This window comes from Arthrobacter sp. MMS24-T111, from assembly GCF_054888995.1.
This window is the reverse complement of record NZ_JBTZRO010000001.1, coordinates 287169-400160: the sequence shown is the minus strand read 5'-3', so window position 1 is coordinate 400160 and position 112992 is coordinate 287169. Positions and strand designations below refer to the sequence as shown.

97 protein-coding genes, 3 tRNA genes, 8 pseudogenes and 1 riboswitch (2 of these 109 running past the window's edge) are annotated in these 112992 nt (G+C 67.2%); of the genes and pseudogenes, 48 read left to right on the top strand and 60 right to left on the bottom strand.

The annotated features are described in order from the left end of the window. The 4 genes from ACX5I6_RS01835 to ACX5I6_RS01820 all read right to left on the bottom strand — a co-directional run. Positions 1-319, bottom strand: partial view of an ABC transporter permease gene (locus ACX5I6_RS01835; RefSeq protein WP_461839258.1) — the 5' end (the start) only. It extends 536 nt beyond the left edge of the window; only the first 319 of its 855 coding nucleotides appear in the window; its start codon is at positions 317-319; its stop codon lies off the left edge, out of view. Beyond that, entirely contained in the window at positions 316-1431 is a 1116-nt protein-coding gene (locus ACX5I6_RS01830) for an ABC transporter substrate-binding protein (protein ID WP_461839257.1), read from the bottom strand. The genes ACX5I6_RS01835 and ACX5I6_RS01830 overlap by 4 nt, the downstream gene beginning before the upstream one ends. A gap of 321 nt (positions 1432-1752) precedes the next feature. Continuing rightward, positions 1753-2400 carry a hypothetical protein gene (locus ACX5I6_RS01825; RefSeq protein ID WP_461839256.1) on the bottom strand — a complete coding sequence of 216 codons (648 nt, stop codon included), beginning with the start codon at positions 2398-2400 and terminating at the stop codon, positions 1753-1755. Positions 2401-2451: 51 nt separating this feature from the next. Continuing rightward, a complete protein-coding gene (locus ACX5I6_RS01820) occupies positions 2452-3345 on the bottom strand; it encodes a helix-turn-helix transcriptional regulator (RefSeq protein ID WP_461839255.1) in 894 nt (297 codons plus the stop codon). A 140-nt stretch (positions 3346-3485) separates the two neighbouring features. On the opposite strand from ACX5I6_RS01820, the gene ACX5I6_RS01815 reads away from it, so the two are divergent. Continuing rightward, positions 3486-4502, top strand: a complete 1017-nt coding sequence (locus ACX5I6_RS01815) for a zinc-dependent alcohol dehydrogenase family protein (RefSeq protein ID WP_461839254.1) — start codon at positions 3486-3488, stop codon at positions 4500-4502. A 149-nt stretch (positions 4503-4651) separates the two neighbouring features. Next, entirely contained in the window at positions 4652-5692 is a 1041-nt protein-coding gene (locus ACX5I6_RS01810) for an NAD(P)-dependent alcohol dehydrogenase (RefSeq protein ID WP_018760997.1), read from the top strand. 89 nt (positions 5693-5781) lie between these two features. Here ACX5I6_RS01810 and ACX5I6_RS01805 read toward each other — a convergent pair whose 3' ends face one another. The 9 genes from ACX5I6_RS01805 to ACX5I6_RS01765 all read right to left on the bottom strand — a co-directional run bounded on the left by ACX5I6_RS01805 (position 5782) and on the right by ACX5I6_RS01765 (position 11450). Continuing rightward, positions 5782-6819: a nitronate monooxygenase gene (locus ACX5I6_RS01805; protein WP_133831752.1), complete on the bottom strand. Its 1038-nt coding sequence runs from the start codon at positions 6817-6819 to the stop codon at positions 5782-5784. 145 nt (positions 6820-6964) lie between these two features. Further along, positions 6965-7309, bottom strand: a complete 345-nt coding sequence (locus ACX5I6_RS01800; RefSeq protein WP_461839253.1) for a hypothetical protein — start codon at positions 7307-7309, stop codon at positions 6965-6967. Then, positions 7306-8466 (bottom strand): RNA polymerase sigma factor, encoded by a 1161-nt coding sequence (locus ACX5I6_RS01795; RefSeq protein ID WP_461839252.1) that lies wholly within the window; start codon positions 8464-8466, stop codon positions 7306-7308. Before ACX5I6_RS01795 ends, ACX5I6_RS01800 begins: the two co-directional genes overlap by 4 nt. A 96-nt stretch (positions 8467-8562) precedes the next feature. Continuing rightward, the gene (locus ACX5I6_RS01790) at positions 8563-8793 is read right to left on the bottom strand and encodes a CsbD family protein (protein WP_461839251.1); all 231 of its coding nucleotides are present in this window, start codon (positions 8791-8793) and stop codon (positions 8563-8565) included. Positions 8794-8827: 34 nt separating this feature from the next. After that, on the bottom strand, positions 8828-9448 hold the full coding sequence (locus ACX5I6_RS01785) for a hypothetical protein (RefSeq protein ID WP_461839250.1): 621 nt from the start codon (positions 9446-9448) through the stop codon (positions 8828-8830). Beyond that, the gene (locus tag ACX5I6_RS01780; protein ID WP_461839249.1) at positions 9445-10026 is read right to left on the bottom strand and encodes a hypothetical protein; all 582 of its coding nucleotides are present in this window, start codon (positions 10024-10026) and stop codon (positions 9445-9447) included. The genes ACX5I6_RS01785 and ACX5I6_RS01780 overlap by 4 nt, the downstream gene beginning before the upstream one ends. 363 nt (positions 10027-10389) lie before the next feature. Beyond that, complete coding sequence (locus ACX5I6_RS01775; RefSeq protein WP_133831746.1) at positions 10390-10581, bottom strand: DUF2273 domain-containing protein; 192 nt, start codon at positions 10579-10581, stop codon at positions 10390-10392. Further along, positions 10578-11057 carry an Asp23/Gls24 family envelope stress response protein gene (locus ACX5I6_RS01770; RefSeq protein ID WP_018761007.1) on the bottom strand — a complete coding sequence of 160 codons (480 nt, stop codon included), beginning with the start codon at positions 11055-11057 and terminating at the stop codon, positions 10578-10580. Before ACX5I6_RS01770 ends, ACX5I6_RS01775 begins: the two co-directional genes overlap by 4 nt. A gap of 195 nt (positions 11058-11252) precedes the next feature. Next, positions 11253-11450 (bottom strand): hypothetical protein, encoded by a 198-nt coding sequence (locus ACX5I6_RS01765; protein ID WP_461839248.1) that lies wholly within the window; start codon positions 11448-11450, stop codon positions 11253-11255. A gap of 288 nt (positions 11451-11738) precedes the next feature. Between ACX5I6_RS01765 and ACX5I6_RS01760 the strand changes: the two genes are divergently transcribed. The 4 genes from ACX5I6_RS01760 (at position 11739) to ACX5I6_RS01745 (ending at position 14147) form a co-directional block, all read left to right on the top strand. Continuing rightward, the gene (locus tag ACX5I6_RS01760) at positions 11739-12473 is read left to right on the top strand and encodes a GAF and ANTAR domain-containing protein (protein ID WP_461839247.1); all 735 of its coding nucleotides are present in this window, start codon (positions 11739-11741) and stop codon (positions 12471-12473) included. A 79-nt stretch (positions 12474-12552) separates the two neighbouring features. Continuing rightward, complete coding sequence (locus ACX5I6_RS01755) at positions 12553-12885, top strand: ArsR/SmtB family transcription factor (protein ID WP_461839246.1); 333 nt, start codon at positions 12553-12555, stop codon at positions 12883-12885. 12 nt (positions 12886-12897) lie between these two features. After that, on the top strand, positions 12898-13395 hold the full coding sequence (locus tag ACX5I6_RS01750; RefSeq protein ID WP_461839245.1) for an SRPBCC family protein: 498 nt from the start codon (positions 12898-12900) through the stop codon (positions 13393-13395). Positions 13396-13547: 152 nt separating this feature from the next. After that, the gene (locus ACX5I6_RS01745) at positions 13548-14147 is read left to right on the top strand and encodes a DnaJ family domain-containing protein (protein ID WP_461839244.1); all 600 of its coding nucleotides are present in this window, start codon (positions 13548-13550) and stop codon (positions 14145-14147) included. Between the two features lie 43 nt (positions 14148-14190). On the opposite strand, the gene ACX5I6_RS01740 is transcribed toward ACX5I6_RS01745, so the two are convergent. Then, the gene (locus ACX5I6_RS01740; protein WP_461839243.1) at positions 14191-16362 is read right to left on the bottom strand and encodes a transglycosylase domain-containing protein; all 2172 of its coding nucleotides are present in this window, start codon (positions 16360-16362) and stop codon (positions 14191-14193) included. 179 nt (positions 16363-16541) lie between these two features. Here ACX5I6_RS01740 and ACX5I6_RS01735 point away from each other — a divergent pair, with 179 nt between their 5' ends. Continuing rightward, positions 16542-17168 (top strand): PadR family transcriptional regulator, encoded by a 627-nt coding sequence (locus tag ACX5I6_RS01735; RefSeq protein WP_461839242.1) that lies wholly within the window; start codon positions 16542-16544, stop codon positions 17166-17168. Between the two features lie 79 nt (positions 17169-17247). Here ACX5I6_RS01735 and ACX5I6_RS01730 read toward each other — a convergent pair whose 3' ends face one another. Together ACX5I6_RS01730 and ACX5I6_RS01725 are read right to left on the bottom strand one after the other, a co-directional pair. After that, a complete protein-coding gene (locus ACX5I6_RS01730) occupies positions 17248-18597 on the bottom strand; it encodes an ammonium transporter (protein WP_461839241.1) in 1350 nt (449 codons plus the stop codon). Positions 18598-18921: 324 nt separating this feature from the next. Next, on the bottom strand, positions 18922-19716 hold the full coding sequence (locus ACX5I6_RS01725) for a carbon-nitrogen hydrolase family protein (RefSeq protein ID WP_461839240.1): 795 nt from the start codon (positions 19714-19716) through the stop codon (positions 18922-18924). 32 nt (positions 19717-19748) lie between these two features. Between ACX5I6_RS01725 and ACX5I6_RS01720 the strand changes: the two genes are divergently transcribed. Continuing rightward, positions 19749-20405, top strand: coding sequence for a GntR family transcriptional regulator (locus ACX5I6_RS01720; protein ID WP_285248421.1), 657 nt, complete (start codon positions 19749-19751; stop codon positions 20403-20405). On the opposite strand, the gene ACX5I6_RS01715 is transcribed toward ACX5I6_RS01720, so the two are convergent. Further along, complete coding sequence (locus tag ACX5I6_RS01715) at positions 20406-21815, bottom strand: MFS transporter (RefSeq protein WP_461839239.1); 1410 nt, start codon at positions 21813-21815, stop codon at positions 20406-20408. Between the two features lie 158 nt (positions 21816-21973). On the opposite strand from ACX5I6_RS01715, the gene ACX5I6_RS01710 reads away from it, so the two are divergent. Then, positions 21974-22660, top strand: a complete 687-nt coding sequence (locus ACX5I6_RS01710) for a DUF2848 domain-containing protein (protein WP_461839238.1) — start codon at positions 21974-21976, stop codon at positions 22658-22660. An 82-nt stretch (positions 22661-22742) separates the two neighbouring features. Here the strand turns inward: ACX5I6_RS01710 and ACX5I6_RS01705 are convergent, their stop codons facing one another. Further along, positions 22743-22979 carry a DUF2630 family protein gene (locus tag ACX5I6_RS01705; RefSeq protein ID WP_461839237.1) on the bottom strand — a complete coding sequence of 79 codons (237 nt, stop codon included), beginning with the start codon at positions 22977-22979 and terminating at the stop codon, positions 22743-22745. Positions 22980-23065: 86 nt separating this feature from the next. Between ACX5I6_RS01705 and ACX5I6_RS01700 the strand changes: the two genes are divergently transcribed. After that, positions 23066-23464, top strand: a complete 399-nt coding sequence (locus ACX5I6_RS01700) for a hypothetical protein (RefSeq protein ID WP_461839236.1) — start codon at positions 23066-23068, stop codon at positions 23462-23464. A gap of 9 nt (positions 23465-23473) precedes the next feature. On the opposite strand, the gene ACX5I6_RS01695 is transcribed toward ACX5I6_RS01700, so the two are convergent. The 4 genes from ACX5I6_RS01695 to ACX5I6_RS01680 are packed head-to-tail and all read right to left on the bottom strand — an operon-like array spanning position 23474 to position 25456. Further along, a complete protein-coding gene (locus ACX5I6_RS01695; RefSeq protein ID WP_285248425.1) occupies positions 23474-23806 on the bottom strand; it encodes a DUF202 domain-containing protein in 333 nt (110 codons plus the stop codon). After that, positions 23806-24210, bottom strand: coding sequence for a YidH family protein (locus ACX5I6_RS01690; protein ID WP_461839235.1), 405 nt, complete (start codon positions 24208-24210; stop codon positions 23806-23808). The genes ACX5I6_RS01695 and ACX5I6_RS01690 overlap by 1 nt, the downstream gene beginning before the upstream one ends. Positions 24211-24249: 39 nt before the next feature. Further along, positions 24250-25056, bottom strand: coding sequence for an FAD-dependent oxidoreductase (locus ACX5I6_RS01685; RefSeq protein WP_461839234.1), 807 nt, complete (start codon positions 25054-25056; stop codon positions 24250-24252). A 40-nt stretch (positions 25057-25096) separates the two neighbouring features. Further along, complete coding sequence (locus ACX5I6_RS01680) at positions 25097-25456, bottom strand: YnfA family protein (RefSeq protein ID WP_461839233.1); 360 nt, start codon at positions 25454-25456, stop codon at positions 25097-25099. A 55-nt stretch (positions 25457-25511) separates the two neighbouring features. Between ACX5I6_RS01680 and ACX5I6_RS01675 the strand changes: the two genes are divergently transcribed. The 3 genes from ACX5I6_RS01675 (at position 25512) to ACX5I6_RS01665 (ending at position 28963) form a co-directional block, all read left to right on the top strand. Continuing rightward, positions 25512-26540: an LLM class flavin-dependent oxidoreductase gene (locus ACX5I6_RS01675; protein ID WP_461839232.1), complete on the top strand. Its 1029-nt coding sequence runs from the start codon at positions 25512-25514 to the stop codon at positions 26538-26540. Positions 26541-26682: 142 nt separating this feature from the next. Further along, a complete protein-coding gene (locus ACX5I6_RS01670; RefSeq protein ID WP_285248430.1) occupies positions 26683-27780 on the top strand; it encodes a ferredoxin reductase in 1098 nt (365 codons plus the stop codon). A gap of 13 nt (positions 27781-27793) precedes the next feature. After that, complete coding sequence (locus tag ACX5I6_RS01665) at positions 27794-28963, top strand: fatty acid desaturase family protein (RefSeq protein ID WP_461839231.1); 1170 nt, start codon at positions 27794-27796, stop codon at positions 28961-28963. 71 nt (positions 28964-29034) lie between these two features. Here the strand turns inward: ACX5I6_RS01665 and ACX5I6_RS01660 are convergent, their stop codons facing one another. The 4 genes from ACX5I6_RS01660 to ACX5I6_RS01645 form a co-directional block, all read right to left on the bottom strand. Further along, positions 29035-29892, bottom strand: a complete 858-nt coding sequence (locus ACX5I6_RS01660; RefSeq protein WP_461841646.1) for a cation diffusion facilitator family transporter — start codon at positions 29890-29892, stop codon at positions 29035-29037. Positions 29893-30134: 242 nt separating this feature from the next. Continuing rightward, on the bottom strand, positions 30135-30512 hold the full coding sequence (locus ACX5I6_RS01655) for an ArsR/SmtB family transcription factor (RefSeq protein WP_461839230.1): 378 nt from the start codon (positions 30510-30512) through the stop codon (positions 30135-30137). A 132-nt stretch (positions 30513-30644) separates the two neighbouring features. Beyond that, positions 30645-31052 carry a response regulator transcription factor gene (locus ACX5I6_RS01650; protein ID WP_461839229.1) on the bottom strand — a complete coding sequence of 136 codons (408 nt, stop codon included), beginning with the start codon at positions 31050-31052 and terminating at the stop codon, positions 30645-30647. Between the two features lie 68 nt (positions 31053-31120). Next, complete coding sequence (locus ACX5I6_RS01645) at positions 31121-31864, bottom strand: GAF and ANTAR domain-containing protein (protein WP_461839228.1); 744 nt, start codon at positions 31862-31864, stop codon at positions 31121-31123. 289 nt (positions 31865-32153) lie between these two features. Between ACX5I6_RS01645 and ACX5I6_RS01640 the strand changes: the two genes are divergently transcribed. The 3 genes from ACX5I6_RS01640 (at position 32154) to ACX5I6_RS01630 (ending at position 34583) form a co-directional block, all read left to right on the top strand. Next, on the top strand, positions 32154-32747 hold the full coding sequence (locus ACX5I6_RS01640; RefSeq protein WP_461839227.1) for an adenylate kinase: 594 nt from the start codon (positions 32154-32156) through the stop codon (positions 32745-32747). Positions 32748-32788: 41 nt separating this feature from the next. Further along, a complete protein-coding gene (locus ACX5I6_RS01635; protein WP_461839226.1) occupies positions 32789-33667 on the top strand; it encodes an NAD-dependent epimerase/dehydratase family protein in 879 nt (292 codons plus the stop codon). 118 nt (positions 33668-33785) lie between these two features. Further along, a complete protein-coding gene (locus tag ACX5I6_RS01630; RefSeq protein ID WP_461839225.1) occupies positions 33786-34583 on the top strand; it encodes a phosphatase PAP2 family protein in 798 nt (265 codons plus the stop codon). 34 nt (positions 34584-34617) lie between these two features. Here ACX5I6_RS01630 and ACX5I6_RS01625 read toward each other — a convergent pair whose 3' ends face one another. Further along, on the bottom strand, positions 34618-34980 hold the full coding sequence (locus ACX5I6_RS01625; RefSeq protein ID WP_461839224.1) for a MerR family transcriptional regulator: 363 nt from the start codon (positions 34978-34980) through the stop codon (positions 34618-34620). Between the two features lie 93 nt (positions 34981-35073). On the opposite strand from ACX5I6_RS01625, the gene ACX5I6_RS01620 reads away from it, so the two are divergent. From ACX5I6_RS01620 to ACX5I6_RS01610, 3 genes are all read left to right on the top strand, one after another. Further along, positions 35074-35499: an Hsp20/alpha crystallin family protein gene (locus ACX5I6_RS01620; RefSeq protein WP_285242758.1), complete on the top strand. Its 426-nt coding sequence runs from the start codon at positions 35074-35076 to the stop codon at positions 35497-35499. Between the two features lie 96 nt (positions 35500-35595). Beyond that, on the top strand, positions 35596-35973 hold the full coding sequence (locus tag ACX5I6_RS01615) for a hypothetical protein (protein ID WP_285248439.1): 378 nt from the start codon (positions 35596-35598) through the stop codon (positions 35971-35973). Positions 35974-36069: 96 nt separating this feature from the next. Further along, positions 36070-37617 (top strand): glycoside hydrolase family 1 protein, encoded by a 1548-nt coding sequence (locus ACX5I6_RS01610; RefSeq protein ID WP_461839223.1) that lies wholly within the window; start codon positions 36070-36072, stop codon positions 37615-37617. A 27-nt stretch (positions 37618-37644) separates the two neighbouring features. On the opposite strand, the gene ACX5I6_RS01605 is transcribed toward ACX5I6_RS01610, so the two are convergent. Together ACX5I6_RS01605 and ACX5I6_RS01600 are read right to left on the bottom strand one after the other, a co-directional pair. After that, positions 37645-38757, bottom strand: a complete 1113-nt coding sequence (locus ACX5I6_RS01605; RefSeq protein WP_461839222.1) for an App1 family protein — start codon at positions 38755-38757, stop codon at positions 37645-37647. A 31-nt stretch (positions 38758-38788) separates the two neighbouring features. After that, entirely contained in the window at positions 38789-39520 is a 732-nt protein-coding gene (locus tag ACX5I6_RS01600) for a DUF72 domain-containing protein (RefSeq protein ID WP_133831725.1), read from the bottom strand. A 40-nt stretch (positions 39521-39560) separates the two neighbouring features. Here ACX5I6_RS01600 and ACX5I6_RS01595 point away from each other — a divergent pair, with 40 nt between their 5' ends. From ACX5I6_RS01595 to ACX5I6_RS01585, 3 genes and pseudogenes are all read left to right on the top strand, one after another. Beyond that, positions 39561-41369 carry a glycoside hydrolase family 15 protein gene (locus ACX5I6_RS01595; protein ID WP_461839221.1) on the top strand — a complete coding sequence of 603 codons (1809 nt, stop codon included), beginning with the start codon at positions 39561-39563 and terminating at the stop codon, positions 41367-41369. A 114-nt stretch (positions 41370-41483) separates the two neighbouring features. Continuing rightward, a complete protein-coding gene (locus ACX5I6_RS01590; RefSeq protein WP_285248443.1) occupies positions 41484-41774 on the top strand; it encodes a hypothetical protein in 291 nt (96 codons plus the stop codon). Continuing rightward, a pseudogene (locus ACX5I6_RS01585) lies at positions 41774-42485 on the top strand (HAD family hydrolase). The gene ACX5I6_RS01590 and the pseudogene ACX5I6_RS01585 overlap by 1 nt, the downstream one beginning before the upstream one ends. Positions 42486-42524: 39 nt before the next feature. Here the strand turns inward: ACX5I6_RS01585 and ACX5I6_RS01580 are convergent. The 4 genes and pseudogenes from ACX5I6_RS01580 to ACX5I6_RS01565 form a co-directional block, all read right to left on the bottom strand. After that, a pseudogene (locus tag ACX5I6_RS01580) lies at positions 42525-43336 on the bottom strand (bifunctional allantoicase/(S)-ureidoglycine aminohydrolase). Between the two features lie 16 nt (positions 43337-43352). Further along, complete coding sequence (locus tag ACX5I6_RS01575) at positions 43353-44627, bottom strand: DUF6986 family protein (protein ID WP_461839220.1); 1275 nt, start codon at positions 44625-44627, stop codon at positions 43353-43355. A 1-nt stretch (position 44628) separates the two neighbouring features. After that, a complete protein-coding gene (gene aceB / locus ACX5I6_RS01570) occupies positions 44629-46227 on the bottom strand; it encodes a malate synthase A (RefSeq protein ID WP_461839219.1) in 1599 nt (532 codons plus the stop codon). 34 nt (positions 46228-46261) lie between these two features. Then, positions 46262-47713: an NAD-dependent malic enzyme gene (locus ACX5I6_RS01565; protein WP_018761056.1), complete on the bottom strand. Its 1452-nt coding sequence runs from the start codon at positions 47711-47713 to the stop codon at positions 46262-46264. A gap of 221 nt (positions 47714-47934) precedes the next feature. Between ACX5I6_RS01565 and ACX5I6_RS01560 the strand changes: the two genes are divergently transcribed. Beyond that, the gene (locus ACX5I6_RS01560) at positions 47935-48690 is read left to right on the top strand and encodes an IclR family transcriptional regulator (protein ID WP_461839218.1); all 756 of its coding nucleotides are present in this window, start codon (positions 47935-47937) and stop codon (positions 48688-48690) included. A 76-nt stretch (positions 48691-48766) separates the two neighbouring features. On the opposite strand, the gene ACX5I6_RS01555 is transcribed toward ACX5I6_RS01560, so the two are convergent. Together ACX5I6_RS01555 and pucL are read right to left on the bottom strand one after the other, a co-directional pair. Then, on the bottom strand, positions 48767-50272 hold the full coding sequence (locus ACX5I6_RS01555) for a nucleobase:cation symporter-2 family protein (protein ID WP_018761058.1): 1506 nt from the start codon (positions 50270-50272) through the stop codon (positions 48767-48769). Positions 50273-50424: 152 nt separating this feature from the next. Continuing rightward, entirely contained in the window at positions 50425-51333 is a 909-nt protein-coding gene (pucL, locus tag ACX5I6_RS01550; protein WP_461839217.1) for a factor-independent urate hydroxylase, read from the bottom strand. Between the two features lie 349 nt (positions 51334-51682). Between pucL and ACX5I6_RS01545 the strand changes: the two genes are divergently transcribed. Next, positions 51683-51865 (top strand): hypothetical protein, encoded by a 183-nt coding sequence (locus ACX5I6_RS01545; RefSeq protein ID WP_461839216.1) that lies wholly within the window; start codon positions 51683-51685, stop codon positions 51863-51865. Between the two features lie 18 nt (positions 51866-51883). Here the strand turns inward: ACX5I6_RS01545 and ligD are convergent, their stop codons facing one another. After that, entirely contained in the window at positions 51884-53128 is a 1245-nt protein-coding gene (gene ligD / locus ACX5I6_RS01540) for a non-homologous end-joining DNA ligase (RefSeq protein WP_461839215.1), read from the bottom strand. A 39-nt stretch (positions 53129-53167) separates the two neighbouring features. Then, complete coding sequence (locus ACX5I6_RS01535) at positions 53168-54544, bottom strand: 8-oxoguanine deaminase (RefSeq protein ID WP_461839214.1); 1377 nt, start codon at positions 54542-54544, stop codon at positions 53168-53170. A 384-nt stretch (positions 54545-54928) separates the two neighbouring features. Here ACX5I6_RS01535 and ACX5I6_RS01530 point away from each other — a divergent pair, with 384 nt between their 5' ends. From ACX5I6_RS01530 to ACX5I6_RS01480, 11 genes and pseudogenes are all read left to right on the top strand, one after another. Beyond that, on the top strand, positions 54929-55423 hold the full coding sequence (locus ACX5I6_RS01530; protein ID WP_018761064.1) for a nucleoside deaminase: 495 nt from the start codon (positions 54929-54931) through the stop codon (positions 55421-55423). Between the two features lie 14 nt (positions 55424-55437). Further along, complete coding sequence (locus ACX5I6_RS01525) at positions 55438-56967, top strand: NCS2 family permease (RefSeq protein WP_461839213.1); 1530 nt, start codon at positions 55438-55440, stop codon at positions 56965-56967. A 100-nt stretch (positions 56968-57067) separates the two neighbouring features. Further along, on the top strand, positions 57068-58291 hold the full coding sequence (locus ACX5I6_RS01520) for an XdhC family protein (RefSeq protein ID WP_461839212.1): 1224 nt from the start codon (positions 57068-57070) through the stop codon (positions 58289-58291). Further along, positions 58282-59211: an FAD binding domain-containing protein gene (locus tag ACX5I6_RS01515; RefSeq protein WP_461839211.1), complete on the top strand. Its 930-nt coding sequence runs from the start codon at positions 58282-58284 to the stop codon at positions 59209-59211. Before ACX5I6_RS01520 ends, ACX5I6_RS01515 begins: the two co-directional genes overlap by 10 nt. 2 nt (positions 59212-59213) lie before the next feature. Continuing rightward, positions 59214-62038: pseudogene (locus ACX5I6_RS01510) on the top strand (molybdopterin-dependent oxidoreductase). A gap of 134 nt (positions 62039-62172) precedes the next feature. After that, positions 62173-63153: pseudogene (locus ACX5I6_RS01505) on the top strand (aldo/keto reductase). Between the two features lie 21 nt (positions 63154-63174). Continuing rightward, positions 63175-63822, top strand: coding sequence for a uracil-DNA glycosylase (locus ACX5I6_RS01500; protein ID WP_461839210.1), 648 nt, complete (start codon positions 63175-63177; stop codon positions 63820-63822). 192 nt (positions 63823-64014) lie between these two features. Beyond that, complete coding sequence (locus tag ACX5I6_RS01495; RefSeq protein ID WP_461839209.1) at positions 64015-65640, top strand: HNH endonuclease signature motif containing protein; 1626 nt, start codon at positions 64015-64017, stop codon at positions 65638-65640. A gap of 152 nt (positions 65641-65792) precedes the next feature. Beyond that, positions 65793-66827 (top strand): zinc-dependent alcohol dehydrogenase, encoded by a 1035-nt coding sequence (locus ACX5I6_RS01490; RefSeq protein ID WP_461839208.1) that lies wholly within the window; start codon positions 65793-65795, stop codon positions 66825-66827. Positions 66828-66835: 8 nt separating this feature from the next. After that, on the top strand, positions 66836-67231 hold the full coding sequence (locus ACX5I6_RS01485; protein ID WP_461839207.1) for a 6-pyruvoyl trahydropterin synthase family protein: 396 nt from the start codon (positions 66836-66838) through the stop codon (positions 67229-67231). Positions 67232-67233: 2 nt separating this feature from the next. Then, positions 67234-68316 (top strand): glycosyltransferase family 4 protein, encoded by a 1083-nt coding sequence (locus ACX5I6_RS01480; RefSeq protein WP_461839206.1) that lies wholly within the window; start codon positions 67234-67236, stop codon positions 68314-68316. 100 nt (positions 68317-68416) lie between these two features. Here ACX5I6_RS01480 and ACX5I6_RS01475 read toward each other — a convergent pair whose 3' ends face one another. Further along, positions 68417-68923 (bottom strand): nucleoside deaminase, encoded by a 507-nt coding sequence (locus tag ACX5I6_RS01475; RefSeq protein WP_285242263.1) that lies wholly within the window; start codon positions 68921-68923, stop codon positions 68417-68419. Between the two features lie 55 nt (positions 68924-68978). Between ACX5I6_RS01475 and ACX5I6_RS01470 the strand changes: the two genes are divergently transcribed. The 3 genes from ACX5I6_RS01470 to ACX5I6_RS01460 are packed head-to-tail and all read left to right on the top strand — an operon-like array spanning position 68979 to position 70876. Beyond that, complete coding sequence (locus ACX5I6_RS01470) at positions 68979-69782, top strand: phosphatase PAP2 family protein (protein ID WP_461839205.1); 804 nt, start codon at positions 68979-68981, stop codon at positions 69780-69782. A 12-nt stretch (positions 69783-69794) separates the two neighbouring features. After that, the gene (gene upp / locus ACX5I6_RS01465; protein ID WP_109044758.1) at positions 69795-70430 is read left to right on the top strand and encodes a uracil phosphoribosyltransferase; all 636 of its coding nucleotides are present in this window, start codon (positions 69795-69797) and stop codon (positions 70428-70430) included. Positions 70431-70474: 44 nt separating this feature from the next. Then, a complete protein-coding gene (locus tag ACX5I6_RS01460; RefSeq protein ID WP_109044757.1) occupies positions 70475-70876 on the top strand; it encodes a glyoxalase superfamily protein in 402 nt (133 codons plus the stop codon). Between the two features lie 67 nt (positions 70877-70943). Here ACX5I6_RS01460 and ACX5I6_RS01455 read toward each other — a convergent pair whose 3' ends face one another. The 6 genes and pseudogenes from ACX5I6_RS01455 to ACX5I6_RS01430 all read right to left on the bottom strand — a co-directional run bounded on the left by ACX5I6_RS01455 (position 70944) and on the right by ACX5I6_RS01430 (position 79862). Beyond that, positions 70944-71651: an aggregation-promoting factor C-terminal-like domain-containing protein gene (locus ACX5I6_RS01455; RefSeq protein WP_461839204.1), complete on the bottom strand. Its 708-nt coding sequence runs from the start codon at positions 71649-71651 to the stop codon at positions 70944-70946. Between the two features lie 5 nt (positions 71652-71656). After that, positions 71657-71817, bottom strand: a riboswitch (cyclic di-AMP (ydaO/yuaA leader). A gap of 146 nt (positions 71818-71963) precedes the next feature. Then, positions 71964-73997, bottom strand: coding sequence for a glycosyltransferase family 39 protein (locus ACX5I6_RS01450; RefSeq protein WP_461839203.1), 2034 nt, complete (start codon positions 73995-73997; stop codon positions 71964-71966). A gap of 6 nt (positions 73998-74003) precedes the next feature. Continuing rightward, positions 74004-76127, bottom strand: coding sequence for an ArnT family glycosyltransferase (locus tag ACX5I6_RS01445; RefSeq protein ID WP_461839202.1), 2124 nt, complete (start codon positions 76125-76127; stop codon positions 74004-74006). Beyond that, a pseudogene (locus tag ACX5I6_RS01440) lies at positions 76124-77550 on the bottom strand (bifunctional glycosyltransferase family 2/GtrA family protein). Before ACX5I6_RS01440 ends, ACX5I6_RS01445 begins: the two are co-directional and overlap by 4 nt. Positions 77551-77632: 82 nt before the next feature. Next, a complete protein-coding gene (locus tag ACX5I6_RS01435; protein ID WP_461839201.1) occupies positions 77633-79108 on the bottom strand; it encodes a sensor histidine kinase in 1476 nt (491 codons plus the stop codon). 13 nt (positions 79109-79121) lie between these two features. Beyond that, a complete protein-coding gene (locus ACX5I6_RS01430) occupies positions 79122-79862 on the bottom strand; it encodes a response regulator transcription factor (RefSeq protein WP_387457721.1) in 741 nt (246 codons plus the stop codon). Between the two features lie 232 nt (positions 79863-80094). Between ACX5I6_RS01430 and ACX5I6_RS01425 the strand changes: the two genes are divergently transcribed. The 3 genes and pseudogenes from ACX5I6_RS01425 to ACX5I6_RS01415 all read left to right on the top strand — a co-directional run bounded on the left by ACX5I6_RS01425 (position 80095) and on the right by ACX5I6_RS01415 (position 83045). Continuing rightward, positions 80095-81024 carry a hypothetical protein gene (locus ACX5I6_RS01425; protein ID WP_461839200.1) on the top strand — a complete coding sequence of 310 codons (930 nt, stop codon included), beginning with the start codon at positions 80095-80097 and terminating at the stop codon, positions 81022-81024. A 571-nt stretch (positions 81025-81595) separates the two neighbouring features. Further along, positions 81596-82459, top strand: a complete 864-nt coding sequence (locus ACX5I6_RS01420) for a winged helix-turn-helix domain-containing protein (protein WP_018762395.1) — start codon at positions 81596-81598, stop codon at positions 82457-82459. 59 nt (positions 82460-82518) lie between these two features. Beyond that, positions 82519-83045 (top strand): annotated as a pseudogene (locus tag ACX5I6_RS01415) (SixA phosphatase family protein). Here ACX5I6_RS01415 and ACX5I6_RS01410 read toward each other — a convergent pair. Further along, entirely contained in the window at positions 83023-83952 is a 930-nt protein-coding gene (locus tag ACX5I6_RS01410) for a LysR family transcriptional regulator (protein WP_461839199.1), read from the bottom strand. The pseudogene ACX5I6_RS01415 and the gene ACX5I6_RS01410 overlap by 23 nt on opposite strands. 73 nt (positions 83953-84025) lie before the next feature. Between ACX5I6_RS01410 and ACX5I6_RS01405 the strand changes: the two genes are divergently transcribed. Continuing rightward, complete coding sequence (locus tag ACX5I6_RS01405; RefSeq protein ID WP_461841645.1) at positions 84026-85030, top strand: EamA family transporter; 1005 nt, start codon at positions 84026-84028, stop codon at positions 85028-85030. A 604-nt stretch (positions 85031-85634) separates the two neighbouring features. Here ACX5I6_RS01405 and ACX5I6_RS01400 read toward each other — a convergent pair. The 5 genes from ACX5I6_RS01400 to ACX5I6_RS01380 form a co-directional block, all read right to left on the bottom strand. Next, complete coding sequence (locus tag ACX5I6_RS01400) at positions 85635-86279, bottom strand: TetR/AcrR family transcriptional regulator (RefSeq protein WP_285247415.1); 645 nt, start codon at positions 86277-86279, stop codon at positions 85635-85637. Further along, complete coding sequence (locus tag ACX5I6_RS01395) at positions 86276-88312, bottom strand: YhgE/Pip domain-containing protein (RefSeq protein WP_285247416.1); 2037 nt, start codon at positions 88310-88312, stop codon at positions 86276-86278. Before ACX5I6_RS01395 ends, ACX5I6_RS01400 begins: the two co-directional genes overlap by 4 nt. Further along, the gene (locus ACX5I6_RS01390) at positions 88309-89058 is read right to left on the bottom strand and encodes an ABC transporter ATP-binding protein (protein WP_461839198.1); all 750 of its coding nucleotides are present in this window, start codon (positions 89056-89058) and stop codon (positions 88309-88311) included. The genes ACX5I6_RS01395 and ACX5I6_RS01390 overlap by 4 nt, the downstream gene beginning before the upstream one ends. Before the next feature lie 67 nt (positions 89059-89125). Further along, a complete protein-coding gene (locus ACX5I6_RS01385) occupies positions 89126-90580 on the bottom strand; it encodes a dihydrolipoyl dehydrogenase family protein (RefSeq protein ID WP_461839197.1) in 1455 nt (484 codons plus the stop codon). Positions 90581-90655: 75 nt separating this feature from the next. Next, positions 90656-90732, bottom strand: a tRNA-Arg gene (locus ACX5I6_RS01380). Positions 90733-91009: 277 nt separating this feature from the next. On the opposite strand from ACX5I6_RS01380, the gene ACX5I6_RS01375 reads away from it, so the two are divergent. Then, entirely contained in the window at positions 91010-92836 is a 1827-nt protein-coding gene (locus ACX5I6_RS01375; protein ID WP_461839196.1) for a phosphoenolpyruvate carboxykinase (GTP), read from the top strand. A 97-nt stretch (positions 92837-92933) separates the two neighbouring features. On the opposite strand, the gene ACX5I6_RS01370 is transcribed toward ACX5I6_RS01375, so the two are convergent. The 4 genes and pseudogenes from ACX5I6_RS01370 to ACX5I6_RS01355 form a co-directional block, all read right to left on the bottom strand. Next, a complete protein-coding gene (locus ACX5I6_RS01370; RefSeq protein WP_461839195.1) occupies positions 92934-94094 on the bottom strand; it encodes a globin domain-containing protein in 1161 nt (386 codons plus the stop codon). Between the two features lie 141 nt (positions 94095-94235). Beyond that, on the bottom strand, positions 94236-94685 hold the full coding sequence (locus ACX5I6_RS01365) for an RrF2 family transcriptional regulator (protein ID WP_461839194.1): 450 nt from the start codon (positions 94683-94685) through the stop codon (positions 94236-94238). 13 nt (positions 94686-94698) lie between these two features. Continuing rightward, positions 94699-95196, bottom strand: coding sequence for a hypothetical protein (locus ACX5I6_RS01360; RefSeq protein ID WP_461839193.1), 498 nt, complete (start codon positions 95194-95196; stop codon positions 94699-94701). 6 nt (positions 95197-95202) lie between these two features. Then, positions 95203-96620 (bottom strand): annotated as a pseudogene (locus ACX5I6_RS01355) (phosphomannomutase/phosphoglucomutase). Between the two features lie 152 nt (positions 96621-96772). Between ACX5I6_RS01355 and ACX5I6_RS01350 the strand changes: the two are divergent. Next, positions 96773-98971: a RecQ family ATP-dependent DNA helicase gene (locus ACX5I6_RS01350; protein ID WP_461839192.1), complete on the top strand. Its 2199-nt coding sequence runs from the start codon at positions 96773-96775 to the stop codon at positions 98969-98971. Here ACX5I6_RS01350 and ACX5I6_RS01345 read toward each other — a convergent pair. The 4 genes and pseudogenes from ACX5I6_RS01345 to ACX5I6_RS01330 all read right to left on the bottom strand — a co-directional run bounded on the left by ACX5I6_RS01345 (position 98895) and on the right by ACX5I6_RS01330 (position 103629). Then, complete coding sequence (locus tag ACX5I6_RS01345; protein ID WP_461839191.1) at positions 98895-100376, bottom strand: MFS transporter; 1482 nt, start codon at positions 100374-100376, stop codon at positions 98895-98897. The genes ACX5I6_RS01350 and ACX5I6_RS01345 overlap by 77 nt on opposite strands. Positions 100377-100623: 247 nt before the next feature. Then, positions 100624-100712, bottom strand: a tRNA-Ser gene (locus tag ACX5I6_RS01340). A gap of 135 nt (positions 100713-100847) precedes the next feature. Then, entirely contained in the window at positions 100848-101378 is a 531-nt protein-coding gene (locus tag ACX5I6_RS01335) for a GNAT family N-acetyltransferase (protein ID WP_461839190.1), read from the bottom strand. Beyond that, a pseudogene (locus tag ACX5I6_RS01330) lies at positions 101379-103629 on the bottom strand (prolyl oligopeptidase family serine peptidase). An 83-nt stretch (positions 103630-103712) separates the two neighbouring features. Between ACX5I6_RS01330 and ACX5I6_RS01325 the strand changes: the two are divergent. Next, positions 103713-105644 carry an FAD/NAD(P)-binding protein gene (locus ACX5I6_RS01325; protein WP_461839189.1) on the top strand — a complete coding sequence of 644 codons (1932 nt, stop codon included), beginning with the start codon at positions 103713-103715 and terminating at the stop codon, positions 105642-105644. Positions 105645-105730: 86 nt separating this feature from the next. Here ACX5I6_RS01325 and ACX5I6_RS01320 read toward each other — a convergent pair whose 3' ends face one another. Both ACX5I6_RS01320 and ACX5I6_RS01315 read right to left on the bottom strand, forming a co-directional pair. Continuing rightward, positions 105731-110248 (bottom strand): ExeM/NucH family extracellular endonuclease, encoded by a 4518-nt coding sequence (locus ACX5I6_RS01320; protein WP_461839188.1) that lies wholly within the window; start codon positions 110246-110248, stop codon positions 105731-105733. Between the two features lie 418 nt (positions 110249-110666). Then, positions 110667-110754: transfer RNA gene (locus ACX5I6_RS01315), tRNA-Ser, on the bottom strand. 109 nt (positions 110755-110863) lie between these two features. Here ACX5I6_RS01315 and ACX5I6_RS01310 point away from each other — a divergent pair. From ACX5I6_RS01310 to ACX5I6_RS01300, 3 genes are all read left to right on the top strand, one after another. Further along, positions 110864-111847 carry an NAD(P)H-quinone oxidoreductase gene (locus ACX5I6_RS01310; protein WP_461839187.1) on the top strand — a complete coding sequence of 328 codons (984 nt, stop codon included), beginning with the start codon at positions 110864-110866 and terminating at the stop codon, positions 111845-111847. A 117-nt stretch (positions 111848-111964) separates the two neighbouring features. Next, complete coding sequence (locus tag ACX5I6_RS01305; RefSeq protein WP_018762375.1) at positions 111965-112570, top strand: PadR family transcriptional regulator; 606 nt, start codon at positions 111965-111967, stop codon at positions 112568-112570. Next, positions 112567-112992: the 5' portion of an ABC transporter ATP-binding protein gene (locus ACX5I6_RS01300; protein WP_461839186.1), read on the top strand. It continues 312 nt past the right edge of the window; only the first 426 of its 738 coding nucleotides appear in the window; its start codon is at positions 112567-112569; the stop codon falls past the right edge of the window. The genes ACX5I6_RS01305 and ACX5I6_RS01300 overlap by 4 nt, the downstream gene beginning before the upstream one ends.

The window sequence follows — 112992 nt, the reverse complement described above, 5'->3', positions numbered from 1 at the left end:
CTCCCACCAGGATGCCGAAGAACAGTCCCAGGCCGGCGCGCTGGGCGGAGATGGCCAGGTTCTCCTGGAGCCGGCCGTCGGCGATGAGCTCACCGGCGGTGGCCACGACGGTCCAGGGTTCGGAGAGGATGCGCGGGTCCAGCGCCCCGGTGGCGGAAGCGGCTGTCCACAGCAGCAGCAAAGCGGACGGACCCACCCAGGCGAGCCGCCGTCGTCGTCCGGGCCCCAGCCTCCTGCCTGTGGGCCGCACGTCCGGCCGGCCAGCCTGTGCGGGGTCCTGGTGCGGTGCGACGACGGGGCGGTCCAGTACGGCGCTCATGCCGCGCCAGCCTTGGCGGCGGAGGCGAACGCAGTGCCGGCGATGGCCTCGAAGCGGGTGTCATACAGGTCCGCCGCCGTCAACTGCGGCTTTTTCTGCTCGCGCGCCAGCAGGTCGATGGTTTCCTGGTGCCGGGCGATCGCGTCGGTCCACGTGGTGGGCAGGTCGCGTTTGCCGGTGGCGTCGATCAGGTACTGGCCGTCCTCACCGGACAGGCCCTGGTCCTTGACGTAGTAGCCCGCCAGCCACTCGGCCGGGTGGTCCTCGATCCAGCGCTGCGCCTTGCCCCAGACCTTCGCGTAGGCGGCAAGGGCGGCGGCCTTATCGGGATCGGCCAGGACTTTGGCGGGGGAGTAGAGGAGGCTGGGATCATCGCGGAGCCCGTGGCGGAGGGTGGTGGCGCCGTCGGCCTTGTATTTGGCCAGGTAGCGCTTGATCTGGACGCCGCCCAGCGGAGCCGCGTCCACCTGCTTGCTGGCCAGCGCGGTGGCGTAGGCGTCCCCGGTGCTGGGGAGCTCCACCAGCTTGACGTCTTCCTGCTTGAGGCCGGCTTTGTCCAGGATGCGCAGCACCAGGGCGCCCTGTGCCTGGCCGGGGGAGTAGGCCACTTTCTTCCCGCGCAACTCCTCGAGCTTGCCGATGCCGGCTCCCGGTGCCACACCGAGCTCGTAGATGGGATGGTTCACCGCGTCCTGCCGGTAGCCGGCGGCGATGATGCGGACGTCCAGCCCGGTCCAGGTGGCGTGGATGGGCGGAATGTCCGCCACTGACCCGACGTCCAGGGCGTTGGCGCGGAAGGCCTCGGTGGTCTGCGGGCCGCCGGAGATGTTGGCGAATTCCACCGTAAAGCCGTCCAGGTCCTTGATCAGGCCGGACAGTTCCAGGGCCACTTTGATGCTGGGATCTCCCACCGTGATGGTGGTTCCGGCGGGGACGGAGGCGCCCAGCGGGCCAAGGGATGACTGGCTGATGCGTTCGGCGCCCGCGGTGGCGGCACCGCCGCAGGCTGAGAGCAGCCCCGCGGCAGGCAGGGCCAGGAGGGCGCCCAGGGCGCGGCGGCGGGTAAACGCCCGAGCGGGGCCGGGTCGGGGCGGGGATGCTGGGAAGGACATGGTGTTCCTTTCGGGAAGATTCCGGGTACGACGACGGCACCCGGGATGGGTGCCCGGGTGGGCGTGGGAGGTTGGTGGGGGTGCCTGAACGGCGCTGGGTGCGTGGTTTTGCGCTGATGTCCCAGGTGGTGCGTACGGCTTGGCCGGTGCCGTGGAAACACCTAAACACGGCTTGCGGGATCTTGGCCAGCATCACGCAACGGACGCTCAACGCGACGAAACGGCACTACTCATGGCGCCATCCTGGAGACAAAGCAGGCAACCCGGCGCCATGAACCGCAACGGACGTTAATGTGACTGGACGTCCGCAAGGGGCCGGCGTCAGGAGCGGAAAAGCTTCCTGCCCAGGCCCTGGAAGAACCCCGGTTCCAGCTCAGGATCGATCACCGCCGGCCGTGCACCGGTATCCGTCCCCCAACGTGCCACTGGCCGGCGCCTGTTGTTCCAGTCGACGGCCCCGAACTCCGGGTTGTAGAGCGGCGGGTCTACCCCTTCCGCCGTGAAGATGGCCCACATCCAGTCAGGGATGCAGTCCGCCGTCCGGGGGTAGGCCAGGAGTTGCCGTGCCCAGATGGACGCATCAGCCGGTTCCGCGCCGGGGTGCCACCGGCCGTCGCCCGTCTTCTTGAGAAGTTCTTCATCAAACAGTTCCACGGCTCCGGGGCGGTCAGGGTATACATGGACCTTCGCCGAGGTCCAGGTTCCGATACCCGGTTCGTAGGCCCGGCTGCGGTATTCGTCCAGCCATACGATCAGCGCCTCGTAGGAGAACTCTTCCTTGCCATCCACAAGGTCACGAAGTTTGCCGCCGGTGCGGGCGTAGCCGTGGCCAAGGGTACTGGAGCCCCGGTGGACCAGCACCTGCACCACTTCCTCCGCGCCACGGGCAAACCCGGCGGGACCAAAAGCCTCACGGCTGAGCTGTTCAAGGCCCTCAATGACGAACGGATCAGCTCTCAGGTCACGCACGGGCAGGTCACCGGCTTTCTTTGGTCGGAGGATGGAACGAAGGGTCCGGTGTCAGGCCCGGACGTGGCCCTGGGCCAAGCCGGCAATATTCTCGGTGACCGCCCAGGACGCCAGGAGCTTGAGGGCTTCCTCGGAGGCGCTGCCGGGGGTTGCGGGATACACGGTGAGGGTATGTCCGGGGTCCTCCTCCAGTCCGAGGACCTGGTAGTTCAGCTCAAGGAGCCCCACCACCGGGTGTTGGAAGAACTTGGTGCCCGCGTAGTGGCGCCGGACGTTGTGCGCGGCCCACAGGGTGCGGAATTCGTCGCTGCGCATGGACAGTTCGCCGATGAGTTCCGCGATCCCCTTGTCATGCGGGTTGCGGCCGGCCTCGCGGCGGAGGATGGCCACGTTGGTGTTCGCTGCCCGCTCCCAGTCCGTATAGAAGTTGTGGGCGCGGGGGTCCAGGAAGATGAACCGCGAGTGGTTGGCCGGCCTCGACGGAGTGCGGTACATGTCCGAGTAGAGGGCATACCCCAGGGTGTTGGCGGCCACGATGTCCAAACGGTTGTTGCCAATAAAGGCCGGCGCCCCCGTGATGGTGTCCAGGAGGAACTGCAGCTCCGGACGCACCGCCGTGGACGCCGAACCGCCGGCGCTCGCCGCCCGCTTGCGTCCCGAGGTGTTGGCTGCCCGTGCCAGGTCGTAGAGGTGGTCGTGCTCGGCCCGGTCCAGTTCCAGGGCGCCGGCAATGGCATCCAGGACGCTGTCCGAGACGCCACTGAGGTTGCCCCGTTCCAGGCGGGTGTAATAGTCCACGCTGACGCCCGCCAGCCGGGCTACCTCCTCGCGCCGCAGCCCGGGAACGCGGCGCCGGCCGCCGTACGGTTCAATGCCTGCCTGCTCGGGGGTGATGCGTCCACGGCGGGAGGAGAGGAACTGCCGTACCTCGGCTCGGTTATCCATAGGGACCACGTTACGACGATTCCGCGAACCCTAAGGAGGGTCTGCCAAAACCAGTTAGGGCAGGGCCCTCGCCAACTGCCCGCGATGCGGGTTTCATGGGATTGTCCGCTTTCAGCCTTTCAGCATTTGGAGGACCCAGCATGCGCGCAACCATCATGCACGCCCCCGGAGACGTCCGCGTCGAGGACCGTGACAAGCCAGCCGTCCAGCGGCCCACGGACGCAGTCATCAAGCTCGTTGCCGCCTGCGTGTGCGGGTCCGATTTGTGGCCCTACCGGGGCGCCGACAAGCTGGCCCGGCCGCAGCCCATGGGCCACGAGTACGTGGGCATCGTCGAAGAAATCGGCGCCGACGTGAAGAACGTCCAACCGGGCCAATTCGTCGTGGGGTCCTTCTTCGCCTCGGACAACACCTGTGAGATCTGCCGTTCCGGCTACCAAAGCGGCTGCGTCCACCGCCAGGGCGTGGGCGGCGCCCAGGCCGAATACCTGCGCGTCCCGCTGGCGGACGGCACCCTGGTGGCTACCCCGGAAATGCCCGACGACGCACACATTCCATCCTTGCTTGCCGCCTCCGATGTGCTGGGCACCGGATGGTTCGCCGCCAAGGCAGCCGAGGTGGGCCCTGGCAAGACTGTAGCGGTCGTGGGCGACGGCGCGGTGGGGCTCTTGGGGATCCTGGCAGCCAAGCAGATGGGCGCCGGGAAGATCATCGCCATGTCCAGGCATGCGGACCGGCAGGCACTGGCCCGCGAGTTCGGTGCCACCGACATTGTCGAAGAACGTGGTGACGCTGGCGTGAAAAAGATCAAGGAACTCACGGGCGGGCTCGGCGCACACTCGGTTATCGAGGCCGTGGGCACCCAGGAATCGATGCTGCAGGCCATCCACGCCACCCGCGCCGGAGGCCACGTAGGGTTCGTGGGCGTCTCCCATGATGTGGCGCTGCCCGGCCGGGACCTCTTCTACTCGCACGTCCACCTGCACGGCGGCCCTGCCCCGGTCAGGCAGTACCTGCCCGAGCTGATCGACCTGATCCTCCGCGGCGAGATCAATCCCGGCAAGGTGTTTGACCTTGAACTTCCCCTGGAACAGGCAGCGGAGGCGTACAAGGCCATGGACGAACGCCGGGCCATCAAGGTGCTCCTGCGCCCGTGACCACGGTCCTGCCCCCGACTGGAGGCCGTCGAGGGTAGGACTCCCAAGACCAGTTACAACAGGGCCACCCTGGCCGCCTCAACACACAGGGTTTCACCAGGGAAGCCCTTGTAGCATCGAGTTATCCCCCAACAGATCAGAGGAGAACCATGACTACCGTCAAGGCTTATGCATCCCCGTCCGCAACGGAGGACCTGGTGGCCACCACCATTGAACGCCGCGAGGTGGGTCCGCACGATGTCATGATCGAAATCAAGTTCGCCGGCATCTGCCACTCGGACATCCACACCGTCCGCGGCGACTGGGGCCCGCAGCAGTACCCGCTGGTCCCCGGCCACGAAATCGCCGGCATCGTCACCGAGGTTGGCTCGGCCGTCACCAAGCACGCCGTGGGCGACCGCGTGGGTGTTGGCTGCATGGTCAACTCCTGCAAGGAGTGCGTCAACTGCCAGAAGGGCGAGGAGCAGTACTGCCTCAAGGGCAACGTGGGCACCTACGGCGCCGTTGACCGCGATGGCACCATCACCCAGGGCGGCTACTCCACCCACGTCGTGGTCACCGAGGACTTCGTGGTGACCATCCCTGAGGGCATCGACCTCGACGTTGCCGCGCCGCTGCTGTGCGCAGGCATCACCACCTACTCGCCCCTGCGCCACTGGGGTGCCGGCCCCGGCAAGAACGTTGCCGTCGTCGGCCTCGGCGGGCTGGGCCACATGGCCGTCAAGCTCGCCCACGCCATGGGCGCCGAAGTGACCGTCCTGTCGCAGTCGCTGAAGAAGCAGGAAGACGGCCTGAAGCTGGGCGCCGACCACTACTACGCGACCAGCGACGAGAACACCTTCTCCGAGCTCGCCGGATCCTTCGACCTGATCATCAACACGGTCAGTGCCTCGATCGACATCAGCTCCTACCTGGGCCTCCTGAAGCTGGACGGCGCGCTGGTGAACGTCGGTGCCCCGGCCGAGCCGCTTCCCGTCAACGCCTTCGCACTGATCGGCGGGCGCCGCTCCTTCGCCGGTTCCATGATCGGCGGCATCCGTGAAACCCAGGAGATGCTCAACTTCTGCGCCGAGCACCACCTGGGCGCCGAGATCGAGGTCATCCCGGCCGAGAAGATCAACGAGGCCTACGAGCGCGTCCTCGCCTCGGATGTCCGGTACCGGTTCGTGATCGATACCGCCACCCTCTAAGGCACCACCACGTGCGGCGGGCCGGCTCCGAAAGGGGCCGGCCCGCCGTCGTGCTTAACCCGTGGGTGAAGGACGACGCCGGACCGGCCTCACGGCGCGAGGCTTCGCAGGATCGACGCGGCCGGGCCCGCCATGGTGGTCCGGTAGTTGATGCCTGCCCAGAGGTTCAGCCCTTCCGGATCCCCCGCGGCTGCCGCCGCGGCACGCAGGGGAGTGGTGAGGTGGTGGATTTCCGGGTACCCGTAGGGGGCATCGGCGTCGTGGCGGCCCATGAACGCGTTGTACAGCCCGCGGGCATTGCGGCCGGAAAACGCACGGGTAACGGCGGTGGTGGTGAAATGCTCCGGGGACGCCAGTGCCGCCCGGTGCGCCGGCTTGGTTCCGGCTTCGTCGGCGCGGAGGAAAGCCGTGCCGGCCTGGACTGCTGCTGCACCGATGCTGAGGGCGGCCCGCGTTTCGTCCGCAGTGGTGATCCCGCCGGCCGCGACCAGGGGCACGTCGAGGTCGGACAGCTCCTCGAGGATCCCGTGCAGGGGCACCTCCGGCGGGGCGCCGGCGGAGTCGAAGGTGCCGCGGTGGCCGCCGGCCTCGGGCCCTTGGACGCAGAGGGCATCCGCACCCCGGGTAAGTGCCTGGAGTGCCTCGTCCCGGCCGGTCACCGTGGCCATGACGTACACGCCGCGTTTCTTCAGGGATTCCACAACGTCTGCACCGGGAAAATCGAAGGTAAAGGACACCACCGCCGGTGCCAGGTCCAGCAGGACCTCGAGCTTCCTGTCCCAGCCGTCATCGTCGTGCCGTGGATCCCCCAGTTCGACGCCGAAGCGTTCGGCGTCGGGGGCGAGCGAGGCGGCATAGCGCTGCAGGGCGTCGGGAGTGATGACGGAGGGCTGGGGGACAAAGAGGTTGACACCGAAGGGTGCGCCCGTGTGTTCCCTGACGGCTTCAATGTCGGCGCGCATCGCGTCCGCCGTCTTATAGCCGGCGGCCAGGAAACCCAGGCCGCCGCCGGCGCTGACCGCAACCGCCAGCTCCGGAGTGGACGGCCCGCCCGCCATGGGCGCCTGGATGACGGGCAGTTCCAGGGACCTGGGACTGAACCGACGTGGTTTCCGCTCGCTGTTCAACTCATGCCTCCCGGGCCGGCTGCGCCTACCTGACGAATGCTACGCCGGTCCTGCTCCGGCACGAAGCGGCGGGGATGGAGCCGCCGGTATGGAGCCGCCGGTATGGACCGGCCGTGACAGGGCCGGGGCGTGCGGGGGAACGTCCCTAGGCGTCGTGGCTTCCTGCCGCCACCGGGCCTGCGGGCGCAATCCGCGCCACCGTGACCTTCACGGAAACGTCCGCCGGGGCAAAGTGCTTCCGGACCGCGGCGGCAACACCACGGACCACATCCGGGGTACGGGCCTCCGAGCTGACGCCTACCCGCACGGTCACCTCGGTGCGGCCGTCCTGGTCACGGACGTCCACGAGGGCGTCGTTTTCCGGCTCCGCGGCCCGCGGGTTCAGTACGGACGCGGCCCGGGCCGGCAGGCGCTGCCACAGGCTCCGTGCGGGAAATACTTCCGTGACGCCGTCGACCGACATGACGACGTTCTTCAATGGTGTGGTCACTGTTCCTCCCGGGGGGCGTCGATGACGTCGGTGATGGTGATGTCGATGGCCGCAATGGTCAATTCCGTGTGCCTGGCCAGCGCCTCGGCCAGATCCTGCCGCAGCGATGCCGCACTGTCCATGAGGTGTTGGCCGAACAGCACGGCGAGGTCCACACGGACCGTCACCGGCTCTCCGGGGAGGGTGACGTCGCCGTCGAGCTTTACGCGTCCGGCTACTGTCCCTGGCAGGTTGTCAGCCACGGACCGGACCAGCGCAAGCACGGCCCCTTCCGTTTCGGACAGCGTGTCGGCGGAGTCGTCGGACCGCAGCGGGATGGTCCTGCCGGGCCGCAGTTCCAAGGCCAGGTTCGCCAGGATGTCCTTCATCCACTCGTCCGTGCCACTGCCGGCCGCGGCAACGTCGCTGGCAAAGAGCTCGTTGCCGGCGGCGGAAAGCCGGCGGAGGGAGTCGAGCCCGTTGCGGCATTCCGGGCAGGATTCCAGGTGGTGCGGGTCGGCGAATTCACCCGTGTCCAGGTAGATGCTGAGTTCCTCAAGTGTGTGGCCGCACTCGAATGTGTCGTGGGGCATGCTCATCGCCAATCCTCCATTTCGCGGACCAAGGCAGTCCTGGCACGGGCAAGCCGCCCGGACACTGGCTGGGCTGATGTTCAGGGTTTGCGCAATTTCTTCGTAGCTCTGTCCGTTGATCTCTTTCAGGATCCAGCAGCGCCGCTGCTCTTCGGGCAGGGTGGCCAGGGCCGCCTTCAGCGATTCGATGCCGGCGCCGGCCACCGCTGCCGTCTCGGGCCCGGCTCCGGGCGAGACAGTGTCCGGCGGCGCGTCGTCCTCCCCGCCGGCCAGGCTGGTGTGGTTCCTGCGGCGGCGCAGCAAATCGATGCTCCGGCTGCCGGTCAGCCGCAGCAGCCACCCTTTGACGGCCGCCGGGTCGCGCAGGGTGTCCAGTTGCTTCCACGCTTGGACCAGCGCTTCCTGCACGGCGTCGTCGGCGTCCGCGTAGGAACCTGTCAGCCTGCGCGCGGAGGCCCGCATGTGTGGGCCGTAGCGCCGGGCGAGGGCTTCAAAGGCCGCCGTGTCGCCGTCGGCGGCCCTGCCCACTAAAATGGCATCGGGGACCAGGTCCAACTGGTCCCGCATCAAGGGTGAACCTGTCACCGAACCCTGCTTTCACTATCGGCGCGAACGCCGGACGCGCGGCAGGCAGGTCCGCGGACCGCCGTGGCGGTGCCGCGGGCCTGCAGCTGGGATTGGCTAGTCTTTGCGGAAACCTTCTTTGACCTTGGCTGCAGCGTCCTTGAGGTTGCTGCCGATGCCCTTGGCTGCGTCCTTGACCTTTTCGCCGGCTTTCTGGAGTTTCGCCTGCGCCTGGTCCCGCTGGCCTTCGCGTTCCAGTTCCTCGTTGCCGGTCAGCTTGCCGGCACCTTCCTTGGCGGCGCCGAGGTGGTTGGTTGCCGCGTTGTTGAGCTTGTCGTCGAGTCCCATGATGGTGTGCCTTTCTGTCGTGTTCGGTTTCCTGCTAGCCCGCGCGCATTCCCCGGGCCAGTTTGGTCCTGGTTCCAGTTCCTATTCGGACCAGGACGTCATTGCGATGGCCCAGCAGCGCATCGATGGCGCTGACCAGGTCCTCGGCCACGTCTGCCACCTCCCGCGGCGAAGCGCCGCGGCGTGCCTGCAGGGTCAGGCGCAGGGAGGTGCGCGCGGTGTTTTTCGAGCCGCGCCGGCGCCAGGCGGTCAGGGAGCTCCCGACGACGGCCCGGTTACCTTCCAGCGCCGCCTCCACGGCTGCCGCCAGGTAGGAAATCTCTACCGCCGTGTCGCCCAGTTCCGCGTCATCCTGCCGCGCCGCGGTCCTGGTCCGGCCACCGCCCTGGCGGGCCAGCCAGAGAATGGCGATGAGGGCCCCGAGCAGCAACACCGCCGGCGCTGCCAAAGACCACCAGCTGCCCACCGGTTCCGGCGACGGCGCGGTGTCCCGCAGGGCCTGCCACGCCGTCAAGGCGCTGCCGGCTGCGGCGCTCCAGCCCGTGCGTACGTCCGCGTTCAGTCCGGCGGCCGCCGCCAGGATTCCAGCGCTGATCAGGATCACTCCGGCAAGCGCCAGGAAGGTCCGGTTCATTGCCCTGTTCGTGTTGTTCATTGTCCTACTGCCCCTTCCGCGGCAATGGTCACCTCCGCTGCCAGGTTCCTGGCCAGCCGGCAGGAAGCGACTTCCCGGGCTGCCGCTTCGGTGAGCACTTCCCGGTCAACGGGCTGGCCCGACGTCGGCCGGACCGACACGTGCGCGCGGCGCCGTCCCACCGTTGTGCTCACCTGCTCCGGCGCCAGGTTGGCGGCCAGGCGCACTTGGCGTGAAACGGCGGCGGCAATGGCCTCGTCATCCACCACCAGCGCCAGCCGTTCGCTGTGCATGGCCCGCCGGCCCCGGCGGCCACCCTTGACGGCAGCCACGAGAAGCGCGGCGCCGAGTACCGCCGCCGCGGCGCCGGCTGCTGTCATTACGGCCGGTTGCACCGCCTGGGGCAGGTCCCTTACGGCAGTCGCCATGGCATCAGGGCTGGCCACGAGCGGGCCGCGGCCCAGGAGCGCGAGGACGCACTCGGCCCCCAGCCACAGGAAACCGGCGAGCAGCAGCACGGCCGTGGCCACGGACAGTCCGGTGCGCGATGAGTGCGTCTCCCGCCGGAGCATCCGCTTTTGCATGCGGCCCTGGTTCATGGCTGCCTCCCTTCCTGTTTCTGTGCCCGGTCCGTGCGGGCTTCCTTGGCCGCCCGTGGTGCCGCGGTAAGCCGGATGTTGACCCGGCCAATGTCCATCCCGGTGATCCGCCGCCCGGCGAAGGCGATCCTCAGCCGGGCAATGTTTGCCTGCTCGAAGGTTGAGTTTTGCTCCCTTCCCCCGGGGCCGAGGCCAAGAGCGGGGGAACAGGGAGCCGCATCTGGAGGTCGACCCCGAGTTTTCCGGCATCGTCCCGGAGGGCGGCGGAAGCGTCATCCCGCGGGACGCCGTACGCGCCGGCTGCCACGGCTTCCAAGGTGTGCCGCAGGGCAGCCGGGGCGATCCGGGTATGGCCCCGGCGGGTCACGACGACGAGCGCCGGCCGCGCAGGGCGTCCAGCACGGCGCCGAGGTCCAGTTGCCCCTCGGCCGCCCGGCCCAGGACCGCGCCGATGGCCATGAAGATGGCCGTCAGCAGGAAGCCCCAGAAACCGAAGGCGAGGGCGGCCAGGGCCAGCACGGCCCCTGCGGCCGTGCCGGCGACGACGGGGGTCATGCGACCCTCGGTTCGCGCTCGGCGTCATCCGCGTCATCGCCTTCGGACGGGACGTGGATATCGGTGATGGTGATGTTGACCTCGGTGACTTCCATGCCCACGAGGTCTTCCACTGCCGTGTAGACGGCATCGCGGGCCCGGTCCGCCACCTGCTGCAGGGGGTGCGGGTACTCGACCACCAAGGTGACATCCACGGCCACCTGGGTCTGGCCGACCTCCACGCTGACGCCCTGGGTGAGGTCCTTCTGGCCCACCTTCTCGCGGAGGGTGCCAATGGCGCGGGCTGCCCCACCGCCCAGCGCGTACACGCCATCAATCTCCTGGATGGCGATGCCGGCGATTTTTGCCACCACGCCGTCGGCCACCGTGGTGCGTCCGCGGCCGTCCGCGCCATTGGCGGGGGACAGTTCATGGCCGGGTGCGGTGGCTGCCTTCTTCTGCTGGACTGCTGCGGGGTTCTGCGCCTGGGTAGTCATTGCGTCACTCCTTGTTTGCTCTGGAATAGGGTTCCAAGGGCGCGTTCTGCGCCTTCACAAGTAAGGACGGGGCCAGGGCGGAAAACGTCACGCGGTTTTTGGTGTGACCCTTGTCACACCTGACTGAAGGCGTGAAAAAGGGGAGTGGGCGGCGATGGGAGGTCCCGTCGTCGTCCACTCCCCGCGGGGTGCTGTTTAGGCGGCCGCGAGGGCCGCTTCGTCGCCTCGGACGCTCAGCGTGAAGGTGTTGGGTCCGCTGCACGTGACGGCGATGCGGCAGGTGGTGGTGTTGTGCCGGGCGGAAAGGTCCGTGACCGCGGAATCAAGGGTCTCGTGGAAAGAGGCCCGGTCCCAGATCTTCAGCGTCACGGATTTGGCAGCGTTAAACGTCATTGTTCAGTACTTTCCTTCGTCAGTGCGGCCCCCTTCGGGCCGCTGGAGTGGCCTGTCCACGCTTCGGGGATCGGTGGCCTGCGCTCACCGGTGGGCCTCGTTGCGTCACCAGGATTTCGGGGCGGAGCTTGCCCGCCCTTCATATCCATAGTGCCCAAGCCGGAACGGCGCCCGGAACCAAAAAGCGCTTTGTTGCGGGTGTTTTTCGTCACGTTCGAGCCAGGGGCGCGGCCCTTGTCCTTCGACATGCGACTCTTCCGGAGGGTGGGGCAACCGTAGGATAAAGCCATGCTGAATCCTGTCGATAACGAGACCGTTCATCACCTGCAGGAGATCCTGGTGGGCGCGGGCAATGCCGTGGAATTCCTGTCCGGCCTGTCCGGCTTGGCGGCAGAGGCAGTATCTGACGCCGCCGGGTCCGAGATTGAGTGCGCCGTCACCCTCCAGCTCCGCCGGCGTCCATCCACTGCGGCGGCAAGCAGCGCCCGTGCACTGGAACTGGACCAGGTTGAACAAATGTTGGGCGACGGCCCCTGCCTCCGGGCCCTCCGGGACATGGCCCCGGTGCTGATTGACGACGTCGCGCAGGATTCGCGGTGGAAGGCTTACAACCAGGAACTGGTCAAACGCAACGTCCACAGCACCCTCGGTGTGCCGCTGGAAATCACCAGCGATGCCGGAGCTGCCCTGAATTTCTTCGCCACCCGGCCCGGCCTTTTCACGGCGGACGTCTATGACAAGGCGGCGGGTTTCGCGGCCGCAGCCCACAATACCCTGCACCTCTCGGTGCGCATCGATACCGCCCGGAACCGCGCGGACGACTTGGAAGCTGCCCTTGAGAGCAGGACCGCCATCAACCTTGCCTGCGGGGTGATCATGGCGCAAAACCGCTGCTCCCAGCAGGAAGCGATGGATATCCTCACCAAGGTCTCCAGCAACCGCAACCGGAAACTCCGGGATGTCGCCAAGGAGCTCATCGAGCAGTTGACCGGCAACGGCGTCAGGACCCACTTCGACGCCTAGAAGCGCAGGCCCTGCCGGCGTCCATGGGCATTCAGGAACCCATTGACACCTGCATGCCGGCGGACTAACGTACAACCAAATGGTTGTAGATCAGCTCCGCGAGTCCGAACTTGACCGGCTCTTCCAGGCGTTCGCCGATCCCACCCGGCGTGACATCGTCCGCCGGGTCACGGGGGGCGAGTACACCGTGTCCGGGCTCGCGGACTTCTACGCCATGAGTTTCGCCGCCGTCCAAAAGCATGTGGCGGTGCTGGAACGCGCATCGCTTGTCACGAAGGAAAAACGCGGAAGGGAACAGGTCGTCCGGGGCAGCCACGAAGGGCTTCAGGAAGCCCGGCGGCTGCTCGAGGAATACGAACAGATCTGGCGGCAGCGGGCCGCCAGGATGGCAGACATTCTTGCTGAAGGTTAGGAAGGCACGGCCATGACAGTCATCAGTACGGACAAGAATCCCGAGGCGCTCTCCCTCACGCTGGTCGCCGAGTTCGACGCCGGCGTCGAACGCGTCTGGCAGCTCTGGGAAGACCCCCGCCAGCTCGAGCGTTGGTGGGGACCACCCACCTGGCCGGCTACGTTCCACCGGCACGACTTCGTCCCCGGCGGGCGCGCCAACTACTACATGACCGGCCCGGAAGGTGAGAAGGCCCATGGCTGGTGGAAGTTCACGGCCATCGAGGCTCCCCGGGAGCTTCAGTTCGACGACGGGTTCGCGGACAGCGCCGGAAACCCCACGGGTGACTTGGGCGTCACCCACGCGACGGTCACGCTTGAGCCGTTGGGGGAGCGGACGCGCATGACCATCCACTCCGCGTTCGAATCCGAGGAGCAGCTGGAGCAGATGGTTGCCATGGGTATGGAGGAAGGGATGACGCTGGCCGCCGGCCAGATAGACGGCATCCTCGCAGAGCACGCCACCACCTGAACCCGGCAACCGGCAGCAACCTTGCGGCGGCCCCAGGTGGGCGTACGACGGCGGGACGTCCCGCCGTCGTACGCCCACCTGGGGCGTTGAACGCACAAGCCGGCGCCGCAATACTGGAAAGCGGACCAACCTGATGTGAGGCGGTGGCGGCAATGAGTGGCGGGTCAGCGGGGTTCCGGCGGCGGCTGGAGCGGGCGGCCGAGGTGCGTTCATACCGCGGCGCGGGCATCAGCGCCGAGGAAGAAGCCGCGTTGGACGCCCTGGACGCCCGGGAGCGAGACAAACGCCGGAAAGTCAGCGACGCCGCACGCGCGGAGTACCTGGTCCGCGATGCCATGGCACAGGGCAAATTCGACAACCTCAAGTACGCCGGCAAACCGATCCCAGGCCTAGGCGATTCCTATGATCCGGACTGGTGGGTCAAGGGGCTGATCCAGCGGGAGAATATCAGCGGCCTGGGGCCGGCCGCCATTCTGCTCCGCGCTGAGGACGCCCAGCTCGATGCAACGCTCGACGCCCTGTCCACCGAGCAGCAGGTCCGGGACCTCCTGCAGGACTTCAACCGGCGGGTTGTCGATGCGCGCCGGCAATTGCAGGGCGGTCCGCCCGTCATCACGAAGACACGGGACGTGGAAGTGGAGCTGGACAGCTGGCGGAGCCGCCGGGCAGCGCGCGTCGTGGAAGTTCCCGCGGAGCCGGAGCCCGCGCGTTCCTGGTGGCAGCGGCTGTGGAAAGGGCCTGGCCGCAGCTAGCGCTTTGACGGCGCAATCCGTTCGCGCGCCGCTCGCTTCGTTGTCAGGGCTTCGGAGTCGGATTTGGGCCGATCATCGATGCGGGCGGCGGCGCGAACGGTGCCGCGGGATACAGGGCCGCCACCTTGAGCATGTAGTTGGCCCACTGCGGCCCGGCAATCATGTAACCGTCCAGGCTGGGATAGAACGTGCCGTTGATGGTGACGTTCTGCCCGGCCCGCTTCTGGCCTCCCAGGGCATCCCCGAAGAAGGACGCGGTAACCAGTCCGGTGGTGTAGCCCACCACCCAGGTGGAGCCGTTGTTGTTCGACGTTCCGGTCTTGGCCGCTGTGGGGAACTTGTCCTGCACCTTCGGGTTGATCCATACACCTGATCCCCGCTTCAAGACGTCCTGCAGCACCGAGTTCACACCGCGGGCCACATCCGGCTTGACGGCGTCACGGCAGTCCGGGGCCGGTATGGGAAGTTTCGCGCCCGCGGCATCAGTGACCTCCACCAGGCCGATGGGTGTGCAGTAGCGGCCCTCGGTGGCGAAGGTGGCAAAAGCGTTCGCAAGGGTCAGGGGCGCGACTCCGGTGCCGCCCAGCAGGTTGCCCAGCTGGTGCATGTTGACCGGCGTGCCGTCCAGTCCGCTGTGGAGGCCCACCGAGTCCACCATCTTCTGGATGCCACAGAAATCGAGCTGTGCTGCCGAGGCGAACGTAGCGGTATTGATCGAGTTGTAGAGGCCGTAATTAACGGGCATTGGCCGGTAAAAGCCGTCTTCGGCATTCTGCAGGTCGTCGGCCGCGCCAAGCGCGGGATTGTCCTGGGCTGTGTCATAGGCGCCGAGCACTTTGCCGCAGCTGTCCTTCCACGGGAAGTCGAGAGGATAGACCCGGCGTGACGCGTCCACCACCGCGGTTAGGGCCTTGCCCTCGTTCAGCCACTCGGCAAATGTGAACGGCTTCATGGTCGATCCCGGCTGGAACCCGCCCGCCCCGTTGAGGTCGTTGCCCTGCGCGTCCTTGGCGTCCACGTTGAAATTCAGGTTCGTGTCGAACTTGCCGGGTTGTGGAAGGAACACCGTGTTCTGGGTCATCGCCAGGATCTTGCCACTGCCGGGCTGGATGCTCACCAGGGACGCGGCCCAGCGGTCCGGGTTGGCGCCTGCCGTCCCGTCCACCTGTGACTGGGCAGCGGCTTGGAGCCTGCTGTCCAGGGTGGTCACGATCGTGAGTCCGCCCCGGTACAGCCGCCGCTCGCGCTCGGCCTCGCTCTGCCCGAACGCGGGATTGTTCAGGATCAGGTGGGAAATGTAATCGCAGAAGTACGGCGCCATGGCGGCATTGGCGCATCCCTGTTCCTGGGGCGTGATCTTCAATTCGACGGGAGTGGCCACGGCCTCGTCATGCTGGGCCCGGGTGATCTTGCCCAGGCGCAGCATTTCGGACAGGACCTGGTTCCGGCGCACTGCCGAGTTGTCCGGATGGGCGGCCGGATTGTAGAACGTAGGGCTGTTCACCAGCCCGGCCAGCAGGGCTGCCTGCGGCAGGGTAAGGTCCTTGGCCGTGGTGCTGAAGAAGTAGCGGGCCGCCGCCTCGATCCCGTAGGCGTTGCTGCTGAAGAAGACGATGTTCAGGTAGCCCTCAAGGATCTGGTTCTTGGTGTACTTCTTCTCAAGGGCGATGGCCAGCTTCATCTCCCGCAGCTTGTCACCGAGGTTCTTCTGCCCGCTCAGGACCGCCGCATCCGGCCTGTCCTGGGAAAGCTGCGCTTCATTGAGGACATTCGTGACGTACTGCTGGGTGATGGTTGACGCCCCTTGCTCGCCGCCTTTGGTCAGGTTGGAAAACAGTGCGCGGAGGATGCCCTGCGGATCCACCCCGGCATGCTCGTAGAACCTGCTGTCCTCGATCGAAATAATGGCGTCCCTGATGAAGGGCGACATCTGGTCCAGCGGCACCCGAACGCGGTTCTCCGCATAGAGGGTCGCGATCGGCTGGCCGTCGGCCGTCAGGACCTTGGTGGCTTGCGACGGCGGCTGCACCGTCAGTTCCGCCGGCAGGCTGTCAAAGAATCCAATGGACGAGCTGACGCCGAGGCCCGCGGCTGCCACCGCCGGAACCACCAGGCTGGCAGCCAGTACGCCGCACAGGATGCTGGCTGCAAAGAACCCCGCGAGCCGCCCCATGGCTGCGCCGAATCCATGCCTGCGCTTGCGCTTCTTCGCCATTCCTCAGCCCTCGTGCTCCAAGGTGTGAACAGGATACGCCGCCGGCCAACGGCGTAACAGGGGCCTGAAGGTCAGGATTTGGTCACGCCAAAGGTCTTGACCAGCGATAGTTAACGACATATCGTTAACTATCGCTGAAGCAATCAGCGAGATATCTGAAGTGAAAGGACGATGCCGCTATGAAAGGCATATTCGACGACAAGCACTCGGGCCCGGAATTCGCCAAAGGCCGCTTCGAACGGGGGAGGGCCCACAGGGGTCCGCACGGGCACCGCGGGCCTGGGTTTGGGCCCGGCTTTGGGCCTGGGTTTGGGCCCGGTTTTGGGCCGGGATTTGGTCCTGGGTTCGGTCCCGGTTTTGGCCGCGGCGGCCGGCGGGCCAGCCGGGGGGATGTCCGCGCGGCCATCCTCTCCCTCTTGGCCGAGGCGCCATCCAACGGTTACGGGCTGATCAAGACCATTGCCACGAAGACCGGTGGCATGTGGCGGCCCAGCCCCGGATCGATCTACCCCACCCTCCAGCAACTGGTGGACGAAGGGCTGATCGAGGCGCTCAGCGAGGGCCGGGGAACAGAATTCGCACTCACCGACGCGGGCAGGGCCTATGTGGCAGAGCATGCAGAGGAGATGGAAAACGCCTGGAATGCAGAGCCTGACAGCGCGGACCGGGACTTCCACGAGAGCATTGGGAAGCTGATGGGTGCCATCCATCAATTCCGTGCCGGTGTGACCGGGGAACAGCGCGCTGCGGCTGTCGCAAAGATGGATGAAACGCGCCGGGCCCTCTACAAGATCCTTGCTGACTAGCAGCTCCGGGCGGTCCGGCCGGCAGGCACCGGCTCCGCCCGGACGCAGGACCCGGGAACGTTGTTCCCGGGTACAGAATCTACGCGAACGCGTCTTCCTTGGCGGGCACCTCAGTCTTGGCTGGTGCCGCGGCTTTGGCCGGGCCCGCGGCGGCGTGGGCGGCGTGGTGGGTCAGCATCTGGCCCAGGGCGCTGAAGCCCGAGCCCATTTCCCCGAAGGCGTAGGCCGTCTCCGCATGCTCGGACAGGTCCACGCCGGCGGTCTCAGCTTCACGGCTGACACGGAATCCGACCGTCTTGTTGATGACCAGGCCAATGATTGCCGTCCCGATTCCGGAGAGCAGCAGGGTGATGACGACGGCGGCCCCCTGGGCCACCAGCTGCTGGATGCCACCGCCGTAGAAGAGCCCGCCTCCTTGGCCGTTTACGGGCAGGGCAATGAATCCCAGCGCCAGGGTGCCGATGAGGCCCGCGCCCAGGTGGACTCCCACCACGTCCAGGGAGTCATCGAGTCCAAAGCGGTACTTGAGGTCCACGAATACGCAGCAGGCAACCCCGGCAACCAGGCCCAGGCCGACGGCCGCCAGCGGGCTGATGTTCGCACAGGACGGCGTGATGGCGACCAGGCCGGCAACCACGCCGGAGGCGGCACCCAGGGAGGTCGGGTGCCCGTGGCGGACCTTTTCGGTCACCAGCCAGCTCAGCATCGCCGCGGCGGGGGCTATCAGGGTGTTGACCCAGATCAGCCCGGCCTGCTCCACGCTGGTTGCGGCGCCGCCATTGAAGCCAAACCAGCCGAACCACAGGATGGCTGCGCCCAGCATGATGAACGGGATGTTGTGCGGGCGGTGGTTGGGGTCCTTCGCGAAGCCGTGCCGCTGGCCAACGATGATGGCGAGCACCAGTGCGGCCGTGCCGGAGCTGATTTCCACCACCGCGCCGCCGGCGAAGTCGATGACCTGGCCGAAGATTGCCGTGACGGCGCCGCCTGCACTCATCAGGCCGCCGCCCCAGATCATGTAGGCGAGGGGGCAGTAGACCACCGTGATCCAGACGGGCACGAAGAGGGCCCAGGCACTGAATTTGGCGCGGTCGGCGATGGCACCGCTGATCAAGGCCACGGTGATGATGGCGAAAGTGGCGCTGTACCCGGCCTTGAGCAGGTCCGGGGACCCGATGAGGTTCTGCAGGCCGAAGCTGGTGACGGGATTGCCGAAGATTCCCAGCACGCCGTCGCCGGTGGACATGGAGTAACCCCATAGGACCCAGACCACGCCGACGATGCCGGCAGAGATGAAGCTCATCATGATCATGTTCAGGGCGGCCTTGGCACGGGTCATGCCGCCGTAGAAGAGGCCAAGGCCAGGAGTCATCAGCAGTACCATCGCGGCTGAAATCATCAGCCAGACGTGTTGGGCAGTGATTTCCACTGGTGGGTCCCTTCGCAGCGTGAACGTTGTGCGGGGCCCTTTTGGCCCCGTGGCATTTCCCCCGCGGTCTATTTTTCGTGCCGCGTGTTTCAGCCAATGCCGCCTAAAGTTGCGGCTGCGTTACACAAATCGCTCCTGCGTGAAGTTCACGTATCAGCCATGTTTCAGGAATGTAAACGCGCTCCCACCGCGACGGGTCATACTGTCGCCGGACCCCGCGATTCTATGGAATTCGCGGGGTTTCCGGCTGCTCCAAGGGTGAGAACCCGCCGTCGTGCGTCCGTTCGCCTAATGTTTCGGCGCCGTGAACGGCGATCCGCCCGTTCAGAAGGTGCGGGCGTTGGCCAGGACCGGCAGGGTGGCGCGTACGGACTCCACGGACGCCGGATCGATGTCGACGACGGCGAGTTCAGGTTGTCCGCCGAGTGACACCAGGGCGGTACCCAGGGGAGTAACGACCGCGCTGTGCCCGATTCCGGTGGGCGCCGCACTTGCGGGGCCTGCGCCGATGGTTTCAGGATCACCCTGGCCGCACGCCACCACAAACGTGGTGCTGTCCAGCGCCCGGGCGCGCACCAGCAGGTCCCACTGCTCGGCTTTGCCCTCACCGGCTCCCCAGGACGCGCACACAATGTTGACGTGTGCTCCCGCGTTGGCGTTGGCCGTGAACAGGGCCGGGAAGCGGACGTCGTAGCAGGTGGCCAGGCCGAACACGGTGCCGTCGAGCTCGAACGTTACCGGCGCCTCCCCGGCGTCCACCGTCTTGGACTCGGTGAAGCCGAAGGCGTCAAAAAGGTGGACCTTGTCGTAGGACGCCTCCACGGCGGGGCCCGTGACCAGCAGCGTGTTGCGGACGCGGCCTTCCGCTCCAGGGGTGAACATCCCTGCCACGATGGTGATGTCCAGGTCCTTGGCGACACGGCGCACCTCGCCTGCCCACGGGCCGTCAAGTGGTTCGGCAATGTCTTTCAGCGAGTTTCCGAAGGCCCGCATTGCCGCCTCCGGAAAGACCACCAGCTGTGCGCCGGCGTTTTTCGCCTGGGCCGCATAGTCCCTGATGATGCCGAGGTTTGCTGTGGTGTCGGCGCCGCTGATGATTTGGGCGATGGCGATACGCATGGAAGATCTCCGATCTGTTGTATACATAATGTATGGTAAAAATTTCGGGTTCGGCCGCCTCGGGCCGCGAAAAGGCGTACGCCTACCTGCGCGAGAACGTCCTGACGGACCCGGAACTCCAAGGCCGTTTCCTCAACGAACAAGAACTTGCGGCGGACATCGGGGTGTCCCGCACTCCGGTCCGCGAGGCGCTGTTGCTTCTGGTCTCCGACGGTCTGGTGGAGCTCATTCCGCAACGGGGCGCCTACGTTCCCGTGGTCACCGGCCGGGAGATTTCCGAGCTGATGGAACTTCGCGGCGTGCTCGAAAGCCATGCGGCCAAGCTTGTCATTGACGAACACCGGGTGCCTGCCAGGCAAATGCAGGACACCCTCGAGCAGCAGGCGCAGATTCCGAACAACAATGAACCGGACGATGCCCGCGAATTCATCCGCCTGGACACGCTCTTCCATCAGCAGCTCATCGACGCCGCCGGAAACGAACTCATTTCCCGAACGTACAGCAAGCTCCATGTGCGGCAGGTCCTGGTGGGCGTTGCCGCGCTGTTCCGCACCGGAGGCAGGCGCCAGGCGGTGTGCGCCGAACACCAGGACATCCTCGATGCCCTGGTGGCCGGCGATTCCACCCGTGCCAAGGAGGCTATCGACCATCACCTCGCCGTGACGCGGGACATCCTCCTGCGGAGCTGATCACCGGGCTTCGCCTGCTCCGGACACGCGGGCCGCTTCGCCGGCCGCCCGGGATTCGGCGCTGCCCTCCAGCAGCAGGCGGTAGTCTTGGTCCTCCACGGTGTTGCTGTCCCGGCCAAGGGCAAGTCCCACGAGAGTCACGGCCGCTGCGACCGCAACGTAAATGGCCACCGGAATCCAGGTGCCGAACTGCGACAGCAGCACGGTGAACAACAAGGGTGCGATGGCACCGCCGATGACGCCAGCGAACGTGTAGGCCAGTGAACTGCCCGTGGACCGCAGCCGGGGTGAGAACTGCTCCACGATGAAGGCGGCCTGCGGCCCGTACATAAAGGAGTGCGCCGCCAGGCCCAGGACGATGCCCACGATCAGCATCGGCTCATTGTTTCCGCCAAGGACGCCAAAGAAGACAAAGGTCCAGACGGCGCCGGCCACGGCGCCCACACCGTAGACCAGCCGCCGGTTGAAACGGTCCGAGACTGCGCCGGCCAGGGGAATCATGAACAGCTGGAAAGCCGAGCCCACCAGCACGGCGGTGAGCACCTGGTTGCGTTCGTAGCCGAGCGCCTGGATGCCATAGGTGAGGGTGAAGACGGTGAACAGCGCGTACAGCACGTCCGGGCCCACCCGGCACAGGATGGCGGCAACAAGCGGCCGCAGTTCCGTGCTGAACACTTCCCGGATAGGCGCGGCCGGCTGTTCGCCATGGGCTTCGATCGCCTTGAAGATGGGGGTGTCCTCCAGCTTGAGCCTGATCCACAGGCCGAAACCGACCAGCAGTGCGGACACCAGGAACGCGATGCGCCACCCAAAGCTGATGAACTGCTGCTCGGTGAGCATCAGGGTCAGGACCGCCAGCGCACCGTTGGCCAGCAGGTTCCCGGCGGGCGGACCCACCTGCGCGGCCGAGGCCCAAAAACCCCGCCGCTGCGGGTCGCCGTATTCGCTGGAGAGCAGCACTGCGCCGCCCCATTCACCGCCCACTCCCACGCCCTGGGCGAAGCGCAGGAGCACCAGGATGATCGGGGCGGCTATGCCAATGCTGTCGTAGCCCGGAAGGACACCGATCAGCACCGTTGCCACGCCGATGATCATCAGGGTGGCGACCAGGACCTTCTTGCGTCCGATCCGGTCGCCGAGCCGCCCGAAGACCACGCCGCCCACGGGCCGTGACACATAGCCGACCGCGTAGGTGGAGAAGGCGAGGATGGTGCCCGTCAGGGGATCGGAGGACGGAAAGAAAACGATGGGGAAGACGACGGCGGCCGCCGCGGAATAGACGGCGAAGTCGTACCACTCCAGGGCCGTGCCGGTCAGGCTCGCCGCAAAAGCCTTGACCAGGCCTTTGGGGCGGATTGGCGGGCCTGGCTGGGACGCTGCGTCCGCACCAGAAACCGGAGAATTGCTCATTGTGTCCTCCACGGTGGATTTTGAGGTGACGCCTGTCACGCTGGCGTTAAATGTATACATTACGCATACTGGATGTACATTGGCGACTGTTTCCGGTTTCCGGTTTGTTAATTTTCCCGCGGTGCACCGGCTCCGCGGCCTTCGAAAAGGACGGCACCATGACGGCTCTCAGCTTTGAACTTCCCGACGGCAGCATCAAGAACGTGCAGGTCCGACACCTCCTCAACGCCGGCTACGCAGGGCGTGAGCAGGATGAGGTGCAGGCCCACATTGCAGAACTTGCCGAGCTCGGCGTCCCCGGCCCCACCACCACTCCGGCCATGTACCCCGTCTCGCCCTACCTCGCGCAGCAGGTATCAGAGGTCCGGGTCCAGCACGGTCGGACGTCCGGCGAGGCGGAATGGGCCCTGGTCATCACAGACGACGGCGTCCTGCTCACCGTCGCCTGCGACCACACGGACCGTGAGCTCGAAGTGCATGGTGTGGCATGGAGCAAGAACGCCAGCCCTGACGTCCTGGGCCGCAAGGCGTGGCGGCTTGACGATGTGCGGGACCACCTGGACCGCATCACGCTGCGCGGCTGGGTAGGGGAGGGGGAGACCCCGGACACCATCATCCAGGACAGTTCACTCGAGGCCCTGCTGACCCCGGACTACTGGCTGGAGGTGCTGTCCGCGCGCGGGCTCAACCAGCCAGGCACCGTGCTGATTTCCGGCACCGTGGCGATGACCGGCGGCGTCAACCAGTTCGCCCGCAGCTGGAAGGTGGAGATGGCGGATCCGGAGACGGGAGAATCGCTGGACGTCCAGTACGTTGTGGAGCAGATGCCGCAGCCCATCGGCTAATCGCTCCGCCGGCGGCGTTTACGGCATAGAAAAGGGTTCCGCAGCCCCGGCGGGGGCGGCGGAACCCTTCCGTGCCGCGAAGCTACTGCCTGTAGCCCTCCACTTCACTGATGGGGCGGGCCTGGGCCTCGTTGGGGTTTTCGCCGGAGTCCTTCTTGGCCCGCCTCTGTCGCAACAGGTCCCAATATTGGTCCAGGCTCTCTTCCACGTACTTCAGGCGGGCCTGGTCCGGGGCCTGCCCTCCAGCGGACCCCTCGCGCAGCGCATGCTCCTCTTCAACGAGGGCCTGGATGTGCGTCAAAATATCCTGATCATTCATTGGCTTCCCCTCACTTCGGTCCGGTCACCTTCAGCCTACGTAGCCGGTGCTGAAGCCACCAGCCCCCGCGCTGTACCATCGATTTCATGCCCACTGCGCTCGATATGGCAGGTCCCATCCTGGAAGTACTGACCTGGTTGTGCCTGCCCGCCGGGCTGGGACTGCTGTTCTACACCGGGTTCCTCCGCCGCTTCATCCATCCGTGGGACGTGGCCCAAGCCGTGGTGTATTCGGACTCCACCGGCGTGGGGTTCCGCTGGTACGACCGGAAGCACCAGGTGCACAACGCCCCCATGTCCCCGTACGACATCCGCGACATGGCCGTGGGGGACACGTTGCCCATCTACTACCACCCCAAACGCCCCACCCAGTGGCAGGCCACCGTGCCCGAAGAGGCCGGCAGGACGGCGTCAGTCCTGGGCCGCTGCCTGACGGCCATCGGCACCGTAGCCCTGTTGGGCGGCTTCGTCCTGCCGATGTTCTAGCCTCCGCACCTAACCCGCCGCCACCACCACAATGCCCAGGGCACCGAGGACGACGCCCGCGACCGCGGTCCAGAGCACAGCCGAAAGGTCCGCTTCGATGCTCTCCCCGGCCAGGCCGTGCGACCTCGCCCGGTAGCGGCGGCGCTGGGTGAGGTAGATGGCCAAGGCGGCGCCCCCGGACACCGCCGGGAGCATCAGGATGGGCGGCCCGTAGGTGGGAAGCCAGCGCAGGAAGAAGGCGCTCGCCGTCACCAGCGCCAACATGGTCCGGCCCCAGGCCAGCGCCGTCCGTTCGGGTTGGAGGCCCGGATCGCCGTGCGGCCGGGGTGCGCCGGACGCCATCAGCGCAGGAGGATGAAAACGAGGACGACGGCGGCTGCCAGCGCGCCTGCCCCGGCCAGCAGGGGGACGAAGAAGGGCAGGGGAAGCGGTGCCTTGTTGCGCATGCTGCGCTCCACGCGAAGCCACCGCAGGGCGGCGCCACCGCTGAGCATCATGCCCATCAGGAGCAGGACGACGGCCAGGCCTTTGCGGACCGGCTCGATGAAGAGGCCTGAGGTAAAGGCCTCGATGGCAATGCCACCGGCGAGCAGCGCAAGGGAGGTGCGGATCCATGCGAGGAAGGTGCGTTCGTTCGCGAGGGTGAATCGCGGGTCCGGTTCCTCGCCGCCTGGCAACAGGCGTTCGGCGAGCCGTCCGCGCGGCGGCGGGGGCGCGGTCCCGGGCGGATGCTCACTGTTGGTCACGGGCCCAGTGTAGCCGCGCCGTCAAAGCAGGGACTCCGGTCAGGCCGCCCGTCGGAGTGCCGCTTTGGCGGCCAGATGCTCACCGATGGGGAGCGCGGCGGTGGCTGCGGGGGACGGGGCATTCAACACGTGGAGCATCCGGTCCGTCCCTGCCAGCAGGAAATCGTGGAGGAGGGTCCCATCCCGGCGGACCGCCTGCGCCCTGATGCCTGCCTCTCGCGGCAGCAGGTCCTCTTTGGCCAGGCCTGGCGCGTATTTGCGGCATTTCTGCAGGTAGCTTCCCTTGAACAGGGAGTTCCGGACCTCCCGCACGGCGGTGGCGGCATTGGATCTCGCCACGTGCCACAACCCCGGAAAGCGCAGGTAGCGGGCCACGTCCTTCGGATGGACCGAGAACTTGGCGTACCCCTCCCGGGACAGGCCCAGCACCGCGTTGGGTCCTACGGTGATGCCGCCGTCGATGGTGGGGGTCAGGTGCACGCCCAGGAAAGGCAAGTCCCGGTCCGTGCCAACCTCCACGTGGCCGGCGTGCTCCACGATTGAGGTGACCCGGGCTCCGGTGTGGACGCGTCCGCCGGCGGCCGTGATGAGTCCGGCCACCTTGCGCGCCACCTCCTGGTAGTCAACGATGCCGGTGCTGGGGATGAACCGGACCTTCAGGCTCTCCGGGGCGTAGTAGATGCCGGAGTGGATGACGCCGCTGTTGTGCCCGGTCTGGTGCGAAGCCAGTGCGGGAGCCGCCTCCAGCAGGACCAACGACGCGTCGGGCTCTTTCCGCAGGAGCTGCCAGGCGGTGGCAAGGCCCACGATTCCGCCACCAATGATGCAGTAGTCCGCCCGTTCCACGGCTCTCCGCCTTTCGTGGTGGCCAGAGTCTAGCTACCCGTCACGCCCCGCTCCGCGGGGCGAACATGATCAGCGCTACGCCCAGCAGGCACACCACGGACCCGGCGATGTCCCACCGGTCCGGACGGAAACCGTCGAACGCCATGCCCCAGGCCAGGGAACCGGCCACGAACACCCCGCCGTACGCCGCCAGGATCCGGCCGAAGTGCGCGTCGGGCTGGAGGGTGGCCACAAAGCCGTAGGCGCCCAGGGCGATCACGCCCAGTCCGGCCCACCACCAGTCCCTGCCCTCGCGGACGGATTGCCATACCAGCCAGGCGCCCCCGATTTCGGCTGCGGCGGCCAGGACGAACAGCACAATCGTCTTAAAGACACTGACGGTTTCTTCGGGAATATCCACGCAGCCATCATGCCAGCCGGGAATTCAGCAGGCTGCCGCGCGGTTGGGAGGAAGTATGGAGCGCATTGGATTTCTTTCCTTCGGCCACTGGGGTCCCGGGCAGGGTTCCCGCACCCGGACAGCGGCCGACGCCCTCCTCCAAGGGATTGATCTTGCGGTGGCCGCCGAAGAACTCGGAGTTGACGGCGCATTTTTCCGTGTCCATCACTTCGCCCGCCAGCAGGCCTCGCCGTTCCCGCTCCTTTCAGCCATTGCCGCACGCACCAGCCGGCTGGAAATCGGCACGGGCGTTATTGACATGCGCTACGAGAATCCGCTGTACATGGCGGAGGAAGCGGCTGCCGCCGACTTGATCAGTGGCGGAAGGCTGCAGCTGGGAATCAGCCGCGGCTCACCTGAACCTGCCCGAAACGGCGCTTCGGCTTTTGGCTACCTGCCGCAGCCCGGGGAAACCGACGCGGACATGGCCCGGCGCCATACCGCGGCTTTCCGCCTGGCCATTACGGGTGCGGGCGTGGCCCAGGCAGATCCCAGGTACGCCGGCGGTGCCACCGGACTCCTGCCCGTCCAGCCCCAGTCACCCGGTTTGGGGGACCGGATCTGGTGGGGTGCCGGCAGCCGGAAGACCGCGGTGTGGGCGGCTGAACTCGGCATGAACCTGATGAGCTCCACCCTGCTCACGGAGGACACCGGCGTTCCATTCCATGAACTCCAGTCCGAACAGATCCAGCTGTTCAGGGACGCGTGGGCCGCGGCAGGACATACACGCCCTCCACGGGTGTCGGTCAGCCGCAGCGTCCTTCCCATCGTGGATGACGAGGACAGCTACTATTTTGCGGGCAGCGCGCTCCGGGACGGCCGCGACCAGGTGGGTGTGATCGACGGCTTCACCGCACGGTTCGGCAAGAGCTATGTTGGCGCTCCTGATCTCCTGGCGGAGCAGCTGGCGGCAGACACGGCAGTGCAGGCGGCGGACACGCTGCTGCTGACCGTCCCCAACCAGCTGGGTGTGGAGTACAACGCCAAACTCCTGGGCACCATCGTGGAACACGTTGCGCCCGCCCTGGGATGGCGCCGCCGCTGAAGCCGGGGAACTTTCCGTGAGACCTAACCGTTACTCTTGAAGAGCGTGGTGGGGGCTTCGCGCCCCTACTACTGTGTGACTGCGGAACGGTCATATGACGGAGAGAGAGAAATATGGCTCACACCGCCTTAGGCTTGATCGCATGATCCGGCTACGACAGCTGGCCCAAGCGGCCTCTGTGCTGACCACGCCTCTGGCGCCAGAGGACATTCTGTCCCTGTTCAACCCTGTCTACTCGGCCCGGCAGCTCCGGGGCGTCGTGACCCGCGTGGTCCAGGAGACGGCGCAGTCGGCCACGATCTTTTTCCGTCCCGGGCGCGGCTGGAAGGCGCACCTTGCCGGACAGTGGGCGCGCATCGGCGTCGAACTCGACGGCGTGCGCCACTGGCGTTCCTACTCCCTCAGCGCCCCGGCGGGCAAGGACCCCGCCATCACCGTTACGGATGTCGGAGCTGTTTCCGGCACCTTGGTGCGTACCACCAAGCCGGGCGATGTCTTGTTCCTTGCCCCGCCACAGGGTGATTTCGTACTTCCGGAGCACCCCCGGCCCCTGCTCATGGTCACGGCCGGCAGCGGCATCACCCCGGTGATGTCCATGATCCGCACCCTTGTCCCGCGGCGGCCCGATGCCGACGTCGTCCTGGTCCATTCCGCCCGCACCCCGGGTGACAGCCTGTTCCGCGAGGAACTGGCCGAGTTGGCGGACCAGTTCCCCAACTTCCGGCTGGCGCACTGGTACACGGGCGAACAGGGCCGGATGGACTTCTCCAGCACCCGGGAGCTGGACGAGATCTGCCCCGACTGGAAGGAAAGGTCAGCGTACGCCTGCGGCCCGGACAGCTTCCTGGACGACGCCGAAGCCCTGTGGAAGCGGGCAGCCCTGACCACCCGCGCGCCCGGGACCGACGTCGCAGTGGCCGGTGACCCCGGCAACCTGATGATCGAACGGTTTAACACCACCTTCAACGCCGGTGTAGGGCACGACGGCGGCCTGGTCACCTTTGAGGCCTCCGACCGGGAGGTGGAGGCCGACGGCGACACCCCCATCCTGGACATCGGCGAGGACGCCGGGGTCCTGATGCCCAGCGGCTGCCGTATGGGTATCTGCCACAGCTGCCTCACCCCGCTCCTGGCCGGCCAGGTCCGCGACCTCCGCACCGGGGAAGTCCATGGCGAACCCGGCGAACTTATCCAAACGTGTGTCTCGGCAGCCGCCGGACCCGTCAACCTCGAAATCTGAGGAGCACCACGGTATGTCAGTAATCTCACCCGCCAAGGCCACGGCCACGGGAAGCTCAAGAACGCGCCCCGGCAAGCTCGCAGAATCCGGCAGCCCCACGGTCCGGCCCCCGGCGGCAGCGCACCTCAGCGACGAACAGGTGGCGGAGCTGGGCCGTGAGCTCGACGCCATCCGGGACGAAATCCTGGGGAAGCGCGGTGCGGAAGACGCCGCTTACATCCGCCGCATGATCAAGATCCAGCGCGGGCTCGAAATCTCCGGCCGGGCCGCCCTGCTGGTCAGCAAGAACAAGGCTGCCTGGGTTACCGGCACCACACTCCTGAGCCTGGCCAAGATCCTGGAAAACATGGAGCTCGGCCACAACATCCTGCACGGACAGTGGGACTGGATGCGGGATCCGGACATCCACTCCACCACGTGGGAGTGGGACTTCGTCACCCCGTCGCGCTCCTGGCAGCACACGCACAACGACCTCCACCATCGCTGGACCAACGTGGTGGGCAAAGACAACGACGTTGGATACAACCTCCTCCGGATGGATGAGAACCAGCCGTGGAAGCCCATCAACCTGGCCAACCCGCTGTTCAATGCGATCCTGGCACCGGTGTTTGAGTGGGGGATTGCCGTCTACGACCTCGAACTGACCGAATACAAGGAAGGCACCAAGTCCAAGGAGGCCCTGCTCAAGGACCTCAAGGCCCTTGGCCGCAAGGTGATCACCCAGTTCACCAAGGACTACGCTGCCACGCCTGCCCTCGCGATGCTCACCGGCTCCGCCAAGCAGGCGCTGTTCGGCACCATCGCCGCGAACGCCGTCCGCAACGTGTGGGCCCACGCCGTTATCTTCTGCGGCCACTTCCCGGAAGGCACCGACACCTTTACCGAAGAAATGGTGGAAGGTGAAACCCGGGGCGACTGGTACGTTCGCCAGATGATCGGCTCCGCCAACATTTCCGGGTCCCGGTTCATGCACCTCATGACCGGCAACCTGTCGCACCAGATCGAGCACCACCTCTTCCCGGACCTGCCCTCGAACCGGTACGCGGAGGTGGCCCCCAGGGTCCGCGAGATCTGCCAGCGCTATGGCCTGAAGTACACCACCGGTCCACTGCTCAAGCAGGTGGGTTCGTCTTGGGCGAAGGTGTTTAAGCTGGCGCTGCCCGGCAAGGCTGCCCGGGCTTAGGAACCACACGTACGACGCAGGAAGTGGCCTTGCCGGAGATGTCCGGCGGGGTCACTTCCTGCGTTGAGGCTCTAGCGCCGGGCTTCAGGCGCCAGGAGCATGTGGTCCAGTTTCGGCAGGGCGTTCCGGAGCCGGTGCTCGGCGCGGTCCAGGGTCTCTGCCGCCTGCGACAACCCGGTTTCGGCCAGTTCCAGGCGGGCGGATCCCTGCAGCCGGTGGCCGGACCACCGCAGCTGCAGCTGCCGGACCGCGAGGACCCCGGGAGTCTCTGCGAGTGCGGCCTCGGCGAGCTCCACCAGTTCCGGCTCGATGCCGTCCATGAGCCGCCGCCCGATGCTGCGTACCGTCCCCCACAACAGCACCATGATCGCGGCGGAAATGACCAATCCCACGATCGGGTCCGCCAAGGGGAAACCAAGCATGACGCCAACGGCGCCGATCACCACGGCCAGCGACGTGAAGCCGTCCGTCCTGGCGTGCACGCCATCCGCCACGAGCGCCGCAGACCCGATCCTGCGGCCTACCCGGATGCGGTAGATTGCCACCGCCTCGTTCCCGGCGAAGCCAATCAGGCCCGCCGCCATGACCCACCCCAGGTTTTGCAGGGGCTGCGGATGGATGAGCCGGTCAACGGATTGCCAGCCCGCCACAATGGCGGAAAGGGCCACCACGGCCACGATGAACAGGCCGGCGAGGTCTTCTGCCCGGCCGTACCCGTACGTGTACCTGCGATTTGCGGCCCTGCGCCCCAGGATGAAGGCGATCCACAGTGGCACTGCGGTCAGGGCGTCGGAGAAGTTGTGGATGGTGTCCGCGAGCAGGGCAACGGAACTGCTGAACAGGACCACCAGGAACTGCAGCAGCGTGGTGGCCAGCAGGACGAACATGCTGATCTTCAGCGCCCGGATGCCCTCGGTGCTGGCCTCCATGGCGTCATCGATGGAATCCGCGGCATCGTGGGTGTGCGGCACGAACAGCTCGAAAAGCCATCCTTGGAAACCGGAATGGTGATGGTGCCCGTGGTCATGGCCGTGGTCGTGGTCGTGCCCATGGTCGCGGTCATGCCCGTGATCGTGATGGTGGTCGTGCCCATGGTCGTCGTCGTGATGGTGGCTGGCGTGGCCGTCGTCGTGATGGCTGTGCGCATGCGTCGATTCCTGGTGCGGCCCGCTCATGAGGCGCTCCCGGGCGCGTGGTGGGCGGGCGGGCGGTGGTGCGCCGGTTCGCCGCCGAGTGCGTGTTCGGCCTGGAAAATGGCGTCGGCCACCAGTTGCCGGGCGTGTTCGTTCTCCAGCCGGTACAGCACCCGCGTCCCGTCCTGCCGGGTGGACACCATCCTGGCCAGCCGCATTTTGGCCAGGTGCTGGGACACGGCGGCGGGGGATTTGCCTACCGCGTCGGCCAGCGCGCCCACTGCCATTTCGCCGTCGCGAAGGGCAAGGATGATCCGCACCCTCGTGGCGTCAGCCAGCATCGAGAAGACCTCCACGGCCAACTCCACGTACTGGCTGTCCGTTCCCAGCGAGCAAGCATTCTTATCTGCATTCATGCGCATATAGTGTCACAATAGGGTCCCGGCCGCATGTTGACGGCAGGGGTCAAGCGTCGCTTAGCTTCCCCTCCAGGCAACGGAAACCCTGGGCGGCTGAGGGACTGCCGTCGTCGCCCTTTGCCGCTCCGCTCAGCAGAGCGAGGTGCCGGTGGTTCGGGGCTCCTGTGCCAAGGGCGCGGGGCACAACTGCCCGGCCAGCGCTTCGAGTTCGCGCGGGTGGAAAGGCTTGGTGAGGTAGGCAGCGGCGCCGGACGCCATCCCTGCCAGGACGTCGTCACCCTCCGAACGGGCTGTCAGGAAGAGCAGCGGGGCGAGCTTCCTGGCGCGGATGGCGCGGGCAACCACGTGCCCGTCCATGTCCGGCAGGCCAAGGTCCAGGGTAACCAGGGCGATACCGGGGTCGGACGCCGCGGTGATGGCTTCAGCTCCGGTGCCAACGGCTTTCACTACGAAGCCCGCACGTGACAGGACTATTGAAATCAGTCCGCGGATGTCGTCGTTGTCTTCAACGACAAGGCAGGTGCGCTGCTGTTCCATCCAAGCCCCCCGGCGAAAAAGTTGGCAACAGTCTATCGTTCCGGCGCGGGGTTTCCGGGGCCTTGGCCCTATCCGTCGTAATGTGTCCGCGCGGGTCCCTGGCCCAGGGAGTGGACCACGGCGGCGGCCACATCGTGAAGCTTGGAATTGCGGGTGCTTGACGCCGTCTTCAGGATGTCGAAGGCGTCCTGCTGGCTGCACCGGTTCTGCGCCATGATGATCCCGACGGCCATGTCGATGACGGTCCGGCTTTCCAGGGTGGCGCGCAGGTTCGCCGCCGTTTCGCTGAAGTGCGCAAAGCGGATCGCAAGCCGCAGCGCCAGCGAGGTCTGGCTGACAAAATCCTCGGCGCATTTCAGGATGTGGCCCTCGAAACGGTGCGCACGGCCGGAGTACAGCAGCAAGGCTGCCTTGGTGTCGCCCTCCAGCCGGAACGGGAGCGCCGCGACGGACCGGATCCCCTCGGCCTGCACGGCTGAGGAGTAGTCGGGCCAGCGGCCATCAGCGTTGAGATCCGGGACGTGGACAGTTTCCTGGGCTGTTGCTGCAGTCATTCCCGGCGTCTCTGTGAACCGGTGCTCAAACCGTCCAATGGCCCGTGCCTCATCGCTGCTGCTGGCTACCGTGGTGCCCTTCCGCTGCCTGAGCAGGGTGACGGCGCACAGCATGTCATCGCCGGGTTCGGAGAGGTTGCGCGCGGAGACCTGCGCCAACTCGTTGAGGAAGTCCTCGACGTCGGAGCTGTCCAGGACAATTTCATGCAGGTACTCGGTTATGGATGTATCGGGTTTAGCTGTTGACTCGCTGGCCACTGTTTCTTGGTGCCATTCGCTCAGGTCAAAACGAGCCGGCAACACACAAACGCCCCGCAACATGGGCGGGGAGCCGGTGATGGTCGCTGGATCGAAGAACTTTCCAACGGCCCGCTGCTAAACCGATAACCAGAGTATATACATCCGCTTGGAAGGCGAAACGTCATATCCGCGGGGCCGTCACAGCCGGACGCTGGCGCCATGCAGGGGGTAACCGGCACAATGAAGCGGGAGCCGGCCACCGGATGCGGCGCCAAGCCAAAGGCTGCCCGCCGGGGAGGACGGAAACATGACCAGGCTTCTTATCATCGGCCCGCCGGGCTCCGGCAAGGGAACCCAGGCTGAACACCTGGCCACGCACTTCGGGGTCCCGGCCGTGTCCACAGGGGATATCTTCCGCAGCAACGTCAGCCGGAAGACGGAGCTGGGCAACCAGGCCGCCGAATACCTCGACGGCGGCCATTTCGTTCCCGACCACCTCACCAATGCGCTCGTGAAGGACCGCCTCCTTGACGGCGACGTCAGGCACGGTTTCCTGCTCGACGGTTACCCGCGCACGGCACCGCAGGCAACGGAACTGGACAGTATGCTCGCCGCCCAGGGACACGCGCTGGACGTTGTCATCGAGTTGCAGGCTCCCGACGCTGAACTGGAAGAGCGCATGCACCGGCGGGCGCAGGAACAAGGCCGCACCGACGACACCATCGACGTCTTCCGCCGCAGGTTGGATCTCTACCACCGCCAGACGCATGAAGTAGTCTCGGTGTACGCGGGCCGGGGAATCCTGGTATCCGTCAACGGCAGCGGGGATCCGGGGGAGATTACCGCGTTGGCGATTGCCGCCGTCGAACAATTCCTGGCAGCACCGCGACGGCCATCCTGACCGGAGCGAAACGTGGTGGACTCGAACAGAAGGAAACACTGATGAGAATTGCGGTTACAGGCGGAAGCGGAAAACTTGGCCGGCACGTGGTGCGCCGGCTGACCGACGACGGCCACCAGGTCCTCAACCTTGACCGCGCCGGTACCCGGAGCCCGGGCCTGCTGGTGGTTGACCTGCGCGACTACGGCCAGGTGGTGGATGCGCTGCTGGGCGTGGATGACCGCCATGACGGATTCGACGCCGTGGTGCACCTTGGCGCCATCCCCGCCCCTGGCATCCTTCCGGACGCTGCGACGTTCGAGAACAATATGCTCTCCACCTACAACGTATTCCAGGCGGCGCGACGGGCCGGCATCAAGAAGGTGGTGTACGCCTCCAGCGAAACCGTACTCGGCCTGCCGTTCGACATCGACCCGCCCTACATTCCGGTTGACGAGGAATATCCTCCCCGCCCGGAGAGCACTTATTCCCTGGTGAAGACGCTGGAGGAACGGATGGCGGTGGAACTGACCCGCTGGGACCCGGAGCTGAGCATCACCGGGCTGCGGTTCTCCAATGTCATGGACGAGTCGGACTATGAGCGGTTCCCCTCCTTCGATGAGGACGCGACGTTGCGCAAGTGGAACCTCTGGGGCTACATCGACGGCAGGGACGGCGCGCAGGCAGTGGCCCGGGCACTGGAGAATGCGAAGCCCGGATTTGAAGCCTTCATCATCGCCAACGCAGACACCGTGATGAGCCGCTCGAGCGCCAGCCTGGCCGCGGAGGTCTTCCCCGGCGTCAAGGTCACCACGGAACTGGGCGAACACGAAACCATGCTCTCCATCGACAAAGCGCGGCGCATGCTTGGCTTCGAACCCGAGCACAGTTGGCGGAACCACGCGGCCGCTCCCTCCGGCACGGCAGGCGGCATCGGGTAGCGCCTGCCGTTTTCCCGCGGCCGCCGGGATTGCCGGGCGCATGATGGAGCGAATGGGCCCTCACCGGGATAGTGTTCAGCCTTAAGCATTTATCACGGCGCAGGGACAAGGCAGCACATTGGTACAGAGATCATCAGGGTCCGGGGTCGCGGAGCACAAGGCCGGCAAGTGGCACACCTTCAACGAGAAATTCGTGGTGGAGGAGCGCTACGTGGACGTGGCGGACCGGCGCGGGCTGTACCGGGCGTCGGTCATCCTGTCCGTGGTGGGGCTGGCGCTCTTTGTCGCCATCCTTGTCAGCGTGGTGCAGTCCACTGGACTGACGGTGGCCGACGAACCCGTGCATGACTGGCTGCTGACCACGCGTTCGGGCACCGTCACCGCCATCATGATTTTCCTGGCGGTGTTCTTTGGCCCAATCGCCCTGCCCATCATCGTGCTGGTGGTGATCCTCGTCTGGGGCTTCGCGGCCAAACATGCCTGGCGGCCCATCCTGCTGGCGTCCGCGATGCTGGCAGGGGTGATCGTGTCCCAGATCATCCTCCACATCGTGCAGCGCTCGCGGCCGCCCGTGGACCAGATGTTGTTCGGGGCTGACCAAACGTTCTCGTTCCCGTCCGGGCATGTCCTGGGTGCCTGCGACTTCCTGCTGGTGGGCGCGTACCTGATCGTCTCCCGGCGCCGCAGCCGGCGGGCAGCCGTGCTTGGATTTATGGGAGCCGGGATCGGCATTGTCCTGGCAATCGCCAGCCGCCTTTACCTGGGCTACCACTGGCCCACTGATACCTTGGCGTCGTTCTCCCTCTCGCTGATCATCCTCGGCGGAGTCATCGCCCTCGACACCTGGCGGACGGCCAGGATCGAAGGTGAACCGATCACCGGGGAGCTCTCCAAAGGGGAATCGCCGCAGGAGTGAACCGGCGCGACGAACCGGTCCGCTCCCTGGCCTGCTAAGGCCTGGAGCGCGCCCGTTTCAGTGCCCGGTGCAGTTTCAGGTTTGCTGCCTCCAGTTCCAGGACCTTGGCGACACCAGCGAGGTTCAGGCCCTCCTGGAGGAGTTCGCCGATCCTGAGCAGCACCGCGATGTCCTCCTCGCTGTACTGGCGCGTGCCGCCTGCGGTCCGGGCGGGCGTCAGCAACCCCTTGGCCTCGTACAGCCTGATGTTCTGCTGTCCGGTGCCCGCCAGTTCCGCCGCTACCGAGATCGCATACAGGGCGCGTGGGCCGGGGAGCGGCCGGGCCGGCCGCCTGCAGGTTCCGTCATGGGTGCTCCCAAAAAATCCGCCGAACAGGGTCTTGCCCAATTTTCCCACTGGTGCTATAAAAAATCTACATTCACCACCATAGATAACTGGGTGGTGGGTGGCCGGATATCCGACACCTTGAAGCTGAAGGAGTGGGAAATGATGTTGATGCGTACGGACCCGTTCCGTGAGCTGGACCGGCTCGCGCAGCAGGTTTTGGGAACCGCCGCCCGCCCGGCAGCCATGCCGATGGACGCCTGGCAGGAAGACGGCGAATTCGTGGTGGCGTTCGACCTTCCCGGCGTGGACGTGGACTCCGTGGACCTGAACGTGGAACGGAACGTCCTGACGGTCCGGGCCGAACGCCGGGACCCCACGCAGCCCAACGTGGAACTGGTGGCGTCCGAGCGCCCACGCGGCGTGTTCAGCCGCCAACTGATCCTGGGCGACACCCTGGACACTGACAGGATTAAGGCCGCTTACGACCAAGGCGTGCTCACCCTGCGGATCCCGGTTGCCCAGCAAGCCAAGCCGCGAAAGATCGAGATCCAGACCCAACAAGGCGGTATGCAGCAGATCGACGCCTAGGAGCCGTGGCGCTGCGCCGGCGTCCTTGCCTTCGGGTGGGGACGCCGGCGGCCATTGGCGGGCACAGAGGACTTCATCCAAGGAGGCAGAAACCCCATGAGTGAGTGGCGGCGCTACGATTCACCGCTGATTCCTGCATTCCATGAGCGCTTCGAGCAGCGGTGGGGGCCGGGAACCGCGCCGTTTTTGGACCCGGAGGCACACGAGCAGCCCATGCCGCGGGCGCAATGGATCAATCCGGCCACCGGTGCTGCCTTGGCGGTGGTCCCCATCTGGACTGCCGATGAGGCGCAGCAACGGTCCTTCGGTGTGTTCTACCTCCCGCCGGCCGGCGATATCTGGGTCCTGCGGCCGGGCTACACCGGCTACCTGGAACCGTCCGACGGCGACACGGAGCATCTGGTGACCCTGCGCAATGACGCTTTCCGCAAGGCGGTGGCGCACGCCAAGGAGTTCCTCTTCGGCTCGCAGTAGCCAACGTGCCGGGTCAAGGGAGTTGCTGCTCGTCAGCCGGTCCCTGCTGTGTAATCCTGAGACGTACCCGAACCACCGCAACAAAGGCTGGCCTCCATGCACAAATCCGCCAAGGACCTCGCAGCGCTTATCCCCCCGGGGTTCACGCTTGGCGTCGCCACCGCAGCTTTCCAGATTGAAGGGGCGCTGGACGAAGACGGCCGCGGCAAGTCCGGCTGGGAGGTGTTCGCCGCCAAACCGGGGATGATCATTGACGACCACAGCCCGGCAGTCTCCACGGACCACTACCACCGCATGCCGCAGGACGTGGCCCTGCTGAAGCAGCTGGGCGTGGACTCGTACCGTTTCTCGTTCTCCTGGCCCCGCATCCAGCCTGGCGGGACCGGGCCGGTAAACCGTGCTGGCCTGGCGTTCTACGACCGGCTCCTGGACGAGCTCCTGGCCAACGGGATCTCGCCCATGGCCACCATCTACCACTGGGACACGCCGCTGGAGCTGGACGAGGCGGGTGGCTGGATGAACCGGGACATGGCCTACCGGCTGGGGGAGTATGCCGGCCTCGTGGCCGAGGCGTTCGGCGACCGGGTGGCACGGTGGGTCACCATCAACGAACCGGCAACGGTGAGTGCCAACGGCTACTCGCTTGGGGTGCATTCGCCCGGCAAGGAGCTGGCCCTGGGCGCATTCCCCACCGTCCACCACCAGCTGCTCGGCCACGGCCTGGCGGTCCAGGCCCTCCGTGCCGCGGGGGTGCCGGGAGAGATCGGCATGACCAACGTTTATTCACCGATGGTGCCGAACTCCATCAACCCGCTGGACAAGCTCAGCGCCGGCCTGATGGACCTGGGCCAGAACCGGCTGTACGCGGACCCGGTCCTGGCCGGCAAGTACCCGGACTTGATCCGGGCGGCCAAGTTCTTCAGCTCTTTCGAGCATCCCGAGGAGGACATGCAGATCATTTCGCAGCCTCTGGATTTCTACGGGTTGAACTATTACATGCCCACCAAGGTCGCCGTGGGGCCCGGCAGCGGCGCGGTGCCGCCGAGTATGGCGGAGGCGATGGGGAGCGACCTCAACGCAGCAGGCGGCGGTGCCACGCCGTTCCACGTCGAGGCGTGGCCTGAAGCGGACATCACCGCCTACGGGTGGCCGGTCAAGCCTGAGTACATGGCGGTCGCCCTGAAGGAGATGGCGGAGCGGTACCCCAACCTGCCTCCGGTGATCATTACCGAGGGCGGAGCGAGTTTTGAGGACATCATTGTCCGTGACAAGTCCACCAATACCAGGTTCATTCCGGACGAGCGGCGGCTGAAGTACATCTCCGACCACCTCGAGGCCGCCTTGAAGGCCACGGCCCCCGGCGGCGAAGCCGAATCGGTGGACCTCCGCGGCTACTACGTATGGTCCTTCCTGGACAACTTCGAATGGTCCGCCGGGTACAAGCAGCCGTTCGGCCTCCTGCACGTGGACTTCGAAACCCTGGAGCGGACGCCCAAGGCCTCCTACTTCTGGTTCCAGGAGCTCATCGAGGAACGCGACCTCGCGTTGGCTGCGGATGCCGCCATCGCCCAGGCCGTTGTACCGGAGGTCTTGGAGGGCAGTGAAGCGCCCGACGACGGCGCGGCACTGGGTGCCAGCGCCTAGACCGTGCCAGGCTGGGCCGGTTCCGGGTCAGCCCCGGAGCAGGTCCAGCATGGCCAGCTGCTTGGCGATGCCTGCCCCGTCCGGGGAGTAGATCCACGGAACCCGTGATGAGGTGTGGTCACCGTCTTCGGAGTGGCCGCCGGCGAACACCGATTCGCTGACGGACAGCTGCCGGATGGCGATGGCCGCCACTTTGTCGGCGTTTTCCGCGGCGAACGCCGAATAGATGGCTTCATCGTGCTGCCCGTTGTCACCGATCAGGAGCCACCGCATGTCCGGGAATTCCTGGGCCAGCCGCTCCAGGTTCCGCCGCTTGTGTTCCTGGCCGCTCCGGAACCAGCGGTCCTGGGTCAAGCCCCAGTCCGTCAGGAGCAGCGCGCCCTTGGGGTACATGTTGCGGGTCAGGAAGCGCCCCAGGGTGGGGGCCGCATTCCAGGGGCCGGTGGAGAGGTAGATGACGGGGGCGTCGGGATGCTCGATGGTCAGCCGGTCCAGCAGCACCGCCATGCCCGGAGTGGCCATCCGTGCCCGTTCGCTGAGCACGAAAGTGTTCCACAGCGCCAGGAACGGCCGGGGCAGCGCGGTCACCATGACGGTGTCGTCGATGTCCGAGACGATTCCGAACTTCACCTCCGGTGCGATTACCTGGATCAGCGCCTCGGCCGGTTCGGTTCCCTCCGCGCGCAGGACCGCCGTGTGCCAGCCGGGGGAAAGCTGGACGTCCACTTCGGTGTCGATCAGGCCGCCCCGGTCCGCGGTCATGTGGGTGACGACGTCGCCGATGGTGATCTCGACGTCGGAAAACTGCAGCGGCACGCCGGTGAAGGCACGCCAGCCGCGGATGTTCTGGTTGCCGACTTTCGCTTCCTGCTCCGCCCGGCTTCCAGGCAGCGGCTTCTGCGTCAGCAGCACCCGGCCCAGCACACGTACCCGGGTCGTGGAACCGTACCCCTGGTAGGCGATGGTCTGCGGGACGAAATCCCAGCGCTTCGCCAGCCGGATCCGCAGGCTGTTGACCGCGTCCGAGACCCGGTGGGCCAGCCGGAAGGCCTGGTTCCCCGAGAGCGCGTACTGGGCCAGCACCGCCTGCGTGGGCTTGCGTGCGTACTTCCGGGCCGGATGCTGGGGAGCCGTGTCCATGGCACCACTCTGCCACAGCGTGGAGTATGGATCAGCCGGCGCCGAGGATCCCGCGCAGTGTTTCGGCGTTGCGCACGGCGTTCCCGCCGCCGTCGTTGTTGAAGTACGCGTAGACGTCCAGGCCACCGCTGTCCCATTCGCGGATCCGGTCCGCCCACCAGTGCAGGTCGGCCTCCGAGTATGAGCCGCCATACAAATGCTCGTGGTCGGGACCGTGCAGGCGGACATAGGTAAATGGCGCGGTGGCGCGCAGGATGCACGGCAGGTTGGCGCCGCTCATGATGCAGTAGGCCGCCTGGTGCCGCTCCAACAGGGAAAACACCTCCGGGCAGTCCCAGCTGGGGTGCCTGAACTCAACGGCAACCCGGATCCATTCCGGAACCGCTGCCAGGAAGTACTCCAGCCGTGCGTCGTCGCGGCCCAACTGCGGCGGCAGTTGGACCAGGAGCACCGCCCGTTTATCCCCCAGTTCGTGCCAGCACCGGGCGATGCGTTCCACCCAGACTTCCGGTGCGTACAGCTTGCGGGCGTGGGTAAGGCCGCGGGGAGCCTTGACGGACATGCTGAAACCGGGTGGCAGCCGCCTGTTCCAGCCGGCGAAGGTGGTGTCGCGGGGCCACCGGTAGAAGCTGGCATTCAGTTCAACTGTGCTGAACCTGGCGGCATACCGCTGGAGCCGGTCCCGGACCGGCAGGCCGGGCGGGTACAGGACGTTCTCCCAATGGTCGTAGCTCCAGCCGGAGGTACCGATGTGTACTGCCATTCTTCGATGTTCCTACAGTGTTGTGTGGCAGGGTAATGCCATGGCGCGAATTGAGGATTATGCGGTCGTCGGCGACCTTCACACGGGTGCCCTCATCAGCAAGGAGGGTTCGATCGACTGGCTCTGCCTGCCGCGGTTCGATTCGCCTGCGTGTTTCAACGCTTTGCTGGACTCGCCGGACGCCGGGCGATGGCTGCTGGCTCCGGAAGGCGGTGGTACCTGCACCCGCCGAAGCTACCGCGACGGAAGCCTGATCCTGGATACAGAGTGGGAGACCCCGGACGGAACGGTGCGCGTCACAGACTTCATGCCGCCCCGCGATTCGGTGGCCGACATCGTCCGGATCGTCGAGGGCGTCAGTGGCAGCGTAAAGATGCACGGCGAGTTGGTGCTTCGCTTCGACTACGGGCATATCGTGCCCTGGGTGCGCAAGGACAAGCGTGGCCTGCACGCCATCGCCGGCCCGGATGCCGTCTACCTGGTGACCGCCGCACCCTTGCATGGCGAGAACATGCATACCGTCAGCGACTTCACGGTCAACGCGGGCGAGAAAGTGCCGTTCGTGCTGACTTGGGCTCCCAGCCATGTGGGCCGGCCGGTGTCGGTCGAGTCGGAGAAAGTCCTGCGCAGCACGTTCGAGTTCTGGCAAGGCTGGTCCTCCCAATGCACGGTCCAAGGGAAGTACCAGGATGCCGTGGTGCGCTCCCTGGTAACGCTGAAGGCCCTCACCTACGCCCCCACCGGGGGGATCGTTGCCGCTGTCACCACATCACTGCCCGAACAGCCGGGCGGCCAACGCAACTGGGACTACCGCTACTGCTGGCTGCGGGACGCCACCATGACCCTCCAGGCGCTGCTGGCTGCCGGGTACAAGGCCGAAGCGGCCGCCTGGCGGGACTGGTTGCTCCGTGCTGTGGCGGGAGACCCCGCGGACCTTCAGATCATGTACGGGATCCACGGTGAGCGGCGGCTGCCGGAGATGGAACTGCCTTGGTTGAAAGGCTACGAGAATTCCGCCCCGGTGCGGATCGGCAATGCGGCGGCCGAGCAGTTCCAGCTGGACGTGTGGGGCGAGGTCCTTGACTGCCTGGCGCTGACCCGGAACTCCCTGCTCAAGCACACGGACGAGGCCTGGGACGTCCAGATTGCCTTGATGGAGCACCTGGAGACCATCTGGGACCAACCGGACAACGGACTCTGGGAAATGCGGGGGCCCCGCAGGCACTTCACGCACTCGAAGGTCATGGCATGGGTGGCCGCGGACCGGATGGTGAAGGGCGTCCGGGACTCCGGGCTGCCGGGGCCGGTGGAGCGCTGGGAGGCGTTGCGGGACCGGATCCGGCAGGACATCCTGGCCAACGGCTACGACGCGGAGCGCAACACCTTCGTCCAGTCTTACGGCCGGCCTGAGCTGGACGCCAGCCTGCTGTTGATTCCCCGGGTGGGCTTCCTGCCCCCGGACGATCCCAAGGTGGTGGGGACCATCGAGGCGATCCAGCGGGAGCTGACCCAGGACGGGTTCGTGCTCCGGTACCGGCCGGAACAGAGCGACGACGGCCTGCCGGGGGACGAGGGCGTTTTCCTGGCCTGCTCGTTCTGGCTGGTGGAGGCGCTCTTGGGCGCCGGACGTCATGAGGAGTCACGGGCACTGTTTGAACGGTTGCTGGAACTGCGCAATGATGTGGGGCTGCTGAGCGAGGAGTGGGCTGTCAAAGCAGGCCGCCAGTTGGGTAACACGCCGCAGGCGTTCAGCCACTTCGCCCTTGTGACTAGCGCGCTGGAGCTGCATCAGGATACGGTTCGGCGCAGTGACGCTCCCATTCCGCCGGAAGGGGCGGACTCGCGCTGAGGCGGCGCGGGCCGGGGCCGCAACTTCTCCTTCGCAGGATAGATAAGTATACTTACTAACACCTCATGGAGTGCTCCCCAGCACAATGCCGTGATTGACGGAGGAGTGATAGTTGTGGCCGGATTTTTTGAACTCGTGGATGCCCCTGACGGCGGATACCGGATCAGGATGATGGACGGAAGCGGGAACCTGATGGCCATTTCAGTGACTTTCCCGACCAAACGGGCGGCCGTCGCAGGCGTTGCCATGGCCAGGGAGATCGCGGGCACGGGACTTATCCGGGACAAGAGCCTGGACGGTGCGGGATCCGTGATCCGGGAGCGGGTGCGGCCCGTCAGCTCCCCTAAAGAAGACGCAGCGAAACGGAAGAAAGCGCCGGATGTGCGGCGGACGGCTGTCGGCTGATGCCCGGCGCCTCTTCCCCGCCTGACAATGCACGCAAGGGTGTCCTTTTTGACGTTGACGGGACGCTGATCGACTCTTCCTATATCCACACCCTCGCCTGGTGGGGCGCGTTCCGCCAGTATGGACACGATGTCCCCATGGCGGCCATCCACCACTTTGTCGGCATGGGCGGCGCCCGCCTGGTGGACAACCTCCTTCCGCCGGAGCGTGACCGCTCCGAAGATGATGACATCATGGCCAGCCACGGCGCCCTGTATGCCTCGCACTGGCCCTCGCTACGTGCCTGCGCAGGGGCGAAGGAGCTTCCTGGAACAATGCCATGCAAACGGCCTGGCGGTGGCGCTGGCGTCCTCGGCCCGGGAAAAAGACTTGCAGGTAATGCGCTCCGTGCTGGACGCGGACGCCGTCATCGATGCCGCCACGAGTTCCAACGACGCCGAGGAAAGCAAGCCGGCGCCGGACATCCTCGTTGCGGCCCTTGAATCCCTCGGTATTGATGCCGTGAACGCCGTCTATGTCGGTGACGCGGTGTGGGACATGAAGGCTGCTGCGGCGCTGGATATTCCCGCGATCGGCGTTACCTGCGGCGGAATCAGCGCGACGGAACTCCGGGACGCGGGGGCCGTCGAGGTCTATGGAAGCCCCCGCGACCTGCTGGAGAACCTTGGTTCAAGCGCCATTGGCCGGCTGTTGGCGCGCCAGGATCACTGACCAGGATCACTGACGCGCCTCCGCGCCCGGGGTGCGCGCCTAGGTGAGTTTCACCTGGCGGTTCATGTCCTTGTACAGCAGGTAGCGGAATTCGCCGGGTCCGCCGGCGTAGCAGGCCTGAGGGCAGAACGCGCGCAGCCACATGAAGTCACCCGCTTCCACCTCCACCCAGTCGTTGTTCAGCAGGTACATGGCCTTGCCCTCCAGGACGTACAGGCCGTGCTCCATGACGTGGGTTTCGGGGAACGGGATCACCCCGCCGGGCTGGAACGTCACGATGTTCACCTGCATGTCGTGGGCGAGGTCGTTGGAGTCCGTGAACCGGGTGGTCTTCCAGACGTCATCCGTGTCCGGCATGGACGTGGGCTCCACGTCCTTCTCGTTGGTGACGAAGGACTTTGCTTCGTATCCTTCGAGGCGTTCGTAGGCCTTGCGGATCCAGTGGAAGGACACGACGTCGTCCGAAACGTTCTCCAGGCCCCACTCCGAACCCGCGGCCAGGTAGGCGTAGCCGCCTTCCTCCAGTGGGTGCAGTTCGCCGTCCAGGGTGAGGTTGACCTTGCCGCGGGTTACAAAGATGACGCCTTCGACGCCGGCCTCGAACTCGGCCTTGGGAGCCCCGCCGCCCGGGCCGATTTCCACGATCAGCTGGGAGAAGGTGGTGGCGAAGCCGGAGATCGGCCGGGCGATGATCCAGGACCGGGTGTTCGAAAAGCCGGGGAGGTTGGACGTGACGATGTCCGTCATGACGCCCTTGGGGATCACCGTGTACGCCTCGGTCACGATGGCGCGCTCGGTGGTCAGGTGGGTCTGCGGCGGGAGTCCGCCGGTGGGGAGTAGTACTTGCCCATGAGAGGGATCCTTTGCCTAGGAGTTGGAAGTGGTGGCGAGCCGAGGATGCGCCAGGCCGGTCAGCTGTGGAATTCCGACGCCGGCAAGCGCCTGGACTTCCTCGGCACCGACGGCGCCGCACTGGACTCCTCGGAGCACGAACGCGGCCAGGGCCCGGGCGGTGGCGGGCTCGTCCATGACGCCGCCTTCGGTCCGTTCCACGTAGTTGCGCAGCCTGCCCGCCGCGGCGGGCAGGCCCTCGCGGTAGAAGGCGTAGGTGGCTGCGAAGCGGCTTGCCAGCTGGGCCGGGTGCAGGTCCCAGCCCTGGTAGTAGCCGCGCTCCAGCGACCGCCGGACCAGCCTGCCGTGCAGCTGCCAGGCGTTCTCCACGTTGTCGCCCACCGGGATGATGTTGGTGGACCCGTCGGAGAGCCGGATGCCGGTACCGGCCACGGCCAGCTGCATGACTTCCTTGGCGAAGTCGGCCACAGGGTGCTCCATGGACTGGTACTCCGCGGAGATCTGCAGCGAGGCCGAGTAGTCGTACGTGCCGTAGTGCAGGCCGCTGATCCGGCCGGGAACGGCGTGCGGCAGCTGCGCCACCGGCGAGGTTCCCTCCGGGCCCAGGATCAGCTGTGGGGTTTCGACCTGGACTTCGAACCGCAGGCGCCCCGCGGGCAGCGAGTGGACTTCCTCAAGGCGGGACACCGCGTAGTCCATCGCCAGGACCTGGGCAACGGTGGCCACCTTCGGCAGGGTCAGCACCAGGCCGTCCGGCAGTTCTCCGGCGGCGGCAAGGCCGGAGACGAACAGGTCCAGGGTCCGCAGGCCGCGGGCCCGTGTGGCGGCCTCGAAGCACTTGAAGCGGATGCCGATGAACGGGGGAGCGGACCCGGCCGCGACCGCGCCGGCCACGGCGGCCGCCGCGGACGCCGCGGCGGCGTCCTCAGCGTCCTCGCCGCGGTCCCCGAAGCCGTCTTCGAAGTCCAGCCGCAGGTCCTCGATCGGCTCCGCAGCCAGCTTGGCCGCCACACGGGTGGCTACCGCTCCTGCCAGGCCCTCGTCCTGGCCCAGGAGCCGCCCCAGCGTTTCGAAGCCGCCGTGCGCATCCGCCGTCGCGGTTGCCTGGGTGCCCCAGTCCGCCGCGAACGACGACGTGAAACGGTCCGCGGGCACGTACACGGTGTGCACGGGCTGGCGTGAGCCGTCGTCACCGGGGTAGTTCTGCTCCAGCAGCCGGTCCGTGGCGGCCAGCTGTCCGTCGATGTGCGCGAGGTCCGCGGCTGAAAGGGAGGGCTTGGGTGCTGCCATCTCAGCCCACCAGTTCGTAGGCGGGGGTGGTGAGGAAGTCCGTGTAGCCGTCCGAGAGGCAGATGTCCGCGATCAGGTCGCTGGCAGGCTGGTAGTAGCGGCGGAACGCCTCGTCACCGAACTCGGTCCGGAGCCGCTCCGTTTCTTCGCCCAGGATCCGTTCCACCAGCTCCTTGGTCACCGTGTTGCCCGTGTCCGCCAGGATGGACTTGTTGCGGATCTGCTGCCACACCTGCGAGCGGGAGATCTCCGCGGTGGCGGCATCCTCCATCAGGTTGTGGATGGCCACGGCGCCGTTTCCGGACAGCCACACCGCCGTGTAGGCCACGGCCACATAGAGATTCAGGCGCAGCCCGGCCTCGGTGACCTGGCCGTCGGCGGAGGAGACGTCGAGCAGCTGCTCCGCCGTGACCGACACTTCCGGGCGCTGCTTGTCCACCTGGTTCGGCTTGTCGCCCAGCACGGAGTCGAAGACCTCCCGGCAGGTGGAGACCAGGTCCGGGTGCGCAACCCAGGAGCCGTCGAAGCCGTCGTTGGCCTCGCGGGTCTTGTCCGCCCGCACCTTCTCGAACGCGGCCTCGGTCACTTCCGGGTGGCGCCGGTTGGGGATGACCGCGGCCATGCCGCCCATGGCGAAGGCGCCGCGCTTGTGGCAGGTCTTGACCAGAAGCTCGGTGTAGGCGCGCATGAACGGGGCGGTCATCGCCACTGAGGCGCGGTCCGGGAGGACGAATTCCTCGCCGGCATCGCGGAAGTACTTGATGATGCTGAAGAGGTAGTCCCAGCGGCCTGCGTTCAGGCCCGAGGCGTGGTCCCGCAGTTCGTAGAGGATTTCGTCCATCTCGAAGGCTGCCGGGATGGTCTCGATCAGGACCGTTGCCCGGATGGTGCCCTGGTGCAGGCCCAGGTAGTCCTGGGCGAACACGAACACGTCGTTCCACAGCCTGGCCTCAAGGTGGCTCTCCATCTTGGGCAGGTAGTAATAGGGGCCCTGGCCGTTGAGCACCAGCTGCTTGGCGATGTGGAAGAAGTGCAGTCCGAAGTCCACCAGGGCACCCACGGCGGGTTCGCCGTTGAGCAGCAGGTGTTTCTCCTGCATGTGCCAGCCGCGGGGCCGTGCCACCACAACGGCCAGCGGCGCGTCGGTGCGGAGCCGGTACTCCTTGCCTTCCTCCGAGGTGTAGCTCAGGGTGCCCTGGGCGGCGTCCCGGAGGTTCAGGATGGCGTCAATGACGTTGGCCCAGGTGGGGGTGCTGGCGTCCTCGAGGTCCGCCAGCCACACCTTGGCTCCGGAGTTCAGGGCATTGATGGCCATCTTCGCCGGTGAGGCAGGCCCGGTCATTTCCACCCGGCGGTCCTGCAGGGCGGCGGGTGCGGGCGCAACTTTCCAGTCGCCGTCGCGCACGTCCTGCGTCTCCGGCAGGAAGTCCAGCTTGCCGGTCTCTGCCACCCGCTGCCGCTTGGCGGCGCGGGCCGCCAGGAAGTCGTCGCGGGTGCCGGCGAACCGGTTGTGGAGCTCCTCCACGAAGGCCAGTGCCTTGGGGGTGAGGATCTCCTCAGCGCGGTTGATCGGCCGGGGATCTGTGACGGTGATGGCCATTTCTGGTCCTTTCCTTGTGCGGGAAGTCGGGCGGTCAGGCGGAGGCCAGTGCTGCCACCGGCTCCTTGGCGGAATCGGCGGGAACGGCAGCCGTTGCCACGTTCGAGGCGTGGGCCGCGGCCGCGACGGCTGCCGCGACGTTGGCGGTCACGTGCGGGTCGAAGATGCTCGGGATGATGTAGCTGGCATTGAGCTCATTATCATTCACCCGGTTGGCGATTGCCTCCGCGGCGGCCACCAGCATTTCCGGGGTGATGTCGCTCGCTCCGACGTCCAGGAGCCCGCGGAAGAGGCCCGGGAAGGCGAGGACGTTGTTGATCTGGTTGGGGAAGTCACTGCGGCCGGTGGCCACGACGGCGGCGTGCCGGGACGCGATGGCCGGGTCCACTTCGGGAGTGGGGTTGGCCATCGCGAAAACGATGGAGTCCTTTGCCATGGAGGCCACGTGCTCTTCGTCGAGGATGTTCGGGGCGGACACTCCGATGAAGACGTCCGCGCCTGCCAGGGCCTGGTGCAGGCTGCCGGAGAAGCCCTCCTGGTTGGTGTTTTCAGCGATCCAGGTGCGGTGCGGATCGTTGTAGGTCTCGCCCTGGTGGATGGCGCCCGAGCGCCCTGCAGCAACGATGTGGCGGGCGCCCTGGGCCTTGAGCAGCTGGATAATCGCGGAGCCCGCGGCGCCGACGCCGGAAACCACGATCTTCACGTCCTCGATCTTCTTGTCCACCACACGCAGCGCGTTGACGAGTGCCGCGAGGGTAACGATGGCGGTGCCGTGCTGGTCGTCGTGGAACACCGGGATGTCCAGTTCCTCGCGCAGGCGGGCCTCGATTTCGAAGCAGCGCGGCGCGGCGATGTCCTCCAGGTTCACGCCGCCGAAGACGGGGGCCAGGAGCTTGACGGTGCGGATGATTTCCTCGGTGTCCTGGGTATCGAGGCAGACCGGCCACGCGTCCACGTTGGCGAACTGCTTGAAGAGGGCGGCCTTGCCTTCCATGACCGGGAGGGCGGCGGCGGGGCCGATGTTGCCCAGGCCCAGCACTGCGGAGCCATCGGTGACGACGGCGACGGTGTTCCGCTTGACGGTCAGGTTGCGGGCGGCGGCGGGGTCTTCGGCGATGGCCAGGCAGACGCGGGCCACGCCGGGGGTGTAGGCGCGCGACAGGTCGTCGCGGTTTCGCAGCGGGACCTTGGGGACCACTTCGAGCTTGCCGCCGAGGTGCATCAGGAAGGTGCGGTCCGAGACGTGCTGGACGGTGACCCCGTCGAGGGCGTTGAGGGCGTCCTTGACCCGCGCGGCGTGGGCGTCGTCGGTGGTGTTGCAGGTGACGTCGACGACGAGGGTTTCGTGGTGGGACTCGGTGACGTCCAGTGCGGTAATTGCCGCGCCGGCTGCTCCGACGGCTGCCGCCAGTTCGCTGGTGGCGCTGAAGCTCGACGGTGCTTCCACGCGCAGGGTGATCGAATTTCCGGGGCTGGGGTTCGCCATTGAATGTCCTCCTGTTAGGCCTTGTCCGGCTTCTGCTCTGATCCGAATATTTTCGTATTATGGATATTATTATCTACTTTATGGAAACACAACCCCCTCGCGATGTGACTGCCGAGGGACATCGCCGCGCGTCCTGCCGTGCTGTATCTTGGGTGGTCTAAGCAACTCTTTTCACGATGCGGATAAGAGTTGTCGGATTCCGAGCCATAGGAGACAACGGAATGGCAGAAAAAGCCTCCGGCGGAGTGCAGTCGGTGGAGCGCGTCTTCGAGCTGCTGGAGCTCATCACGGATGCCGGCGGCGACGTCACGCTCAGTGAACTGTCCTCGTCGACCGATTTGCCGCTCCCCACCATCCACCGCCTGCTCCGCACGCTGGTATCGCTCGGCTACATCCGCCAGCTGCCCAACCGGCGCTATGCCCTGGGTCCCCGGTTGATCCGGTTGGGCGAAGGCGCCAACAAGCAGCTCGGCGCCCTGGCCCGCCCCCAGCTCAAAACCCTGGTGGACCGCCTGGGGGAGACCTCCAACATGGCCGTGCTTGATTCGGACATGGTGATCTACGTGGCCCAGGTCCCTTCGCTGCACTCCATGCGCATGTTCACGGAGGTGGGCCGGCGCGCCCACACCCACGCGACCGGCGTCGGCAAGGCCATCCTGGCCCAGCTCGACGACGACACCGTCCGCGGCATCGTGGCCCGCGCCGGAATGCCCACCCCCACCGCCAAGAGCATTGGCGACGTCGAAGAACTCCTGGCCGACCTCAAGCTCATCCGCGAACGGGGCTACTCCATCGACGAGGAGGAGCAGGAGCTCGGTGTCCGCTGCTTTGCGATGGCGGTGCCCAATGCCCCCACGCCCACCGCGATCTCGGTGTCCGGCCCGGTGTCCCGGGTGGACGAGAACTTCGCCGACAAGGCCGTTCCCGTCCTCCGCGAGGCCGCGGACGCCATCTCCCGCGAGCTCAACCGCACCTGATACTGCTGAACTGCTGACGACGACGGCCCGCACCTTCGCTGGAAGGTGCGGGCCGTCGTCGTTCGCAGTGTCCTTGCTAATGCTCCGATGCCTTTTCGGCTGAGTCGATCCGGACTTCCTTCCCATCGCAGTCGATGAGCTTGCCGTTCTCGAACCTGTCGCCGTCCGCCAGGCAACGCAGGTCCTCCGCCTTGACCAGCCGCTCGGTGCCCGCGACGAAGACGGACTGGTTGTCCGAATTTCCGGCCCGGAAGTGGTTGAAGAGCAGGTTCAGCAGGATGGCCATGACGGCCGCCGAGCTGATGCCGGAGTGGAATATGGTGCCGAACCAGGACGGAAACTGGTCGTAGAACGTGGGCGCGGCGATGGGGATCATCCCGAAGCCGATGGACGCGGCCACCACGATCAGGTTCATGTTGTTCTTGTAGTCCACCTTGGACAGGGTCCGGATGCCGCTGGCTGCCACCGTGCCGAACAGCACCACCCCGGCACCGCCCAGGACGGGTGTCGGCACCGCGGCCACCACCCGGCCCAGGACGGGAAGCAGCCCGAGGACCACCAGGATTACGCCGCCGGCGCTGACCACGAACCTGCTCTTGACGCCGGTGATGGCTACCAGGCCCACGTTTTGGGCGAAGGCGCTCTGGGTGAAGGAGTTGAAAAGGGGCGAGACGGCGCTGGACAGCATGTCCGCGCGCAGGCCGTTGCCGATCCTCTTGGAGTCCACCTTGGTGCCCACGATCTCGCCCACCGCGATGATGTCCGCAGACGTCTCCGTGAGGGTCACCAGGATGACGATCAGCATGGAGATGATGGCTGCGACCTCAAACGTCGGCGGTCCGAAGGCGAAGGGGGTGGGGAAGGCGACGATCTCGCCCTGTCCCACCTTGGAGAAGTCGGCCATGCCGAAAACCAGGGCGATGAGGGTGCCCAGGACCATGGCAAGGAGGATGGAGAGCCGGGAGATGGCCGCACTGCCCACCTTGCTCAGGAGCAGGACGATGCCCATGGTGCCGGCGGCCAGGCCGATGTTGGCCACGCTGCCGTAGTTTGGAGCCTTGTTGTTGCCGCCCATGGCCCAGTTGGCAGCCACCGGCATCAGCGTCAGGCCAATGGTGGTGATCACGGTTCCGGTCACCACCGGTGGGAAGAAGCGGATGATCTTCGAGAACAGCGGAGTGATCAGCAGGCCAATCAGGGAGGCTGCGATGACGGATCCGAACACCGCCTGGATACCGCCGCCGCCGTGCACGATGGCCACCATGGTGGAGACGCCGGCGAAGGACACACCCTGCACCAGCGGCAGCTGCGAGCCGAAGAACGGAATGCCGACGGTTTGCAGGATGGTGGCGAGGCCGCCGACGAACAGGCAGGCGGCGATGAGCAGGCCGATGTCCTGGGAGTTCATTCCCGCGGCGGCACCGATGATCAGGGGAGGGGCGATGATGCCGCCATACATGGTCAGGACGTGCTGGAAGCCATAGGCAAACATGCTTCCAACGGGGAGCCGCTGGTCCTCGGGACGGGCAGGCCGTGCGCCTTTTCCAGCGGCTGCGGCGGCAAGTTTCTTCTTGGTGTTCATGGCAGACTTTCTTGGTTCATGGCAGACGTCATCGTCTGGCTAACTGGTGTCTGGCTAACAGGTGTTGTGAAGATGGGGGAGTGGTGCCGGGTTTGGCTTCGACAGGCTCGACCACTGATGGTTGAGCCTGTCGAAGCCATGGGCGTGGCGTCTTAGCAGAAGCCGGCGATGCCCAACCACGCCGCGGGTGCTGCAGTTGCGTCATCACGCTGGACGGTGGCCTCGATCAGGCCGTACGGCCGGTCGGCTGCGAAGAAAACCTCGTTGGGGTTGTCCAGGCCGAACGGGGAGAGGTCCACCAGGAAGTGGTGCTTGTTGGGCATGGAGAACTTGATCTCGTCGATTTCGCTGTGCGCCTCCAGCACCTTTGCGCCCATGTCGAACAGGGTCTGCTGCAGTGCGTGGGAGTACTTCTCCGTAAAGCCTTCGAGCAGGAGGCCCTTGACGTCGTCGTAGCTCTTGTTGAAGTCCAGGCTGCTGAAGTCCGTGCCTGCCTTGAAGCGCCAGCGGGCCGATACGTCCGTGGCGAGGATGCGGTCGGTGGTCTCCGGAAGGGTCGTGTAGCGGTCGCGGGGGTAGCCCACGAAGCCGGACTCTGTGGACTTGAGGACGGTCAGGTCCTTCAGTCCGGAGATCAGGTGGGTGGCGGCGCCGTCGCGGACCAGGACCGCGGTTCGCACTTCCTGGCCGTTGCGGACGAATGAGTGGTCGTGTTCGCTTCCGTGCGCCTGGATGCGGTTCCAGGCGTACGATTCGGCTTCCCAGCGGCCGCCGCTGACCCAGTCGAAGCTGGAGGTGAAGTGCTCGCCGAGGCGCAGCAGGAACGCCTCGGGCGAACCGATGCCGTCGCGGGCGAAGGCGTAGATGGTGTTCTTCTGGGTATCCGTGGCCACCACGTGGGCGTTGTCGCCTTCAAGGTGGGCCGCGGCGAAATCGCCCCGCAGCTGCGAGGTGACGTTCAGGTCTTCGATCTCGTGGCGGTTGGTGTCCCTGGTGATCTTGACGACGCGGACCTCGGCCTTGCCGTACTGGTTTTCGCCGAGAATGATCTTGCTGCTCATGGTCTTTTCCCAATCTCCGGTAAGTGGAACCAAGGTTCCATCACTGAAATTAAGCGCGCGTTTCAAGCGCGTTTCCGGTGGAGCCGACCCAACAAAAAAGAGCCGGCATCCATTGATGCCAGCTCATTACGACCCTGCCTGCTGCTCCCAGGTTACGTGACGTGCGCCACGAGTTGCCTATCAGCGTACCCCCGCCGGCCGGTGGTGTACATCACAGCCCCAAAATTCAATTTGTGACCGGATTGCCCGGGGCGGGGTTCCCGGCCGACTGTTGACGGGCCCGGCGAATTGATTCTAATCTTTCACAAAGCAGAATTTGCTTTCCGCAATATGAAATTAGGAGGTTTCGATGTACCAGCAGGACACCCCTTCCGTGCCGGCCGCCCCGGCCGCGGGAACCGGCGCGCAGGAGTTCTACCTCCCCACCGGCGGCGGGATTGACCCGGACCTGTTTGTTCCGGAAGAACGGCACCACGAACGCGGGCTGTTCTCGCGCTGGGTCCACGCGCTGCCGGTATTTGGCCGGCGCTGATGGCAGTAGCGGCAAGGCTCAGGAGCCGGGGCGTCCCGGCCACTGCTTGCCTGCCCAGGGGTCGTAGTCCGCGATGAGGTCTTCCTGCGGAGGGCGTTCGTCCTCGGGGACGTGCTGGAGGTTGACGCGGACCCGGTACCAGAGCGAGCTGGACCCGCGCATCCCGTCCACAAGGACGTCGGCCGGCTGGAGCGCGCCAACCGCTGCGGGATGCCGGGCCTTCCACTGGTCAAGGGCTGCCAGCGCCTCGGGCTTGGTCTTGGTCCGGGCAACCTCGATAAGCGGCATGAGCGACTGCCGGCGGCCGGTTCCGTTGCCGCTGCGGGGCGCCTTCTCTGCCGGGCCCAGCTTTTCGGCCAGGGCGAGGAGCCCGTCAAGTGCGCCCACCGCGTCATCGATACCGGCATGCGGATCGCCGATGTCCGCGAAGCGCTGCGGTACCGTCTGCACCGTGAACTGCGCCGGCCGGGCGGTGCGGACCTCTTCCCACGTGAGCGGCGCGGACACCCGGGCGTCCGGCAGCGGCCTGACGGAGTAGGCGGAGGCCACGGTGCGGTCCTTCGCGTTCTGGTTGAAGTCCACGAAAACGCTCTCGCCGCGCTCCTCCTTCCACCACCGTGCCGTGGCGAGGCCGGGCGCACGGTTTTCCACCTCCCGCGCAAGGGTTTCGGCGGCGAGCCGGACATCGCGGTACGACCACTGCGGGGCGATGCGCACCAGGATATGCAGTCCACGTGATCCGCTCGTCTTCGGCCAGCCCACCAGCCCTGCGTCGGCCAGGACCTCCCGGGCCACGTAGGCGACGTCCACGATCTGCGACCAATCCACGCCGGGCATCGGATCGAGGTCCACCCGCAGTTCGTCCGGGTGCTCCAGGTCTTCGGCCCGCACGGGATGCGGATTCAGGTCCAGGCAGCCAAGGTTGATGACCCAGGCCAGGCCCGCCGCATCCCGGATGACAGCTTCCTCCGCCGACGTTCCGGACGCGTAATGCAGTGTGGTGGTGTCGACGAAGGGTGGATGGTTCTCCGGCACGCGCTTCTGGAAGAATGGCTCGGCGTTGATGCCCTTCGGAAACCGCTTGAGCACCATCGGCCGGCCACCCGCGCCGCGCAGCGCCCCGTCCGCCACGGCCAGGTAGTACCGCACCAGGTCCAGCTTGGTCAGCCCGGGGTCCGGGAACACCACCTTGTCCGGGCTCGAGATCCGGACCTCAACACCTTCGATATCCAAAACCTCGGCCGGCGTCTTTGACGGAGTCATGCCGCCACGGTAGCAGTGGCCCGGACCCGTGTCAGCCGATCACCGGCCCCCGTTTACCAGGCGCTTGGCCGCCGCTGAGTGCTCCGCGATGAGCCCGGCGATGTCCAGGCCGGGGATTTGTCCATCCACGACGCGCCACTGGCCGCCCACCATCACGCGGTCGGCGCGGTCGGCGGCGCACAACAACAGGGCGGCGACGGGGTCGTGGCTGCCGGAGAAGCGCAGGTCATCGAGCTTGAACAGGGCAAGGTCGGCCTGCATCCCTGGCGCCAGCTGGCCAAGCCCGGGCCGTCCCAGCACTGCGGCCGAACCACGGGTGGCCCAGCCAAGTGCCCGCTCCACGGGGACATCAGCGCCGTAGCGGAGGCGCTGGAGGTACAGCGCCTGCCGGGCCTCCAGGATCATGTTGGAAGCATCGTTCGACGCCGAACCGTCCACTCCCAGCCCCACCGGAACGCCCGCGTCCTCGAGTTCCAGGACCCGGGCCGTGCCCGAGGCGAGCCGCATGTTGGACGTGGGGCAGTGGGCGACCGCGGTCCCCGCCGAACCGAGGCGGCCGATTTCGGCGTCGCTGAAGTGGATCCCGTGCCCCAGCCAGGTGCGGTCCGTCAGCCAGCCCACGCTCTCCAGGTAGTCCACCGTCCGCAGCCCAAACATCTCGCGACAGAAGTCTTCCTCGTCAAGGGTTTCGGCCAGGTGGGTGTGCAGCCGGACGTCCAGCGGTTCGGCGAGTGCGGCACTCTCGGCCATGATTTCCTTCGTGACGGAGAACGGCGAGCACGGCGCCAGGGCGATCTGGATGACGGCGTCCTCCCCGCGCTCGTGGTAGGCGCCGATCAGCCGTTCGCTGTCCGCCAGCACCACCTCCGGTGCCTGGACCGTTGACTGCGGCGGCAGGCCGCCGTCGTCTGTTCCCAGCGTCATGGAGCCGCGGGTGAGTGTTGCCCGCATGCCCAGCCGGCGCACGGCCGCCACCTCGATGTCGATGGCGTCTTCCAGGCCGGCGGGAAAGAGGTAGTGGTGGTCGGCGGCGGTGGTGCAGCCGCTGAGCAGCAGCTCGGCGAGGGCGGCGGTGGCGGCGAGCTCCACATCCTTGGGTGTGAGCCTGGCCCAGACCGGATAGAGGTTCTGCAGCCAGGGGAACAGCGGGGCGTTGGCCACCGGACCCCAGGCGCGGGTGAGGGTTTGGTAGAAGTGGTGGTGCGTGTTGATCAGTCCCGGCAGCAGCACGTGGCTGCCGGCGTCGAACGCCTCGGCACAGGGTTCGGACGGTATCTGTCCGGCGGCCAGGACCTCGGTGATGACGCCGCCGCTGATGACAATCCCGCCGGAGGCGTCAAGGTTGTTGGCGGTGAACGCGGCCTGCGGATTCCGGATCCAGAGCCGGGCTGCGGGTGAGGGTGCGGGCTGGTGCATGGGTTTTCCTGTCCTGAGCGCGGTGGCAATTGTTCCAGCTCAGTGAGGCCCTGTCTGCTGATCCAGGTGGCCGCGGCGGCCGCGGATCCGATGAGATTAGCCAGCCCGGACGCAGGGCGTCAATACCGGCGGGATGTGACTGGAGGGGGTTAGCAGACTGAAACATGGATTTCACATAGCGAAATTAAATTTCCAGAAAACTATGGCGCGGGCCACAAACCGGTGCTAATCTCGATTCTGCCAAAGGCGGGCACCCGAACCCGGGAAGCTATCTACCAGGCGCAACTTAACCTTCACAGCACATGCTGAAGCCTGGTAACCGTCGCACCTGGTTTTACTGGTCCTTGCACGGCAACAGGCTTCCCGGCAAAAGGAAGTCGCATCATGAGTACCACCGTCACGGCCGAGCAGTTCCTGGCCAGATCCATCCGGCTGGCAACAGCCAACGTCCTGAACAGCGGCGGCCCTTTCGGCGCCATGATCGTCACCGCGGACGGTAAAACGTTCGACGGCGTCAACCGCGTCACCGCGGACAACGATCCCACGGCCCACGCCGAAGTCACCGCGATCCGCACCGCCTGCCGTGAACTCGGCACCTTCGACCTCAGCGGCGCGGTCCTCTACACCAGCTGCGAGCCATGCCCCATGTGCCTGGCTTCCGCCCTCTGGGCCCGGGTTGACCGCGTGGTCTACGCCGCCGACCGGCACGATGCCGCCTCCGTGGGCTTCGACGACGCCGTCTTCTACGAATACTTCGAAAACCAGGACAGGGACTCCCTGATGCCGGTCTCCAAGCTGGAACTGGGCGATCCCCAGGCCCCTGCGCCGTTGGAGCCGTTCAATACCTGGAACACGCTCGAATCCAGGATCGACTACTAGGCCGGGCGGCTGAGATGACCATCCTGGACCATTCCCACGAGGAGCATCCGGCTCCAACCACCAGCACCTCGCGGCGGTCGCCGCGTACCCCATCCGTACCCGGCCCGCCGGCGTCGGGATCCTTCCTGGACCGCTTCTTCCAGATCACCCGCCGTGGCTCAACCGTTGCCCGGGAATTCCGGGGCGGCCTGGTCACCTTCTTCACCATGGCGTACATCGTCATCCTGAACCCCCTCATCCTTGGCGGGTTCAGCGCGGACAACGCCCCCACCGACGTCGCCGGGGGCTGGTTGTCCGCATCCCAGGTGGGTGCCGTCACCGGCCTCACCGCCGGCGTCATGACCATCCTGTTCGGCCTCATCGCCAACCTGCCGTTCGGGCTCGCCGCCGGACTGGGCATCAACTCCTTCCTGGCCGTCTCGGTGATCCACGAAGTCACCTGGCCCGAGGCCATGGGGCTGGTGGTCATCAACGGCATCCTGATCGTCCTCTTCGGCGTCACCGGCGCCCGGACCGCGATCTTCAGGGCCGTTCCCAAGGAACTCAAGGCCGCCATCACCGTGGGCATCGGCCTGTTCATCGCCTTCATCGGATTCGTCGACTCCGGCTTCGTCCGCCCCACCACCGGCGGGCCGCCCGTCCAACTGGGCGACGGCGGCTCCATCACGTCCGTGCCAACGCTGGTGTTCGTCGTCGGCCTCCTGGCCATGGGGATCCTCGTGGCGCGCAAGGTGCAGGGCGGGCTGCTCATCGGCATCGTCGGCACCACCGTGCTGGCCGCCGTCTTGGAAGCCATCATGAAACTGGGTCCTGCCGGCACCACCAACCCCGGCGGCTGGCACCTGAACACCCCTGTCCTGTCCGGCCAGCTGGTCTCCGCACCCGACCTGGGGCTGGTGGGGCACTTCGACCTCTTTGGTTCGTTCAGCCGGATCGGCGGACTTGCGGCCACCATGCTGGTGTTCACGCTGGTGTTCACCAACTTCTTCGACGCCATGGGGACCATGACCGGCCTGGCCAAGAGCGCAGGCGTCGCACACAAGGACGGCACGTTCCCGCGGCTGAAATCCGCCTTCATCGTCGAAGGCTTCGGCGCCGTGGCGGGCGGGGCAACCTCCGGTTCGTCCAACACGGTGTACATCGACTCCGCGGCAGGGATCGGCGAAGGCGCCCGGACCGGCCTGGCATCAGTGGTCACCGGCCTTTTGTTTCTCGGCTCCATGTTCCTCACCCCGCTCACCAGCGTGGTGCCGCTCGAAGTCGCCGCTGCCGCCCTGGTGGTGGTGGGTGCCATGATGATGGCGCAGATCCGCGAGATCAAGTTCACCAAGTTCACCGTGGCGCTGCCGGCCTTCCTCACCATCGTGACCATGCCGCTGAGCTACTCGATCGCCAACGGCATCGGCGTCGGCTTCGTGAGCTGGGCGGTCATCGGGGCGGCGTCAGGCAAGGCGAAAAAGATCCACCCGCTGATGTGGGTGGTGAGCGCCGGGTTCCTGGTGTACTTCGCCCGCGGGCCGATCAACCTCCTGCTGGGCGGCTGATCGTTGCCCCAGCCACACAGGGGGCCGGGCCAACCCTTGGCCCGGCCCCTGACAGGACAGACAATGGACACCACCGCCGCGCGGAAGAAGGAGTGCCGCCATGCTTGACCTGATCCCTTCGCTCGCCCCCTGGCTGCCCCGCCTCACGGAGAAGCAGTTCGCAGTGGCCACCATCGTTGCCGCCTCGGGTTCGGTGCCGCGCCCTGTGGGGACCTCCATGCTCGTCACGGAATCCGGTGAGGTGCTCGGCAGCCTCTCCGGCGGTTGCGTGGAAGGCGCCGTGGTGGCGCTCGCCCAGGAGGCAATGGACGACGGCGGCCCGCGCCACCGGGTCTTCGGCTTCAGTTCCGCCGATGCCTTCGCCGCCGGGCTCACCTGCGGGGGACAGCTGGAAATCCACATCCAGCCGGTTCCTGCAGCCGTTCCCCGTGAACCGGAGCAACCGCTCCGGGCGGCCGTCCGGCAACTCGCCGGCCTCGGCCACGACGAACCCGTGGCGCTGGTACGGCTGCTGGGCGCACCGGGCGGCGCCGCCGTCGTGCTTCTGGACCCGGCGCAGCACCATGGACCGGTATCCCTGGAACTGGCCCCGCTGCTGCACGGGGAGTCCGCGCGTCGGGTGGAATCCATCCTGCGCAGCGGCGGCGCCGGCCTGGTCCCGTTGGTCCAGGCAGGGGATTGCCTGCCGGACCGCGAGGGCCATAACCGGCAGCCCGGGGAGCCCGCCGTCCTGGTGGAGTCCCGGATCGCCCCGCCACGCATGCTGGTGTTCGGTGCAAACGACTTCGGGGCGGCCCTGGTGCCGGCAGCCAAGCTGCTCGGCTACCACGTGACCCTGGTGGATGCCCGGCCCGCTTTTGCCGGCCAGCCACGGTTCGCCGCCGCAGACCAGGTGGTGGCGGACTGGCCGCACCGGTATCTCGCGGCGGAAGCAGCCGCAGGCCGCCTGGACGGCCGCACCGTAGCCGCCGTCTTGACCCATGACCCCAAGTTCGATCTTCCGCTGCTCGAGGCCGCGCTGGCCCTGGACCTCGCCTACGTGGGCGCCATGGGATCGCGCCGCAGCCACCTCCAGCGGATCGAGGAACTCCTCAGCGCCGGAGTCCTGCCGGAACGGATTGCCCGGCTGCACTCACCCATCGGCCTGGATCTCGGCGCCACCACCCCCGCCGAGGTGGCGGTATCCGTCACCGCCGAGCTCATCGCAGCACGCAGCCGCGACGCCACCTGCGCGCCGCTGCGCGACACCACCGGCACCATCCACCACCGCGCGCCGGCAACGGCGCCCACAGACCTTACCCCGCAGGAGATCGCATGGACATGAACACCATCGAGGCGGTGGTCCGCACCACCGACCCCGCACAATGGCGCGACGGCGACGCCTGGCTGGCCGGCGGAACGGTCCTCTTCTCCTACGGCAGCTACGCCTTTGGGGCCGAACCCCTCAAGCGGCTGCTGGACCTCGGCTCAGCCGGCTGGACTCCCATCACCGTCAGCGACGACGGCATCAGCCTCGCCGCCACCTGCACCATCGCCGAGCTGTATACCCTGCCTGTCATGGCCCGTGCGGACGGCCGCGGCTGGCCCGGGCTGGACCTGGTCCGGGCCTGCTGCGATTCCTTCGTTGCCTCGTTCAAGGTGTGGAACATGTCCACCGTGGGCGGCAACCTGTGTACGTCCCTCCCCGCCGGGCCCGTCATTTCACTCTGCGCCGGGCTGGACGGCGTGGCCACGGTCCTCGCTCCAGGCGGCGGCAGCCGGACCGTTCCCGTGGCGGACTTCGTCACCGGTGACGCCACCAACTGCCTGGCACCGGGCGAGTTGCTCCGCAGCGTCCACCTCCCGGCGTCGGCCCTTTCCTCCCGGGTGGCGTTCCGCCGCCTGTCTCTGAGCAACCTGGGCAGGTCCGGGGTGGTCCTGATCGGACGGCTCGACGCCGGTACCTCCCTGGTCCTGACCGTCACCGCGGCCACCAAGCGGCCCGTGCAGCTCCGGTTCGACGGCCTGCCCGATGCCGACCGGCTGGCAGCTGCCGTGGAGGACGCCATTCCCGCAGACCTTTACCACGACGACGTCCATGGCCTGCCGGCCTGGCGCCGGGACATGACCTACCGTTTGGCCGAAGAGATCCGCGCCGAGCTCGCTGCGCCGGCGGGGACGTCCGGACTGCCTGTGTCAGGTGATTTCTGGCCGCCGCGGAGCGACGCCGCTCCCGGTTCCACAGCACTTCCGAAAGGGGCCTGAGCATGGCCATCGAGATCAACGGCACCGCGTCCGAAGCAAACCCCCGCCCGGGCCAATGCCTGCGGACGTTCCTGCGCGAGCAGGGCAACACCGGCGTGAAGAAGGGCTGCGACGGCGGCGACTGCGGCGCGTGCACGGTACATGTGGACGGCACGCCCGTTCACAGCTGCATCTATCCCGCCGTCCGCGCCGAGGGGCACTCGGTCACCACCATTGAGGGGCTGGCCGATGCCACCAGCGGCGGCCTGCATCCGGTGCAGCAGCAGTTCATGGAGCGCCAGGGTTTCCAATGCGGCTTCTGCACGGCCGGCATGGTGATGACGGCGGCCACGTTCGACGACGCCCAAAAGGACAACCTGCCCCGCAACCTCAAAGGCAACCTCTGCCGGTGCACGGGCTACCGCGCCATCGCCGACGCCGTCTGCGGACACGCCGGGCACCCGGCTCCAGCCGGGCCGGGCTCGGGCATCGCAGGGGAGGGGCAGCCGGATCCGGAGCCGGGCCGGCTGGGTGACGACGTCCCGGCGCCGGCCAGCCGCGCCGTGGTCACGGGCGCTGCCCGCTACACCCTGGACCTGCCCAAAGAGGAGCAGCAAGGACTGCTGCACCTGAAGATCCTCCGTTCCCCCACCCGCACGCCCGGGTGCTGTCCATCGGCAAGGACGCGGCGCTGAACGTGCCCGGCGTGGTGGCGGTCTTCACCTCCGAGGACGCCCCGGAGCAGCTGTTCTCCACCGCCCAGCACGAACTCTTCACCGACGACCCGGACGATACCCGGGTGCTCGATGACGTGGTGCGGTTCATCGGGCAGCGGGTGGCCGCCGTCGTGGCTGAATCGGTCGCCGCCGCGGAAGCCGGCGTCCGCGCACTCCAGGTGGAATATGAGGAACTTCCCGCCGTCTTCTCACCGCAGGAAGCGCTGCTGCCTGGTGCCCCCCTGGTCCACGGAGGCAAGGATGCCGTGAAGGCGCGCATCTCCCGCCCGGAGCGTAACGTGGTGGCTGAACTCCACTCGGAACTGGGCAACGTCGCCGACGGCTTCGCCGCCGCCGACTTCGTCCACGAACAGACTTATCAGACCCAGCGCGTCCAGCACGTCGCCCTGGAAACCCATGCGGCCATCGCCACCGTAGACGACGACGGGCGGCTGCAGGTGCGCACGTCCAGCCAGGTCCCCTTCCTGGTCCGCCGCACGCTGTGCCGGCTGTTCGGGCTCGAAGAGGACCGCGTGCACGTGGTGGCCGGACGCGTGGGCGGCGGATTCGGCGGCAAGCAGGAAGTCCTCACCGAGGACCTCGTGGCGCTCGCGGCCCTGAAACTGAAGCGGCCGGTCCAGCTGGAACTGACCCGCACGGAACAGTTCACCGCCACCACAACCCGGCACCCCTTCACCATCAAGCTGAAAGCCGGTGCCGCCAAGGACGGCCGGCTGACAGCCCTGCAACTTGACGTGGTGACCAACACCGGCGCCTATGGCAACCACGGCCCGGGCGTCATGTTCCATGGTTGCGGTGAATCGCTGGCAGTCTACAGGTGCGCCAACAAGAAGGTGGACGCCCGGTCGGTCTACACGAACACCGTCCCTGCCGGCGCGTTCCGCGGCTACGGCCTGAGCCAGATGATTTTTGCGATCGAGTCCGCGATGGATGAGCTGGCCGCCGGGATCGGGATGGATCCGCTCGAGTTCCGCCGCCGGAACATGGTCCGCGAAGGGGACCACATGCTCTCCACCCAGCCCCAGCCGGAGGAGGACGTCCACTACGGAAGCTACGGTTTGGACGAGTGCCTGGACCTGGTCCGGGACGCCCTGGACCGGGGCAGCGAACGCTACCGGCAGGCCGGCCTTGAAGACCTCGGACCGGACTGGATGGTGGGCGAAGGAGCGGCCCTCTCCATGATCGATACCGTCCCGCCGCGCGGCCACTTTGCCCATGCCCGGCTCCGGCTCCTGCCGGACGGAACGTACCAGGCCGACGTCGGGACCGCCGAGTTCGGAAACGGCACCACCACGGTGCATGCCCAGCTTGCCGCCACGGCGTTGTCCACGGAGGCATCCCGGGTGGCGGTGCGGCAATCGGATACCGACCTGGTGGAGCACGACACGGGCGCGTTCGGTTCGGCCGGAACCGTGGTGGCCGGCAAGGCCACCCTTGAAGCTGCCGAAGAACTGGCCGTCCGGATCCGGGCGTTCGCGGCCGGCATCCGCCAAACGCAGGCCTCCGCGTGCGTCCTCGACGGCGACGCCGTGGTGGTCGACGGAACCCGCGTGGCACTTGCTGAGCTGGCGCAGGCCGCCGAGGAAGCCGGCGTCGACCTCGCCGCCGAGGGACGCTGGGGCGGCACGCCGCGTTCGGTTGCCTTCAACGTGCACGGGTTCCGGGTGGCGGTGAACCGCGGCACCGGCGAGCTGAAGATCCTGCAGAGCGTCCAGGCGGCCGACGCCGGCGTGGTGGTGAACCCGCGACAGTGCCGTGGACAGATCGAAGGCGGGATCGCCCAGGCCATTGGTGCCACGCTCTACGAGGAAGTGGTGGTGAACGACGACGGCAAGGTCACCACGGACATCCTGCGTCAGTACCACATTCCCACGTTCGCGGACGTGCCGCGCAGCGAGGTGTACTTCGCGGACACCAATGACAAGCTGGGGCCGCTGGGCGCCAAATCGATGAGCGAGAGTCCGTTCAACCCCGTGGCCCCGGCGCTCGCCAACGCCATCAGGAACGCCACAGGAGTCCGCTTCGCACAGCTTCCCATCGCCCGGGACCGGATCTACCTGGGACTGAAGGAAGCAGGCCTCGTTCCGGCTGAGGCGGGCGTGGTGCGGTGATGCAGGTGTAGCTTGTGGCCATGACGGGCGAGACAGCCATGGATGCGGGCAGGGGTGGGGGCCTGCCCGGCCCGGGCAGGTAAATTCCTTCGGAGGATTCACCCAGCTTTGCGCCAAACCCATATAGTCAGGGGATGGAACAGCGGATTTTAGGCAAGACCGGACGGAACGTCTCCATCGTGGGGCTGGGCACCTGGCAGCTTGGCGCGGACTGGGGCACCGTGGACCCGGCACAGGCCCAGGCCATCCTCGCCGCCTCCGTGGAGGCCGGCGTCACCTTCTTTGACACGGCCGATGTCTATGGCGATGGAAAGAGCGAGCAGGCCATCGGTAAGTTCCTCGCGGACAACCCTGGGCACGGCGTCACTGTTGCCACCAAGATGGGCCGCCGGATGGAGCAGCGGCCGGAAAACTATTCACTGGCCAATTTCCGCCAGTGGGTGGACCGGTCACGGAAGAACCTGGGCGCCGAAACCCTCGACCTGGTCCAGTTGCACTGCCCGCCCACTGCCGTCTACAGCAACAACGAGGTGTATGACGCGCTGGACACGCTGGTCGCCGAAGGCGCCATCCGCAACTAGGGTGTCAGCGTGGAACGAACGGACGAGGCCCTGGAAGCGATCCGCCACGAAGGAACGGCATCGGTCCAGATCATCCTGAACGCCTTCCGGCTCAAGCCGCTGGATGAAGTCCTCCCTGCGGCCAAGGCTGCCGGCGTGGGCATCATTGCCCGGGTGCCGCTCGCCTCCGGACTGCTGTCCGGCAAGTACTCGAAGGACACCACCTTCGCGGAGAACGACCACCGGAACTACAACCGCCACGGCGAAGCGTTTGACGTGGGAGAGACCTTCTCCGGCGTCGACTTTGAGCTGGGCCTGAAGGCGGTGGCGGAGTTCGAGCAACTGGTGCCCTCCGGGGCCACCACGGCACAGGCCGCCATCGCCTGGATTGCGGCGCAGGACGGCGTCAGCTCCGTCATTCCCGGCGCACGCAACGTGGAGCAGGCCCAGGGCAACGCCGCCGCGGCCGGTGTAAGCATCGGCAAGGAGTTCGACGACGGCGTCCGCTGGATCTACGACCACTACTTCCGCGAGGCCATCCACCCGCGCTGGTAAGACCTGTCCGCAGGTATCGGCGTGCGTTCCGGCAGCGGCATCAAGGAGTTCGTGCAGCGGCTGGCATCCGTGAAAACTGGACCGGCCTGCACCAACTTCTTCTCCGATGCCGTGCCGGAGAATGCGCTACGCCGCCGGAACCTGGAGATTTACCTGCAGGAAATGCGGGACCGGCAGCCCGGCGTGCTGTTGGTAGGGGAGGCGCCGGGCTTCAGGGGCATGCGCATTACCGGCGTTCCGTTTACCAACCGGACCATCCTGGAAGGCCCGGCAAACAGCTTTGGGCTCTTCGGCCCGGGCAAGGGGTACGTTGTGCCGCCCGAAGCTGTTGGGGTGGCTGCCGAGCCGACAGCAACGGTGCTGTGGCAGGTCCTGGAAGAAGTGAATTTTCTCCCACTGCTGTGGAGTGCCTTCCCCTGGCACCCGCACCAACCCGGAAAGCCGTGGTCCAACCGCACGCCCAAGCCGTCCGAAACCAAACTCGGCACGCCCTTCTGGAAGGAACTGGCCGGATTATTCGGTATCAGCTCCATCGTGGCGGTGGGCAACGTGGCCCAGAACAGCCTGGAACGCAGTGGGGTGGCGGCGCCAAAAATCAGGCATCCGGCCCACGGCGGCCGCTCCGGCTTCAAACAAGGGCTGCAGGAATTGCTCGCCGCTGGTGGTTGAGGGCACCGGTGGTTGAGCCTGCCGAACCCCCGGTGGGTGGGCTTGTCGAACCTGGCACCTGGGCTTGTCGAAACCCGAAACCTGGTGGTTGAGCCTGCCGAAACCGAATCTGCCTTCTTTGGGCGCCTGGTTGTCGTGCGCGGCCCTCATCTCGGCCCCTTAGATGTCGTACCCCGTTGCCATGATGGGTTTATGGGGAAAGCGGCGGTGGTGGAGGCATTGGCGGATGTTCGTGCTGCCCTTGCCGTGCTGGTTGCCGAGGTGGACGGGTGTGGCGCGGAGCCGTTCTGTGCTGCTGATCCGTTGGCTGGGTTGGTGGACGGGTGTCTTGATGTTCTGGCCGGTGTCCGTGAGGTGGAGGCGAGGGTCGCTGGTTTGAAGGCGCGGGCTGCGGTGGCGTTTACGGATGCTGCCGGTGTTGTGGCGGGGCCGGGGGTGCCGGTGGTGGCGCAGGAGATGGCGGTCGCGGCGGAGGTCGGGTGTGTGCTGGCGCTGGGGCCGCGGGCGGCGGGGGCGTTCCTGGCCACCTCGCAGGCTGTGGTCAAGGGGTTGCCGCGGACTGCGGCTGCTTTGAACAACGGGACCCTGTCCTGGCAGCACGCCACGGTGATGGCCGATGAAACGGCCGGGCTGGATGCTGCGGGGGCGGCGGGGTTGGAGGCCCATTTCCTGGACCCCGATGCACCGGATCCGGTGCGGGGGTGTGCGGTGGGGGAGTTGCCGGCGCACCGGTTCCGGGCCAAGGCCAGGGTTTGGCGGGAACGCCACCATGCCGGGAGTATCGAGCAGCGCCACGCCACGGGGGTGGTGGACCGGCGGGTGGAGTACCGGCCGGACCGGGACGGGATGGCCTGGCTGGGGGCGTACCTGCCCGCGGACCAGGCGGCGGCGGGGTGGAATCGGCTCACCGCTGTTGCCCGGGGCGTGCAGGGCCCGGGCGAGGCCAGGACCCTCACCCAGCTCCGGGCCGACGTGTTTGCCGCAGCGATCCTTACCAAGGGGCTCGCCCCCGGCCGCGCCACAGGGAGCGGTACCGGAGGCGGTGGCGGAGGTGGTGCTGAGGGTCTGAGCACGGGACAGGCGGTCGGGAGGGTAGACGCGGGGCCAGGCGAAAGTTGCACCGGCCCCGAAAACTTCGAGAGGCCCGCCGACGTCCCGCCTGATGCGGTCCGGGCGCAGGTGTTGGTGACCGTGCCGGTGTTTTCGTTGCTGGGGTTGACGGATGAGGCGGCGGTGCTGGATGGGTACGGGCCGATTCCGCCGTCGATGGCCCGTCGGTTGGTCGCTGAGGGGGCGGCCTCGTTTTACCGGGTGCTCGTGGACCCGCGGGACGGGGCACCGCTCGAGATCGGCAGGACCAGTTACCGGGTGGGCAAGGCGATGCGGAACTGGCTCCGGCTCCGGGATGGTAAGTGCCCGTTCCCGAGGTGCAGCAACAGCTCACTGGACACGGAGGCCGATCACATCCTGGCCTGGGCCAACGGTGGGACCACCGGAGTCAGCAACCTGGGACAGCCCTGCCCGAAACACCACCGGCTCCGGCATACCACCGGTTGGAAACCCACCCCGGCCAGCAAAACCGAACCACCGGGCTGGACCTCACCGGCCGGCCGCCACTACCACAGCGAACACCAAGACTGGCAACCACCCGTGTGGCCACCGGGATTCGTCGACCACGACAGGACGGCGCCGGAGCTGGAAAGAGCAGAGCCAAGGCCCCTGCAAAGAGTGCCCTTCAGCGTCGCGGACCTGAGCAGAATCGACTACTCGCTGGCCGAAGCGTGCCTGGACCGCATTCTCCACCCGCCCTCTGCTTAGGCCGCATGAAGCCCCACGCCCAAGCTGCGGTGCGCACTCGATCCGCCGGGCCGTTCACCCGCCTCTTCCCAAACGGAACGGTGACCGGAAACGCCGCCACGCGCCGTCGGACTTTCCCGGCGCGTGCACGTCGGGCTAGATTCATCAGCAAGATGATGAATCCACAGCCTCCGATCCACGCAACCGCATACTGGACCACCGCAAAGCAGCACGGCGAGCTCAGGCCCGAAGAAATGCCCGCACCCGGTCCCGGCGAGGTGTTGGTCCGTGCCCTCTACTCCGGCATCAGCAGGGGCACCGAAATGGTAGTCCACGCCGGCGCTGTTCCGCCCCGGGTCGCTGGGCAGATGCGCGCCCCGCACCAGGAAGGGGAGTTCCCCGGGCCGGTAAAATTCGGCTACCTCTCCGTTGGCGTTGTGGAGGAGGGGCCAGAGGACTGGAAGGGCGCGCGCGTGTTCTGCCTGAGCCCGCACCAGGACCGCTATGTGGTGCCGCTGGAGTCACTGACGCGGATCCCGGACGATGTCCCGTCCCGGCGAGCGGTGTTGACCGGCACGGTCGAAACCGCAGTCAACGCCCTGTGGGAGGCTGGGCCGCGCCTGGGGGACCGGGTTGCGGTCGTCGGCGCGGGCCTGGTGGGTGGCATGGTGGCCACCCTGTTGCGCACGTTCCCGCTGGAGCGCCTGCAACTGGTGGACCTGGACCCGGGCAGGAAGCAGCTGGCCGATGCGATCGGTGTCGACTTCGTCCATCCCGACGATGCCTTGGCTGACTGCGACATCGTCATCCACTGCTCCGCCTCGCAGGAAGGACTGGAACGCAGCCTCCAGCTCGTCGGCGACGACTGTGATGTCATCGAGATGTCCTGGTACGCCAACAGGACGGTGACCATACCGTTGGGTGAGGATTTCCATGCGCGCAGGCTGTCCATCAGGGCCAGCCAGGTAGGCATGGTGGCCCGGTCCCGGCGCCACCGCCGCACCAATGCGGACCGCCTCAACCTTGCCGTATCGCTGCTCAAGGACCCTGTATTCGATGCGTTCCTGACCGGTTCGTCCCGGTTCGAGGACCTTCCGGAGGTGGTCCAGAGCCTGTCCGACGGCACGCTGGAAGCCCTGTGCCACGTGGTCGAATACCCTTCCGGCAACCCGGCCCCCACCCAAGTAACCCACAACTCCGAAACGTAAGGTAGCCAATGTTCAGCTTGACCGTCCGCCGCCACTTCATGATCGCCCACAGCCTTCCCCGCGAGGCCTTCGGGCCCGCACAAGCACTGCACGGCGCAACATTCGTCGCTGAGGTGAGCTTCCGGCGTCGTGCCCTGAACCCGGACGCGATCGTGCTGGACATTGGAGCCGCCGGGACCATCATCGAGGACGTGCTGGGCGGCCTGAACTACCGAAACCTGGACGAGCACCCGGATTTCGAGGGCAAGCTCACCACCACGGAGGCCCTGGCCGAGTACATCGCCCGGAAGGTGGCGGCCAGTGTCAAGGACACCGCAGACGGCCCCGAACTGGCGGGAATCGACGTCACCCTCCGGGAAAATCCGGACGCCTGGGCCACCTGCGCCTTGGACCTGTCCGACTGACCGTGCGCCCCCTCCGGCTGTTCGTCCCGGGCAATATCCGCCACAGCTCGGGCGGCAACGTCTACAACGCGCGGCTGGTTGCCGGCCTCCAGGCGTTGGGTGCCGGGGTTGAGGTCATTGCCGTGGAGGGCACCTGGCCGGATGCGGGCGCACACGAACGACGCCGGCTGGGCGCCCTCCTCGGGGCGTGGGACCCGGAAACACATCCCGGGCAGCCTGTGGCGATCGTGGATGGGCTGGTGGCCGTGGAAGCTCCGGACGAACTGGAATTCGCTGCGAAAGCCGGCCGACAAACATGGGTCCTGGTGCATATGCCCGTGCCGGAAGATGCAGGCAGCCGGGCCCTTGTCCGCGAAGCCAGGGCCTTGCGCGCCGCAACCGGCGTCATCTGCACCAGCACATCTGCGGCAAACGAGCTCCGCAAACGAGGGCTCCCGCAAGCGCGGGTTGTCCTCCCCGGCGTGGAGCCGGCACCCCTCGCGTCCGGTTCCACGCCGCCCCACCTTGCCGTCGTCGCGGCGCTCCTGCCCAACAAGGACCAGCTGCTCACGGTCCAGGCCCTGGGCCGGGTCCGGGATCTTGACTGGACTGCGTCGCTCGTGGGGTCGGACCAAGCCGATCCGGTGTATGCGCAGGCAGTCCAGGCTGCGGTTGCCGGGAACGGTCTGCAGGAGCGGGTGCGGCTGACCGGCGAGCTCACCGGCGAACCGTTGGAGGCACAGTGGGCCCGGACCGACCTGACGTTGCTGGTGTCACGGACGGAAGCCTTCGGGATGGCCGTCACCGAGAGCCTGGCCCACGGCATCCCCGCGCTGGTCAGGGCAGGCACGGGCGCGGTGGAGGCGCTCACCCTCGCCGGACTGGAAACGTCCGACGGCGGGCCAAGACTTCCGGGGGCAGCGGTTCCCCTGACCGTCGGGGGCCAGGAGAGTCCCGGCCGGCTGGCTGCGGTCCTGCGGCAGTGGCTCGAGGACGCGCGGGTCCGCGAGGGCTGGCGCGCAGCCGCGGCGGAGGCCCGGCAGGATCTCCCCGGCTGGAGTAGGACGGCCCAGGCCATGGTGGCGCTGGTGGCAGCGGGGGACTGACGGCACGCGCAGCCGCAGACTGACTGAAATGCGCCGCGGACAGGATGCCCGCCGCCGACTGCCGGAAACCCGCCGAGGTAAAGATGCCCGCCGGGACGCGCTAAAGGCTGCTGCGGTGTGCCGCGAAGAACTCGCGCAGCAACCGGGCGCACTCTTCCTCGCGGACGCCCGGGTACACCTCAACCCAATGATTGAGCCGCCGTTCGCGCAGGATGTCGAACACGGATCCTGCGGCACCGGCTTTCTCGTCCCACGCCCCGAAAACCACCCGGGGGATCCTGGCCAGGACGATCGCGCCCGCGCACATGGCGCAGGGTTCCAGGGTGACCACCAACGTGCAGTCTGAGAGCCGCCAGCCGTCGCCCCGGCCGCCGTCGAGCCTGGCCCGTTCCTGCAACCGTGCGGCAGCTTCCCGGATAGCCACCACCTCGGCGTGGGCTGTTGGGTCACCCAGCTCCTCACGCTGGTTCCGGCCGGAACCCAGCACCCCGCCGTCGGGCCCGATGACCACGGCGCCGATGGGCACGTCCTCCGTGGCGAGGGCGCGGTGCGCCTCCGCGAGGGCAAGGCCCATCCAGGCGTCGTGTTTCTTTTCGGGCAACGGCATGGCTCAATGATAGTTTCGGGGATACTCAGGTTACTTACCGATGCCGGGAGGCACCATGGATACGCTTCGGGACCGCTTGGGGACCTGGTTCAAACCCTACGCGGCGCTGGTCCTCACCATCCTCGTGGGCGGTGTTGTCATCGTCTCCCTCGCCCTGCTGGGCGCCGAGGTGTATGACAACGTGGTGGACTCCGCCGGGCTGGCCAACCTGGACAAGCCGGCGCTTGCCCTGTCCGAGAGCCTCCGCAGCCCCGGGCTCGACGCATTTGTCACCGGGTTCACCAATATCGGGGGTGGCATCGGAATGCCCATCCTGGCCAGCATCCTCACCGCGTGGCTGACCTTCCTCAGCCGCAACTGGCGTCCTCTGGTCCTGATCGGCGGCGCCGCAGCCGTGTCCATTACCGCCACCACCCTCGGCAAGAAGCTGGTGGGACGCACGCGTCCGGATCACGCTGACGCCGTTCCGCCGTACGAGGATTCCCCGTCGTTCCCGAGCGGGCATACCCTCAACACCACCGTGGTGATCAGCCTGGTGGTCTATCTGATCTGCCTCCAGTTCGACGCCATGCGCGTCCGGGTCCTGGCCATCACAGCGGGCGCGGTGTTCATCATCGCCATGGGTTTGAGCCGGGTCTTCCTGGGCCACCACTGGCTCACGGACGTCATGGCCGGCTGGCTGCTGGGGCTCACCTGGGTGGGTGTGGTGATCATGGCCCACCGGCTGTTCCACATTGTCCGCAGGCGGGAACACGTGGGTGCCGCGCCGTCGTTCGACCGTCCCATTGTGCGCGACGTCGTGGCGGAGGAACTGCACGACGGCGGTTCCTCCGGGCCCGGTAAAGGCAGCGCCGGATGATAGTTTTAGGGGATGCGCACTCTCGTTGTTGACCACCCCTTGGTCGCCCATAAGCTCACCGTCCTGCGGGACAAAAACACGCCGTCGCCGGTCTTCCGCCAGCTGACGGAAGAGCTGGTGACCCTCCTGGCCTATGAGGCCACGCGGGAGGTCCGCACCGAGCCCGTGACCATCCAGACGCCCGTCAGCACCACGGTCGGCACCGCGTTCACCAAACCCACCCCGCTGGTGGTACCCATCCTGCGCGCCGGCCTGGGCATGCTGGAAGGCATGACCAAGCTGGTTCCCACCGCTGAGGTGGGCTTCCTGGGCATGGCCCGGGACGAGGAAACCCTGGACATCATCACGTATGCCGAACGCCTTCCCGAGGACCTCACCGGCCGCCAGGTCTTCGTCCTGGACCCGATGCTGGCCACCGGCGGGACCCTGCGTGAGGCCATCAAGTTCCTCTTCAAGCGCGGCGCCTCCGACGTCACCTGCATTTGCCTGCTGGCAGCCCCGGAGGGCCTGGCCAAGCTGGAGGAAGAACTGGGCGACGCCAATGTGCACATCGTGCTGGCCTCCATCGACGAGAAGCTCAACGAGAAGTCCTACATCGTCCCTGGCCTGGGCGACGCCGGCGACCGCCTGTACGGCATCGCCGGGTAGGTTCCACCCTTTTTCAAAACGGTTCCCGCCGCTACCCTGTGCGGATGGACTGGAAACTTGAACTTGTCTTTGTCCCTGTATCCGACGTTGACCGTGCCAAGGATTTCTACGTCAACAAGGTTGGCTTCAACGCCGACTACGACGAACGACCCTCGGAGTCGATCCGCTTCGTGCAGCTGACGCCGCCCGGCTCCGCCTGCTCCATCTGCATCGGCGAAGGGCTCACCGACGCTCCGCCGGGCACCGGCTCCAACCTGCAGCTGGTGGTCAGCGACATCGAGGCTGCCCACCGCCAGCTCAAGGGCAACGGCGTGGACGTCAGCGACGTGGATGTGCAGCAGTGGGGCCATTTCCTGTATTTCGCCGATCCGGACGGCAATAAGTGGTCTGTCCAGTACATCCCATGGCGGAACGCCGGGCCCGGCGACGTCCAGGGCGCCGGTTAACGCAAACCGCGGGCCGCATCAACGTGATGCGGCCCGCGGTTTGCGTTGTGCCTGGTGCTGGGGGTGCCTAGTACCAGTTGTGTGCCAGGTGGAAGTTCAACGCACCGCAGGGCGAGGCGTAGCTCTTCTTGATGTAGTCCAGGCCCCAGTTGATCTGCGTGCGGTAGTTGGTCAGGTAGTCGGCCCCTGCGCTGGCCATCTTCTCCGCAGGCAGCGACTGGACGATGCCGTACGCGCCGCTGCTGGCGTTGGTGGCGGTGGTGGTCCAATCGGATTCCTTGGTCCACAGCGTCTGCAGGCACTGCATCTGGTCCGGTCCCCAGCCGAAGGAGGACAGCTGGCTGGCGGCGTAGGCCTGGGCGCCCGCGGGATCGTTAACCGCGACGACGGGAGCAGGCGCAGGTGCGGGGGCCGGTGCCGGGGCGGGTGCTTCAGCCGGCGGGGCGGCGGGAGCGGGCGCGGGGGCCGGCTCCGCGGCCTGCGGTGCCACGCTGATGGCGGAAGGAGCAGGATTAGCGGCCGGGTTGGACCGGATTTCGCTCTTCTCGATGCTCATCTGGGCATCCGCCGCCGACGTGGAAGCGCTTGACCCGGTGGACGACGCCTGGGTCATGCTGTTGGTCGCCTGGCCTGCCGCGCCAACGCCAACCAGCACTGCGCATGATGCAGCGAGGACCGCAACACGCCGGCCCACGGTGGTCTTTTTGGCGGGCTGGGGTTTGGCCCGATGTTTTGCCTTGGTTTGCAGGCATGGTTTTGCCATGGATTTAGACATGATTGATCGCCTCTCACACCTGCGGAGTTAGCTGTCGGGTTCGGATGAGGGCATCCGGCCGCACGGAAAAAACACGTGCTGGCTTAACCCCAAGGGCAATCATTGCCCGGGACGGTGGGTCCCCCGCCTCTGCCGTTGCTCAAGCGGAATCCGGGAAGCGGCAGAGCTTGGCGTCAACCCGGGATATGCGGCCCGAACGGGGACCGCACCCAATCGACGGTACAGGAAGATTGCGCATTAGTCACATTTGGGTAACGGAAGTCACGAATCATGGCGCGTCGATTTGCTGCAGACCGGGCTCCGCAGTTGGGTTTATCCCGCTAAAACGTAGACGGTGGTCCCGCCAATGTTTTGCGCCGGGAAGGTGGACGCCACCCACTGCGCAATCCGGTTGGAGGCGTCAGAGCCGCTGCTGGACATCACGGTCCCGCCGGAAATGAAGTAGTGGATCCGGCCTTGGGAGACCAGCGCTTGGAACTGTTCCAGCGTGGGGGAGGGGTCGGTGCCGTTGAAGCCGCCCACGGCCATCACCGGCAGTTCCGTGGCCAGTTGGTAACCTGCGGCATTGTTCGAACCGACTACTGCCGCTGCCCAGGTGTAGTTTGAGGCACCGTCCTTCAATGCGGCCACCAGCCCGGCCGACGGCGTGGGCGCGCCCAGGAGGCCGCCCATCCCGCCGGCGCGGCCACCGGTGGCACCCTGACCGCCCTGCGCTGCCCCGCCCTGGCCTGCACCCTGGCCTTGTCCGGCCTGGCCGTTGAACTGCCGGGACGTGCCGCCCGCGCCAAACCCGCCGGTCCGGTTTCCGCCGAACCCGCCCGGGCCGCCGAACGACGTCGCCGGTCCGGCGCTAACAATGGCCCCGCTGTGCGCCGTCGCCGCCGTCGACATGGAGAAGGCCAACGGGCCGGCGAGCGATGCCGCAATGGCGAGCGCCGTCGTCGTCCGTTGCACGGAGCTCAGGCCGATGAACCTGTTCAACCCTGTTCCTGCTGCGGCCGCAAGGCCTGCCGCCAGCACCACCCAGCGCAGCCACGGGCCGTAGGCGGATGTGGTTCCCAGCAGGGTGAATGCCATCAGGGCTGCCGCGGCCACTGCGGCGGCCAGGAAGACCGCCGCGGCGGCCTGCCGCCGGTGCTGCCAGAGAAGTACCGGGCCCAGGCCGGCCAGGGCTGCGATCCCGGGCGCCAACGCCACCGCGTAGTAGGGGTGGATGATGCCCGCCATGAAACTGAAGACCAGGCCGGTCACCAGGACCCAGGAACCCCAGATGAGCACCGACGCCCGGACGGCGTCAGTCCGCGGCGCCCGGCGTCCCACCCATAGCAGGCCGGCAGCAAGGATCAGTGCGGAGGGCAGCAGCCACGCGATCTGGCCGCCAAACTCGCTGTTGAACATCCGCAGCAGCCCGGGAACGCCCCAGCCGTTGGCGCCGCCCACGCTCCCTGTCTCGTCGCCTGTCAGCCGGCCCAAGCCGTTGTAGCCGAGGGTCAGTTCCAGGATGGAATTGTCCTGCGAACCACCAATGAACGGACGGTCCGCAGCCGGGATGAGCTCCACGACCGCCAGCCACCAGCCGGCCGCGGCAAGCATCGCGGCACCGGCGGCGAGCAGGTGCAGCAGCCGCCGGCCCAGCCTGGCGGGCGCCGCGACCAGGTAGGCGAGGGCAAAACCGGGAACCACCAGCAGGACCTGCAGCTGCTTGGCAAGGAATCCGAAGCCCAGGAATACCCCTGCCAGCAGGAGCCAGCGCAACCTGTCCTCCTGCACGGAGCGGAGCACCGCATAGGCGGCGGCGGTCATGAGCAGCACCAGCTGGGCGTCCGGGTTGTTGAACCGGAACATCAGCGTGGCTACGGGCGTCAGTGCCAGCGCAATGGCGGCCAGCAGCCCTGCCCGGTGGGCGAGCCGCGGGTCACCAGTGGCCGGCGCCGCGGCCCGCCGGACGGCCAGGTACAGCAGCCAGGCGGTGCCGACGCCCATCAGGGCCTCAGGAACCAGGATGCTCCAGGAGCTCAGGCCGAAAATCCGGACCGACAACCCCATGATCCACAGGGACGCCGGTGGCTTGTCCACCGTGATGGAGTTGGCGGCGTCCGAGGAGCCGAAGAACCAGGCCGCCCAGTCCTGCGATCCGGCCTGGGCAGCGGCGGAGTAGAAAGCGTTGGCCCAGCCCGATGCCCCGAGGTTCCACAGGTACAGCACGGCGGTAGCTGCCAGCACGGCTGCAAGTTCCAGCCGGTGCCGGCGGGCCGGGGGATCCCGCCGCACGCGGGCCGCGGCACCAGGGCGGTGGGCAGCGGGAGCGGAGGGAGCCTGCACTGGGGTGGGGTAAGAGCTGGCCATGGGGTCCTACTTGGTGAGTTGGTACACCGTGGAGTTACCCACGGTTTGGGCCTGGAAGTTGGCTTGCACCCAGGCGGCCACCTCGGAGTTGCCGCCCCGGCCGCCCATGCCGGCGCCCATGCCGCCTTCGATGAAGTAGCCGATCTCACCCTTTGCCACCATGGCCTGGAACTCGGCGAGCGTGGGATAGGGGTCACCGCCGTTCCAGCCGCCCAGGGCAATGACGTTGGTGTTCGTGGCCAGTTCCAGGCTGGCGGCCTGGCTGGCCCCGGAGACAATCGCCGACCACTTCGTGCTGGTGCCCGTGAGCAGCGCGGTTACGGCTGCATCGGCGGTGCCTTCGCCGGGACCGCCGGGACCGCCGGCCCCGCCGGCTCCGGGGGCGCCGTTGACGCCGCCGGCTCCGTTCGCGGGATCAAAACCGCCGGTACCGGCTGCCGCATCTGTTCCGTCGGTCCGGTCGCCACGGAGCGCGGCGTCGTCCCGGAACCCGGCAGCCCTGTTCCCGAAACCGCCCGCCGAGGAACCCGCGGGCCCCGACGTCGGGATGGATCCCGAGTGGGCGGACGCGGCGGTGGCCAGGGTCCAGGCAGCCGTTCCAAGGCCCCCGGCAAGCAAAGAGAGAACGACGACGGCGGCCGTCCCGGAGCGCCGGAACCGTCCCGCAGCGCCCTTGCCGTCAAGGCGGAGGAGGATGGCGGCCGCCGCGAGGACACCGAGGACGATGGTGGCGATGCGCAACCACGGCAGCCATGACGTGTCGCGGCCCAGCAGCACCGAGGACCAGACTGAGGTGCCCAGGACCACGACGGCCAGAGTTGTCCGTGCCGGCCAGTACGCGCGGCCGCGCCAGAGTTCCGCCGCGCCGATGCCCACCAGCGCGGCGATGGCCGGGGCCAGTGCCACTGAGTAGTAGGGGTGGACGATGCCGCTCATGAAGCTGAAGACGCCCGCCGTGACCAGAAGCCAGCCGCCCCACAGGATCAGGGCCGCGCGGCTCCGGGACGTGCGCGCTTCGCGGCGGGTGAACCACAAGCCTGCCACCAGCAGCACCAGCGCGGCGGGCAGCAGCCACGACACCTCGCCGCCGAAGCTGGTCCCGAACATCCGCAGCAGGCCGGCCGCTCCGCCGAACCCGGCATTGCCGCCGCCGAAGCCGCCCGCCGCACCGCCGCCCGGGCCACCGGCTCCGCCTCCGGGCATTCCTTCACCCGAACCGGTGATGCGGGCCAGGCCGTTGTAGCCGAAGGTCAGTTCCAGGAAGCTGTTGGTGGTGGACCCGGCCATGTACGGCCGTTCCGAGGCCGGCGTCAGCTGGAAAAGGGCGACGTAGCTGCCGGCCACCACGATGATCCCGCCCAGCGCGCCGAGCAGGTGCACCAGCCGGCGTCCCACCGGGGTGGGGGCAGCCCACAGGTACGCAAGTCCAAGCGCGGGGACCACCAGGAAGCCTTGCAGCATCTTGCTGAGGAACGCCATGCCAATCACGGCCCCCGCCGCCACCAGCCACTTCCATCCGGCCCGTTCGATGGCCCGGGTGGTGAAGTACGCCGCCAGCACCAGGCAGAGGGTGAGCATGTCGTCCGGGTTGTTGAATTTGAACATCAGCGCCGCTACGGGCGTCAGTGCCAGGGCGCCGCCTGCCAGGAGGCCTGCCGCCGGTCCGGAAACCCGCTTCACGGCGAGGTACAGGAAGCCGACGGCGGCCACTCCCATGAGCGCCTCGGGCACCAGCATGCTCAGTGACGAGAAGCCGAAGATGCGGCCCGCGAGGGCCGGGATCCAGAGCGCCGCGGGCGGCTTGTCCACGGTGATGGCGTTTCCGGCGTCGAGCGATCCGAAGAGGAACGCCGTCCAGTCCTTGGTGCCCGCCTGGATGGCAGCGGCATAGAAGGAGTTTCCGTAGCCGGTGGCGGCCAGGTTCCAGAGGTACAGGATTGCCGTGGCCACCAGGAGGCCTGCGGCCGAGGGGCGCACCCAGCGGGGCTGGCCGCCGAAGGCGTAGCGGGCCCAGCGCGGTCCGGGGTGTGCGGGGCCGGCCGTGGACACTGCGGCACCTGACGGGTGCTGTGGACCGGCGGTTGACTCGGTGGTCGATCCGGCGCCTGCCGGTGAAATGGTGGAGGTCATGATGCTGCCGTTTCTGTGGAGGCGGTGGCTGTCGTGTCGTCGGCGGACGATGCCGCGGGGGTTCCGGCGGAAGTTGTTGCCGGTCCCGGGCCTGTCCCGGGACCGGGGCGCGCGGTGGGTGCTGTGCGCGGCGCCCGCTCCCGGAAGACCCAGAGCCGGAACAGCAGGAACCGCACGGCAGTGGCGGCGAGGTTCGCCGCCACGACGGTGAGGATTTCCGCCCACCGGTCCGGCGTCGTCGTCTTGTGCACCAGTGCCAGCGCACCCGAGGTGAGCACCAGGCCGATGCCGAACACGATCAGCCCCTCAAAGTGGTGCCGGACCGGGTTGCCGCCCTGGATACCGAACGTGAAGCGCCGGTTGGCTCCCGTGTTGGCCACCGCCGTGATCAGCAGGGCCAGGAAGTTGGCAAGTTGGGGATCCATGAAGCCGCGGCAGAATACGAAGATCGCCAGGTAGGCCAGGGTCGACGCGGCACCGATGGCGGCGAAGCGCACCAACTGGCCAAACAGGCTGCCGCCGCGCGTTTGCTCGGCCGCCCGGGACGAGGCGGGCAGCGGCCCCCGCGCCAGGGCTGCCCGCAGCCCGGAACCGGGATGCGGCCGTAGAGCAGGTCGAGGGTGAGCCGTGCCATGCCCCGGACGTCCGCCAGCGCCGTCCGGAGCACGTCAACGCTTGAATCAGGATCGTCGATCCAGTCCACGGGAACTTCATGGACGCGCAGGCCGCACCGCTCCGCCAGGACCAGGAGCTCGGTGTCAAAGAACCAGGAGTTGTCCACGGTGTACGGAAGGATCTGTTGGGCGACGTCTGCGCGGATCGCCTTGAACCCGCACTGTGCGTCACTGAACCGGGCACCCATGAAGGAGTGCAGCATCAGGTTGTAGCCGCGCGAGATGAATTCCCGCTTGGGTCCGCGGACTACGCGGGAGTTGCGGGTCAGCCGGGTGCCGATGGCAAGGTCCGAATGGCCGGAGATCAGCGGCGCCAACAGTGGTGCCAGGGCCGCAAGGTCGGTGGAGAGGTCCACGTCCATGTAGGCCAGGACCGGTGACGGCGAGGCCAGCCACACCTTGCGCAGTGCATTTCCGCGGCCCTTTTCGTCGAGGTGGACCACCGCGAGTTCGGGGAACTCCCGGGCCAGGCGTTCGGCGATCTTCAAGGTGCCGTCCGTGCTGGCGTTGTCGGCCACGGTGATCCGGAACGCGTGCGGAAAGGAATCGAGCAAGTGGGCATGAAGCCTGCGGAGGCATTCCTCCAGGTCGCGTTCCTCGTTGAAGACCGGGATGGTCACATCCAGGACCGGCGCGGTGGTGCGGGTGTCCACGGGGGCGCGCCGTCCGGCGCGCCCCCGGGATGGAATGCCCACCGGCGCCACCGCGGCGTCCGGCAGGGTTCCTGAAGTGGAGTCGGTGAGCGTCATGAATCAAGAGTGGCGCCGCCGCATTTGAGGGCTTTAGGCGCAACCTGTGACGTGCCTGTGTAAGTGCGGCCGGCGCGCGCAGTCAGGACGCGGCGGTTGCCGCTGCCGGCAAGCGGACCGCGAACTCGGTCCTGCCCGGCCGGGAGACCAGTTCCACAGTGCCGCCATGGGCCGCGACGATGGATTCGACGATCGAAAGCCCCAGCCCGGACGACCCTTCGGAGCCTGAACGCGCGGCATCGGCCCGGGTGAAGCGGGAGAAGATGTTGCCCTGGAACTCGGCGGGAATGCCGGGACCGTCGTCGGTGACCGTGACCACCACGCTGCCGTCGGCGGAGCGCATGACGCCGGAGGTGACGGTGGTGCCGGCCGGCGTGTGCTTCCTGGCGTTCGAGAGCAGGTTGGCCAGGACTTGGTGGAGCTGGGTGGCGTCGCCGCGGACGGTTACCGGTTCATCAGGCAACGTCAGCTGCCAGGTGTGGTCCGGTGCCATGACCTTTTCGTCGCTGACGGTTTCGATCACCAGCTGGGTGAGGTCCACATCGGTGGTTTCGGTCGCTTTGCCCTCATCCAGCCGGGCCAGCAGCAGCAGGTCTTCCACCAGGGCGGTCATGCGCTCCGACTGGCTTTGCACCCTGCCCAGCGACTTTTGGCCGTCCTCGGTGAGGGTTTCGGTCATGCGCATCAGCTCGGTGTATCCGCGGATGGCGGTCAATGGGGTCCGAAGCTCATGGGAGGCGTCCGCCACGAACTGGCGCACCTTCATCTCACTCCGTTGCCGGGCTTCGAGCGCGCTGGAGACGTTGTCCAGCATGAGGTTCAGCGCGTGTCCCACGCTGCCCACTTCCGTGGTGGGATGCGCTGCCGACGGCGGGACACGCACCGCCAGGGCTACCTCGCCGGCGTCGAGCGGCAGCTTGGAAACCTTGGTGGCGACGTCGGACAGCTGCTCCAGCGGCCGCATGGTCCGGCGGATCAAGGCCGTGCCGGCCAGCCCGATCAGGACAAGGCCGCCCAGTGACACCAGCACCATCGTCAACACCAGCGAGGCCTCGGTGCTTTCCTTGGTTGCCAGCGGCAGCCCGGTGATCACCACGTCGCCGTACGGGGTCTGTGTTGCCATGAGCCGGTAGTCGCCGTTGGACAGCTCCCGGTCAACCGGGCTGCCGTCACGGGGTAGGGCCTGCAGGGTGGCTGTGTCCCGGGAAGTCAGCGGCGTGCGGGTGAAATCCGCGGACAGGAAACCTGCTTCCCGCGTGATCTGGCCACCCACCACCCTGGCATTGAGTGTTCCCACGCTTTGACCCCGCGCGTCGAGCGGATCCGGACGGCCCGAGGGATTGCCTTCGGGCGGGCGGCCGCGTGACGCCATGGTCAGCTGCTCGTCCAACTGCTTGGAAAGGACGACGTCCATTGAGGCGTAGCTGACCACGCCGATTGCGCTCGAGATGGCCACCAGGAGGGCCATCGAGAGCAGGATCAGGCGGGTCCGAAGATGCCAGGTGGCCGGGTTGAACCACGAGCGGCCGGTGGGCCGGGGAACACCGGAAAGAGACACGCGTTTCCTTTGGCTAGTCTGCGGGTTTGATGACGTAGCCGGCGCCGCGCACGGTATGGATCATGGGCGGATGGTTGGCTTCGAGCTTCTTGCGCAGGTAGGAAATGTACAGCTCCACGATGTTCGCCTGGCCGCCAAAGTCGTAGTCCCACACGTGGTCCAGGATCTGGGCCTTGCTCACCACGCGCTTGGGGTTTTCCATGAGGTAGCGGAGGAGTTCAAACTGTGTGGCCGTCAGCTGGATTTCCTCCCCGGCCCGGGTGACCTCCCGGGTGTCCACGTTGAGGACCAGGTCGCCCACCACCAGTTCGGCCGTATCCATGGCGGCCACGCCGGAGCGCTGGACCAGGCGGTGCAGGCGCAGCAGGACTTCCTCCATGCTGAAGGGCTTGGTCACGTAGTCGTCGCCGCCGGCGGCCAGCCCCACGATCCGGTCCTGGACGTCGTCTTTTGCGGTCAGGAACAGTGCGGGCACCTCGGGCGCGAAGGCGCGGATCCTGCCCAGCAGTTCCACGCCGTCGAACCCCGGCAGCATGACGTCGAGCACCAGGACGTCCGGATGGAAGTCCTTGGCAAGCTTGACCGCCGTGGGTCCGTCCCCGGCTACGGCCACGGACCAGCCCGCCATGCGCAGTCCCATGCTCATCAGCTCCGACAGGCTGGGTTCGTCATCCACCACCAGGGCCCGGATCGGAGAGCCGTCGGGGTGGGTGAGCTGGGGCAGGTTGTTGGTCATGGAGTGCGGGGATGCCATGGGACAACTCTCCGATCTACCGGTGTGCCGGTGCTTTGCCGTTGCTGTGTTCCAGCTGTGAGCTCCAGCCTAGCCACCTGGACCCGCGGCCAGGCGGCTAACCAGGCAGGGGAAAGCGTGCAGGTCACAGGCGGAGGTGGCCTGCTGCACAGCCTCTGCACAGCAATTCGGCAGAACCTGTTGGAACAACCAGCATCACCACCATCAGTTTCGACTTTTTTGGAGAATGACAATGGACGAGCACAACAACCAGCCAGCCCCGGGCAGGTCAGGGCAGAACGGGCAGCCGGCCCCCGTCTGGGGAGGCTCACCAGAGGGCAGCGGCCACGGCGCGGCGGCCCACGACCGGGACGTCCCGGGCAACCAGGGCAGGGGAGACTACGAAACGGTCGGGCAGGGGCAGCCTGCGCAGGGCTGGGGAGCGCCCGAAGGTCCGCCGTCGGCAGGATGGGGTGCTCCGCCCGCGTCCGGCCACGCGTACAGCGCAGGCACTGGCTGGGGCGCACCGCAGCAGTACGCTTCCGCCTCGGCGTCCCGCGGGCCGAAAGGCGCCTGGACGGCGAAGAAGGGACTCCTGGTCGGCGGCGCGGCCGTGGTCCTGGGTGCAGCGGCCGGCGCCGGCGCGTACGCGGCCGGAAACGGCTCGGGCACGGCAGCCAACGCCCAGGGCGCGGGCGCGGCCAGCCAGTTCGGACCCGGCGGGCAGAACGGCATGGCCGGGCCGGGCACCCAGTCCGGTACCAACGGCGGCGCGGCCGGCGGCATGGGCATGGACGGGGGCCCAGGGGGCTTGGGGATGGGGGCGGCCGGCCTGAACGCTGCCATCCACTCCGAGTATGTGGTCTTGGAAGGTTCCAACTATGTGACCATGGCCGGCCAGGCGGGTACCGTGACGGATGTATCGGCCACGTCGCTGACGGTCAAGAGCGAGGATGGCTTCTCCCGCACCTATGCCGTGGGGTCCGATGTGCAGGTCACACAGGGGATGAGGCAGCGCGGGGGCACATCCACCGGAGCCACCCTCAGCCTGTCCAACGTGACCGCAGGGGCCAGCGTTCGCGTGACCGCGCTCAAGGATGGCGACTCGTACACCGCCCAGGCCATCCAGCTTGCCACCGCAGGTGCCGGTACCTCGGCCGGCACCGGAACCAGCAGCAACTGACCCAAGCATGCCGTACCACTCCCAGGCAGGTCCTGCCGCCGGCCCACGCCCGCCGTCCGGGCAAAAAAATCTGCCGCCGGCAGGGCCGGGACTGGACATGGCGCGCAGTCGTCCGGCCGATTCTATGTCAAGCGATTGAATTTCGGGGAGATTCGGAGAATTGGCCTTCTATCGAATTATCTTCCGAATGAGTGGCTAACCGAGACTGTTCTCCGGATAACGAACGTTATTATTTCCCCATCTCGAAATAGTGATCTAAAGCACAATCGGCGGTTTTGTCTCACCATGTGGACGAATTGGTCCATTGTTACTTGCAAGTTGGCATTGTTACGCTGCACACTTCCAATGTGAACAAGAACTCAACAGCACCTGCAGCCGCAGAATATTGGCCCAGCACATCCGCTGCTGCCGACATGCGCTGTTGTCGAATGCACGCCTGACCTTCGCACCCCTGAAGTTCTTAGGCATTCGCCCCCCAGCCCAGCGTCGGGCGCCCCTCCCCGGTCCGCGTCTACGGGGAATCCAGCATTCGAGCCGCGAACACGGCCATTCACATTGAGGTAAGCATTCCATGTCAGTTGCATCCGGATACGTCCACATCTCCGTCCGTAACGCCGCCAAGGCAGGCCAGCCCTCGGGCCTGCGCCCCGGTTTCGGGCCCCGCCCGTCGCTTGCTCCCACTTCCGGCAGCGCCTTCCCCGCGCAGGGCTACGCCCCGCAGGGATACAACCCGAACTCCTACGGCCAGCTCCGCGCCGTGCAGCCTGCAGAGGCCGCTCCGGTCACGGCCCCCACGCCCGTGGTGGCCGGCCCGAATGCTGTTCGCCCGGTGGCCAATGACAACGTGGCCCGCGGGTTCGTCCTGTACATGGGGATCGATGAGGAGACCGCGGCAGCAGCCGGTACCTCCATCGCCAAGCTTGCCCAGGAAATCCGTGCCTACGCCCAGTCGCTGGTCTCCGGCGCCGAGAGCTACGCGGCCGTTGCGGTGGCTCCGGCCGGCACCCCCGGTTCCGCGCTCGACGTCGTCCGTTCCACGTTCGGCGACCCCACGGTCAACTCCCGCCAGCGCACCGAGGCCGCCCGTCCTGCCCAGCCGCAGGAACCGCGCCCCTCCGGTGTCCTGATCGACCTCGCCCGTCGCGAAGTCCACCTCGACGGTGAATCCCTGAACCTCACCTTCAAGGAGTTTGAACTCCTGAACTACCTCGTCGAGAACGGCACCCGCACCGTGGGCCGCGACGAACTGCTCGAAGGGCTGTGGCGCAACGCCGAAGAGGTGCCCAACGAGCGCACCATCGACGTCCACATCCGGCGCCTCCGTTCCAAGCTGGGCCGCCTTGCCAATACCGTCCGCACGGTCCGCGGCCAGGGCTACCGGTTCTACGAGCACCCCGAGGTTGTTGTCTGGGCCGCTCCGGAATACTCGATCTAGCACCGCCCCAAGTGCCGTGGCCCGGTGCCGCGGCTAAGTGGTTTGGATAGGCTTGGGCCATGAGTTCGCACCATGTTCGACGCCTCGTGATCATGCGCCATGCCAAGGCTGACTGGCCGGGCGGGGTGGCCGATCATGAGCGGCCGCTCGAGGACCGCGGACACCGGGAAGCGCCGCTCGCCGGGCGGTGGCTGCTCAAGCACAACATTGTCCCCGACTTCATCCTGTGCTCCAGCGCCCTGCGCACCCGGCAGACGTGCACCTGGGTCTGCTCCGAGCTGGGGACAAGGCACCCACGCCCAAGCTTGAAGACGGCTTGTATGCGGCCTCAGCGCAGCGGATGCTCACCGTGGTCAACCACGTGCCGGACACCGTGACCACACTGATGCTGATCGCGCACCTGCCCGGCGTGCAGGACCTGGCAATGCACCTCGCCTCGCGGGACTCCGACCACGACGCCTACATGGACGCCGCCACCCGCTTCCCCACCAATGCGCTGACCGTGCTGGAGGCGGAAAAGCCCTGGGCGGAACTGGATGGGCAGGACGCCCGGATTACCCGGTTCAAAGTTCCCCGGGCCCACTAGCGGCAACCCTGCTGCCGGCAATCTCCCGCAGCAGGCCCGCAACGTGCCTGATGCCGGGGCTGGCCGTCATGGTCTTGCGATGGATGAGCCCAACCTGGCGGGCCTGGACCGGGTTGACCACCGGAACGGCCACCACATCCCGGGGGAGTGCCGGCCGCCCCAGCCGGGGAACAAGCGCCACCGCCACCGCCTGCTCCACCATCGCAATATGCGTCGCGAAATCGGGATCGTAAACCCGGATGTCCGGCACCCGCCCCAGGTCCGCGAAAATCCGCAGCAGGGCTTCGTTGCAGATGGCCCCCGCCGGCGTGCTGATCCAGCGTTCGTCAACAAGCTCCGCCGGGGCAACCGCAGGGCGCCCCGCCAGGTGATGGCTGCGGTGCACCAGGACGTCCGCCACATCCTCGCAGAGCCACTCGAGCGTCAGATGCTCCGGGATCACCAGCGGCACCGAATTCCAGTTGTGCACCAGGCCCAGGTCCGCCTCCCCGTTGGCCACCCGGGCCACGGCTTCCCGCGGATCCTCGGCCAGCACCGCGATACTCAACGCCGCGCCTGACTCTTCGAGCTGTGCCAGCAGCGGACCCACCAGTCCGCGGCAGGCCGTGGAAAATGACACCACCCGGAGGCTGCCGCTGGGCTTGGCCGGATCTGCCAGGAGCGTGGACTGCAGTTCCTCCAGCTCGGCCAGGATGCGTCGGCCGTATGCCGCCAGGGCCAGTCCGCGTTCCGTGAGCAGGACGCCACGGCCCCGGCGCTCCAGCACCGCGAAGCCGGCTTCCTTCTCCAGCTTCTTCACCTGTTGGGACACGGCCGACGGGCTGAACCCCATGGCTTCCGAAGCCGCAATAACGGAGCCGTGCTGCTCCACCGCTGCGAGGGCCCGCAGGGAACCGATGTCGATCATGAAGCAAAGGTACATGATTTACGGTACAAACCAGCGCTGGTGCTTCATCCGCTGTGCTGTCAGAGTATGGGATGTGAACCTGCGCGATTCCCTGCTTGCCGTCCTTGTCGCCCTGTTGTGGGGCCTGAACTTCGTGGCCATCGACCTCGGGCTGCATGCCGGCGGCCACGACTTCCCGCCGCTGCTGTTCGTCGCCATGCGCTTCGTCCTGGTGGTGTTCCCCTGGATCTTCTTCATCAGGAAACCGGACATCAGCTGGAAGGCCATCCTCGGCGTCGGACTCTTCATGAGCGCGGGCCAGTTCGGCCTCCTGTACCTGGCCATGGCGCTGGGCATGCCCGCGGGGCTCGCATCCCTGGTCCTGCAGGCGCAGGTCCTGCTGACCGTCCTCCTTGCCGCGGGCTTCCTGGGCGAACGCCCCAGCCGGCGTCAACTGGCGGGCGTGGTGCTGGGCGTCGCCGGGCTCGCCGTCGTGGCGGCAGGACGCAGCGCCGTGGCACCGCTCCTCCCGCTGGTCATTGTCCTGGCCGCTGCATTGTCATGGGCTGCCGGCAATGTCCTGGCCCGGAAGGCGAAAGCCGCTTCCGGCCTGGGGCTGGTGGTCTGGTCCGGGGCTGTGGTCCCGCTTCCGCTGGGGGCATTGTCCGTGCTGGTGGACGGGCCGGATACGGTGTGGCAATCACTGGCAACGCTGCAGATGCCCACCGTGCTCAGCGCGTTGTACACGGCAATCTTTGCCTCGCTGGTGGGTTACGGCATTTGGAACCGGCTCCTTGCCGGCCACCCGTCGTCGGCCGTGGTGCCCTTCACGCTGCTGGTCCCGGTGGTGGGCATGAGCACGGCGTGGCTGGTCCTCGCCGAGGTGCCATCGGCAACGGAACTGGCGGGTGGCCTGCTCCTCCTGGGCGGCGTCGCCACCGCGGTGATTACCCGAGCGGGCGGGCGCCGTCAGCGGCGCGGGGCTGAGCCGCTGCCGGGCCGTGGTGCCGGTTTGGGCGCCGGAGACACGGACGACGACGGGCGCTTGGCTGCCGCCGACGTCCCCCGGACGGGAGCGCGGGAGGCGGACGTCCGCTGACCGGGGGACGCCTGGGCGCCGGATGTTTGTGCCCCGGACGCCTGGCCGGCCCGTGGTGCGGCACCGCGTGGGCTGCGGGGCGGACCGGACCGCTGCGAGGGGGTGCGCTGCGGTGCGGTGCCCTGCAATGTGGCCCGGGTGCCCGTCCGTGGTGCGGCCGCCGGGCGCCTGGTGGTTCCGGCTGGCCTGCGGACCGGTGCTGCACGCCGCCGCCCCGGCCAGAGCGCGCCCAGGAAGAGGATTCCGAACGTTGCAGCGGCCGCAACCCCGGCGCCCAGGAAGTAGTTGTCCGGGTCGCGGGTGGGCAGCGGGGTGCCCAGGAAGGAGGACTGGTCGTCGTACGCCAGCGTCCAGGTGCTGAGGAACGCCAGGGAAAAGCCGAGGGCCAGGGCGGTTCCGGTCCCTGCCGCGAGCAGGGCGAAGCGCCGGCGGCGGACCACGATCTCGGCCACCGCAGCCAGGTACGCCAGGGCCAGGACGCCAAGGAACGCGACGAACACCGGCTCCGCAAGGGTCATCCCCGTGAGCACCAGCAGCCCGGCGGCGACGACGCCGCAGATCACCGCAAACTTTCCGCTCTTTCCGGTATGGCGCATGTGCTCCATCATCCCCGAGGAGCGGCCTCCCTCAGGACGTAGCCGCGCATGATGGCCATGATTGCTGCAACACTTTGGTCACGGGTCCGCTCGGGATTGTAGGTCTGCCGGTCCAGGCCCACCACGAAGCAAGCGCCGAAGATGGCCGTCTCCAGGCTGCCCCGGGACACCGAGCCATCCACCGGATACGCCGCGGCTACGCTTTCCACGGCCTGGCCGATGACCGCGAGGAGCTCCCCGCGCAGGACCGAAAATGTGCCCTGCCATTCACTGGGGATCCGCCAGTTCTCGCTGACCCACAGGCGGGCGAAGGAAGGGTATTCGGCCATGAAGTCCATGGCCTGGCCAATCATCGCTTCCATGGCCAGCAGCGGGTCCCGGCCGCCGCCGCCGGCAGCGGCCTCAAGCAGGCGTGCCTTGAGGATGTCCACCCCGTGCCGCAGCAGCTGGGCGATCAGCTCGGATTTGCTGCCGAAGTTGTAATAGACCGTGCCCTTGGACACCCCCGCCGCGGCGGCGATCTCGTCCACCGTGACGTTGGCCGCCCCGCGCTCGCCGATGAGCTCCATGGAGGCGTCGAAGAGTTTCTGGCGGGTGGCGTTGGTTCGGGCAGGCCGGAGCGCTTTTGCCCCGGCCTGGGGTTCGGTGGTCATACGGCAATCTCCGGTTTCAGCGTCTTGAGTGTCCAGTACTTGTTCTTGCGCACCGCCAGGGTGGACAGGGCTGCGCCCAGTACCGTGTACCCCAGCAGGCCAACCAGGGTGGGAACAATCATGGACAGGTCCGCGCCGTAGATCAGGTGCCGCATCCCGGTCACAACGTAACCCATGGGGAGGACCTGGTGCACCGCATGCAGCGGCTCCGGGGTGGTCTGCCACGGGAACGTGCCGCCCGATGACACCAGCTGCAGGACCAACAGGATCAGCACCACCAGCTTGCCCGGAGAGCCCAACAGGGCCACGATCCCCTGGATGAGGGCGCTGAACGCCATCGCCGCCGCCAGCAGGAACAGCCACATCAGGACCGGGTGCGCGGGGTTCAATCCCAGCGCCACATCCACCACCAGGGTCAGCAGGGACGCCTGCACCACCGAGACCAGCAGGAACGGCAGCCAGCCGCCCAGCGCGATCTTCCACGAGGGCGCGTTCGAGGCCAGGGCCCGCTGGGTGATGGGCCGCATCGCCTGGATCAGCATGAAGATCCCGATCCACAGGGCGAGCGTAAGGAAGAACGGCGCCAGCCCCGCGCCGTAGGAACCGGCCTTGGCCTGCGAGACATTGCTGACCGCCACAGGATCGGCCATCACCTGGGAGAGGTTGCTCTTTTGCGTGTCGTCCGGGTTGGGAACCTGGCCGGCGCCCTTTCCGATCTCGTCGGCCAGGGTGCGGGAGCCGGTGGCGGCCTGGCCCGCACCATCGGCGAGCTGGGCCGCGCCGGCGTCCACTTTCCGGGCCCCGTCCGCGAGGCCGGCGGCGCCGTCGACGGCGGACTGTTCACCGGTTGCCAGCGCTGCGGCCCCTGTGTGCAGCTGGTTCGCCCCGGCCGAGGCCTGCCCGATGGCGTCCTTCAGGGCCGGCATCCCGGCAGCCAGCTGGGCTGCGCCGACGCTGACCGCCTGGGAGCCGTCGGCCAGCTGCTGGACCTGTTCGGCGTCCGTCTGGATCTTGGCCTTGGCCGCGGCCACGGGGCTGGACGCTGCGGCGGCGTCGAAATCAGCCAGCACCTTGTCAGCCTGTTCCTGGGTCAGGACACCGGAGGCGACCAGCCTGCTGTTGGACTCCACCACCCGGGCACGCAGCCCCTGGTCGGCTGCCTCCAGCTGGGACGCCACATCCTGGACCTTGGTGTTCAGCTGGGCGTTGCCGGCAGCCACCTGGGCCGCGCCGGAGGCAAGCGTCTGGGTATCGGAGGGCAGCGTGGCGGTCTTGTCCTTCAGTGTGGACAATCCGTTGCTCAGCTGCCCCGCGCCGTCGGTCAGCTGGTTGGCGCCGTCCCGCAGCTTCAGCTGGCCGGCGTACAACTGGTCGGCGCCGCTGCTCAAGGCGGTGGTGCCTTCGTGCAGGGTGACCGTTCCGTCCCTGAGGGTGGCCACTCCATCGGCCAACTGGGCGGCGCCGTCCGCGGCCTGGACCATCTTGCTGTGGATGGTGCCGAAACCGGTGAGCAACTGGTTGGCGGTCTCCTCCCCAACCTCCTTGGCCACCGTGGTGTGGACGGCCGTGGTCAGTTTGTCCACGATGGTGCTCAACAGGTAGTTGTTGGCATCGTTCGTGGTGACGTTCAGCATGGCCTGGCTCGCGGAATCAAAGCTGCCCGGCGAGACCAGGTTTGCCGAGAAATCCTTGGGGATCTTCAAGGCGAAGGCGTACTGGCCGCTGCTGACTCCGGCGTCGGCCTCCGTTGAGCTGGACACCGGAACCCAGTGGAACACGTTGCCCTCCACCAGGCTGTCCGCGACTTTGGTTCCGGCCTCCAGCCGGGTGCCGTCGGCAGCAGTGGCGCCCGAGTCCTCCACCACCAGTGCGGCGTCAAGGCTGTTGAGGTGCCCGTAAGGATCCCAGTTCGCGTACAGGTACACCGCACCGTAGAGCAGCGGGACCATGGTCAGCGCCAGGATGGTCAGCTTGGGCAGCAGCCCGCCGGTCATGCGCTTGAGTTCGGAGCGGGCCAGCCGCAGGACAGTCACTTGGCAACCTCGGTTTCGAGTTCGGTTTCCTGGGTTTCCCGGTCAGGCACTGACTCCGCTGAGTGCTTGCCGGCCGGGGCATCGGGATCGGTTTCGGGGATCCGTTCCGGCGCGGGTTCGGGTGCCTCGTTGCCAATGCGGGCAACCGGCCCGTCCCACGAGGCGGGGACGGCACTGACGGCCGCAACGACGGCGAGGGGCCGCCCGGCGTCGTACGCCAACGCCTGGAGGCGCGGCAGCCAGGTGAGGTCATCCGCGCTGTGCCGGTCCGGGGAGTCGACCACCAGCAGGTCGGTGCGCGGGTTGGCCAGGGCCAGCGCCGTCAGCAGCTCGAGCCGCCGCCGCGGCTCGAGCTGTTCGGTCCACAGGTCCGCGATGTCCTCGAACCGGTTGACCTTGAGCCAGGGCCGGCTGAGCAGGGCACCACGGTAGCGGCGGGGGATCAGGGCCAGGTCCTCCGTGACCAGGTCGCGGACGCTGAGGTGCTCCTCGGGCTCATTGACGCCGGGGGAGTCCACCAGTGCCGCCGCGAGGCGGAGCTGCTTGGTCCGGGAGTTGCCGTCCCAGCCGAGCTGCCCGCCGCCGGTGGCCTTCATCCTGCCGCTGAGCAGGAGTGCCAGTGCGGTGCGCTGGTCCTGCCGGTCGCCGGCAACGAGCAGCAGCTCGCCACGCGCGACCGTCAGGGACGTGGGAGGAAGCAGCGGGTCCCGGCGTCCTTTGGCTTGGAGCTGGTGTGCTGAGAGCAAGGCTTGCCTTTCGCAGAAGAAGTCTGCATCAAGACTAACCAAACTGACCGGTCAGTTCAAATAGACGTCACAGGCCGTACTTCTCGAGCAGCCTCAGCCAGACCTCACTGATGGTCGGGTAGGAAGGGACCGCATGCCACAGCCGGTCCAGCGGAACTTCGCCCACTACCGCGATGGTGGCCGCGTGCAGCAGCTCGGCCACGTCGGGCCCGGCGAAGGTGGCGCCCAGGAGGACTTTGCGGTCTTCATCAACCACCAGCTGCGCCCACCCCTCATAGTTCTCGGAGTGCAGGGAGGAGCCGGCCACCTCGATGGGCAGCTCCACGGACGAGGCGTTGTAGCCGTCTTTCCTGGCAGTTTTCAGCGTGCGGCCCACGCTGGCCAGTTCCGGATCCGTGAAGACGACGCTGGGTACGGCGTGCTGGTTGGCCGTCTGGGCGCAGCTGGTCCAGTCGCCCGGGGCTCCCTTGAGCCGGCCGTTGGCCCGGGCGGCGATGGCGTCACCGGTGGCGCGGGCCTCGTACTTGCCCTGGTGGGTGAAAAGGTTCTTGCCCGCGGCGTCCCCCACGGCATACAGCCAGGCGTCGTCCCCGGGTGTCCCTTCCACGAGGCCGGTGGTGTCCGTGGACAGGCTCAGGTGGCCCGATTCTCCGGGCTCGAAGCCGACACTTTCCAGGCCGAGGCCTTCCAGCGCCGGGTGCCGGCCGGTGGAGACCAGGACCTTTTCTGCCGTGACGGTGGTTCCGTCGCCCAGGCTGACGGTGAGCGTCCCGTCGTCGTTCGCGGTGATCCGTTCGGTGGCCGTATGCAGCCGGAGGGTGACGCCGTCTGCCCGCAATCCCGCCGCGACCAGCGCCGCCGCTTCCTCCGGAAACGTGCCCAGCAGGCCGCTGCGCGCCACCAGGGTAACATTCGAGCCCAGGCGGGCGAAGGCCTGCGCCAGCTCCGTGCCGGCCACTCCGCCGCCCAGGACCGTGAGGCGTTCGGGGATCTCAGCGGCGGACGTTGCTTCCCGGGTGCCCCAGACCTGCACGTCCTCCAGCCCCTCGATGGGAGGGTTGTTGGGGGTCGACCCGGTGGCCAGGACCACCGCGTGCCGGGCCCGCAGCAGGTGTTGCGCCCCGTCCAGGCCAGCCACCTCAACCGTCTTTGGCCCGGTCAGCCAGCCGTGGCCGCGCACCAGCTCGATGCCGGTGTCCGCCGCCCAGCTGACTTGGCTGTCGTCCTGCCAGTTGGACGTGAAGTAGTTGCGGCGTGCCAGGACGGCGGCGGCGTCCAGGGTTCGGGTGACGGCCTCTTTGGCTCCGGGGGTGGTCTGCGCTCCGTGCAGGGCGGTTCCGGGCCGGAGGAGTGCCTTGGATGGCATGCACGCCCAGTAGGAACATTCACCGCCAACAAGTTCCGCTTCCACCATGACGGCGCTCAGGCCCGCCTGGACCACGCGGCCAGCCACGTTTTCACCTACGGCGCCTGCGCCGATAACAACAACATCAAATTCGCGCTCAGCGGCCTCGGGCATCATGTGCACAGCCTAGCCGGGACGCGCCGCCTGGCGGGCACAAAAAGGTCCGCACCGGCGAACCGGTGCGGACCTTGTTGGTGCGCCCAAAGGGATTCGAACCCCTGACCTTCTGTTCCGTAGACAGACGCTCTATCCAGCTGAGCTATGGGCGCATTCCGTGTCCCGGGAGAAGAACCGCTCTCCCCGAACCTCGAATTACTTTACGCGAGCCGGGGCCGTAGTGCCAAATCGAAACGCTTGTAATCTCCGCAACTAGACCGGTATAGGTGACCTTTGTCACTTAATCGGCGATTCTACGGCAAAAATTCCCTGAATTTCCGCGGAATTCACTTTTCGTGACCGGAGATGTCAGTCAAGCTCCCCAAAAACTCCAGTGGTCCGGACCATAGCATTTAGCTCACACCGATGAACCCGAGGAAGGGAACTGCAATGGGCGATCTGGCGCAGAAGCCGCTGCTTGAGAAAGCACCCACCACACATGCCGGCCTGCTGGCATGGGTCGAAGAGGTTGCTGAGCTTACGCAGCCGGACCGCATCTACTGGGTTGACGGGTCCGAAGAGGAAAACACCCGCCTGACCGACGAACTCGTCGCCGCCGGAACGCTCACGCGCCTCAACCAGGACCTGTTCCCGAATTCCTTCGCCGCGTTCTCGGATCCCGCCGACGTTGCCCGCGTCGAGGAACAGACCTTCATCTGCTCGGAAAACAGGCGTGACGCAGGCTTCACCAACAACTGGATGGACCCCCGCGAGATGAAGGACAAGCTGCGCGGGCTCTTCGCCGGTTCCATGCGCGGCCGCACCATGTACGTCATCCCGTTCGTCATGGGCCACCTGGATGCCGAGGACCCCAAGTTCGGCGTTGAAATCACCGACAGCGCCTACGTTGTTGCGTCCATGCGCATCATGGCGCGCATTGGCACGGATGTCCTGAACCGGATCACCGAGACCAACGCCTTCTTCGTTCCGGCACTGCATTCCCTGGGTGCGCCGCTGGTCCCGGGCCAGGATGACGTCCCGTGGCCGTGCAACCCGGACAAGTGGATTGTCCACTTCCCCGAAGAGCGCTCCATCTGGTCCTTTGGCTCCGGCTACGGCGGAAACGCGCTGCTGGGCAAGAAGTGCTACGCCCTGCGGATCGCCTCCGTCATGGCCCGCGACGAAGGCTGGCTGGCCGAGCACATGCTCATCCTCAAGCTGACCTCCCCCGAGCAGAAGACGTACTACATCTCCGCGGCCTTCCCCTCCGCCTGCGGCAAGACGAACCTCGCCCTGCTGGATCCCACCATCAAGGGCTGGAAGGTTGAAACCCTCGGTGACGACATCACCTGGATGCGGTTCGGCAAGGAAGGCGAGCTGCGCGCCGTCAACCCCGAGGCCGGCCTCTTCGGCGTCGCACCCGGTACCGGTTGGGGCACCAACCCCAACGCCATGCGGGCCATCGCCAAGGGCAGCAGCATCTTCACCAACGTTGCGCTGACAGACGACGGCGGCGTGTGGTGGGAGGGCATGACCGAGGAAACCCCGGCGCACCTTACCGACTGGCAGGGCAACTCCTGGACGCCCGCTTCGGACAAGCCCGCTGCGCACCCGAACTCCCGCTTCTGCACCCCGATCGACCAGATCGACATGCTGGCCGAGGAGTACTTCAGCCCGGACGGCGTGGAGCTCTCCGCCATCCTGTTCGGCGGCCGCCGGAAGACCACCATTCCGCTCGTCACCGAGGCCCGCAGCTGGTCCAACGGCATCTTCATGGGCTCCACCCTTTCCTCCGAAACCACCGCTGCCGCCGCCGGCGCGGTCGGTGTAGTCCGGCGCGACCCCATGGCCATGCTGCCCTTCATCGGCTACGACGCGGGAGACTACCTGAACCACTGGGTAAACCTGTCCGCCAAGGCAAACCCGGAGCGCCTGCCCAAGATCTTCCTGGTCAACTGGTTCCGCCGGAACGCCCAGGGCGGCTTCGCCTGGCCCGGCTTCGGCGACAACGCCCGCGTCCTCAAGTGGGCCATCGAGCGCCTCGAAGGCACGGCAGACGCCGTCGAAACCCCCATCGGCTACGTGCCCACCGGCGAGGCCATCGACCTCGAAGGCCTGGACATGACGGCTGCCCAGGTTGAGGAGGCCGTCAAGGTCGATCCTGCCGAGTGGGCCACCGAGCTGGCCTCCATTGAAGACTGGTTCGCCAACTTCGGCGGCTCGCTGCCCGAAGCCCTGCAGTCCGAACTGGCAGGCCTGAAGGCCCGCTTGGGCTGACCTGCCCTTCATAAGTACGACGACGGCCCCGCACCTTTTCCGGAAGGTGCGGGGCCGTCGTCGTCCCGTGGGCCCGGGAGCGGGCCGCGCGGTGGATTCAGCTCGCGAGCCAGATGTCCGGGCCGAAGACCTCGTAGTGGATCCTGGTGGCGGGAATGCCCGCGTTGATGGCCTCGTTGCGGATGTTCTTCATGAACGGCAGCGGGCCGCAGAGGTAGAGGGACGCATCGGCCGGGAGGTCCACTTCGCGCAGGGACATGAAGCCCTGCCTGGTGCCGTCCACCGGCTGCTCAAGCCAGAGTTGCAGTTCTGCGCCGTCCAGGCGCTCGACGTCGCTGGTCATCTGGCTGCGCAGGGCCCAGCTGTCCAGGGTGCTTTCCGCGTGCAGCACCAGCACCTGCCGGTCAGAGCCGGATTCGGCCAGCGACCGCAGGATGGACGCCGTGGGGGTGCAGCCGATGCCCGCGGAGGCCAGGACCACCGGGCCGTCGCCGTCCTTGAGCGTGATCTCACCGTAGGGGTTGGAAATCTCGACGACGTCGCCCACCTGGACGGTGTGGTGCAGCACGGGGGAGACCTCGCCGCCGTCGTCCAGCTTGGTGGTGAAGATGCGGCTGGTGCCGGCATCGCCGGAAAGCGAGTACTGCCGCACCTGCCGCAGTCCGTCGGGGAGCGCCACCTTGACGCTGATGTACTGGCCGGGCAAGGCGGGGGTGACGGGGGTGTCGTCGGCCGGCTCCAGGGTGAAGGTCATGGAGCCGGTTCCTGCCGGTGCCTTGGCTGCCACCCGCCAGGGCGTCCACATTTTGTCGTTGGCCTGCGCGGCGTAGAGGCCCTTTTCGAGCTTGATCAGGGCGTCCGCCATCAGCCAGTACACCTCGGTCCAGGCTTCGGCGATCTCGGGGGTGATGACCCCGGCGAGGTCTTCGGCGATGGCCGCGAAGAGGTGCTCGTAGACCACCTGGTACTGCGGTTCGGTGATGCCCAGGGAAGCGTGCCGGTGGGCGATGCGGGAAAGGACCGTCTCCGGCAGGGTGCCCGGATTGTTGACCAAGTGCGTGGCGAAGGCTGCGATGCTCCCGGCGAGGGCCTGCTGCTGGTTCCCGGAGCGTTGGTTGGAGCGGCTGAACAGGCCATCCATCAGTTCAGGGTGCGCCGCGAAAAGGCGGGCGTAGAAGTTCGGGGTGATGGATCCGATCCTGGAGCCGACCAGCGGCAGGGTGGCCTCAATGACGGGGCGGGACTTGTCCGAGAGCATCTGAAACTCCTGAGGTTATGGCCGGGGCCTTTGTCCCGGCGGGATGAAAACTCGTATTTCAAATACAAGTATTTCTGCCTCAGTTCTACACTGCGTAGAAGATTGAAATCAAACTGGTAGGTGACACCCGGATGGGTTGGGCTACAAGCCCGGGCGGAGGCCGATTATCTGGAATACCGGCGCCATCTGGCGGGCCTGGGGAAGGTCCGCGATCACCACAGAGTCGAGTTCCGCGTAAAAGGCTTCCCTTGCGCGGGCCAGGGCGCTCCGGAGCCGGCATTCGGTGATCAGCGGGCAGTTGCCGGCCGGTGATACGCAATCGGCCGGATCTGCCCGGGAATCGAGTTGCCGCAGGATCTGCCCCACGCTGGCGATGCGCCCGGCATGGCTGAGCTGGGACCCGCCGGAGCGGCCCCGGACAACCTCGATCAGCCCCAGGCTCCGCAGCTTGGCCATCGCCTTGCTGACGTGGTTGTAGGGCGTCCCCACCGAGTCCGCGATGCTCTGAGTGGTCAGCAGGGTGCCGTCGGGGACCGCTGCGAGCACCATGAGTGCCCGCAGGCTGACGTCGGCGAAGGCGTTGATCTTCACGGCTGCCGCTGGTCTAGTCCACCCAGATGGCGGGCTCGCTGGCATCCGCGCCCAGCTCGCCAAAATCCCAGGACTGGGTGCTGGGGTTGGCGGCATAAGGCAGGACGGCTGCGAACAGGGAACCGTCCCGGTGCTCCGCGGCCACGTGGATGGCGTCGGAATCCTCTTCAACCAGCAGGATGTCGCATACGACGGCGGCGGCGCGGAAGTCGTCCCGGTTCTGCCGCAGGAGCGCCTGGAGGTCCTGGATCATGGCCTCGGCGTCGAAATCCCCATCCGTGTCCTCCCCGGCTTCCGCCGGGGAGACGGCAACCAGCCGCACCTCGCCGTCGTTTTGGACCGTGAGCGCGAAGGGCAGGAAGCCGCCGTTGCGCTGGAACTGTTCCTGGGCCGCGCTGACACCCGTGCCCAGGAGGTTCTCCAGGTCGGTTGCCGTGGCTTCCGGAACAGAATCGCGCCAGCTCTCCTGGCCGCCGGAGCCCTCCGTTGCCTGCCCCGTGTGCTCTACCATCCGCTGCTAGGCCCGTACCAGCGAGAGGACGCGGTCGCGGACGCGCTCCATGGTGGCCCGGTCCGTCGCCTCGGCATTGAGCCGCAGGAACGGTTCGGTGTTGGAGGGGCGGAGGTTGAACCAGTAGCTGCCGTCGTTGGCCGTGAACGTGCTGCCGTCCAGGGTGTCGATGGTGAGGTCCTCGTCCGCGAAAGCCCGGCGTACCCGCTCCACCGCCGCCGGCTTGTCCTCAACCTCGGAGTTGATCTCGCCGGAGCTGACGTAGGGCTCGTATTCGCGTGCCAGGTCGGACAGCGGGCCGTCCTGCTCGCCCAGCGCTGCCAGGACATGCATGGCCGCCAGCATGCCGGTGTCCGCGTTCCAGAAATCGCGGAAGTAGAAGTGCGCGGAGTGTTCGCCGCCGAACACGGCGCCTTCCTCGGCCATGACCGCCTTGATGAACGAGTGGCCCACGCGGGTCCGGACAGCCCGTCCGCCGTCGTGCTCCACCAGCTCGGCGACGGCACGGGAGGTCAGGAGGTTGTGGATGATCGTGGGCTTTTCCTCGCCCTGTGCCTTGGCGCGGGCGATCTCGCGGCGCGCCACCATCCCGGTGATGGCGGACGGCGATACGGGCTCGCCCTTCTCGTCGATGACGAAGCAGCGGTCTGCGTCGCCGTCGAAGGCCAGGCCGATGTCCGCGCCGTGCTTGATGACCGCTGCCTGCAGGTCGCGGAGGTTCTCCGGCTCCAGCGGGTTGGCGGGGTGGTTGGGGAAGGAACCATCCAGTTCGAAGTAGAGCGGAACAATGTCGAACGGGAGTTTGTGCAGCAACGCGTCGCCCAGCACGGCGGGAGTGGTCAGGCCTGCCATGCCGTTGCCGGCGTCCACCACCACCTTCAGCGGGCGGGACGCCGAGAGGTCAACCAGCTTGCGCAGGTACTCGGAGTAGTCCTTGAGGACGTCGCGGACGCTGATGTTTCCACGGGTGCCGGCGGCGGGGATGGACCTGGTGTTGAGGTACTGCTCCGCGAGGGCCTGGATCTCCTTGAGGCCGGTTTCGGAGGAAATCGGGACGGCGCCGGCCTTGGACATCTTGATGCCGTTGTAGGCAGCGGGGTTGTGGCTGGCGGTGAAGGTTGCGCCGGCACGGTTGAGGAAACCGCACGCAAAATACAGCTCATCGGTGGAGATCAGGTCCAGCAGCTCCACGTTGGCGCCCCGCGTTGCGGCTCCGTTGGCGAAGGCCTTGGTGAACTCGGGGAGGACGGGCGCATGTCGCCGCCCACCACGATGGTCTGGCCTTCGAGCTTGAGGACATCCACGAACGCGGCCCCCACGGCTTCGACGATTTCGGCGGTGATCGATTCGCCCACAATCCCACGGACGTCGTAGGCCTTGAAGGATGCCGAGAGATCAAATGTCGTTGTCTGTTCGCTAGTCACGGGCTTTATCTTACGTGGGCGGCGGACGCAGCCAAGCTGGTTCCGGGTGCACTTTCGTAACAGCTGGGCGCATTCGGGTGCACCGGCCGGGGCTTTCCACATAGCAGCACCGGGCTGTGCCCGCTGTCAGGGGGTGCTGGAATACTGAATCAATGGCCGATAACCAGTTCACGTCCACAATCTCCGCCACCACCCTTGCCGCAGGTCCGGATGCCCCCGGAACCGCCACCCACGCTGAGGCCCTCGAGGTCCTTCGCGGCCTGGTGGGGCATCCCGGTGCAGTGTTCCACGACGGGCAGTTTGAAGCCATTGAAGCATTGGTCGACGCCGGGCGGCGGGCGTTGGTGGTCCAGCGCACCGGCTGGGGCAAGTCAGCGGTGTACTTCGTGGCCTCCCTGCTGCTGCGGCGCCGGGGCGCCGGGCCCACGCTGATCGTCTCGCCCTTGCTCGCCCTCATGCGCGACCAGGTGGCCGCTGCTGCGAGGGCCGGGGTCCGCGCCGTGGCCATCAACTCTGCCAACCAGCTGGAGTGGGACACGGTCCGTGAGCAGCTGGCTGCCGACGAAGTGGACGTCCTCCTGGTCTCTCCGGAACGCCTGACCAATCCCACCTTCCGTGAAAACCAGCTGCCCGAACTCCTCCGCCGGACCGGCCTGCTGGTCATCGACGAAGCCCACTGCATTTCCGACTGGGGCCACGACTTCCGTCCCGACTACCGCCGCATCGCCGACCTCATCACGCGGCTGCCGGACTCTGTGCCGGTCCTGGCCACCACGGCCACGGCCAATTCGCGGGTGGTGCACGATATCGAGGAACAACTTGGGGCAGGGGTCCTGACCATCCGCGGCGCCCTGGGCCGCGATTCGCTCCGGCTCGGCGTCCTGTCCCTTCCCGATTCCAAAGCGCGCCTGGGCTGGCTGCTGACGCACCTCCCAGATCTCCCCGGCAGCGGCATTATCTACACCCTGACCGTGTCCGCAGCGGAGGACACCGCCAGGCTGCTGGCCGAGGCCGGGCACCACGTGCTCGCCTACACCGGCCGGACCGATCCGGCCGACCGGGAACGGGCGGAGCAACTGCTCAAGGACAACGAGGTCAAGGCGCTGGTGGCCACGTCGGCACTGGGTATGGGCTTCGACAAACCGGACCTCGGCTTCGTTGTCCACCTGGGCGCGCCGTCGTCGCCCGTGGCCTACTACCAGCAGGTGGGCCGTGCCGGCCGTGGCGCCGCCAACGCCGACGTCCTGCTGCTGCCCGGCTCCGAAGACCGCGAAATCTGGCAATACTTCGCCACCGCGTCCATGCCGTCCGAGGAGAAGGCCGGGGCCGTCCTGACCGCCCTGGCCGAGGCCGGAACGGCCCTGTCAACGGTGGCACTCGAAGCCAGGGTTGACCTGCGGCGCACCCCGCTTGAGCTGCTGCTGAAGGTGCTGTCCGTGGACGGCGCCGTGGAGCGGGTGGGTGGCGGCTGGCGCGCCACCGGACAGCCCTGGACCTACGACGCCGAACGCTACAGCCGGATCGCCGAGGCGCGCGTGGACGAGCAGGACTCCATGGTGATCTACCAGGACACGGCGGGCTGCCGGATGGAGTACATCACCTCGGTCCTGGACGATGAGACGGCCCGGCCCTGCGGCCGGTGCGACAACTGCGCAGGCCAATGGTTCCCCGCCGACGTCGCGGCCGAGGCCACGGCCGCCGCCGGCCAGACCCTGAGCAGGGCAGGCGGAGTCCTGGAGCCGCGCCTGCAGTGGCCCAGCGGCATGGACCGCCTGGGGGTTCCGGTGAAGGGCAAGCTCAAGCCCGGGGAAGGCCTTGCGGACGGGCGGGTCCTCGCCCGGCTGACGGACCTGGGCTGGGGCGGGGCCTTGCGGGAGCTGTTCGCCTCCGGCGCGCAGGACCGGACTGTGGATCCCGGGATGCTCCAGGCCTGCGTGCAGGTGCTGCGCGAATGGGGCACCGGGGACTCCCGGAACCCGGGGTGGAGCGGAGCCGGCAGGCCGGCCGCCATCGTCAGCATCCCCTCCCGGAGCAAACCGCAACTGGTGGGTTCGCTGGCCCGCGGGATCTCGGACATCGGGCGCATCCCCTACCTTGGCGAGCTGCAGTTGGCGCACGGCGGTCCCACCGGCGGCCGTGGCGGGAACAGCGCCTACCGGTTGGCCGGAGTGTGGGACCGGCTGGTGGTGGGCCCGGAACTTGAGGCCGCGCTGCAGTCCGCCCAGGGCCAGCCGGTCATGCTGATTGACGACCTCGTGGACAGCCGGTGGACCATTACGGTCGCCGGGCGCGCCCTTCGGCAGGCCGGGGCGGGAGCGGTGCTTCCCCTGGTTTTGGCCCAGGCCGGCTGACCGCAGCGCCGGCGTGCCGCGGCAGCAGGATGCTGTCCGCGGTGCTGGCCAGCATCAGGACGGCCATGGCCAGGAACGCGGCCCGGAATGGCCCGGCGGCGTCCTGGTGTCCGAGGGAAATCCCATCAAAGGTCCGGATCAGCAGGGCTGCGACGGCGATTCCCGATCCCGTGGCAAGCTGCACCAAGGTCGCCGACACCGTGTTGGCGGAGGTGAGCTGCGCCGGCGGGATGTCCGCGTACTGCACGGACGCATATGACGAAAAGCCGATGGAGCGGAACGCCCCGCTGCAGACCAGCAGTGCGAACATCAGCACTTCCGGGGTCTCAGGCGTCAGCAGGGCGCAAGCGGCGAAGGTGACGGCGGACGCCAGCGAGGCAAACACCAGCATCGCCTTGAAGCCAAACTTCCGGATCAACGGCGTGGTGGCCGGCTTGATGCCGATGTTGCCGATGAACACTGCGGCCACGAGTGCTCCGGCGTGCAGGGGAGTCCATCCGAATCCGGTCTGGAACATCAGCGGCAACAGGAAGGGGACCGAGCTGATGGTCACCCGGTACACGAAACCGCCGGTAGCCATGGCCCGGAAAGTGCGGGCGCGGAAGACTTGCAGGTTGAACAGTGGATGCGGAGTGCGCCGCATCCACAAAACGGCCCCCGTGAGCGCTGCGGCCCCGGCGGCGGCGCTGATCCCGGCCCAGGGCAGTTCGGGGTGGCTGCTGGCAAGTTCCAGGCCGGCCACGAGCGCTCCGACCCCGACGGTGGTCAGTGCCATGCCGGGCCAGTCCAAGCGCCGGCCGGGATCGCCCGGCGCTACCGGGACCAGCCGGAGCGAAGCCAGGAACGCGGCGGCACCGAGCGGAAGGTTGACCAGGAAGATCCAGTGCCAGGACAGGTAGGTGGTGAGCGCTCCGCCCACCAGCGGCGCGAGGACCGGTGCCAGGAGCCCGGGCCACACCAGGAACGCGGTGGCGCGCAGCAACTCGGACTTCGGTGTGCCGCGCAGGACCACCAGGGTGCCCACCGGAACCATCATGGCTCCGCCAGCCCCCTGGGCAATGCGGCTCAAGGTCAGGGTGGTGAGGTCCTGGCTGAGGGCGCAGGCGAGCGACGCCAGGGTGAAGACGGCGATTGCCAGGCAGAAGATCCGGCGGGCACCAAACCGTTCTGCCAGCCAGCCGCTGAGGGGGATGCCGATGGCGACGGTCAGCAGGTACGCGGTCATGGTGATGTTCACGTCCGCGGCGGCGATGGCGAAGTCCGCGGAAATGCTGGGGATGGCGGTGGTGAGGACCGTTCCGTCCAGGAACTCCATGAAGAAGGTCGCCGCCACCAGGAGTGCAAGGCGAGGATTCCATGCCGTCCGGGTGCCCTCGGGCCGGGGTAAGTTGCTGCGTGCCGCCATGGGCCAATCCTGCCACCGCTGCCGCAGGCACCGCTCGCCACGTCCGGCTGCCGGACAGCGTTTTCCGAGTGGGCGTGGCCGGTTTTCCGAATGGGCGAGGCGCAAAGTCCGTCGTATCAGAAGCTTGTTCGCGTCTGCGCACCCTTCAAGGTGCTGATGCGCGAACGGGCTTAGGACTGGCCAGGGGCACTCCCGAGGCCGGGCCCGGAAACGCAAAAGGCCCCGGTCCAGGGACCGGGGCCAAACGCGGAGACGGGGGGATTTGAACCCCCGGTCGAGTTTAACCCCGACCCTTCATTAGCAGTGAAGTCCATTCGGCCGCTCTGGCACGTCTCCAATTGCTATTCCTAGCCCACCAAGGATACGCAGATCCGGCCATGCAGTGCAAAACGGTGCCCGGCCAGGCAAACCCGCCGGCCGCAACGGCGCCACCCCTGGCAGCCGGGCCCGGGATGCCGGCGCAGGGAGGTGCTAGGGGAGGCGTTGCTCCGCGCGGACCATCCGGATTTCCGGCAGGTCCTCCCAGTCCGCCAGGACATCCTCGGCGCCGTCAGGTTCAAAGCCGAAGCGGCGGTAGAAACCGATGGCATTGCTGTTCGCCGCCGCCACCCAAAGGCTCGCCGCCTGGGTGCCCAGCGCAGCGGTCAGCAGTTGGCCGCCAAGGCCGAGGCGTTGGTGCGAGGCCAGCAAATACAGCCCCCACAGCTCCAGGTCACCGGAAGCCGGCGGCGGGTGCCCCTCGGGGGAACCCGGGGCGGGCAGCCGCCGCCGGCCGGCGAAACCGACCATGGTCGCGCCGTCGCAGGCCACCCACGCTTCGGCGGGGTCCGGACGGTCCAGCAGGTGCCGCCACAGGGCAAGCCGGCCTGCGGGATCCACCGAGGCAAGGAAGGCATCGGTCAACATGCCCCGGTACGTTTCCCGCCAGCAGCGGATGTGTACCTGGGCCAGCTGCTCGATGTCCCCCGCCACTGCCCTGCGGACCGCCACCCCGGCCGCCATTCAGCCCGCCAGCGCCTTCCAGAGGAAATGCTGGCTGCGGGCCTGGAGCGCCGCAGCCTGCCGGTTGTCGGAGGCGCCGGCGTGGCCGCCTTCCAAGGCTTCGTGGAACCACACGTTCGGGATCCCCATGGCCAGCATTCGGGCGGCCATCTTCCGCGCCTGCACCGGGCCCACCCGGTCGTCCGAGGTGGTCGTCCAGATGAAGGTTTCCGGGTACTCCACCGCGTCCTTGAGCAGGTGGTACGGCGAAAAAGTCCTGATGTACTCCCACTGCTCGGGAACATCCGGGTCGCCGTACTCGGCGATCCAGGAGTGCCCGGCAGACAGCTTGGTGTAGCGACGCATGTCCAGCAGCGGCACACCGCAGGAGACCGCCCTGAAAAGTTCCGGATACCGGGTGAGCATGTTTCCCACCAGCAGGCCGCCGTTGGAGCCGCCCACGCAACCGAGCCGCCGCGGAGAGGTCACTCCGCGTGAGATCAGGTCCCGGGCCACCGCTGCGAAGTCCTGGTAGGCCTTGTGCCGGTTTTCCTTCAGTGCGGCACGGTGCCAGGCCGGCCCGTACTCGCCGCCCCCGCGGATGTTCGCCACCACGTACACCCCGCCGCGCGAGTGCGGTGACTTCCCGTCGCTGCCGTCCGATGAAGTCGTCCGCCGCTCCAGCCACGCCCTGCCGACCGTGCCGCTGTACGCGGGCGTCCGGGAGACCTCAAACCCGCCGTAGCCGGAGAAGCTGCGTGGGGTTCTGCCCGTCCAAGGCCAGCCCGCGCGGGGCTACCTGGAAATACGGGACCCGGGTGCCGTCGTCGGACACGGCGAAGTGCTGCTCCACCTCATAGTCGCCGTCAGCGAAGAACGACGGCGAGGCCTTGATGGCGGCGTGCCGGCTCACCACGCCGGGCGTTCCGTCGCCTGCCCCGTCCGGGGCGCTCCGCTCCAGGGTGCCGCGCATGAGGGTGGTGGGGGTGGTGAAGCCCGTGGCGATGAGCCAAAAGTCATCGCCCGCGCCGCCGTTGGCCGGTTCGTCGTCCTCGTCGTCCACGGCGTAGGCGTTCACGTCGTGCAGCGGCGGGCAGGCGTCCAGGGGCGTGGCCGCCCAGCCGCCGTCGGCCGGCCGGGAGGGATCCAGCACCCGGATCTCGGAGGAAACGTCCCTGAGCAGGTTGAGCAGCAGGAAGTTCCGGGTCCAGCTCCAGGACTGCAGCGAGGTGTGGGCATCGGGCGTGAACAGGACCGTGAGTTGCCGGTTGCCCGCGAGGTAGTCCTCGAACCCGGCCGCGAGCAGGGCCCCGGACGGGTACGTGGTGCCGTCCACAGTCCAGTCCTGCTGCGGACGGAAGAGCAGCCAGTCGCGGTGGGCGCTCACGTTGACGTCCGTGGGCACATCGATCGGCACCCACTCGTCGCCCAGCAGGACCAGGTTGGTGCGGTTGAAGAAGTCGATGTAGTCCACCGCGAAGGTGCGCTCAAAGCCGGGGGTGGAATCGTGCGCCACGATAGCCATCATGTGGTCCCCGGGCACCTCGAACAGGCGTGGGGCGCTGGCCAGGGAATCGCCGCGCTTGAGGGTCACCGCGGTCCGGGCGTACGAGGACGCCGTCCTGGGCAGGCCATCCGCGGTGGAGGCAACCAGCAGGGTGTCCGCGTCCAGCCAGGACACGTTGCCTTTGGCGGTCGGCAGGTCGAATCCGCCCTCCGCCGGATCCACGAAGCCGCGTGCTTCGACGTCGAACTCGCGGTACCGGTTCGCGTCGCCGCCGTCGGGGGAGAGGGCCAGCAGGGCCAGCCGGTAGGGCTCGCCCGCGGCCGGACGGAGGAACGTGGCGCCGTGGAACACCCACTCTTCGCCCTCAGCCTTGGCCAGTGCATCAATGTCCAGCAGGACGTCCCATTCCGGGGAATCGGTGCAGTAGCTCTCCCAGGTGGTGCGGCGCCAGAGGCCCTTGGGGTTCTGCCGGTCCTTCCAGAAGTTGTAGTACCAGTCGCCGCGCTTGCCCACCATGGCGATCCGGTCGGTGGAATCCAGGACTTCGAGGATGCCCGCTTCCAGTTCCGCGTAGTCAGCGTCCTCGAGCAGGTCCTCGGTGCGGGAGTTCTGCTCCTTGACCCAGGCCAGCTGCTCCTCGCCGTAGATGTCCTCCAGCCACACATTCTCGTCGACTGGTTCGGGAGCGGAGCCCGGGGACGGGGTAGCGGTGGTGTCCCGGCCGGGACCGGGAACGGACGCTTGATCAGCTGCTGTGGTGGTCATGCGCCCCATCCAAACAACATCCCCCAATGCTGGCAAGTCAAGCGTGCGGGCGCCGGTTGGCCTGAGCCCGTACGCTGGATGGCGTGGAATTATCGCAGAGCACCCGGGCCGTCATCATCGGCGCCGGCCCCCGGGGCACCAGTGTGCTGGAGCGGCTGCTCGCCCACACGGCCGCGGCGGGGCACCACCTGCGGCTGCGAATCGACGTCGTGGATCCATACCCGGCGGGCCCGGGCCATGTCTGGCAGCCGGGGCAGTCCCGTTTGTTCCTCATGAACACCCAGTCCTTCTATCCCACGCTGATTCCCCAGGACCCGTCGCTGCCGCCGCCGGTTGCCGGTACCACGTTCGATGAATGGCGGCTGATGCAGCAGAGGGATCCGCTGCCGTCCCTCACCGATGACGAACGGGCCGAAATCGCGGTGCTGGGTTCGCGGGACTTCCCCAGCCGTGCCCTGTACGGCCGGTACCTTCGCAGCACCTTGGCGGACGTGCTCGCCAAGGCCCCAGACGGCGTCACCATCGAATTCCACGAAACGTCCGCGCTGTGGGCGCGCCCCGCCGGGGACGGAATGTTCGACGTCGGGCTGGCCACCGGGGAGAGCATCAGGGCCAACTCCGTGGTGCTCGCCCTGGGACACGTCCCGTCCCGCCTGAACCCGGAACAGCGCGACCTCCAGGATTCGGCCGCGCGGCTGGGTTTGCAGTACTTTCCGCCCGCCGCGCCCGCGGATGTGGATTGGTCCCGGATCCCGGCCGGCGAACCTGTCCTGGTCCGCGGCATGGGACTGAACTTCTTTGACACCATGGGACAGCTCACCGAAGGCCGCGGCGGAAAATTCGTCTCCACCGGCAACCGGCTCGAATACGAACCCTCCGGCCAGGAGCCTTTGATCATCGCGGCCTCCCGGCGCGGCACCCCGTACCGCGCCAAGGCCGCCTTGGACGGCTACTACGCCCCCTCCGTCAGGCTGCGCTACCTGACCGAGGCCGCGATCGGGCGGCTGGACAAGGCAGGAATCCGGCCCTCGTTCGACCACGACCTGTGGCCGTTGCTGCACCGCGACACCCTGTGGGCCTACTACTCCACGCTGGTGCGCTCGCAGCCGGGAGCGGTCCCGGACGCGCCGGCATTCCTTGCCGCGCTTGAGGAAGCCCTGCAGCCGCATGCGCACAGCGCCGGGAAGTGGGAGGACGGGGTGGACAGTGTCCTTGCCGTCCATGTCGGCCCGAGGCACCGCCTGGACCTGCTGGGACTGGCCGCTCCGCTGGCGGGCCGTTCGTTTGCGTCCCGGGCCGAGCACGACGCCGCCGTGGTGGAATTCCTGCTCGACGATGCACGCCGTTCCGCGCTCGGCGAGGACGATCCGGTCAAGATGGCCATCGGCGCCCTGCACCATGGACGCGCCGTGCTCAAAACGGCAGTGGCCGACGGCGGCATCACCGACGAATCCTGGGTGGCCGGACTCCGCGGCTGGTTCGAGTCCTTTGTGGAAGGCCTGGCCAGCGGGCCGCCGGCGCTCCGTTCCGAACAGCTCGCCGCGCTGGCCCGGGCCGGGGTGGTCAGTTTCGTTGGGCCGGACCCTAAATTCGGCGTGGACCGGAAGTCGGCGCGGTTTACCGCTGCCTCCCCGTGGGTTTCCGGGCCGCCCGCGACGGCGCGGACCATGGTGGAAGCGCTGGCCCCAGGCAACCGGGTATCAGCCAACGAATCCCCGGTTCTGGAACAACTGCTGGCGGACGGGCTGGTCCGATCCAAACTGATGATGACCGCCGAAGGCGCCCCGGTGGAGTCCACCGGACTGGACGTGGAGCCCCACCCGTACCGGCCGGTGGGGGCCAACGGGTCGGTGACGGCGGGCTTGTTCGTGCTGGGACTGCAGCTGTCATCGGCACAATGGGGCACCGCCATCGCCGCCGAAGCCTTCCAGCCGGGCGGCCCCGCCTACCGCAGCGGCCAGCGCACCCTCCGCGATGCCGACGAAATCGCGGCGGCCATCCTCAACAGGGGTTAACCCAGCCAGGGCTTAACACCGATGCGCCACCACTTCCGGCCCCCAAACCGTTGGAAGGGAACCGGAAGTGGCGGCGCATCCTGGGATCAGCCGCGCAGGCAGGCCCGGTACGCGGCCATGGCCTGTCCGTAGTTCGCCTGGCCCTTGAGGTCCGCGGGCCGGGTGGGCTTGACCGGCGGGACGCAGACCGGCTGCGACGGAGTGTCCGCCGCAACCAGGACCGCAGTCCTCACCACCGTGCCGGATTCGACGGCGGTGAGCACCAGGGTGCCCGTCCCCGCTGCAGCGCCGGCCGGCACGGCAAGGTTCACGGCGGCGGCGCCGGCGGCGACCGGGACCGTGCCCAGCTGGGTCACCGTGCCGGCGGAGTCCGTGAACGAGGCCTCCAGTGCCGTGTTCACCGGGCTGCCCAGCGACGTCAGGTCAAGCTTGGACACCGTCAGCGTGAGCGGTTCTCCGGGCTTGACCTCAGCGGCAGTGGTATTGGTGACAGCCACCGAACGCCGGGCGAAGTCCGGGGACACCGGGCTGCTCTTCTGGAGGTACCCGATCCAGGCATCCCGGTCCACCAGCCCGGAATCGCGGGTGTTGGTGCCCGCGGTGAAGATCCGGAAGTTGTCGCCACCGGTGGCCAGGAAGCTGAAGGTTCCCACCCGGTAGGACTTGGCCGGGTCCAACAGGTCGCCGTTCACCCGCACGGACGTGATCCGGTCACCGGCCGGGCGGGCGGCATCGTAGGTGTAGTTGACGTTCTTTGACAGGCCCAGCTGCAGGTAGGCCCGGCTGGGAACCGTGCCATCGGGGTTGGTCTGCCACTGCTGTTCGAGCAGCGTCTTGAACTGCGCACCGGTCAAGGACGTGGTCCACAGGTTGTTCACGAACGGCAGCACCGCATTGGCCTCGGCGTAGGTGATGGTGCCGTCCGGTGCGTAGTACAGCTCGTTGCGCAGGCCGCCGGAATTGACGACGCCGATCTCCGCGCCGCCAAGCTCGGCCGGCTGCAGGGAAGAGAGCAGGGAGTCGGCCACCAGGTTGCCCAGGGTGGATTCGCTGCCGCGGTCATCGCGCTTGGCACCACCGGTGGCGTCGGTGGTGAACGCCGTGGTGATGTCCTTGGTGACCGAGCCGATGGGCTGGTTGCCCACCACGGAGGCGTCCGCAAGGGCCCTCTTCACGATCGCGTCCACGGCGGCCACGCGCGGGTAGGCGGCCACAAGCTCTGCTGCGGCGTCGGTGGTGCGCTTGACGTTTCCTGCTTTGTACCCGGTCACACGCTTGGTGGCCGTGTCCACGGTCAGCTGGATCTGGCCCACGTTCTCACCGTAGTTTCCTGTCTGCACGATCGGCCGGGTCTTGCCCGCGGCGCCCGGCACGGGGGCGTCCCAGGCGTACTCCTTGTGGGTGTGGCCCGTGAAGATCGCATCCACCTCGGGGGAGGTTTCGGTGACCAGCTTGGCGAAGGGACCCCCGGCTGCCACTTCCTGCTCCAGGGTGGCGCCCTCCACCACCCCGGAACCGGCACCGTCGTGGTCTTCAACGATGATCACGTCCGCCAGCTTCTCCGCCGTGATCCTGGCGGCCACCCGGTTGATGGCGTCCACCGGGTCGCCGAAGTCGAGGTCTGCGATGCCGGCGGGAGTCACCAGGGCGGGGACTTCCTGGGTGACGGTGCCGATCACGGCAACCTTGATGCCGTTCAGGTCCAGCACCGTGTACTCCGGCAGGACCGGTTCGGTGGTGCCCTTCTTGTAGACGTTCGCGCCCAGGTAGGGGAACTTGGCGTTGGTGCCGCCGGCGATGACGCGGTCGCGCAGGTCCGCCCAGCCGCCGTCGAACTCGTGGTTGCCCACGGCGGACGCTTTCAGCTCCAAGGCATTCAAGACGTCGATGGTGGGCTGGTCTTTGGCGACCGCGGACGCGAACAGCGAGGCGCCGATGTTGTCCCCGGCCGACAGGAAGGCCGTGGCACCCGGAGTGGCTGCGGCGCGGAGCTTCTCGATGGTTCCGGCGACCTGCACGGTGTTGGAATCGATCCTGCCGTGGAAGTCGTTGATGTTCAGGAGGTTCAGGTCAACGGTGGCAGGGACTGCCGGGAGGTCCAGGCCGACCACCACGGGGTCGTGGTCGCTGGCGCGGAACTGGTTCGGTGCGTAGTAGTCGGTGACGTTGTTGTTGTAGCGGCTGTACTCCAGCGCCACGGATTCCACCGAGTTGATGTTCCAGATGTCCGCACCGGTGACCACCGCGTTGGCCGCCGGGGAGGCGAGGATGTGGTCCAGCGAGCCCACCAGGCCGCCGAAGAGGTACGAGTGCTTGGCCGTGCCGTCGGCATTCCTGGCCTTGTCGTCCTGGTTGACATACCCGGCGCCGGTGAGGACGTTGATCGGGTCTTCCTTGCCGTACGAGTTGAAATCGCCGATCAGGAACACCTTGTCGGTGCCCTTGGACTTCTGCAGCTCGTCGGAGAAAGCCAGCAGGGACTGAGCCTGGGCGGTGCGGGCGAGGTTTGAATTGCCCTGGCCCTTGTCGGTGTCGTCCGGAGTGGCAGCCGAGCCCTTGGATTTGAAGTGGTTGGCGATCGCGATGAACTTCTTGTCATCAGGCGCGCCCACGGGCTTGAAAACCTGGGCCAGCGGCTTGCGGGCGCTGGCGAAGGCGACCGTGTCCTTGTGGATGATGGATTCGCCCACCGGCTCGGCGGCGGCCTTCTTGAAGATGAACGCAGTGCGGATCATGTCCTCGTCGGCCAGCGGGGGTGCGTTCGCGGGGGTGCGGACGTAGTCCCAGATGCCCGGGGTGGGGATGTTAAGGGCTTCCACGAGCTTGGCCAGGGCGTCGTCCCGGTTCTTGCCGAACTGGGCGGAGTTCTCCACCTCCATCAGGGTGACGACGTCGGCGCCGGACTTGGAGATGGCGGCGACGATTTTGTCCTGCTGGCGTTTGAAGTTCTCGGCGTTTGCTGCGCCGCGGACGTTGCAGCCGCCGCTGACGGTGATGGGGTTGCCTGCGCGGTCGGTGTAGAACTTGCAGCCGGCGACCTGGTCACCGGTGGTGGGGAAGTAGTTCAGCACGTTGAAGGACGCGAGCTTGAGGTTGCCGCCCACGGCAGCGGGGGCCTCGGTGCGGGTGGCGCCGAAGCGGGCCGGCTGGACGGTGGCCTTGTTGGCCTCCGTCAGGTGGGTCAGCGGCTGGAACTTCCAGGAGTTGTTGGCGTAGCCCAGCACCACGTTGGTGGTGAAGCTGACCGGCGAGCCCACCCGGACCGGATCCGCGGGGGTGAGGTAGGGCAGCACTTCGGCCTTGGTGGTGGCGTCCTTGAGGAAGTTGGTGCTGGACCCGTCGTCGAGCTTGATGCCGCGGGCGGCGTTGTCAGCCACCACGGCGGCGTATTCAGCCGAGCCGTAGGGTGCCACGGCGGTGGGCTGTTCCAGTGCGGTGGTGCCGCCGGCCAGGCCGATCTCGCCGTACTGGTTCAGGCTGTAGTTGTCACTGACGGTCATGGGGCCCTGTGGTGCCAGCAGCATGCCTTCCAGGGACTCGCGGAAGGCCTCGCCGGCCGGAAGCGTGAAGATGGTGGGCTTGACCTCGGGTGCGGCCTCGGACAGTTTGGTGAGGCCGGCAGCCGCCGTGACGTTCAGCTGGGTCATTCCGTAGTACTCGGCAACCGTGCCCGTGATCTGGACGTAGTCTCCGGCCTGGACCGAGCCCACCGTGGCGGGCGAGTAGACGAAGATGCCGTCGGAGGCGGAGTGGTTGGTGGCGCTCAGGTCGCCGCCCGTGCCGGGGGTCTGGATGTAGTAGCCGTTCAGTCCGCCCGTGGGAAAGGCCGCGGTGACCTTGCCTTTGGTGGTGACGGCGGCTCCGGCCAGCGGGCTTTCGGCACCGGTGCCCTGGATTTCGGCGATGGTTTTGTCGACTGGGTCCGGGACCGGTGTGGGGTCAGGTGCGGTACCGCCGGACGACGTCGGGGTGATGGCGGCGCTGAGCGTGAAGTCAGCGGCATTGCTGTTGCTGTCCGCGCCGCCGGTCCGGTTCAGGCTCTTCACATCGGCGTTGGAAGCAGGTGCCGCGGCGGCCTTGGTCTCAAACGTGTTGGAGCTGCCGTAGCCCAGGAGGTCGGCCACGCCTGCGGGCTCCACCACAGGACCGGTGGAAAGTCCGACGGCGGTGGGCTGCTTGGCGAGCACAATGGTGCCTCCGCTGCCGCCGAAGTTGAGCGCCCCGGCCACGAGGTCCGGTGCGGGCAGGTCGGCGCCACTGGTGCCGTTGCTCCCGCCCTGCACCAGGTAGTGGCCCTTGGCGGGAATGGACCCCGACAATGCGGCCACTGCGCTGGGAGCGGCCGTTCCGGTGGCGGAGCGGTACTGTACCGACCAGCCGTCAAGGGACACGGGTGCGTCGGAGCTGTTGTACAGTTCGACGAATTTGTTCTTGTACGCGGCGCCGCTGCTGCCGCCGCTCAGGTAGGCCTCGTTGATGACAACGGGGGATGTGCCGGCCGCGGCTGAGACCTCCGCGGCCGCCGGAACAGCGGCCAGCGGGGCTGCGATGAGCCCCGCTGACAATGCTGCGCCGAGCGCTAACTTCCAGGGTGTTTGATGCATCCGCTCTTACTTTCATTGAGGAGTACCGGGTGGGTGGTCCGGTGGGTGCGTCCATGCTTCATGGATCGGACTGGGCAGGAATGTGCCTGGCCTGTTGGTTGTCCAGGCACATGACAACAGCACTGAATGAACGCAAGGTTGCTGGCGTGCATTCGGTGGGGCGTTCCCCAGCGGAGCGCCCCACCGTCCGGCCCGGGCTTTTCCCCAAGCCCGTTCCGGAGATGCTGGTGGCGGGAGTGATGCTCGCCGACAACCCGGGGGTGTGCCGGCAGTCACAAACGATACCCGCCAGTAGCATTGCGTCCAGGTGTTTGCGGCGGCTTTATCCAAAGAATTTACGTACCGGCAACACGGCCGGTCCGGGGACTTAAAGCAAAAAACCCCTGGCAGCCGGTGCCGGCTGCCAGGGGTTCCCTTGCGGAAGGTAAGAGATTCGAACTCTTGGTACGGGGTTACCGCACACTGGTTTTCAAGACCAGCTCCTTCGGCCGCTCGGACAACCTTCCTCAGCTAGTAGTGTTTCATAGGCACTTGCCTGCAACAAAACAGGCCGCGGGCAGGAGTCCGGTGCACACTGGTTGCAGCCAGGATTTGAATCAGGAACGGGAGAGGTCCATGAAAGCCGTCTACATCTCAGAACCGGGCGGCCCGGAAGTGCTGGAAGTCCGCGACGTGGATGCGCCGGTACCCGGCCAGGGCGAAGTGCTGATCGATGTGGTGGCTGCCGGCTTGAACCGGGCGGACGTCCAGCAGCGCCGCGGCTTCTACCCGCCGCCTCCCGGTGCCTCCGAAATCCCCGGGCTGGAAGTATCGGGCCGGATCGCAGGTTTCGGCCCCGGCGTCAGCAAGCCGTTCTCGGTGGGGGACAAGGTGGTGGCGCTGCTGGCCGGCGGCGGTTACGCCCAGCAGGTGGCCGTCCCGGCCGAACAGGTGCTGCGCGTGCCCGAAGGCGTTGACCTGGTCACGGCGGCCTCCCTGCCCGAGGTGGCGGCGACGGTATATTCCAACCTGGTCATGACAGCGCAGCTGCAGCCGGGCGAGACGGTCCTGATCCACGGTGCCACGGGCGGAATCGGCACCATGGCCATCCAGCTGGCCAAGGCGTTTGGCGCCAGGGTTGCCGCTACGGCAGGCACGGACGAGAAGGTGGGCACCGCCAAGGCGTTCCTGGGTGCGGACATTGCCATCAACTACAAAGAAGAGGACTTCCCCGAGAGCCTCCGCCGCCAAAATGATGGCAAGGGTGCCGATGTCATCCTGGACGTCGTGGGGGCCAAGTACCTTCCCCAGAATGTTGATGCCCTGGCCGATTACGGCCGGCTGGTGGTGATCGGGCTGCAGGGCGGCACCAAGGGGAAGCTGGACCTGGGGCTGCTGCTAAAGAAGCGCGCGGCCGTGGTGGCCACGGCGTTGCGGCCCCGGCCCGTGGCGGAGAAGGGGGCCATCATGAGTGCCGTCCGGGACGCCGTGTGGCCGCTGATCGTGGATGGCAGGATCCGCCCGCTCGTCGCCAAGACCTTCCCGCTGGACCAGGTCAGCGCGGCCCACAGCTACTTCGACAGCGGGGACCACGTGGGCAAGGTCCTCCTGGTCATGTAGCACCTAGATACTCAGTATTGCCGTAAACGTACTCCGCCCGTTAGTGTGGTCCATACGCGGTATGCACGAGTCTTGGGGGCTCGTGCATACCGGTAGATGCCAGCCCGGGGGAGCACAATGTCCATACGCCACAGCCTCCTCGCCCTGCTGCAGGACCAGCCGCGCTACGGCTACCAGCTGCGGGTCGAGTTCGAGAACCGCACAGGGGCCACCTGGCCCTTGAACATCGGGCAGGTGTACACCACGCTGGACCGGCTGGAACGTGATGCGCTGGTGGCCAAAGACGGCGACGACGGCGAGGGCCACGTCGTCTACAGCATCACCCCGGCCGGCCAGGCCGAGGTCCGCAGCTGGTTCGCCGCGCCCGTCGAACGCAGCAACCCGCCCCGCAACGAGCTCGCCATCAAGCTCGCGCTCGCCGTGACGCTGCCCGGCGTGGACGTCCAGGCCATCATCCAGGCCCAGCGCGTGGCATCCATCAGGGCCTTGCAGGATTACACCAAGGCCCGCCGCGACACCGCGGCGAACCAGCGCGCGGCGGACACCGCCTGGCTGCTGGTGCTTGACTCGCTGATCTTCCAAACCGAAGCGGAGGTCCGCTGGCTGGACCTCTGCGAGGCCAGGATGGTCCAGCAGGCACAGTCCGCCGCGGCGGCCACTGCCCGGAAGGCATCCAACGGGGCCACGGAAGATTCCCCGCTGAACGCGGACGCCCGCCGGTGAGCGTCCAGGGGCCGCAGCAGGTCCTCGAGCTCGCCAAAGTCGGCAGGACCTTCGGTGCGGGCGCGACGGCGGTCGCCGCGCTTCGCGATGTCGACCTGACCATCGGCGCGGGGGAGTTCGTGGCCGTCATGGGCCCCTCGGGCTCCGGCAAGTCCTCCCTGCTGGCCCTGGCCGGCGGCCTGGACCGTCCGACGTCGGGCGCTGTCTTCGTGGAGTCCACGCCCCTGGCGGGGCTGGGACTGAACGAGCTGGCCCGGCTGCGCCGCCGCGCAGTGGGGTACGTGTTCCAGGATTTCAACCTGGTTCCCACGCTGACGGCCGAGGAGAACGTGGCACTGCCCCTGGAACTGGACGGGGCATCGGCCAGGAAGGCGCGCCGGCAGGCAGCCGACGCGCTCCGGCAGGTGGGGATACCAGAGCTC

Bases quoted from the DNA above. Each gene is read 5' to 3' on its own strand.
- ACX5I6_RS01830 (WP_461839257.1), bottom strand. From the start codon at position 1,431: ATGTCCTTCCCAGCATCCCCGCCCCGACCCGGCCCCGCTCGGGCGTTT.
- ACX5I6_RS01820 (WP_461839255.1), bottom strand. From the start codon at position 3,345: ATGGATAACCGAGCCGAGGTACGGCAGTTCCTCTCCTCCCGCCGTGGA.
- ACX5I6_RS01815 (WP_461839254.1), top strand. From the start codon at position 3,486: ATGCGCGCAACCATCATGCACGCCCCCGGAGACGTCCGCGTCGAGGAC.
- ACX5I6_RS01810 (WP_018760997.1), top strand. From the start codon at position 4,652: ATGACTACCGTCAAGGCTTATGCATCCCCGTCCGCAACGGAGGACCTG.
- ACX5I6_RS01790 (WP_461839251.1), bottom strand. From the start codon at position 8,793: ATGGGACTCGACGACAAGCTCAACAACGCGGCAACCAACCACCTCGGC.
- ACX5I6_RS01785 (WP_461839250.1), bottom strand. From the start codon at position 9,448: ATGAACAACACGAACAGGGCAATGAACCGGACCTTCCTGGCGCTTGCC.
- ACX5I6_RS01780 (WP_461839249.1), bottom strand. From the start codon at position 10,026: ATGAACCAGGGCCGCATGCAAAAGCGGATGCTCCGGCGGGAGACGCAC.
- ACX5I6_RS01775 (WP_133831746.1), bottom strand. From the start codon at position 10,581: ATGACCCCCGTCGTCGCCGGCACGGCCGCAGGGGCCGTGCTGGCCCTG.
- ACX5I6_RS01770 (WP_018761007.1), bottom strand. From the start codon at position 11,057: ATGACTACCCAGGCGCAGAACCCCGCAGCAGTCCAGCAGAAGAAGGCA.
- ACX5I6_RS01765 (WP_461839248.1), bottom strand. From the start codon at position 11,450: ATGACGTTTAACGCTGCCAAATCCGTGACGCTGAAGATCTGGGACCGG.
- ACX5I6_RS01760 (WP_461839247.1), top strand. From the start codon at position 11,739: ATGCTGAATCCTGTCGATAACGAGACCGTTCATCACCTGCAGGAGATC.
- ACX5I6_RS01755 (WP_461839246.1), top strand. From the start codon at position 12,553: ATGGTTGTAGATCAGCTCCGCGAGTCCGAACTTGACCGGCTCTTCCAG.
- ACX5I6_RS01750 (WP_461839245.1), top strand. From the start codon at position 12,898: ATGACAGTCATCAGTACGGACAAGAATCCCGAGGCGCTCTCCCTCACG.
- ACX5I6_RS01745 (WP_461839244.1), top strand. From the start codon at position 13,548: ATGAGTGGCGGGTCAGCGGGGTTCCGGCGGCGGCTGGAGCGGGCGGCC.
- ACX5I6_RS01740 (WP_461839243.1), bottom strand. From the start codon at position 16,362: ATGGCGAAGAAGCGCAAGCGCAGGCATGGATTCGGCGCAGCCATGGGG.
- ACX5I6_RS01735 (WP_461839242.1), top strand. From the start codon at position 16,542: ATGAAAGGCATATTCGACGACAAGCACTCGGGCCCGGAATTCGCCAAA.
- ACX5I6_RS01725 (WP_461839240.1), bottom strand. From the start codon at position 19,716: ATGCGTATCGCCATCGCCCAAATCATCAGCGGCGCCGACACCACAGCA.
- ACX5I6_RS01720 (WP_285248421.1), top strand. From the start codon at position 19,749: ATGGTAAAAATTTCGGGTTCGGCCGCCTCGGGCCGCGAAAAGGCGTAC.
- ACX5I6_RS01715 (WP_461839239.1), bottom strand. From the start codon at position 21,815: ATGAGCAATTCTCCGGTTTCTGGTGCGGACGCAGCGTCCCAGCCAGGC.
- ACX5I6_RS01710 (WP_461839238.1), top strand. From the start codon at position 21,974: ATGACGGCTCTCAGCTTTGAACTTCCCGACGGCAGCATCAAGAACGTG.
- ACX5I6_RS01705 (WP_461839237.1), bottom strand. From the start codon at position 22,979: ATGAATGATCAGGATATTTTGACGCACATCCAGGCCCTCGTTGAAGAG.
- ACX5I6_RS01700 (WP_461839236.1), top strand. From the start codon at position 23,066: ATGCCCACTGCGCTCGATATGGCAGGTCCCATCCTGGAAGTACTGACC.
- ACX5I6_RS01695 (WP_285248425.1), bottom strand. From the start codon at position 23,806: ATGGCGTCCGGCGCACCCCGGCCGCACGGCGATCCGGGCCTCCAACCC.
- ACX5I6_RS01675 (WP_461839232.1), top strand. From the start codon at position 25,512: ATGGAGCGCATTGGATTTCTTTCCTTCGGCCACTGGGGTCCCGGGCAG.
- ACX5I6_RS01670 (WP_285248430.1), top strand. From the start codon at position 26,683: ATGATCCGGCTACGACAGCTGGCCCAAGCGGCCTCTGTGCTGACCACG.
- ACX5I6_RS01665 (WP_461839231.1), top strand. From the start codon at position 27,794: ATGTCAGTAATCTCACCCGCCAAGGCCACGGCCACGGGAAGCTCAAGA.
- ACX5I6_RS01660 (WP_461841646.1), bottom strand. From the start codon at position 29,892: ATGGAGGCCAGCACCGAGGGCATCCGGGCGCTGAAGATCAGCATGTTC.
- ACX5I6_RS01655 (WP_461839230.1), bottom strand. From the start codon at position 30,512: ATGAATGCAGATAAGAATGCTTGCTCGCTGGGAACGGACAGCCAGTAC.
- ACX5I6_RS01650 (WP_461839229.1), bottom strand. From the start codon at position 31,052: ATGGAACAGCAGCGCACCTGCCTTGTCGTTGAAGACAACGACGACATC.
- ACX5I6_RS01640 (WP_461839227.1), top strand. From the start codon at position 32,154: ATGACCAGGCTTCTTATCATCGGCCCGCCGGGCTCCGGCAAGGGAACC.
- ACX5I6_RS01635 (WP_461839226.1), top strand. From the start codon at position 32,789: ATGAGAATTGCGGTTACAGGCGGAAGCGGAAAACTTGGCCGGCACGTG.
- ACX5I6_RS01620 (WP_285242758.1), top strand. From the start codon at position 35,074: ATGTTGATGCGTACGGACCCGTTCCGTGAGCTGGACCGGCTCGCGCAG.
- ACX5I6_RS01615 (WP_285248439.1), top strand. From the start codon at position 35,596: ATGAGTGAGTGGCGGCGCTACGATTCACCGCTGATTCCTGCATTCCAT.
- ACX5I6_RS01610 (WP_461839223.1), top strand. From the start codon at position 36,070: ATGCACAAATCCGCCAAGGACCTCGCAGCGCTTATCCCCCCGGGGTTC.
- ACX5I6_RS01605 (WP_461839222.1), bottom strand. From the start codon at position 38,757: ATGGACACGGCTCCCCAGCATCCGGCCCGGAAGTACGCACGCAAGCCC.
- ACX5I6_RS01600 (WP_133831725.1), bottom strand. From the start codon at position 39,520: ATGGCAGTACACATCGGTACCTCCGGCTGGAGCTACGACCATTGGGAG.
- ACX5I6_RS01595 (WP_461839221.1), top strand. From the start codon at position 39,561: ATGGCGCGAATTGAGGATTATGCGGTCGTCGGCGACCTTCACACGGGT.
- ACX5I6_RS01575 (WP_461839220.1), bottom strand. From the start codon at position 44,627: ATGGCAGCACCCAAGCCCTCCCTTTCAGCCGCGGACCTCGCGCACATC.
- aceB (WP_461839219.1), bottom strand. From the start codon at position 46,227: ATGGCCATCACCGTCACAGATCCCCGGCCGATCAACCGCGCTGAGGAG.
- ACX5I6_RS01565 (WP_018761056.1), bottom strand. From the start codon at position 47,713: ATGGCGAACCCCAGCCCCGGAAATTCGATCACCCTGCGCGTGGAAGCA.
- ACX5I6_RS01560 (WP_461839218.1), top strand. From the start codon at position 47,935: ATGGCAGAAAAAGCCTCCGGCGGAGTGCAGTCGGTGGAGCGCGTCTTC.
- ACX5I6_RS01555 (WP_018761058.1), bottom strand. From the start codon at position 50,272: ATGAACACCAAGAAGAAACTTGCCGCCGCAGCCGCTGGAAAAGGCGCA.
- pucL (WP_461839217.1), bottom strand. From the start codon at position 51,333: ATGAGCAGCAAGATCATTCTCGGCGAAAACCAGTACGGCAAGGCCGAG.
- ACX5I6_RS01545 (WP_461839216.1), top strand. From the start codon at position 51,683: ATGTACCAGCAGGACACCCCTTCCGTGCCGGCCGCCCCGGCCGCGGGA.
- ligD (WP_461839215.1), bottom strand. From the start codon at position 53,128: ATGACTCCGTCAAAGACGCCGGCCGAGGTTTTGGATATCGAAGGTGTT.
- ACX5I6_RS01535 (WP_461839214.1), bottom strand. From the start codon at position 54,544: ATGCACCAGCCCGCACCCTCACCCGCAGCCCGGCTCTGGATCCGGAAT.
- ACX5I6_RS01530 (WP_018761064.1), top strand. From the start codon at position 54,929: ATGAGTACCACCGTCACGGCCGAGCAGTTCCTGGCCAGATCCATCCGG.
- ACX5I6_RS01525 (WP_461839213.1), top strand. From the start codon at position 55,438: ATGACCATCCTGGACCATTCCCACGAGGAGCATCCGGCTCCAACCACC.
- ACX5I6_RS01520 (WP_461839212.1), top strand. From the start codon at position 57,068: ATGCTTGACCTGATCCCTTCGCTCGCCCCCTGGCTGCCCCGCCTCACG.
- ACX5I6_RS01515 (WP_461839211.1), top strand. From the start codon at position 58,282: ATGGACATGAACACCATCGAGGCGGTGGTCCGCACCACCGACCCCGCA.
- ACX5I6_RS01495 (WP_461839209.1), top strand. From the start codon at position 64,015: ATGGGGAAAGCGGCGGTGGTGGAGGCATTGGCGGATGTTCGTGCTGCC.
- ACX5I6_RS01490 (WP_461839208.1), top strand. From the start codon at position 65,793: ATGATGAATCCACAGCCTCCGATCCACGCAACCGCATACTGGACCACC.
- ACX5I6_RS01485 (WP_461839207.1), top strand. From the start codon at position 66,836: ATGTTCAGCTTGACCGTCCGCCGCCACTTCATGATCGCCCACAGCCTT.
- ACX5I6_RS01475 (WP_285242263.1), bottom strand. From the start codon at position 68,923: ATGCCGTTGCCCGAAAAGAAACACGACGCCTGGATGGGCCTTGCCCTC.
- ACX5I6_RS01470 (WP_461839205.1), top strand. From the start codon at position 68,979: ATGGATACGCTTCGGGACCGCTTGGGGACCTGGTTCAAACCCTACGCG.
- upp (WP_109044758.1), top strand. From the start codon at position 69,795: ATGCGCACTCTCGTTGTTGACCACCCCTTGGTCGCCCATAAGCTCACC.
- ACX5I6_RS01460 (WP_109044757.1), top strand. From the start codon at position 70,475: ATGGACTGGAAACTTGAACTTGTCTTTGTCCCTGTATCCGACGTTGAC.
- ACX5I6_RS01455 (WP_461839204.1), bottom strand. From the start codon at position 71,651: ATGTCTAAATCCATGGCAAAACCATGCCTGCAAACCAAGGCAAAACAT.
- ACX5I6_RS01450 (WP_461839203.1), bottom strand. From the start codon at position 73,997: ATGGCCAGCTCTTACCCCACCCCAGTGCAGGCTCCCTCCGCTCCCGCT.
- ACX5I6_RS01445 (WP_461839202.1), bottom strand. From the start codon at position 76,127: ATGACCTCCACCATTTCACCGGCAGGCGCCGGATCGACCACCGAGTCA.
- ACX5I6_RS01430 (WP_387457721.1), bottom strand. From the start codon at position 79,862: ATGGCATCCCCGCACTCCATGACCAACAACCTGCCCCAGCTCACCCAC.
- ACX5I6_RS01425 (WP_461839200.1), top strand. From the start codon at position 80,095: ATGGACGAGCACAACAACCAGCCAGCCCCGGGCAGGTCAGGGCAGAAC.
- ACX5I6_RS01420 (WP_018762395.1), top strand. From the start codon at position 81,596: ATGTCAGTTGCATCCGGATACGTCCACATCTCCGTCCGTAACGCCGCC.
- ACX5I6_RS01410 (WP_461839199.1), bottom strand. From the start codon at position 83,952: ATGATCGACATCGGTTCCCTGCGGGCCCTCGCAGCGGTGGAGCAGCAC.
- ACX5I6_RS01400 (WP_285247415.1), bottom strand. From the start codon at position 86,279: ATGACCACCGAACCCCAGGCCGGGGCAAAAGCGCTCCGGCCTGCCCGA.
- ACX5I6_RS01385 (WP_461839197.1), bottom strand. From the start codon at position 90,580: ATGATGCCCGAGGCCGCTGAGCGCGAATTTGATGTTGTTGTTATCGGC.
- ACX5I6_RS01375 (WP_461839196.1), top strand. From the start codon at position 91,010: ATGGGCGATCTGGCGCAGAAGCCGCTGCTTGAGAAAGCACCCACCACA.
- ACX5I6_RS01370 (WP_461839195.1), bottom strand. From the start codon at position 94,094: ATGCTCTCGGACAAGTCCCGCCCCGTCATTGAGGCCACCCTGCCGCTG.
- ACX5I6_RS01360 (WP_461839193.1), bottom strand. From the start codon at position 95,196: ATGGTAGAGCACACGGGGCAGGCAACGGAGGGCTCCGGCGGCCAGGAG.
- ACX5I6_RS01350 (WP_461839192.1), top strand. From the start codon at position 96,773: ATGGCCGATAACCAGTTCACGTCCACAATCTCCGCCACCACCCTTGCC.
- ACX5I6_RS01345 (WP_461839191.1), bottom strand. From the start codon at position 100,376: ATGGCGGCACGCAGCAACTTACCCCGGCCCGAGGGCACCCGGACGGCA.
- ACX5I6_RS01335 (WP_461839190.1), bottom strand. From the start codon at position 101,378: ATGGCGGCCGGGGTGGCGGTCCGCAGGGCAGTGGCGGGGGACATCGAG.
- ACX5I6_RS01320 (WP_461839188.1), bottom strand. From the start codon at position 110,248: ATGCATCAAACACCCTGGAAGTTAGCGCTCGGCGCAGCATTGTCAGCG.
- ACX5I6_RS01310 (WP_461839187.1), top strand. From the start codon at position 110,864: ATGAAAGCCGTCTACATCTCAGAACCGGGCGGCCCGGAAGTGCTGGAA.
- ACX5I6_RS01305 (WP_018762375.1), top strand. From the start codon at position 111,965: ATGTCCATACGCCACAGCCTCCTCGCCCTGCTGCAGGACCAGCCGCGC.